The sequence below is a fragment of the Bradyrhizobium mercantei genome (assembly GCF_001982635.1).
Lineage (GTDB): Bacteria > Pseudomonadota > Alphaproteobacteria > Rhizobiales > Xanthobacteraceae > Bradyrhizobium > Bradyrhizobium mercantei.
Genome location: NZ_MKFI01000003.1, coordinates 1 through 110,356 on the forward strand (window position 1 = coordinate 1; position 110,356 = coordinate 110,356).

Genomic DNA, 110,356 nt, shown 5'->3' on the forward strand with positions numbered 1-110,356 from the left:
GGCCTATCCCTACACCGACGCCGAGCGCGCCTCGATCGCACGCAACCGCGCCCGGCTGTTCGTCGGCAGCCCGGCAACCGTGATGACCAAGCTCGAGCCGCTGATCACGGCGAGCCAGGCCGACGAATTGATGGTGATCACCGCGGTCTACGATCACGCGGCCCGGAAGAAGTCCTACAGTCTGCTTGCCGAGGCATTCGGGCTCGGCAAGAGGGACGCGGCCTAATCCCGCGTCTCGCTGAAGGTCGCGCGGAACGGGTGGCCGGGATAGACGCCGACGATGCGGAATTCGCGCGAGAAGAATTTCAATTCTTCCAGCGCAAAGGCGAGCCCGCGGTCGTCGGGGTGGCCGTCGACGTCGGCATAGAATTGCGTGGCGAAGAAATTGCCGTCGACCATGTAGCTTTCGAGCTTGGTCATGTTGACGCCGTTGGTGGCGAAGCCGCCCAGCGCCTTGTACAGCGCGGCGGGCAAATTGCGCACCCGGAACACAAAGCTGGTGACCAGCCCGCCCGAGCCCTGCGCGGCCCATTTTTCCTCGCGCGCCAGCACCACGAAGCGGGTGGTGTTGTGGGTCTCGTCCTCGATGTCCTCGGCGAGAATGTCGAGGACATAGATCTCGGCAGCGAGACGGGAGGCGATCGCCGCCACGGTCTTGTCGCCGCGTTCGGAAACATCGCGGGCGCTGCCGGCGGTGTCGCCGGCGACGATCGGTTTGATGCCGAGCTTGCGGATCGTGCGCCGGCACTGGCCGAGCGCCTGGACGTGGCTTTCCACGCTCTTGATGTCGGCGAGCTTGACGCCCTTGATCGCCATCAGCTGGTGGCGGATCGGCAAGAACCATTCGCCGACGATGAACAGGCCCGAGGCGGGCAACAGATGATGGATGTCGGCGACGCGGCCGGCGACCGAATTCTCGATCGGGATCATGCCGAGATCGGCCTCGCCCGACGAGATCGCGGCCAGCGCGTCCTCGAAGGTCGGGCAGGGCATCGGCTCGGCGTCGGGATAGGCCTCGACGATCGCGATATGGGAATTGGCGCCAGGCTCGCCCTGGAACGCGATTTTCAGCTTCTTGGTCATGGCTGGCCTTTTAGAGCATGATCCGGAAAAGTGGAATCCGGTTTTCCGAAAAGATCGTGCTCAACAAAGAGATGCCGCTCAGGCTTTGGAAAGTATTCTGCGGGCGGTTTCGAGGTCGGCCGGGGTGTCGACGCCGCGGGGGACGGTGTCGACGATGGTGACGTCGATCCGCATCCCGGCTTCCAGCGCGCGCAATTGCTCGAGCTTCTCCTGCTGCTCCAGCGGTGAGGGCGGCAGCTTCACGAACCGCTCCAGCGCGGCGCGGCGGTAGGCGTAGAGGCCGATATGATGGTAGCGCGGCCCGTCGCCGTGGGGCGCGGTGGCGCGGGTGAAATACAGCGCGCGCAACCGGTTGGCGCCGATCGGCGATCCCACCGCCTTGACGACGCTGGGGGCCTGATCCTCCTCCTCGCTGTGGATGCGCGAGGCCAGGGTCGAGATGTCGACGGCCGGATCGTCGAGCGCCGGCATCACGCTGCGGATGGTCTCGGGCGTGATGGTCGGGAAATCACCCTGCAGATTGACCACGATCTCGGCATCGCCGGCCGGATCGAGGGTCATCATCGCTTCATAAATCCGGTCCGAGCCTGACGGATGGTCGGCCCTGGTCATCACGACCTCGCCGCCCGCAGCGGTCACCGCAGCCGCGATCTCGGCCGTGTCGGTGGCGACCGCGACCCGGCCGATCCCGGCCTCCTCGGCCCGTCGCAGCACATGGACGATCATCGGCGCGCCGGCGATGTCGAGCAGCGGTTTTCCGGGCAATCGGGTCGCGGCCATGCGGGCCGGAATCAGCACCAAGGTACGGGGATCGGTCATTCGTGTCGGGGCCAGTCCGGCTAACGGAAATTGCCGGGGAGGAGGTTGAATTCGGCGCGTTTATACGGGTTGCCAGAGCGCGGGCAAACCGATATCTCAACCCTGCTTGGGGCGGTGCGATAAGGCCGATTCCCAGGTCTTTCCCCGCGGCCGTATTCCCGGCCTGAAGTCGACATTCAAGGCCCGGAGCCTGACCCAAAATGGACTCCTTCGAACTCAACAAAATCCTCGGTGCGGTTCTCGGCACCTGCATCGTCGTCCTGGTGATGAGCTTTACCGCCGGATCGGTGTTCTCGGCCAAGATGCCGGAGAAGCCGGGTTTTGAGATCGCGGTGAAGGAAGAGTCCCATGGCGGTGGCGGCGAGGCCGCTGCGGCCGCCTCCGAGCCGATCGAGAAGCTGCTGCAGACCGCGTCGATCGAGAAGGGCGCGGCGGCCGCCAAGAAGTGCCAGGCCTGCCACACCTTCGAGAAGGGCGGCCCCAACCGCGTCGGTCCGAACCTCTATGGTATCGTCAACGAGCCTAGGGGCGAAGGCCGCGGCTTCAATTTCTCGGCTGCGATGAAGGGCAAGGGCGGCACCTGGACCTTCGACGACCTCAACAAGTTCCTGACCAATCCGAAGGGCTTCATCCCGGGCACCGCGATGGGCTTCGCCGGCGTGCCGAAGGACAGCGAGCGCGCCGACATCATCGCCTATCTGAATTCGAACTCGGAGCATCCGGCTCCGCTCCCGACCGCTTCGAAGTAACGATTTGCTTCGCAGAAGCATGTGGATGAAACGGCCAGGCAATGCCTGGCCGTTTTCGCATGGGGAATCCGCTGTCGCGGGGTTGTTATCGGGACGTTTCGCCGCACCGATATTGTTCCCGGGCCAATATCATGAGGAAAAAGCAACGTAATTTGTCGAACCGTTGCCTTATATTGGGTCCCATGTAACCGGGGCCGCAAGCAGGAAGAGCGAATTTGGCGATCACCCGACGACACCTCCTTCAAGGCAGCGCACTGGCGGCAATCGCTCCGGCGCTCGGACTTAATACCGGCGGCCTGCCGGCGATCACGCCGGCCTTCGCCGACGACGCCCCCAACGGGCTGAAATGGCGGCACGGCCTCTCCACCTATGGCGAGATCAAGTACCCGGCCGACTTCAAGCGCTACGATTACGTCAAGCCGGACGCGCCGAAGGGCGGCGTGGTGCGGCTGTTCCAGCCCGGCACCTATGACAGCTTCAACCTGGTGGTCGCCGGCTTGAAGGGCACGGTCGCCGCGTCCGTCGCCCGCATCTACGACTCGCTGATGGAAGCCTCGCTCGACGAGCCCGATACGTATTACGGCGAGCTCGCCGAGGCGGCAGCCTTCCCCGACGACTTCTCCTACGTGATCTACCGCCTGCGGCCGGGCTCACGCTGGCACGACGGCAAGCCGGTGACGCCGGAGGACGTGATCTTCTCGTTCGAAGCGCTGAAGGCGAACAGCCCGATGTTCAGCGCTTACTACCGGCACATCGAAAAGGCCGAGAAGATCGGCGATCGCGACATCAAGTTCACCTTCGATAGCCCGGGCAACCGCGAGCTGCCGATGATCACCGGCCAGCTCATCATCCTGCCCAAGCATTGGTGGGAAGGCACCGACCCGCAGGGCAAGAAGCGCGACATCACCGCGAGCACGCTGGAGCCGCCGCTCGGCTCGGGTCCCTACCGGATCAAGGAATTCGTCGCCGGACGCTCGGTGGTACTCGAGCGCGTCAAGGATTATTGGGGCAAGGATATTCCGATCGCGATCGGACAGAACAATTTCGACGAGCTGCGCTACGAGTATTTCCGCGACGACACCGTCGCCCGCGAGGCGCTGAAGGCCGACCAGTTCGACTGGTACAACGAGCGCAGCGCCAAGGAATGGGCGTCGGCCTACGACGTTTCGCCGGTGCGCGAGAAGCGGCTGCTCAAGGAGCTCTTCACCGTCCGCAATCAGGGCCGGATGCAGGGCTGGGTGTTCAACCTGAGGCGCCCGAAATTCGCCGACGCCAGGCTGCGCCGCGCCTTCAATTACGCGTTCGATTTCGAAGAGATGAACCGCGTGCTCTCGACCGGCGAGTACCATCGCGATTCCAGCTATTTCGACGGCATTCCCGATCTGATGGCGACCGGCCTGCCGGAAGGCAAGGAGCTCGAGATTCTCGAGACGGTACGCGACAAGGTGCCGCCCGAAGTCTTCATGACGCCATATACGAATCCGGTCGGCGGCACGCCGGAAAACGTGCGCGCCAATCTGCGCGAGGCGACGCGGCTGTTGAAGGAAGCCGGTTTCGAAATCCGCGACCGCAAGCTGGTCGATGCATCCGGTCAGCCCTTTACGGTCGAGATCCTCGGCAACAGCGGTGATTCCGGCATGGAGCGGATCACGCTGTTCTACAAGCCGAGTCTGGAGCGCCTCGGTATCACCGTCAATCTGCGTGCGGTCGACACCGTGCAGTACCAGAACCGGGTCCGTGATTTCGATTTCGAGATGGTCACCCAGGTGTGGGGACAGTCGATCTCGCCCGGCAACGAGCAGCGCGACAATTTCGGCTCGCAGGCCGCCGATCGACAGGGCTCGAACAATCTTCCCGGCATCAAGAATCCGGCGGTCGATGCCATCATCGAAAAGATCATCTTCGCCAACAGCCGCGCCGATCAGGTCGCCGCCGCCAAGGCGCTGGACCGGGTCTTGCTCTGGAACTTCTATTGCGTTCCACACTTCAATTACGACAAGCAGCGCTATGTCTACTGGGATCGCTTCAACCATCCCGACCCGCTGCCGAAATATGCCGTTTCCGGATTCCCAAATCTTTGGTGGTTCGACGCCGACAAGGCGGCCAAGCTCAAGCGTTCATAAGATCGAAGGATTCGCGCATGGCGCTATTCTCCCGTCGGCACGCACTCGGTCTCGGCATCGGTGCGTTGAGTGCTGCAGGCATGCGTGTCGCACCGGCCGCGGCCGACAACGGAGCCGAGCTGCACGGCATGTCGGTGTTCGGCGACCTGAAATACCCGGTGGATTTCCAGATCTTCGACTACGTCAATCCGAAGGCGCCGAAGGGCGGCGCGTTCTCGGTGATCCCGTGGGTGCGCGCCTACAACCAGTCCTACTACACCTTCAACTCGCTGAACGCTTATGTCCTGAAGGGCGAGGGCGCGCAGGGCATGGACATGACATTCGCGACGCTGATGTCGCGCGCCAATGACGAACCCGACGCGATGTACGGCTTTGCCGCGAAGTCGGTGCAGATCTCGCCGGACAAGCTCGTCTACCGCTTCACGATGCGTCCCGAGGCGCGCTTCCATGATGGTGCGAGGCTGACCGCGCAGGATGTCGCCTTCTCGCTCAACACGCTAAAGGAAAAAGGTCACCCGCTGATCCAGGTGCAGCTCCGCGACTTCGTCAAGGCCGAGGCGGCGGATGAGGCGACTGTGGTGGTGACCTTCGCGGCGGGCCGCGCGCGCGACGTGCCGCTCTATGTCGCGAGCCTGCCGATCTTCTCCAAGGCCTATTACGCGACGCGATCGTTCGAGGAATCGACGCTCGATGCGCCGCTCGGCTCCGGGCCCTACAAGGTCGGGCGCTACGAGGTCAATCGCTACGTCGAATACGACCGCGTCAAGGACTGGTGGGGCGCCGAGCTTCCGGTCAATCGCGGCAGCTACAATTTCGACACCGTGCGCTACGAATTCTATCGCGACCGCGATGTCGCCTTCGAGGGCTTCACCTCGAAGAGCTATTTGTTCCGCGAGGAGTTCACCGCGCGCGTCTGGGCGACCCGCTACGATTTCCCCGCGGTGAAGGACGGCCGGGTCAAGCGCGAGACGCTGCCCGACGACACGCCGTCCGGCGCGCAGGGCTGGTTCATCAACATGCGCCGCGACAAGTTCAGGGATCCGCGGGTGCGCGAGGCGCTGATCTGCGCCTTCGACTTCGAGTGGACCAACAAGACCATCATGTACGATGCGTATGCGCGCACCGTCTCGCCGTTCCAGAACTCGGACATGGTGGCGGAGGGGCCGCCCTCGCCGGAGGAACTGGCGCTGCTCGAGCCGTTCCGCGGCCAGGTGCCCGATGAGGTGTTCGGCCTGCCGTTCGTGCCGCCGATGTCCGACGGCTCCGGTCAGGATCGCACGCTGCTGCGCAAGGCGGTGCAGCTGCTCAACGAGGCCGGCTGTGTCGTCAAGGACGGCAAGCGCGTGCTGCCGAACGGCGAGCCGATCACGATCGAATTCCTCAACGACGAGCCTTCGCTGCAACCGCATCACGGGCCGTACATCAAGAACCTCGGTACGCTCGGCATCGATGCGACGTTCCGCCTGGTCGACGCGGTGCAGTACCGCGCCCGGGTGGAAGACTTCGATTTCGACATGACCATGCAGCGCTTCAGCTTCTCGGCGACGCCCGGCGACAGCATGCGGCCGTTCTTCTCCTCGCAGGCCGCGAAGACCAAGGGCTCCTACAATCTCGCCGGCATTTCCAATCCGGCGATCGACGTACTGATCGAGAAGATCATCGGCGCCAACAACCGCCATGAGCTGACGATCGCCTGCCGCGCGTTCGACCGTGTGTTCCGGGCCGGACGCTATTGGGTGCCGCAGTGGTACCGCAACACGCATCCGATCGCCTATTGGGACCAGTTCGGTCATACCGAGAAGCTGGCGAAATATACCCAGGGCGTCGGCGCGCCGGAGAACTGGTGGTACGATGCGGCCAAGGCCGCCAAGCTCGAGCAGGCGAAGTAGCCGATGAGCGCCTATATCGCCCGACGTATCCTGCTGATGCTGCCGACGCTGCTCGGCATCCTGTTCGTCTCCTTCGTGGTGGTGCAGTTTGCCCCCGGCGGTCCGGTCGAACGCGTCATCGCGCAGATCAACGGCGCCGACACCGGCGGCACCTCGCGCGTGTCCGGAGGCGGTGGTGATTTCGGCGCGCAGCGCGGCCAGGGTGCGGGGGCGGGCGCGGCCATCAACTCGAAATACCGCGGCGCGCAGGGGCTCGATCCTGATTTCATCAAGAAGCTTGAGGTGCAGTTCGGCTTCGACAAGCCGGCACCGGAGCGGTTCGCGCTGATGGTGTGGAACTTCGCACGCTTCGACTTCGGCAACAGCTACTTCCGCAGCGTCAGCGTGCTGCAGCTGATCAAGGAGAAGCTGCCGGTCTCGATGTCGCTCGGCATCTGGATGACGCTGCTGACCTACCTGATCTCGATCCCGCTCGGCATCCGCAAGGCGGTGAAGGACGGGTCGCGGTTCGACACCTGGACCTCGGCCGTGATCATCGTAGGCTTTGCCATTCCAGGCTTCCTGTTCGCGATCCTCCTGATCGTGCTGTTCGCCGGCGGCTCGTTCCTCAATATCTTCCCGCTGCGCGGCCTCACCTCGGACGGCTGGTCGCAATTCCCCTGGTACTGGAAGATCATCGACTATTTCTGGCACCTGATGCTGCCGCTGGTGTCGATGGCGCTCGGCGCCTTCGCCACCATGACGCTGCTGACCAAGAACTCGTTCCTCGACGAGATCCGCAAGCAGTATGTGATGACCGCGCGCGCCAAGGGCTGCAGCGAGCGCCAGGTGCTGTACGGCCACGTCTTCCGCAACGCGATGCTGATCGTGATCGCGGGCTTCCCCGGCGCGTTCATCCACGCCTTCTTCTCCGGCTCGCTGCTGATCGAGACCATCTTCTCGCTCGACGGGCTCGGCCTGCTCGGCTTCGAGAGCGTGTTGAACCGCGACTATCCGGTGGTGTTCGGAACGCTGTTCATCTTTTCGCTGGTGGGGCTGGTGGTCAATCTGATCTCCGATCTCGCCTATATGTGGATCGATCCCCGGATCGATTTCGAGGCGCGGGAGGTCTGATGACGCTGCTCGCGCCCCAGCCGGTCGAAACCACGACGCAATCGCCGCTCGGCGAGGCGGTGCCCGCCACGCGCCACGGCTTCTCGCCGTCACCGCTGAACAAGCGGCGCTGGCAGAACTTCAAGGCGAACCGCCGCGGCTACTGGTCGTTCTGGATCTTCCTCGTCCTGTTCGTGGCGTCGCTGTTTGCCAATTTCATCGCCAACGACAAGCCGCTGCTCGTCAAATATGACGGCCGCTACTACTGGCCGGTGATTTTCACCTATGCCGAGACCACCTTCGGCGGCGACTTCGAGACCGCGGCCGATTATCGCGATCCATACTTGCAGAAGCAGATCGCGGCCAAGGGCGGCAGCATGATCTGGCCGCCGATCCGCTACTCCTATGACAGCCGCAACCTCGATCCGCCGACCGCGGTGCCGTCGAAGCCGACCTGGCTCCTGTCCGAAAAGCAGTGCGCGGACGTGGTGAAGCGGAAGGGCCTGACCGGCTGTCGCGACCTCGAATACAACTGGCTCGGCACCGACGATCAGGGCCGCGACGTCGTCGCGCGACTGATCTACGGCTTCCGCATCTCCGTGCTGTTCGGCCTGACGCTGACCATCCTGTCCTCGATCATCGGCATCGCCGCCGGCGGCGTGCAGGGCTATTTCGGCGGCTGGACCGATCTGATCTTCCAGCGGCTGATCGAGATCTGGACCGCGATTCCCTCGCTCTATCTGCTCTTGATCATTTCGGCGGTGCTGCCGCCGGGCTTCTTCATCCTGCTCGGCATCCTCCTGCTGTTCTCCTGGGTTTCGCTGGTCGGCCTGGTGCGCGCCGAATTCCTGCGCGGCCGCAATTTCGAATACATCCAGGCGGCGCGCGCACTCGGCGTCTCCAACGGCAAGATCATGTTCCGCCATCTGCTGCCGAATGCGATGGTCGCGACCATGACGTTCCTGCCCTTCATCGTCTCGTCCTCGGTGATGACGCTCACGGCGCTGGACTTCCTCGGCTTCGGCCTGCCGCCCGGTTCGCCCTCGCTCGGTGAATTGCTGTCGCAGGGCAAGGCCAATGTGCAGGCGCCGTGGCTCGGCCTCACCGGCTTCTTCTCGGTCGCGATCATGCTGTCGCTGCTGATCTTCATCGGCGAAGCCGCGCGCGACGCCTTCGATCCGCGCAAGACGTTTTCGAAGGGCTGACGCATGGACGCGATCAACCAGCCTCTGCTCGATGTCCGCGACCTCTCGGTCGCCTTCGGCCGCTCGCTTGCGGTCGACGGCATCTCGTTCTCGATCAAGCGCGGCGAGTGCGTCGCGCTGGTCGGCGAGTCCGGCTCCGGAAAATCCGTCAGCGCGTTGTCGGTGCTGAAGCTGCTGCCCTATCCCACGGCATCGCATCCGACAGGCGCGATCCGCTTTCGCGGCCGCGATCTGCTGGCCGCGTCCGACCGGGAGATGCGCGAGGTCCGCGGCAACGACATCTCGATCATCTTCCAGGAGCCGATGACCTCGCTCAATCCGCTCCAGACCATCGAGACCCAGATCGGCGAGATCCTGTCGCTGCATCGGGGCGTCAGTGGCGCAGCGGCGCGGGCGCGGACGCTGGAATTGCTGGGCCAGGTCGGCATCCCCGAGCCGGAGACCCGGCTCAACAGCTATCCGCACCAATTGTCCGGCGGCCAGCGCCAGCGCGTCATGATCGCGATGGCGCTCGCCAACGAGCCTGATCTGTTGATCGCGGACGAGCCGACCACCGCGCTCGACGTCACCGTGCAGGCGCAGATCCTGGCACTGCTGGCCGAGATCCGCGCCCGGCTCGGCATGAGCCTGTTGTTCATCACCCACGATCTCGGCATCGTCCGCCGCATCGCCGACACCGTCTGCGTGATGAACAACGGCAAGATCGTCGAGCAGGGCCCGGTCGAGCAGGTGTTCACGGCGCCGCAGCACGCCTATACCAAGGCGCTGCTCGCCGCCGAGCCGAAGCCCGATCCGGCGCCGCCGCAGCCGGGTGCGCCGGTCGTGATGTCGGCGGACAATCTGAAGGTCTGGTTCCCGATCAAGCGCGGGCTGCTGCGCTCGACCGTCGGCCACATCAAGGCGGTCGATGGCGTCAGCCTCGCGGTGCGCAAGGGCGAGACGCTCGGCGTGGTCGGCGAATCCGGCTCCGGCAAGACCACGCTCGGGCTCGCGCTGCTCAGGCTGATTTCCTCCGATGGGCCGATCGTGTTCCTCGGCAAGGATATCCAGGGCCTGCGCTTCAAGCAGATGCGGCCGTTCCGCCGCGACATGCAGATCGTGTTCCAGGACCCGTTCGGCTCGCTCAGCCCGCGCATGTCGGTGGCCGACATCATCGCCGAGGGGCTCGAGGTGCACCAGAAGCAGCTGTCGCGCGAGGAGCGCGAGGCGCGGGTGATCAAGGCATTGAAGGATGTCGGCCTCGATCCGGAGTGGCGCTTCCGCTATCCGCACGAGTTCTCCGGCGGCCAGCGCCAGCGCATCTCGATCGCGCGCGCGGTCGTGCTGGAGCCGAACTTCGTCGTGCTGGACGAGCCGACCAGCGCGCTCGATATGCTGCTGCAGGCCCAGATGGTCGATCTGCTGCGCGATCTGCAGCGCAAGCGCGATCTCACCTACATGTTCATCTCGCACGATCTGCGCGTGGTGGCCTCGCTCGCGAGCCATCTGATCGTGATGAAATCCGGCAAAGTCGAGGAGGAGGGGCCGGCCTCCGAGCTGTTCAAGAACCCGAAGAGCGACTACACCCGCGCGCTGTTCGCCGCCGCGTTCCGCATCGAAGCGGCCGGCGAGGGGACGGTGGCGACGTAGCACCACGTCATCCTGAGGTGCGAGCGGAGCGAGCCTCGAATGCGTGGCCCGAGTAGGGCCGTCGATCCTTCGAGACGCGCTTCGCGCTCCTCAGGATGACGGGCTAAAGCCGCTTGATCGCGGTGACCTCGCTGCCCGCCGCCTTGATCCGCGCGATCGCGGCCTGCGTGTTCTCCACCACCGTCGCCATGTGATGCGCGTTGGCGTGCACGATCGTGGTCGCGTCGCGCGCGATTGCGACGTGGCCCTTCCAGAAGACCAGGTCGCCGCGCTGCAGATGCTTCGTTTCGGCTGCCGTCAATTCGCGGCCGAGCCCGTCCTGCTGCATGTCGCTGTCGCGCGGGCAGCCGGTGCCGGCGGCGGTCAGCGCGATCTGCACCAGGCCGGAGCAATCGATGCCGAGGCTGGATTTGCCGCCCCACAAGTAGGGCGTGCCGACGAACTGCTCGGCGATCGCGACAAAATCCTGCGCCATGACCTCGAGGCGTCCGACGTGCTGGCGGGGCAGGTACCAACCTTCGTGGGTGACGGCGAACAGATTATCCTCGCGGACGACCGCGATTTTTGATCCCATCGCCAGACCATCGACCGGCGGCAGCTTGATCGACGGTCCCGGAAACGCGAACGTGCGCAGCGCGGTGACCTTGTGCGTCGGCGCTGCACCGACCCTGAACAGCGCGACATCGGGAATCCAGCCGACATAGCCGTCATCGGCGAGCTGGCCCCACGCCCAGCCCTCGCCGTTGCGATCATAGATCGTGATGCGCTCGCCCTTCAGCGCCTGCGTCATCATTTCGGCATCGGCAGCAGGGGCGCGGCGCAGCGGCGCGGTGGCCTCGAACACCTCGAAGGCCTCGCCGTCGACGAAACGTGCGGCCTTGACCTTGCCCTCGAGATATTTCGCGGCAAGGTCGTCGCGGGCCGGCGTCAGTCTGGGATCATGCATAGCGCTGGCTCAACAATTTGTAGATCGCGCGCGCGGCCTGGCACTCGCCGCCTTCGGGGCGGCCGGGTTTTGCGGACGGCGTCCAGCCGTAGATGTCGACATGCAGCCAGCTCCTGGCGTGCTCGACGAAGCGCAGCAGGAACAGCGCGCAGGTGATCGAGCCCGCGAAACCGCCCGACGGTGCGTTGGTGATGTCGGCAGTCTTGGAGTCGAGCCAGGCGTCATAGGCCGGCCACAGCGGCAGCCGCCACAGCGGGTCGTTCTCGCTGCTGGCGTGAGCTGCGACCTCGCCGGCGAGCGCCTCGTCATTGGTGTAGAACGGCGGCAGATCCGGGCCCAGCGCCACGCGCGCCGCGCCGGTCAGCGTGCCCAGATCGACCAGCAGGTCCGGCGTCTCCTCGTCGGCCAGCGCCAGCGCGTCGGCGAGCACCAGCCGGCCCTCGGCGTCGGTGTTGCCGATCTCGACCGTGATGCCCTTGCGCGACTTGAAGATGTCGAGCGGGCGGAATGCATTGCCGGCAACCGCGTTCTCGACCGCCGGGATCAGCACGCGCAGCCGCAGCTTCAGCCTAGCGTCCATCACCATCTGCGCCAGCGCCAGCACGTTGGCGGCGCCGCCCATGTCCTTCTTCATCAACAGCATGCCGCTCGACGGCTTGAGGTCGAGCCCGCCGGTGTCGAAGCAGACGCCCTTGCCGACCAGCGTTACCTTGGGATGGGCCGGGTCACCCCAGCTCAGCTCGATCAACCGCGGCGCGCGGGTCGAGGCCATGCCGACGGCGTGGATCAGCGGGAAATTCTGCGCGAGCTCGTCGCCATCGATGCAATTGAAACTGGCGCCGAACCGCGTCGCGAGATTGCGCGCGACCTCGGCGAGTTCGGCCGGACCCATGTCGTTGGACGGCGTGTTGATGAGGTCGCGCGCCAGCGCCGCCGCATCCGCTATCCGCTCGATCTCGGCGGCGTCGATGCCGTCGGGCGGCACCAGGCGAACTTCGGGAGCCTTGTTCTTGCGGTAGCGGCCGAAGCGGTAGCAGCCGAGCGCGAAGGCGAGCGCGGCGAGCCGTGTGTCATGCGGTGCATTGGCGAAGCGGTAGACGCCCGGCGGCAACAGGCCGGGCAGGGCGCCGGGCCGGAACGGATCGCGCGCCTTGTGGTCTGCGTCCTCGAGGCCGAACAGCACCAGCGCGATGCCGCCGTCGGCGGCCGGCAGAGCGAGGAATTTGCCGGGCTTGGCTTCGAAGCCATAGGCCTCGGCGAACTGGCGCGCCGGCGCCGGCAGCTCGCTGCGGATCGCATCCCATGTCGCCTTGGTGACGAAGGTGATCGGTGTGACGGCGGTGGTCGGTGCGGTCTCGAACACGGATGGCATGCGGCTCTCGGCTGTTCTGGCGTTGTGGTGGCTACTACACGCCTTTCATGGCGGAAGGTAGCGCGCCCGCGGTTGACGTGACCTGCGGGATTGGAACCGGCGCGCCGGTTACCAGCGCCGCCAGTTAACCAGACGTTAGGGTTAACAGTCTATTGCTGGCACGCTCAGTTGGATCCATTCGCCCGATTTCGTGAGTCACAGTGCCATGCGTCGACCGTCCAATTTGACCCGGCATCTCGCTTCCGCGGCCCTCGTGGCGCTCCTCGCCGCCGGCCTTGGCGGTTGCCAGACCATGTCCGACGTGACGGGATCGATCGCGTCCCGCTCGGACCCCACCCCCGATGATCCGCGCCGCGCCGCCGAAATCTACGGTGAGCGCTATCGCAAGAACCCCAAGGATGTCGACGCCGCGATCGCCTACGGCCAGGGCCTGCGCCTGTCCGGACAGCGCGCGCAGGCCTGCGCCGTGCTCGAGCAGGCCACGATCGCCAACCCCGGCAACAAGGCGCTGCTCGCCGCCTATGGCCGCGCGCTGGCCGACAACGGCAACTCGCAGGCGGCATTCGACGTGCTGGGCCGCGCCCACAGCCCTGACAATCCGGACTGGCGGATCCTGTCGGTGCAGGGCACCACGCTCGACAAGATGAACCGGCACGACGAAGCGCGGCGCTATTACGCCAGCGCGTTGCGCCTGGCGCCGGACGAGCCGTCGGTGCTGTCCAATCTCGGCCTGTCCTACATGCTGACAAAGGAATTGCCGAAAGCGGAAGAGACGTTGCGGCAGGCCTATGCCAGTGCCCGCGCCGATACAAGGATCCGGCAGAACCTCGCGCTCGTCGTCGGCCTGCAGGGCCGCTTCGCGGAGGCTGAAACCATCGTCAAGGCCGACCTGCCGGCGGATGAGGCGGCGGCCAATGTCGCCTATCTCCGCGACATGCTCAACCGCAAGGACGGCCCGCGGACCGCGTCGCGCGCCGCACCTGTCGTCGCCAAGGACGACTGACGCTCCCTTTTTGCGCCTGACCACGGGGCTCTCAGCCTCGCAACGCATCGACCTTACGCATACAAAAAGAAACGCCCGGCGCTGCCGGGCGTTCTCGTATGCGGCGGGTGGCTGAATTCAATGCATCGCGGCGATCTTGATGTAGGACGGCCCGAGGATCACGATGAACAGGCAGGGCAGGAAGAACAGGATCATCGGAACGGTCAGCTTCGGCGGCAGCGCCGCGGCTTTTTTCTCGGCCTCGTTCATGCGCATGTCGCGGTTCTCCTGCGCCATCACGCGCAGGCTCTGGCCGAGCGGCGTGCCGTAGCGTTCGGATTGCTGCAAGGCCATGCACACCGACTTCACGCCCTCGAGCCCGGTGCGGCGCGCGAGGTTCTCATAGGCAGTTTTGCGGTCCTGCAAATAGGACAATTCCGCGGTCGTCAGCGCGAACTCCTCCGACAGCGCGATCGACTGTCCGGCGATCTCGTTGGCGACCTTGCGGAACGCGACCTCGACCGACATGCCCGACTCGATGCAGATCAGCAGCAAGTCCAGTGAATCGGGGAAGGCGCGCTTGATCTGGAGCTGGCGCTTGGAGATCGCATTCTTCAGGAACAGCATCGGCGCCTGCAGGCCGGCATAGGCCGCGCCGACGCAAATGCCGACCTTGAGCGTGAGCGACCAGTTCGCGCCCGCGATGACGAAAGTGTAGAGGATTGCGCCGATCAGCATCACGATCGGCGTGACCGCGCGGGCGAACAGGAAGGTGACGTAGGGGGCGTGACCGCGATAGCCGGCCATCACGAGCTTCTCGAGCGCCGCCTCCTGGGCGAGCCATTTCGACAGGTTGAGATCGTCCACCACCCGCGAGACGACCTGCTTCGGCGTCTGCCGCAGCGCCACCTTCTCGGTCTTGGACAGACGCTCGCGTTCGCGCTGCCGGAGCCGTTCGCGCTCGCTGGCGACCGCCTTCATGCGCTTGTTGAGATCGCCGCCGGCGAGCAGCGGCATCACCAGCGTGTAGACCGTCGCGCTTGCCGCGAAGAAGGCAAGCAGCATCGTCATGAACCTGACGTCGTGGAGCTTGGCAATCAGAACATCAATCATGCTGCACCGTCAGAAATCGAAGTTGATCATCTTCTTCATCACCAGGACGCCGCATGTCATCCACAGCGCGCAGCCGACCAGCATGAGCTGGCCCATCGAGTTGGTCCACAGCAGGGCGATGTAGTCGGGCGTGGTCAGGAACACGAGGATCATAACGATCGGCGGCAGCGAGCCGATGATGGCGGCGGAGGCCTTCGCTTCCATCGACATCGCCTGGATCTTCTCGGCCATCTTCTTGCGGTCACGCAGCACCCGCGACAGGTTGCCGAGCGCTTCCGACAGATTGCCGCCGGACTTCTGCTGGATCGAGATCACGATGCCGAAGAAGTTCGCTTCCGGCAGCGGCATGCGTTCGTAGAGCCGTGAGCAAGCCTCGCCGAGCGGCATGCCGATCGCCTGGGTCTCGATGATCGCGAGGAACTCGCTGCGCAGCGGCTCCGGGGCGTCGTTGACGACCGCCTTGAGTGATTCGAACAGCGGCAGGCCGGCCTTGATGCCGCGCACGATGACGTCGACGGCGTCGGGGAGCGCCTTCAGGAAGGCCTTTTCCCGCCGCTTCTTCAGGAAGCCGAGCAGCCAGCGCGGCGCGCCGAGACCCATGGCAAAGCCGATGCCGGCCGCACCGAGCAGGCCGCCGCCGACCAGGAATGCCGCGGCGAACCCGAACAGGCCCAGCGCGCCGGAGATCAGCCAGAATTTCTGCTCGGACCACTCCAGTCCGGCCTGCGAGATGCGCAGGCCGAGCGGGACCTTCTTGTCCTTCTGCCGCCGCGCCTCGAGCTCCTTCAGCGATCCTTCGACCTGCTCGCGGCGGGAGCGTTGCGTGCGGTCGGCATTTCGCGTCGTCGTGGGCTCGCTGCGCGCAACCGATGCGCGGCGCGACTCGGCCTTCTTCTCGCCCGAGAGGTAGGGATACAGGAAGACCCAGGCGATGCCGCCCACGGTGGTTGCGGCGAGGAAGGCCAGGGCAAGGGTTTGCGTCTGCATCCTGCGTTCCCCTAGACCGGCGCCGGCGAGTCGGAGGCGTCCAGCGCCGCCGCCAGCCGCTTCTCTTCATTGTAGTAGCGCGCACGCTCCCAGAAGCGCGGCCGGCCGATGCCGGTCGAGCGGTGCTTGCCGATGATCTTGCCGTTGGCGTCTTCGCCGACCACGTCGTAGAGGAAGACGTCCTGGGTGATGATGGTGTCGCCTTCCATGCCCATCACCTCGGTGATGTGGGTGATGCGGCGCGAACCGTCGCGCAGGCGCGCGGCCTGCACGATGATGTCGACCGAGGCGCAGATCATCTCGCGAATGGTCCGCGAGGGAAGCGAAAAGCCGCCCATGGTGATCATGGATTCGCAGCGCGACAGGGCTTCGCGCGGATTGTTGGCGTGCAACGTGCCCATCGAGCCGTCGTGGCCGGTGTTCATCGCCTGCAACAGGTCGAACGCCTCGGGTCCGCGGACTTCGCCGACGATGATCCGCTCAGGGCGCATACGCAGGCAGTTGCGGACCAGCTCGCGCATCGTGACCTGGCCCTCGCCTTCGATGTTCGGCGGCCGGGTTTCCAGCCGCACCACATGCGGCTGCTGCAGCTGAAGTTCGGCGGCGTCTTCGCAGGTGATGATGCGTTCGTCGTGCTCGATGTAGTTGGTCAGGCAGTTCAGCAGCGTGGTCTTGCCCGAGCCGGTACCGCCCGAGATGATCACGTTGCAGCGGACGCGGCCGATGATCTGCAGGATGGTCGCCCCTTCCGGCGTGATCGCGCCGAACTTGACGAGCTGCTCCAGCGTCAGCTTGTCCTTCTTGAATTTGCGGATGGTGAGCGCGGGGCCGTCGATCGCCAGCGGCGGCACGATGGCGTTGACGCGCGAGCCGTCGGCGAGGCGGGCGTCGCAGATCGGCGAGGATTCGTCGACGCGCCGGCCGACCTGGCTGACGATGCGCTGGCAGATGTTGAGCAGCTGCTGGTTGTCGCGAAAGCGGATGCCGGTGCGCTGGATCTTGCCGGCGACTTCGATGAACACGGTGCCCGCGCCGTTGACCATGATGTCGGCGATGTCGTCGCGCGACAGCAGGGGCTCCAGCGGACCGTAGCCGAGCACGTCGTTGCAGATGTCGTCGAGCAGCTCTTCCTGCTCGGCGATCGACATCACGATGTTCTTGATCGCGATGATCTCGTTGACGATGTCGCGGATTTCCTCGCGCGCCGACTCGCTGTCCAGCTTGGCGAGCTGGGCGAGGTCGATCGCCTCGATCAGGGCGCCGAAGATCGTCGCCTTGACCTGGTAGTAGTTGTCCGAACGGCGGGCTTCGACGGCGGGAGCAGGCGGTGGCTTGGCCGGCGCCAGCGGCGGCGAGGAGATCGTCGGGGCGACGGACTCGCGCGGCATGGTCGACGAGCCGGCGGGTTCCGGCGCCTGAAAAGCGGGCTTGGGTGCCCGCACGTCCCCATCGTTTCCGCTACGCTTACCAAACACGACGTCTTGACTCCACCCGGGTCACTATTTGGACCGCAGCTTTTCGAGCAGGGGCGACAGGAAGGACCCCCTCGGCTTCTTGGTCTCGCCGCGGCCTGTCAGCCGCTGCGCCATCTGCAGGAACATCTCGACTGCGCGGTGATTGGCGGAAATTTCCGCGATCATCTGGCCGTTGTTGGCGGCCGAGCCGAAGATCTGCGGATCGAACGGGATGGCGGCGATCGGCTGGCTTTCGATCGCCTTGGCGAATTCGCCGGCCGCGATCTCCGGACGCTTCGGCACGCCGACCTGGTTCAGGCAGTACAGCGGCGCGCGGTCGTTGGGCCGGGACGCCTTCAAGAGGTCGAACATGTTCTTGGCGTTGCGCAGGTTGGCGAGGTCGGGCGCGGCCACGATCAGGATGTCGTCGGCCGCGATCAGCGCGCGCTTGGTCCAGCCGGACCATTGGTGCGGCACGTCGAGCACGATGCAGGGCATCGTGGTGCGCAGCGTATCGAAGATCGCGTCGAACGCCTCGGCGCCGAAATCGTAGACCTTGTCGAGCGTCGCCGGCGCCGCCAGCAGGCTCAGATGGTCGGTGCATTTCGACAGCAGGCGGTCGACGAAGGCGGTATCGACGCGGTCCGGCGAGAACACCGCATCCGCGATGCCTTGCGCCGGGTCCTGGTTGTAGTTGAGCCCGGCGGTGCCGAAGGCGAGGTCGAGGTCGGCGACCACGGAATCGAGCGCCAGGTCGCGGGCGATCGCCCAGGCGACGTTGTGGGCGATCGTCGAGGCGCCGACGCCGCCTTTCGCGCCGACCACGGCGACGACGCGGCCGACCGCCTTGGCTTCCGGCGCCGAGAACAGGTTGCAGACCGCGCGCACCACGTCGATCGCATGCGCCGGCGCAATCACGTAGTCGCTGACGCCGCGGCGCACCAGCTCGCGATACAGCGTGACGTCGTTGACCCGGCCGATCACGACCACCCTCGTGCCGGCGTCGCACACCGTGGCGAGCTGATCGAGACCGGCCAGGATGTCGCCGCGGCCTTCGGTCTCCAGGATGATGACGTTGGGCGTCGGCGCCGAGCGATAGGCCTCGATCGCGGCGGCCATGCCGCCCATCTGGATCTTGAGGTGTGCCTTGGCCAGCCGGCGATCCTCGCCGGCCGACTGCACGGCGGCGGCGGTCTCGACCGTTTCGCAGAACGCCTGGACCGAAACCCGGGGCGCCGGAGCAATATGGTCGTCCACGGCCTGCGGCGGGGCGTCCATCTGCTCTTCGGAGTTTTGCTGCGCGTAGGTGATCATTTTCCTGTGTCGCTTAGCTTGGCCCGGTCGGCTTCGGGGTAGGTCGTGGCGGTGGTGGTGCCCTTGCGGTACTTGTCGAAGGCGATGCTGCGACGAGGCGCGTAGGGCGGGGTCTCCGCGCGCGGCTGCACGAGGTCGGTCGGGTTTTCGACCATGGATGCGAGGTTGCGCTGATTGGCGCAGCCGAAATTGTAATATTGCTTGTTCTCGATATAGGACCCGTTGTGGATCGACGGGCCGAGATCTTCCGGCCAGAGGCCGCATGGCCCGGCGACCGCCTTCATCTTCGGATAGTTCACGCGGATCGCGGGCATCTGGCGCGGATCCTCGGGATGATATTTGCGAACCAGGATCCCGCGCGGCGGCACGCCGGCGGCGGCGAAGGTGGCCTGGATCTCGCGCAGTGATTCCTGTGCGGGCCGCGCGTTCGGCGTGTCGGCGGGAACGTCGATGGTGACGGCGCCGGTGCCCTCGCGCATCCAGTCCTGCGCCATCTCCATCACCTCGGCGCGCTGCTCCGCGGTCAGGCCGCCGCGGCTGCGGCCGACGAAGACCACGATCGAGCGATCAGCCTCGGTGACCGCGATCGGGTGGCGCTGGCGATAGTCGGCCGGCGAATCCACCATCGCGAAACTGTTGTCGGCGGCGTGCTGGCAGGCGCCCAGCGTCATGGCAAGCCCGACGAGCGCTCCGGCGAGACCGGTACGTTTGTAATCGGCGGGTGTCCTGGATGTGGTCTGTGTCATCGTCCGCCTCAGTCGGTAATGAAGCCGTAGGTGCCGCGGTAATTCCGCGCCGGCTCGGTGCGGCCGGGTACGCCGTAGATGCGATTGAGGCTGCCCAGCAGGTCGGCCTGCGGATCGGACGCGTTGGCGAAACCGTCATCCGGACGCGACAGGTCCTTCTGCGCCACGGCGCGAACGACATAGGGCGTCACCAGAACCATCATTTCGGTCTGGTTGTTGACGAAGTCGCGGCTGCGGAACAACGTGCCGAGCACCGGCAGCGACGCCAGTCCGGGCAGGCCGTTGATCGCCTGCTTGGTCTGGTCCTGGATCAGGCCGGCCATGGCCATCGAGCCGCCCGAGGGAATTTCCAGCGTGGTCTCGGCGCGGCGGGTCTTGATCGAAGGGATCGTCGTTCCGCCTGCGCCGCCCGTCAGCGCGTTCTCGGTCGAGACTTCCGACACTTCGGTCATCACGCGCAGGCTGATCCGTCCCTCGGTCAGCACCACCGGCGTGAAGTTGAGCGAAATGCCGAACTTCTTGAAGCTGACGGTCTGGACGCAATTCCCGATCGTGCCCGTCGACGAGGTCTGACAGGTCACGCCGGTCGGAATCGGAAATTCGCCGCCCGAGATGAAGGTCGCCGATTCGCCCGAGATCGCGGTCAGGTTCGGTTCGGCGAGGGTTCGCACCACGCCGGCGCTTTCCATCGCGCGGAGCGTCGCCGTGACCGACGATCCGAACTGTGTCGTGAGATTGTTGCCGGACACCAGCGGCGCGCTGTTCGCGGTGAACGGATTGTTGTTGGTGAACTTCACCACGGTCGTGCCGTAGTTGAGGTTTGCGGTGAGATCGATACCGAGCTGCTTGATCAGGCTGCGCGAGACTTCGGCAACCGTGACCTTCAGCATCACCTGGTCGCGGCCGCGAACCGCGATGGAGTTCACGACCTTGTCGACGCTGCCGACCAGCCGCTGCACGATCTCGGCAGCCTGCTGCGCATCGATCGGGCTCGCCGCACTGCCGGTCAGCATCACGCCGTCGCCGACGCCTTCGACCTGGATATCGGAATTCGGCAGCGCGGCACGCAGCGCGGCACGCACGCCGTTGAGATCGCGCTTGACGGCGATGTCATAGGCCGCGATCTGCTGGCCGGCGGCATCGAAGAACACGATGTTGGTCTGGCCGACCGTCGCGCCGATGATGTAGGCGCGTTGCGCCGAGCGGACCACGGCGTTGGCGATCTTGGGATCGGCGACCAGCACGTCCTTGATGTCCCTCGGCAGGTCGATCACGATCGATTTGCCGACGCCGAGCGCGAGGAAACGGGCGTTCATCTGGCCGTCGGCCGAGGCAGGCGCCGGCGCCGCGCGGTAGTCGCTCGCCACCACCGGCGTCAGCGCCGGGTTGAGCGTGAGCGCCGCGACGGCCGAGAACGACAATGCGCGGACCATGAAGGCCCGCATCGTCCGTTGAGTAGCCCCGCCCTTCATTACGTGTGTCCTCATAATCACTTCTGCATCGTTGCCTGGTTGGCAACGCCAAAGCGGATGACGTTGATCGTGTCGCCGCGCCGCTGACGGCCGTCGTCGGTCTTGACCTCGGGCGCGTTGTTGTCGGCGATGCTGCGCAGCGCCAGCGACAGGACGCCGCTCTGGCGCGCGCGCGCCAGCGTTTCGGTCTGTTCGGGCTTCAGCTCCAGCGTCACCGTCTTGCCGATCAGGGCGTTGGTGCCGTCCTTCTCCTTCGGCGCCTGGTCGATCGCGAGTACGCGGACATTGGTCAGGATGACCTCGGAGTTGACGATGTCGGCGCCGCCCCGATCCGGATTCTTGTCCCGCTTCGACAGCAGCACGTCGACCCGGTCATTCGGCAGGATGAAGCCGCCGGCGCCGGTCTCGGGCGAAATTTCGGTCGACACCGCCCGCATGCCGGTCGGCAGGATCGCAGCCATGAAGCCGCTTCCGTCGGCCTTGACGAGCTTCTGCTCGCGAATCGGCTCGCCCTGGATGAACGGCGCGCGCGCGATCGAGCCGGTGACGTCCTTGATGGCGTCGGCGTTGCCGTCCCTGCGCATGAAGCTGGCGCTGGCGGTCGCCGCCGGCCAGGTCTGCCATTGCACGTCGTCGGGCTTCACGGCCTGGCCGAGGCCGATGTCGGTGCGCGCGACCAGGATGTCGACGGTGGGCAGCTGCGCGACGGGCGGAGGAGCTGCCGGCTTGTCGTCGCTGCCGCTCGCCAAATAGAGCGCAGCTAGGCCGGCGCAGCCTGCGATAGCCAAGACCAGAATGCGGGCCCTATCCATTACGCTTCACTTTCCACATGACGCCGCGACGCTGCCGCCGCCGTGATGGGAGTTGACCAGCTATTCGTCAAAGCATGGTTAATGAGGCGTATCTAAATCGCCTTAACGAGCGGTTACCGCCGCTTTCTCAGCGCATGGCGAAGTGCGCGAGATCAATCGTCTTGATCCAGTCGGTCTCGGGATAGATCAGGAGGGCACCAAGGGCGAGTGCGATGCCGTAGGGGATGCCGGTCTGCTTGTCGTGCAGGCGGCTGAGCCAGGCCTGGGACGCGAGCGGGTAAGGCAGGGGCCACTGCCGGAGCTGCAGCAGCAGCACGGTCAGCGCGCCGCCGAACAGCGATGCGAACACCAGATAAGGGAGCAGATGGTCGAACCCGAACCACAGGCCGGCCGCGGCCGCGACCTTGGCGTCGCCGCCACCGACCCAGCCCATCGCGAACATGCCGAACGCCGCCACCAGAACCAGCGCGCCTGCACCGGCATGGCTGAGGATCTCGTGGACGCCCATCCCGGTCAGCGGTGCGAGGACGAAGAAGCCGGCCACCAGCGCCAGCGAGATCCGGTTCGGGATCGTCATGGTCAGGAGATCGCTCGCCGCCGCAAAGGCCATCAAAGCCGGAAACAGCATCAAGCGTGCGATGTCGAGGATCATGGATTCATGCCGTCAAGCTGGAGCTGCGGTCGAAACCCGACGCTAGCGGCCAATGGTGAACAATCGGGAAAGGCTGGCATGGCCGCGCCGATGGGCTGTCCGCCAAATAGCAAAGGTCCCGGGGGCGCCGGGACCTTTGATGCGAATTCGTCGGAACCGGCTTACTTCAGCGAGCCGGCGATCGTGCTGAAGGTGCCCGAGAGCTTGGTGCCGACACCGTTGACCGCAGCGATGATCGCGATGGCGATGCCGGTGGCGATCAGGCCGTATTCGATAGCGGTCGCGCCCGATTCGTCCTTCACGAAGCGCGAAACGAGGTTCTTCATAAAATCACTCCTGTGTACACGTGGCTGGTCGAACTAGATTTGGTCTCGCCGGCGTTCTCAGCACCGTGACCATTGCGGCACCCTAGGGTTCGACAATTTCGGCGCAGTTAATTTGATCGTATAAACACAGCGGGAACCCGCAGTTGTTGCGCACAGTAAATTTGGCATTAAGCGGCTTGTGAAAATTGCAGATTGTTGCCGAGGGCCGCTGGCAGCACCTATTCACGGCTCCTTAAGCGCACATCTATACCCATGGGGCTTCCGTGAAATGAGGCCGTCATGCCCACCCTTCCTTTTGAAATCATCGAAATGATCGGCCAGACGATGATGAAGGTGCTGCCGATCACGCTGGCACTTGCGCTGGTCTTCACGGTGCTCGCCCATTTCTGGGCCTGCAATCCCGGCAAGCCGTGGTGGCAGAAGCGCGAGCTGGTCACCGACATCTGCTACTGGTTCTTCGTGCCGGTGTTCGCCCGCGTGCTGCGCATCGGGCTCCTGGTGGTAGGCGCGGCCGCGGTGTTCAACGTTCACGGCGCCGACGATCTGATCGCATTCTACGAGAACGGACACGGCCCTCTGGCGCAGCTGCCGCTCTGGCTGCAGTCGATCATCTTCCTGGTCGGCTCCGATTTCATGCTGTACTGGCTGCACCGGATGTTTCACCGCGGTGACTTCTGGAAATATCACGCCATTCACCACTCCTCCGAGGATCTTGAATGGATCTCGGCGGCACGCTTCCATCCGGTCAATCTTCTGGTCGGCACGATCTCCGTCGATGTGATCCTGCTGATGGCGGGCATCTCGCCCAACATCATGCTGTGGGTCGGACCGTTCACCACATTCCACTCGGCATTCGTGCACGCCAACCTGAACTGGACGCTCGGCCCGTTCAAATACGTGATCGCGACCCCGGTGTTTCATCGCTGGCATCACACCGGGCTCGAGGAGGGCGGCGACACCAATTTCGCAGGTACGTTTCCGCTCTGGGACATCCTGTTCGGAACGTTCCGCATGCCCGAAGGCAAGCTTCCGGAAGATTACGGCGTCGCCGCCGAGCAGGGCGTGCCGACCGAGATCGGCGGACAGTTGGCCTATCCGTTCCGGCAGTGATGCCGTTGCCCGGCTGGTGCCATCATGAGTGCTGAGACCGCGACCTTCCCGCGGGCGAAAGCCTTCGTGACAGCCGAGGTCCCGGCCTGGTTCTGGATGGCCTGTGGCGTCTATGCGCTGCTGCTGATCCTCGGCGACAGGCTGCTCGCCGATTCAGACACCTATTGGCAGATTGCCGTCGGCCGCTGGATCCTCGACCATCGTGCGCTGCCGTCGGTCGACATCTATTCGTTCACCAGGGCTGGAGAGCCGTGGATCTCGTCATCCTGGCTGGCGCAGGTCCTGTTCGCGAAGGCCTATGACCTTTCAGGGTGGACGGGGCCGGCGGCGCTGGCCGCGGCCTGTGCCGCCGCGACCTTCGCCCTGCTCACCGCCATCCTCAGCCGCGCGCTGCCGCCGATCTATGCGAGCCTGGTCGCGCTTGCCGCGCTGGTTCTGTCGTGCGGGCACCTTCTGGCCCGTCCGCATGTGCTGGCGTTGCCGATCATGATGGTCTGGGCGAACGGCCTGATGACGGCCAGCGAGCGCCGTGAGGCGCCCTCGTTCTGGCTGTTGCCGCTGATTGCGCTGTGGGCCAATCTGCACGGTGGCTTCCTGTTCGGCCTGGTGCTGGCGGGCGCGTTTGCGCTCGACGCGATGTGGAATGCCTTGCCGGCGCAGCGGCCGGCGCTGGCGCTGCGCTGGGTGGCGTTCGGCATCGGCGCGCTGGCCGCGTGCTGCGTCACGCCCTATGGATGGGGCTCGATCCTCGCCTCGCTGAGGATCCTCGGCCTCGGTGAATTGCTGCATCTCATCTCGGAGTGGCTGCCGGCGAGTTTCGGTCAGATCGACGCGTTCGGGATAACCATCCTCGGCCTGATAGGCGCCGCACTCTATTTCAGGGCGCGGTTGCCGCTGCCGCGGATCGCGCTGGTGCTCGGTTTGCTGCACATGGCGCTGTCGCATGCCAGAAATCTCGAGCTCTTCGCCCTGCTGCTGCCGCTGGCGGTGCTCACGCCGGTCGCGACCCAGTTCGGGTTGCGCGCCAGCGGCGTCATCCGCTTGAAGGTCGCTCCGGCAGCGATCCTTGTCGCCGGGCTTTGCGCATGGACCTCGGTGCTTGCGGCGCGCCAGGTCATCTCGCCTCCGCCGACCTATTCGCCGGCCGCCGCCATCGACGCGATGAAGGCGCACAACGTCGAGCGCGTGCTCAACGACCTGCAGTTCGGCGGCTATCTGATCTGGCGTCAGATGCCGGTGTTCGTCGACGGGCGCGCCGAGCTCTACGGGGAGACGTTCGGGATGAACCTGGCCCGGGCACTTCAGCTCAGGGACGTCGACGGCTTCCTCAACCTGCTCAAGACCCAGGACATCGATGCGGTGATGCTTGATCCGACCACGCCGGCTTCAAAGTTGCTGGATCACATCGAAGGATGGCAGCGCCTGTACGCCGATGAGCGGGTGGTGGTTCACGTCCGCGCCGCCGGCAGCTGAAGCGGTCGCAGGCATGTAAGGCGGACCTCTGTTAGCGCGAGCCCGGGTTTGGCGTAGCTGACGGCGTCAGCCGCGGACGAGATGCGGCGATTGCCTATCCGCGACGGCCCCGGCCGGTGGCCCGGCAGAGCGACGAACCACCAGGATGGCGGCAATGGTCAGGCCGCCGCCAGCCAGGACGTCGGCGAGGTGATGACCTCCCACCGGCATGGTCGCCACGATCATCGTTGCATTCACGGCGAGCACTGGAATGAGAAGCCAGCGTTTGTCACGCGCTGCATAGATCGTCATGACGCCGAGCATGGTGTGAAACGAGGGAAAGCTGACGATGCCGTCGACCGCCGACAGGTCGATGACCGAGAGCGATCCGTCGCGCAACATCGAGAAGGTTCGCCCAAATGTCCACATCTTGCCGAACGCCGCAAAATGCTCGTAGCTGCTCGGGGCGGGATCGAAATAGGCGAACGCGCCCGCAGCCAGGATCAACCACATGCCGATGCACAGCGCGACCGCGCTCAGGCTGAGAACCGCGATGAATTCCGCGAGCCGGTCGCCGCGCCGTTGCAGGATGAGCCACGCCAGGACCAGTTGTGACACCAGCCCGGTGCTCTGATAGGCCGCTTCCAGCAGCGTCGCGATCAGTGAATTCGAATTTGTCGCCGCCAGGAAGCTCGGCCAGTCGAAGCCCAGCAGATGATCGACGCCTGCGAGAATGTCGTCCCGGAGCGGCAGTTTCGCTGCTGCGATCAGATAGCTGAGCGTGCTGCCGTCGGTCAGCAGCGCGCTGATCGGCAGGAATGCGCGCCAGAACAGCTCGGTCGCAAACAGGCCCCGCCGCAACATCACGGCCGGGCGTCGCTGGTCGTCGCCAAGTCGGCTGGAGGCGATGGTGATGAATGCGGCCGCGAGACCATAATAGGCGAGGCACTGAAGGATCGTGATCCAGTTCGCGGCCGGGAAGGAGAGGCCGGAATTTGGCAGCCAGATCGCGTCGGCAATTGCGCATGCGATGATGCAGGACCAGGCGATCGCCATGTGACGCTGCGCAGCCTCGCCGAAGTCGCTGAACATCAGCCAGCGCGAAGCCGCGTCGCGAATCCGGATCGGGTCGATGATCAGGCTGCCAGCGCCGGAATTGGCGGCACGCTTTTCGATTCCTGATATCGACGACACGTGCGGCCCCGCGGTTGTGGCTGGATGCAGAACCTGCTTGCGGACCCCTTAAGATTGCCATAATCGCGCAACGCGAGGTTCGGTGGCGCCGGCGCGGCGATCAGCCGTCGGGATGGCCGGCCTGTCCGCCCGGGAAGTCGTGACATCCGCGCAATTGGGCCGTCGATTTTTGCTCTTCTTAAATGAATTGCCGTCAGATTTGCCAACGTCGGGCGCCGGTCCGCTGCGTATCGCTTTTGCCGGCTCGTTAACGTCCCGGGGTAGAGTATGTCGTTTCAGTCCCAAGGTATTCGCGCCGTCACGCGCGTTGGAATCATCTCGCTGGCCGCAGCCATGCTGCTGGGGCCTGCGCTCGCAACGGCAGCGCCCGATCCCGACAGGATCGCGGTCAATGTCGATCAGGCCAAGCTCGTCAAGCTGCCAGGCGGTATCGCCACGATCGTGGTCGGCAATCCCCTGATCGCCGACGTCACCCTGCAGAATGGCGGGGTTGTTGTCGTGACCGGCAAGGGCTATGGCGCCACCAATTTCATCGCACTCGACCGCACCGGCCAGGTGCTGGTGGATCGCCAGATCCAGGTCGAAGGTCCGAGCGACCAGCTTGTCACCGTCTATCGCGGCGTCGATCGCGAGACCTACAGCTGCATGCCGGTCTGTCAGCGCCGCATCACGCTCGGCGACGGCGAGACCTATTTCAGGGCGACCATGGAGCAGGCCGGTACGCTCAACAACCAGGCCTCTGGCTCGGGCAACGCCGGAAAGCCGCAGAACTGATGCGTGTCCGCTCCTGCGCCTCGTCCGCCGGAGCTGCGGCCGATCGCGGGTCGTTCACCCGATATGGTTAAGCAGGACCTAACGGATCGGGTCGCTCTGTCTCGATCCGGCGAAATACTTCGACAATGAGTCTTGGGTAGTTGTTGCCGCTATGTTGATCCGGGGTCATTGATGCCGCTGCCCGCTCATTCGTTCGCGAGCCTCCTTCGTCGCTTTCACCGCAATCGCCGTGGCGTCACCGCGGTCGAATTCGCGCTGGTCGCGCCGCTGTTTTTCGGATTGCTGTTCGCGATCATTGAAGTGGCAATGATCTTCTTTGCCAGCCAGGTGCTCGAGACGGTGACGCAGGATTCGTCCCGCTTCATCATGACGGGCCAGGCTCAGGGCGCAAACTATACCCAGCAGCAGTTCAAGGATTTCGTCTGCGCGCGCGTCAGCGCGTTGTTCGATTGCACGGGCGGCGTGTACGTCGACGTGCGCAGCTATCCGTCCGCGACAGGCTTCAGCAGCGTCAACATCACGCCGATCACCGATCCGACCCAGGTGAAATGGTGTCCCGGCAAGGACGGCGACGTCGTGGTGGTGCGGCTGTTCTATCAGTGGCCGGTGTTCGTCACCAAAGCTTTCATCTCCACCAATCTCACCAACGGCAAGCGGCTCCTGATCGCGACCGCGACATTCAAGAACGAGCCGTCCGGAACCGCCGGGACCACATGCTCATGAGCAAAGTCATGAAAACCTTGCCCGGGGGCTTGCTGCGCGCGGTCGCGAGACTCGGGCGCGACCGCCGTGGTCTTGCCGCCGTCGAGTTCGCTTTCATCCTGCCGCTGATGCTGGTGATGTTCTTCGGCACCGTCGAGTTTTCGTCCGGTGTCGCGGTCGACCGCAAGGTCACGTTGATGGCGCGCGCCGCGTCGGACCTGACCTCGCAGGCGACGCAGGTGGTGGACGCCGACCTGCAGAATTTCTTCAGCGCCAGCGTCGGCATCATGACGCCCTACGATCCGTCACCGACCAAGGTCACGTTGTCGGAAATCTACGTCGATGCCTCGAACATCGCGCGGATACAGTGGAGCAAGTCGGGCACGATCGCCGCGGGCGCCACGCAGGCCACGGTGACGACCTCGAGCCGCAGTCAGGGTGACATCGTGACGAGCGTCGTTCCGACGGCGCTGCTGGTTTCGGGCACCTATCTGATCTTCAGCGAAGTCAGCTACAAATACGTTCCGACGGTCGGCTACGTGATGGCCAAGAGCGGCCTCACGCTGAGCGACGTCGCCTTCACGCGGCCGCGGCAGTCGCTCTGCGTCTACTATGCCCCGACGACCGCCACCCTGCCGACGAGCTGCTCGACCTACTGAAGCGTGATCCGGAAAAGCGCGAAGCGGTTTTCCGAAAAGATCATGCTGAAACAAGAATCCAAAGCGCGATGACGACTCAGCGCAATCTCATCGCGCTTTAGGCCGCGGCGGCAGACCGGCGATCAAGACAAACAAAAAGGGCCGCACCCGAAGGTGCGGCCCTTGATGCTTTAACGACAATTTCCTGGAGCTTCACGCTCCGGGGAAATCGGCTTATCCGGCGGCGCGCAGATTGTCGGCCGAGGATTTGCCGGAACGGCGGTCAGCAACGATCTCGTAGGAGATCTTCTGGCCTTCACGCAGAGTGCCAAGGCCGGCGCGCTCGACTGCACTGATGTGCACGAACACGTCGTTCCCGCCTTCATCCGGCTGGATGAAGCCGTAGCCCTTGGTCGCGTTAAACCACTTCACGGTTCCCATGCTCACGTGGGTAGTCCCTTCTCAGATATACAAGTTCAAGACCCGCTGATCGGCGGGGTGGTGAGATCGAATTTTTGGAAGGGTCGTCAGCGTCTGAACCGGCTGTACCGGTATTGGCTAATGTCGTCCGGCCGAAAATCGATGGGTAGGATATTATTCGATAGAAGGCTTCAAAACAATCCTGACGTGCGCGATTTTTTGGCCGGCGCAGCCGCCGGCCATTGTTGCGCAGGACATCAGGACGTCATGCGCGCAACGGTTGCAATCTCCGCCTATCGGCGGCGGAACTGGCCGCCGCGCTGCGCTCCGCCCCGCGGCGGGCCGCCGGGCGCGCCGCTCGGACGTTCGTCCTTGTGCCGGAAAATCAGGCGGCCCTTTTCGAGGTCGTAGGGCGACATTTCGATCGTGACGCGGTCGCCGGCCAGCGTCTTGATGCGGTTTTTCTTCATCTTGCCGGCGGTGTAGGCGACGATCTCGTGTCCGGCGTCGAGTTGGACCCGGTAACGAGCGTCGGGGAGGATTTCGGTCACCAGTCCTTCGAACTGGATCAGCTCTTCCTTAGCCATATGTTTCTCCAGATCGAGCGACGGCTAGTGCTTCGGTCGGTTGTTGCGGTTGGGTTGCGGATTCGGCCGGCTCTCGCGATGCAAGAAGGCGACGCCCTGGATGCCTTCGCTGTTGCCGGCCTGCGACGGGCGCGGCGACTCGCCCCGGCTCGTCTGCGGCGCGCCATTATTACCACCCCGACGACGGCGGCGGCGAGGGCCTTTTGTGCCAGGAGCGGCCTCATTCCCACGGACATTGTGCGCGCGGGGCGCAGAGCGGCCGCCGCGGTGCGGGTGGGTGGCCTGCGAAGGCGCGGTAGCCTCGCGGCCGCCGCCCTGTGTGCGGCGGTCTTCCCGCGGCACGGTAATTCGGATCAGCCGCTCGATATCGCGCAGATAGCCCATCTCCTCGGCGCCGGCGATCAGCGAGATCGCGACCCCGTCGGCACCGGCACGCGCGGTGCGGCCGATGCGGTGGACATAGGTCTCCGGGACGTTGGGCAGGTCGAAGTTCACGACATGGCTGACGCCGTCGACGTCGATGCCGCGGGCGGCGATATCGGTCGCCACCAGCGTGCGGATCTCGCCGGAACGGAACGCCGCCAGCGTGCGCTCGCGGTGGTTCTGCGACTTGTTGCCGTGGATCGCGTTGGCCTCGATGCCGGCCTTGGCAAGGCTCTTCACCACCTTGTCGGCGCCGTGCTTGGTGCGGGTGAAGACCAGGGCCCGGTTGACCGGTTCCTGCTTCAGCAACTGGGCGAGAACGGTCGGTTTGGCGGCGAAATCGACCTGGATCGCGCGCTGGGCGATGCGATCCACCGTCGAGGCCACCGGCGTCACCGCCACGCGGGCGGGATCGCGCAGCATCGCTTCGGCGAGCTCGGCGATGTCCTTGGGCATGGTGGCCGAGAAGAACAACGTCTGGCGCCGGATCGGCAGCTTGGCGACGATTTTCCGGATGTCGTTGATGAAGCCCATGTCGAGCATGCGGTCGGCTTCATCGAGCACCAGGAACTCGACCTGATTGAGCTTCAGGCCGTTGCTCTGGACGAGATCGAGCAGGCGGCCGGGGGTGGCGACCATCACCTCGACGCCCTGCATCACGGCGCGGACCTGGCGGCCCATCGGCACGCCGCCGATGGCGAGCGCCGAGGATAGCCGGATGTGGCGGCCATAGGTGTTGAAGCTGTCGAGGATCTGCCCGGACAGTTCGCGGGTCGGCGAGAGCACCAGCACGCGGCAGCTCTTGGGCTGCGGGCGGATGCGGTTCTCCAGCAGCCGGTGCAGGATCGGCAACGCGAAGGACGCGGTCTTGCCGGTTCCGGTCTGGGCGATGCCGACGACGTCGCGGCCGGCAAGTGCGAGCGGGATGGTCTGGGCCTGGATGGGGGTCGGCGTGAGATAGTTTTCTTCTCGAAGCGCGCGGGCGATGGGATCGGCGAGGCCGAAATCCTGAAAGGAGGTCAAAAGGTGGTTCTTTCCATAAAAGCCATCGTCGTCCCGGCCAATATCGGCTGGGATCGCATGAGGCGATCGGGACACCCGCGTGTCTGGGGCATCAAGCTGGGTTAGCTGAAAGGCGAGCCAGAAGCCGCTTGGGGCGGCATAAGAACACGCAGCTCGCGAAGGCACCGCGATGTCGCGGGCATGGCGAGGATATGGACCAGGAACTGGGCGGTTTCAAGGTGAGATTGGCGGGTTTGGTGCGCGAAGTTCGCCAAACCATCGCGCAAACTGTCACAAATCTGTGCTGGAAATTTAGCCAAGACGGTAGTTTTGCTCATAAAATAGACTGACTGCCCTTTCGGCAGTCAATCCGGCGGCCCAATGTTTATGCAATCGATTTCCGCATTTGCCCGGAACTCGTGAAATTATCTAATCAGTTCATCAACTTACGGTGCCCGCGCACCGTGGCACAGTTCTTGCGATTCCCTTAACCGCAGGCGGCCATGCGGCCGTTTCGCAAGCGTTCACGCCTGCGTCAGGGAGACGACATTTCATGCTTACTCAGCTTACTCACGGAATAGCGACGATGACCCGCCGCCGCGCGCTCGCGGCGACGGCCGGCCTGGTTTTGGGCCTGGCTGCGTCCTCGCCCTTCGCGCCCGCGCAAGCGGCCGACGACACCATCAAGGTTGGCATTCTCCACTCGCTGTCGGGCACCATGGCCATCAGCGAGACCACGCTGAAGGACACGATCCTTTTCCTGATCGACGAGCAGAACAAGAAGGGCGGCGTGCTCGGCAAGAAGCTCGAGCCCGTCGTGGTCGACCCCGCCTCGAACTGGCCGCTGTTCGCCGAAAAGGCCCGCGAACTGATCACCAAGGACAAGGTGGCGGTCGTGTTCGGCTGCTGGACCTCGGTGTCGCGCAAGTCCGTGCTCCCGGTGTTCAAGGAGCTCAACAACATCCTGTTCTACCCGGTGCAGTATGAGGGCGAGGAGTCCGAGCGCAACGTGTTCTACACGGGTGCGGCGCCGAACCAGCAGGCGATCCCCGCCGTCGACTATCTGATGAAGGAAGAGAAGGTGAAGCGCTGGGTGCTGGCCGGCACCGACTACGTCTATCCGCGCACCACCAACAAGATCCTGGAAGCCTATCTGAAGTCCAAGGGCGTCGCCCAGGACGACATCATGATCAACTACACGCCGTTCGGTCACTCCGACTGGCAGACGATCGTGGCCGACATCAAGAAGTTCGGCTCGGCCGGCAAGAAGACCGCGGTGGTCTCCACCATCAACGGCGACGCCAACGTTCCGTTCTACAAGGAGCTCGGCAACCAGGGCATCAAGGCGACCGACATTCCGGTGGTCGCGTTCTCGGTCGGTGAAGAAGAGCTCGCCGGCATCGACACCAAGCCGCTGCTCGGCCATCTCGCCGCCTGGAACTACTTCGAGTCGATCAAGACGCCGGCGAACGAGAAGTTCATCAAGGAGTGGCAGGCCTACACCAAGAATCCGAAGCGCGTGACCAACGATCCGATGGAAGCGCACTACATCGGCTTCAACATGTGGGTGAAGGCGGTCGAGAAGGTGAAGTCGACCGATCCGGACAAGGTGATCGACGCTCTCCCGGGCATCGAGGCGCCGAACCTGACCGGCGGCGTGTCGAAGATGCTGCCGAACCACCACATCACCAAGCCGGTGTTCATCGGCGAGATCAAGGGCAACGGCCAGTTCGACGTGGTCTGGAAGACCCCGGGCCTGGTGGCCGGCGATGCCTGGTCGAAGGAGCTCGAGGGCTCCAAGGACCTGATCGGCGATTGGGTCGGCAAGAAGTGCGGCAACTACAACACCAAGACCAACAAGTGCGGCGGCCAGGGCTCGTAATCAAGAGCTTGATCCGGAAAAGTGCGAAGCGGTTTTCCGACAAGATCACGCTCAAACAAGACTCCTGACCTAACGACACACCACAACCTTCCAAGAACCTGGAGAAGGCGGCACCGCTCGCCGCCTTCTCCTCACACTCCTGCCGGGGTACTGACGTGTTTGCCAATTGTACTGATCGCTTTCGCGCGCTTTGTCTCTCGATCCTGCTGCTGAGCTGCCTTGCTGTGCCGGCGCTGGCTGGCCCGTTCGAGGATTCGGTCGCCAAATTCGCCAATGACGAGTTCTCCGACACGGAGGCCGCGATCGGCGAGGTCGCCGCTTCGGGCAATGCGCTCGCTTCACCCATCATCAGCGCGCTGCAGGACGGCCGGCTGTCGGCGGATCCGGACAGCAAGAAGGTCTTCATCACGCAGACCGACGGCAAGATCGTCGACGCCACGACCGGTGCCGCCGTCGACAAGCTGCCCGACAACGCCGCCGCCGTTCGGCTCAACAATCGCCTGCGCCGCACCGTGGAGGCCGCGCTCGGCGGCCTGACGCTGCTGTCGCCGGACCCGGCCAAGCGGCTCGCCGCCGCGCAGTCGGTGTTCAAGAGCCACGAGGAGAACCTGCTGCCGACGGTCGAGAGTGCGCTCGCCAAGGAGAGCGTCAAGCCGATCAAGCAGGCCTTCGCCGAGGCGCGTGCCGCCATCATCCTGTTCAAGCCGGATGCATCCGACAGCGACAAGCTCGACGCCGTCGCCGTGGTCAAGGCGCGCGGCGACCAGGAAGCGCTGGCGCTGCTCACCGGGCTCGGTGACCAGCCGCCGCTGGTCGCCAAGGCGGCCGCGAGCGCGGTGTCCGCGATCCAGAGCAATCTTGCGATGTGGTCGATGGTGCAGAACGCCTGGTACGGCCTGTCGCTCGGCTCGGTGCTGCTGCTCGCCGCGATCGGCCTTGCCATCACCTTCGGCGTGATGGGCGTCATCAACATGGCGCATGGCGAGATGGTGATGATCGGGGCCTACACCACTTTCGTGGTGCAGGAGGTGATCCGCACCCGCTATCCGGCGCTGTTCGACTATTCGCTCCTGATCGCGGTGCCGCTCGCCTTCCTGGTCGCCGGATTCATCGGCGTGCTGATCGAGCGCACCATCATCCGCTTCCTCTACGGCCGGCCGCTGGAGACGCTGCTCGCGACCTGGGGCCTGTCGCTGGTGCTGCAACAGGCGGTGCGCACCGCGTTCGGCCCGACCAACCGCGAGGTCGGCAATCCCTCCTGGATGAGCGGCGCCTTCGAGCTCGGCCAGATCACCATCACCTATAACCGGCTCTGGATCCTCTGCTTCACGCTCGCGGTGTTCGCGATCCTGCTCGCGATGCTGCGCTACACCGCGCTCGGGCTCGAGATGCGCGCGGTGACGCAGAACCGCCGCATGGCGGCCTCGATGGGCATCGCGACCTCCAGGGTCGACGCGCTGACCTTCGGTCTCGGCTCGGGGATCGCCGGCATTGCCGGCGTGGCGCTGTCGCAGATCGACAATGTCAGCCCGAATCTCGGCCAGAGCTACATCATCGACTCATTCATGGTCGTGGTGTTCGGCGGCGTCGGCAATCTCTGGGGCACGCTGGTCGGCGCCTTCACGCTCGGCATCGCCAACAAGTTCCTGGAGCCGGTGGCAGGCGCGGTGCTCGGCAAGATCGCGATCCTGGTCTTGATCATCCTGTTCATCCAGAAGCGGCCGCGCGGCCTGTTCGCGCTCAAGGGCCGGGCGGTGGAAGCATGACGCCGCACATCCTCACCCGTTCGCTCGACCGCGCCGCGACCGCCTTCATCCTGATCGTCGCCGCGGTCGGCGTGCTGATCCCGCTGTCGAACCTGCTGCTGCCGCAGGGCTCGATGTTCCAGGTGCCGACCTATCTGGTGGCGCTGTGGGGCAAGTATGTCTGCTACGCCATCCTCGCGCTCTCGATCGACCTGATCTGGGGCTATTGCGGGATTCTTTCGCTTGGTCACGGAGCCTTCTTCGCGCTCGGCGGCTACGCGATGGGCATGTATTTGATGCGCCAGATCGGCAGCCGCGGCGTCTACGGCAATCCGATCCTGCCCGACTTCATGGTGTTCCTGAACTGGGACAAGCTGCCCTGGTACTGGTACGGCTTCGACAAGTTCGCCTTTGCGGCGCTGATGGTGCTGCTGGTGCCGGGCCTGCTCGCCTTCTGCTTCGGCTGGCTCGCCTTCCGCTCGCGCGTCACCGGCGTCTATCTGTCGATCATCACGCAGGCGATGACCTATGCATTGCTGCTGGCGTTCTTCCGCAACGATTTCGGCTTCGGCGGCAACAACGGCCTGACCGACTTCAAGGACATCCTCGGCTTCAATGTACAGGCCGAAGGCACCCGTGCCGCGCTGTTCCTGCTGAGCTGCCTGGCGCTGATCATCGGCTTCCTGATCTGCCGCACGATCGTCACCTCGAAGCTCGGCAAGGTCCTGATCGCGGTGCGCGATGCCGAAAGCCGCACCCGCTTCCTCGGCTATCGCGTCGAATCCTACAAGCTGTTCGTGTTCACGCTGTCGGCCTGCATGGCCGGCGTCGCCGGCGCGCTCTACGTGCCGCAGGTCGGCATCATCAATCCGAGCGAGTTCGCGCCTGCCAACTCGATCGAGGCGGTGATCTGGGTCGCGGTTGGTGGCCGCGGCACGCTGATCGGTGCCGCGCTCGGCGCCGTCGTCGTCAACTACGCCAAGACGTTCTTCACCTCGGGGCCGCTCGCGCCGTACTGGCTGTTCATGCTGGGCGCGCTGTTCATCCTGGTCACGCTGCTGCTGCCCAAGGGCATCGTCGGCACCTTCAACAGCTGGTGGGAGACCTCGAAGGCAACGAACGGCTCCCCCGACGCTGACAGCGCGGCGCGCGAAGACGGCGTCGGCGCACCGAATCCGGCGGAGTAGGCAGATGAACGTCATGGACACCCGCGCCACCTCGGCCATGCTCTATCTCGACGGCGTGCACGTCTCGTTCGACGGCTTCCACGCCATCAACAATTTGTCGCTGGCGCTCGAGCCCGGCGAGATGCGCGCCATCATCGGCCCGAACGGCGCCGGCAAGACCACGATGATGGACATCATCACCGGCAAGACCAAGCCGGACGAGGGCACCGTGCTGTTCGACGGCACCGTCGATCTGACCCGGCTCGACGAGACCCGCATCGCCGAGCTCGGCATCGGCCGCAAGTTCCAGAAGCCGACGGTGTTCGAGAGCCAGACCGTGCAGGACAATCTGTTGCTCGCACTCAACGTCGATCATTCCGTGCGCGGCACGCTGTTCTGGCGCGGCAGCAAGGCCGAGTCCGAGCGGATCGACAAGGTGCTGGAGACCATCCGCCTGACCGATGCGCGCAACCGCCTCGCCGGCAGCCTGTCGCACGGCCAGAAGCAGTGGCTCGAGATCGGCATGCTGCTGGCGCAGGATCCGAAGGTGCTGCTGGTCGACGAGCCGGTCGCCGGGATGACCGACGTCGAGACCCATCTGACCGCCGAGCTGCTGAAGGAGATCAACAAGAACCACACCATCATGGTGGTCGAGCACGACATGACCTTCGTGCGCGAGCTCGGCGTCAAGGTGACCTGCCTGCATGAGGGCACGGTGCTCGCCGAAGGCTCGATCGACCAGGTGTCGTCGAACGAGCGGGTGGTCGAAGTGTATCTGGGGCGCTAGGCGATGCTGAAGATCGACAACATCAATCTCTATTACGGCGCGGCGCAAGCCTTGCGCGGCGTCTCGCTGACCGCGGAGCCCGGCAAGGTCACCTGCGTGCTCGGCCGCAACGGCGTCGGCAAGACCTCGCTGTTGCGCGCCATGGTCGGCCAGTATCCGATCGCCTCCGGCGCGATCAATTTCGACGGCAAGGACATCACCGCGCTGAAACCCTATGAGCGGGCGCGGCGCGGCATCGGCTTCGTGCCGCAGGGCCGCGAGATCTTCCCGCTGCTGACGGTGGAAGAAAACCTCAAGACCGGCTTCGGCCCGCTGAAGCGGGAAGACCGCAACATCCCCGACGACGTGTTCTCGCTGTTCCCGGTGCTGGAGACCATGCTCGGCCGCCGCGGCGGCGACCTCTCCGGCGGCCAGCAGCAGCAGCTTGCGATCGGCCGCGCGCTGGTGATGCGGCCGAAGCTTCTGCTGCTCGACGAGCCGACCGAGGGCATCCAGCCCTCGATCATCAAGGATATCGGCCGCGCCATCTCCTATCTGCGCAACCTCGGCAACATCGCCATCGTGCTGGTCGAACAATATCTCGACTTTGCCTGTGAACTCGGCGACAGTTTTGCCGTGATGGACCGGGGCGCGGTGAAATATGCCTGCGACCGCGCAAGCCTCGATCCCGCCGAGATCAGCCGCCAGATGGCGCTGTGAACAGGATGTGACGCCGCCTCTTGCGGTGCGCGTGAGGGAGCGTCGGGAGAATGCGGAGCGGGATCGCAGGCGCGGCAGCGGCGACGTTTGCGGCCAACCGCGCCCAGGGTGCGGTCAGGTTCGGCGTGCATCTGAAAGATGGCGCCACCCGCCGCGGCGACCTGCACGAGTCGGGTTCGTTGCGCGTCCGGTTTCCGTCGCCGGAGGATGACGGTCTCTCGGCCATGTTCGTCAACACCGCCGGCGGGATCGCTGGCGGGGATCGTTTCGAGATTGGCATCGAAGCCGGCGAGGGCACTCGTCTGACGCTGACCACGGCAGCCGCTGAAAAGATCTATCGCGCACCTGGCGCCGCAGCGCGGCTTGATATCTCGCTCAAGGTTGCCGGCGGCGCGCATCTCTCCTGGCTGCCGCAGGAGACCATTCTGTTCGACCGCGCCCGGATTGTCAGGAGCTTCGACATCGACCTCGCCGAGGGTGCTTCGCTGTTGCTCTGCGAGATCGTGGTGTTCGGCCGTGCCGCGATGGGCGAGACCATGCGCCATGGCGAATTCGTCGACCGCTGGCGGATGCGCCGCGGCGGCCGGCTGGTGTTTGCTGAGACGATCCGCCTCGACGGCGAGATTGGCGAGAAGCTGGCGCGACCCGCGATCGCAAATGGCGGCTGCGCGATCGGCACCGCGCTGATCGTGCCGGGCGACGAGGCGCTGGTCGAGCGCATTCGCGCGGCGTCGGAGGGCTTCGGCAGCGAAGTCGGCATCTCCGCCTGGAACGGCTTTGCAATGGCGCGCTTCTGTGCCCAAGATGCGGCGCGGCTGCGCGCCGACATGATGGCGGTGCTCGGCCGCGCCTCCATCGTCCCGCTGCCGCGGCTGTGGCTCAACTAGGCATGATCCGGAAAAGTGGATACCGGTTTTCCGATAAGATCATGCCCAACTTAAACGCTTTCAGAACGATCAGAGTGCTCGCATGAATTTGTCTCCCCGCGAAAAGGACAAGCTGCTGGTTTCGATGGCCGCCATGGTGGCGCGCCGCCGGCTCGAGCGCGGCGTCAAGCTGAACCATCCCGAGGCGATCGCGCTGATCACCGATTTCATCGTCGAGGGCGCGCGCGACGGCCGCACCGTCGCCGAGCTGATGCAGGCCGGTGCCAAGGTCCTGACCCGCGCGCAGGTGATGGATGGCATCCCGGAGATGATCCACGACATCCAGGTCGAGGCGACCTTCCCCGACGGCACCAAGCTCGTCACCGTGCACGAGCCGATCCGATAGGAGCGCGACATGATCCCCGGCGAACTCTTCATCAAGGACGGCGAGATCGAGCTCAATGCCGGCCGCAAGACCGTGACGCTGTCGGTCGCCAACACCGGTGACCGCCCGATCCAGGTCGGCTCGCACTACCATTTCTTCGAGACCAACCCGGCGCTGAAGTTCGACCGCAAGAAGGCCCGCGGCATGCGCCTCGACATCGCCGCCGGCACCGCCGTCCGCTTCGAGCCCGGCCAGACCCGCGACGTCCAGCTCGTCGCCCTTGCCGGCAAGCGGGTCGTCTACGGCTTCCGCGCCGAGGTGAAGGGGAAGCTGTGACGGATCGTGAGGTGAGCACACTGCGCAGGCTCCCTCCCCCACGCAACCGGGGTGTACCCCGGTTGCGCATCGTAGATTTGCGCAAGTCGGGCGAGCCCGACTTGCGTCGGGGGAGGGTTGGGGAGAGGGGTAAGCCCCAGGCTCCGGTTGAAGAGATGGTGCAATCTCTTTCAATCGACTCCGCGTGGGTTGCCGCCGTGTCACGCCCTGCAGCGGAGCAAGCGGCACCCCTCTCCCTAACCCTCTCCCGCAAGGGGAGAGGGAACTTGTCTGCCGGTGCCTCCCTCACGCTCAGGGCTGGGTGATCGATATGCCGCATACTCCGGTAAGCGACATCCAGCGCGATCGTGCCAAGCAGCTCCGCCGCTCCATGACGCGCGCGGAGACCTTGCTGTGGCGGCACCTGAAAGCTGATCGTCTCGCCGGTCTCAACTTCCGCCGCCAGGCGCCGATCGGCAACTACATCGCCGATTTCGTCGCGCATGGCTGCAAGCTCGTCGTCGAGGTCGACGGCGAGAGCCATGATTTCGAGGAGCGCGTCCGTCACGACGAGCGGCGGGATGCATGGCTCAAGTCGCGCGGCTATCGCGTCCTCCGTTTCACCAATGACGACGTGCTGAAGAATCTTGAAGGAGTCGTTCTCAGCATCGCGGAGGCGGCAGAGCAAGCGGCACCCCTCTCCCTAACCCTCCCCCGCAAGGGGGGAGGGAACCCTTCCGCCGGTGCGTCCCTTACATCTGACGTCGATGGTGAGGTGCAGCCGTGACGCACGCTCGAGCAGTTGCGATACGAGGTAAGGTGAGCACTCCCGTCAGGCTCCCTCCCCCCTTGCGGGGGAGGGTTGGGGAGAGGGGTAAGCCCGGGGCGCGAATCGAAGTCGTCTCTCGATCTCACGCCAATTGCGGTTGCGATCAAAAGGGAGGCTCGTAACCGATGCTTCCGCCGCTTCGCATGGTCTCCGAAGCCGCCGAGCTTGCCGCGCGCCGTCACAACGGAATGGCGCGCAAGGGGCGGGGCAGTGAGCCCTACATCAACCATCTCGCCGAGGTCGCAAACCTGCTCGCGCAGGTGACTGACGGTGCCGATGCGGAGCTGGTGGCTGCCGGGTGGCTGCATGACACCATCGAGGACACCGCGACCACGCGCGAAGAGCTCGCCGAGAGGTTCAGCGCCCGCGTGGCCGATCTCGTCGTCGAGTGCACCGACGACATGAGCTTGCCGAAGGCGGTGCGCCGGCGGAAGCAGATCGAGGACGCGCCGCACAAGTCGCCGGACGCGAAGCTGATCAAGATCGCCGACAAGGTCAGCAATATCGGCGCCCGGATCGTGCCGCAGCCAAGCAAGGATGAGCGCGACGATCTCGCCGACTATGCGGCCTGGGCCGACAAGGTCGTTGCCGGTTGCCGGGGCATCAATCCGCGGCTCGACCGCATTTTCGACGACACCATGGCGCGCGCCAAGGCCGCGCTGGCTGAAACTGGGGGCTGATATGTCCGTGAAGATCAAGCGTTCCGTCTATGCCGACATGTTCGGCCCGACCACCGGCGACAGGGTACGGCTCGCCGACACCGATCTGATCATCGAGGTCGAAAACGATCTCACCACCTATGGCGAGGAGGTGAAGTTCGGCGGCGGCAAGGTGATCCGCGACGGCATGGGGCAGTCGCAGGTGACCAACGCGCAGGGCGCGGCCGACACCGTGATCACCAACGCGCTGATCGTCGATCACTGGGGCATCGTGAAAGCCGACGTCGCGATCAAGGAAGGCATGATCGCCGCGATCGGCAAGGCCGGCAATCCCGACATCCAGCCCAACGTCACCATCGTGATCGGGCCCGGCACCGACGTCATCGCGGGCGAAGGCAAGATCCTCACCGCTGGTGGATTCGACAGCCACATCCATTTCATCTGTCCGCAGCAGATCGAGCACGCGCTGATGTCTGGCGTCACCTCGATGCTCGGCGGCGGTACCGGTCCGTCGCACGGCACCTTCGCCACCACCTGCACGCCCGGCCCGTGGCACATGGGGCGGATGATTCAGTCGTTCGACGCCTTCCCGGTCAATCTCGGCATATCCGGCAAGGGCAATGCGTCGCGCCCGGCGGCGCTGGTCGAGATGATCAAGGGCGGCGCCTGCGCGCTGAAGCTGCACGAGGACTGGGGCACCACGCCATCGGCGATCGACACCTGCCTGTCGGTGGCGGACGATTACGACGTCCAGGTCATGCTGCATTCGGACACGTTGAACGAATCCGGCTTCGTCGAGGACACGGTGAAGGCGTTCAAGGGCCGCACCATCCATGCCTTCCACACCGAAGGCGCCGGCGGCGGCCACGCGCCCGACATCATCAAGATTGCCGGCCTGAAGAACGTGCTGCCGTCCTCGACCAATCCGACCCGCCCGTTCACCCGCAACACCATCGACGAGCATCTGGACATGCTGATGGTGTGCCACCACCTCGATCCGTCGATCGCCGAGGACCTCGCCTTCGCCGAAAGCCGGATCCGCAAGGAGACCATTGCCGCCGAAGACATCCTGCATGATCTCGGCGCGCTCTCGATGATGTCGTCGGATTCGCAGGCGATGGGCCGGCTCGGCGAAGTCATCATCCGCACCTGGCAGACCGCCGACAAGATGAAGAAGCAGCGCGGTGCGCTGCCGCAGGACAAGGGCAACGACAACGACAATTTCCGCGTCAAGCGCTACATCGCCAAATACACCATCAATCCCGCTATCGCGCATGGCGTATCGAAGCTGATAGGTTCAGTTGAGAAAGGCAAGATGGCCGATCTCGTGCTGTGGTCGCCGGCGTTCTTCGGCGTCAAGCCGGATTGCATCATCAAGGGCGGCTCGATCGTGGCGGCGCCGATGGGCGATCCGAATGCCTCGATCCCGACGCCGCAGCCGGTGCACTACCGGCCGATGTTCGCCGCCTATGGCAAGGCGCTCACCGCGTCCTCGGTGGTGTTCACCTCGAAGGCCGCGGTCACCGGCGGCCTCGCCCGCAAGCTCGGCATCTCCAAGAAGCTCTACGCGGTGCAGAACACCCGCGGAAAGATTTCCAAGAAGAGCATGATCCATAACGATGCGACGCCCGAGATCGAGGTCGATCCGGAGACCTATGAGGTACGCGCAGATGGCGAGCTCCTGACCTGCGCGCCGGCCGAGGTGCTGCCCATGGCACAGCGCTATTTTATGTTCTAGAACCGGTCACCAGAGCGTTTTCGAGCGGCATCGATTTCCGGTTCACGGAAAGCAGGCGCGTCGAAACAAGACTCGAGACAAAAGAGAAAACCGGGAGGAATTTCCGTGATTTACGTCGTTGCCACGCTGACCATCAAGCCCGAGACCCGCGCCGAATTCATCGCCGCGGCGACGGCCTGCATCAAGGAAACCCGCAAGGAGCCCGGCAACATCGCCTATGACCTCCATGAGAGCGTCACCGACCACAGCAAGATGGTGTTCGTCGAGCAGTGGGAGAACGCCGAGGCACTGGTGCCGCATCGTACTGCCGAGCACATGAAGACGTTCGGCCGGGTCGCGGTGAAGTGCATGGCCGCGCCGCCGAAGATCGAGGTGATCACGCCCGAGAAGGTCGACGTCCGCTAATAAAAACAACAATGGGAGAAACAGCATGATCTATGTGATCGCGACCACGCCGATGAAGCCGGAGAACAAGGACGACTTCATCAGGGGGCACAAGGCCTGCATCGCCGAGACCCACAAGGAGAAGGGCTGCCTCTCCTATGAGGGTCATGTCAGCGTCAACGATCCCAATCTGTATGTGGTGGTGGAGCGTTGGGAGACCCGCGACGACCTCACCGCGCACAGCAAGGCGCCGCACATGAAGGTGTGGCGCGAATATTCCGCCGACATGAAAACCGGGCCGACGGTGATCGAGATCATCAGCGACGGCAAGGTTCAGAAGCTCTAACGCGTCCACATGAAGGGTTCGATGATCCGCGCAACCAAGGTTCTGGGCCAGCATCGCTGGAAGGAAGCTGCAGCCGACACCGTCGTGCTCGATTTCGACGACCGGCACCGGCGGCGGATGGCCATGACCGGGACGCGCGGGCTCGAATTCCTGCTTGATCTCGAAACCGCCGTCGCGCTGCGCGGCGGCGATGCGCTGGTGCTGGAGGACGGCCGCCTCATCGAGGTGGTCGCGGCTGCCGAGCCGCTCGCCGAAATCCGCGGCAGCGATCCGCATCATCTGATCCGGGTCGCCTGGCATCTCGGCAACCGCCATCTGCCGACGCAGATCATGCCGAAGGGCCTGCGCATCCGCAGGGATCATGTGATCGAGGCGATGGTGAAGGGCTTGGGCGCCCGCGTCATCGAGATCGAGGCACCGTTCGATCCCGAAGGGGGTGCCTATGCCGAGCACGCGCATGCCGACACGCACGCGCATGGTCACACCGGGCACGATCACGCCCACAGCCATGCGCATGATCACGGTCACCACCGCGATCATGATCATGACCATCATCATGGGCATGACCACGACCATCACCATCATCACCATGATGAGCATTGCGACCATGCCCATCATCACCACGACCACTCCCATGCTCATGACCACAAATGAGCCTGATCCCGCCGCGATGCGCGGCGGGATGGCGGAGGACGAGGCGGCTGCGCTGTACCGGCTGATGACGTGGCTGTCGCCGTCCTTTCCGGTCGGCGCGTTCGCTTATTCCAGCGGCATCGAATGGGCGGTCGAGGCCGGCGACATCGCCGATGCCGCATCGCTGCGGGGCTGGCTCGCCGCGATGCTCAGCGACGGCAGCGGATTTTGCGACGCCGTGTTTCTCGCGCAGAGTTTTCGCGCGGCGACGGAGCAAGACCACGCCGGGCTGAAGCAGATCGCCGAACTCGCCGCCGCCTTCGTGCCGTCGCGTGAACGGCAGCTCGAGACCACGACACAGGGGCGCGCGTTCATCGAGATTTCTCGGGCGGCCTGGAATTCGCCCGGCCTCGACGCGATGATTGCGGCTTGCGAGGGCGCGATCGTCTACCCGGTCGCGGTCGGCCTGGTCAGCGCCGCGCATGGCATCCGGCTGGCGCCGTCACTGCACGCCTTCCTGCATGCCGTGGTCTCGAACTGGATTTCTGCAGGCGCCCGGCTGATCCCGCTCGGGCAGACCGACAGCCAGCGCGTGCTGGCCGATCTCGAGCCGGCCGTGGCCGCGACCGCAGCGCGGGCCGATGCGGCGTCGCTCGACGATCTCGGCAGCGCGACCTTTCGGGCCGATCTCGCCAGCCTGCGTCACGAAACGCAGTACACGCGGCTGTTCCGGTCATGATGCGCCTCACCATCCCCGCGTCGTCCCTGCTCCCGTGCGCAATTGCGCACTAGGCAGGGACGACGATAAGAGAGAGCTTCTCACATGCCCACTTCACACGGCCCACTCCGCGTCGGCGTCGGCGGTCCGGTCGGCTCCGGCAAGACCGCGCTGATGGATCTGCTCTGCAAGTCGATGCGCGAGCGCTACGACATCGCGGCGATCACCAACGATATCTACACCAAATGGGACGCCGAATTCCTGGTGCGCTCGGGATCGCTGACGCCGGACCGCATCGCCGGCGTCGAGACCGGCGGCTGCCCGCATACCGCGATCCGCGAGGACGCCTCGATGAATCTCGCGGCGGTCGCCGATATGCGGGCCAAATTCCCCGATCTCGATTTGGTGCTGATCGAATCCGGCGGCGACAATCTGGCGGCGACCTTCTCGCCTGAGCTGGCCGACCTGACGATCTACGTCATCGACGTCGCCGCCGGCGACAAGATCCCCTCCAAGGGCGGCCCGGGCATCACGCGATCCGACCTCTTGGTGATCAACAAGATCGACCTCGCGCCCCATGTCGGTGCGTCGCTCGAGAAGATGGATACCGACGCCCGGCGGATGCGCGGCGAGCGGCCCTTCGTGATGACCAACCTGAAGAAGAGCGACGGCCTCGACCGCATCATCAGCTTCATCGAGACCAAGGGCGGCCTTCGGTCGCAGGGCGGAGGCAAGGCGGGCGGCCGTTAATCATTGTGGCGGACCACCAAGTGCCGGTCCCGTCATCCTGAGGTGCGAGCCTCTTCGGCGAGCCTCGAAGGATGAATCGGCCACGAGCCTGGCCGTTCATCCTTCGAGGCTCGCTCCGCTCGCACGTCAGGATGACGGGATAGCCGCTTCGCAGGATCGTGGCCGCCGCAAAAAAGCTGCGCAATCGCCGGAACATTTTCCAACTTTGACGATTAGCAACCTTTGGCGCCGCCAAAGACCGCCGGGTGGCGTCGTTAATGTTGCCGACCGGCTCCTGTTGCGTACGGATGATCGCTATTCCATATTCCTTTGCGGCTGGCGTTCTTCGCACCCTGATCTGTCGCCGCCCCCGCAGAAGCCAGATGCCGACCGTCCCCTTTCGCCACCCCCTGATTGCCGAGTAAGCGTGTGGTTCGACTGGGCTTCATCGTTGCGTTGATTGCGCTGATCGGGGTCCTGCTCTCCGGTCTTGCGGCCTATCGGGTGCACGATCAGGAGCTCGCGATCGACGGCATCGCGCTGGCCCGGGCGATCGACGTCCATGCCAGCCTGGTGCAGGACCGGCTGACCGAGCGCGAACTGCTGGCGCGGGTGGCCTCGGGTCTGTTCCGGACACCGTCGATGGTGAAGGCCAACATGCTGCAGCCGCTGCGCTCGGCGATCTACGCCTTCAAGACTGACTTCGTCGTCGCCGCCTGGATCGCGCGGCTCAAGCCGAACGAGCTGACGGCGGCCGAGGCCGAGCTGAAGGCCGCCGGCTTCACCAATCCCTCGATCCGCGATTTCGATGATCAGCCGCTCGACATCAAGGCGCTCGACAAGCCGATCAATGTGCTGATGGACGTCGAGCCGCGCAATCCGGAGACCCTCAGCATCCCGGGCCGCGCCTTCGACCGCCATTCGGTGGTCGGCCCGATGCTGGCGCGGGCGATGGCGAACGCCAAGCCGGTGGCCTCGGACCCGGTGCCGCTGTTGCGGCAGAACGGCCCGGTCGGGGTCGTGCTCGCCGCGCCGGTGTTCCAGGAAGGCGCCTCCGAGCCGGCCGGCTTCATCACCTTCTCCTATGAACTGTCGTCGCTGATGCTGACCAATGACGACACTTCGCTGTTCGCGGTGGCGCTGAAGGATCCGCGCGATTCCAACGACGAGTTCACCGCCAACGAACAGGGCATCGTCACCTCGCGCGCGGTGCGCCAGGATGGCCCGACGCCCTCGATGGTCCGCACCGTGACGTTCGGCGGCCGTGACTGGTCGCTGGACTATTACGCCAAGAGCAATGCCACGGTGCGGGCGCAGCAGACCGCGACCATCGTCGCGGCGATCGGGCTGGCGCTGACCGGCATCGTCTGCGGCCTGTTCGGCTATGTCGCCTACAACAACCTTCGTCTCAGCCGCGAGATCGAGGTGCGGATCGGTTTCGAGCGCCGGCTGACGGCTGTCATCGACGAGCTCAACCATCGGGTCAAGAACATCCTCGCGGTGATCCAGTCGATCGTGACCCGCACGCTGCGGCACGGCGCCGATATCGATGTCGCGCGCGAGCTGTTGATCGGGCGCATCCATGCGATGTCGAACGTCGTCACGCTGCTCAGCGAGAGCCAGTGGCAGGGCGTCAAGCTGAAGGGCCTGTTCGAATCGCGCTCGATCCCGCATGCCGACCGCATCGCGGTGAACGGTCCCGACATCACCGTGAGCGCGCGCGCCGCGCAATCGCTGTCGCTGTTGTTCTTCGAGCTCGCCTCGCACTCCGACGAAGGGCTGTCGCTGGTCGGCAAGCATCCGCACATCGTCGCCAATTGGGAGGTCGCGGGCGACAATGCCGACGCGGTCTTCCACTTCCGCTGGGAGGAATTCAACACCAGCCAGGCGACGCGGCGGGCCGACAGTGACTTCGGCCTGATCCTGCTCGACCGCGTCGCGCCCGAAGCGCTCGGCGGCACCGCGAAGCGCTACTTCACCGACGTCTCCTACGTCTATGAGCTGACCGCGCCGATGGACACCGTGGTCGACATGACCGAGCGCGACCGCACCGAGCAGTTCTCCGCGCCGCTGCGTCCGGTGAAGAAGTAGCGGCTCGCATCCGCTACAGGTTGTGCGGCTCCGTAACTGCGCGGATTGATCGTATTCACGCTTTTGGGAATACGCGGGCCCCATTCCCCGACCGACGCCCGGTATCCGTAATAACCCGCAACCGAGCGTTAAAACTTCGTTGAACATGCTTCGGCATATACCGAGCAGGATACCGTCTGAGGACCCCGATGAGGCTTTGGGTCAGCCTGACCTTGCTCGCGGCAGTTTTGCCGGTAGGGCTGTCGCTTGCCTTGACCCCGGCGACGGCGCCGAGCGACCCTGCGACAATCCGTGCCAGCTATCGCCGCCCGGACGTCATTCCCTTCCCGAGCAGCAATCCCTATTCGGAGGCGAAATCCGCGCTTGGGCAGATGCTGTTCTTCGATCCGCTGCTGTCGCGGTCCAAGACGCACGCCTGTGCGAGCTGCCACAAGCCGAGCCTGTCCTGGGCCGACGGCCTCCCGCGCGCCATCGGTGAGGATCCGAAGGGCCTGCCGATCCGCTCGCCGACATTGATCGACGTGGCCTTCTTCGAACCGCTGGGATGGGACGGCAAGTTCAAGGATCTCGAATCCGTCGCGTTCGGGCCGATCCTGAGCCCGATGAACCTGAACATGACCGAGCCGGAGTTGATCGCGCGTCTTGCGGCGATCCCAGGCTATGTCGACGCATTCGACCACGCCTTTGGCGACGGCGCGATCACGCGGCCGCGGATCGAGCAGGCGCTCGCGACCTTCGAGCGCTCCATCGTTGCCGGCGAGGCGCCGTTCGACCGCTGGATCAAGGGCGACGACAGCGCGATCAGTGCGTCAGCCAAGCAGGGCTTCGAGCTCTTCAACGGCAAGGGGCGCTGCGCGTCCTGCCACAGCGGCCCGTCATTCTCCGACGGATCCTTCCAGGATATCGGCACGGCCAAGGGGCATGACATCGGGCGTGGCCGTTTCTTTCCGACGTCGGCGAAGCTGAAATATGCGTTCAAGACGCCGACATTGCGCGACGTCGCGCGCCGTGCGCCCTATATGCACGACGGATCGGTCGCAACGCTGGAAGATGTCATCGAGCTCTACAACAGGGGCGGGATCGAGCGGCCGAGCCGGTCGCCCGACATCAAGCCGCTGTCTCTGACGGCAGACGAGAAGAAGGACCTGATCGCCTTCCTGCAAACCCTGACCGCCACGGCCCCGCCGGTGGCGGGGGTCCCCAAATTGCCGCGCTGAGCACAGCGCAACAGGCTGACGGGAGCAACGCTGTTTCGGACAAGGGCTCGTCAGGCGAGGTGCGGCAGCGCGGCGCCGAGAAGGCCAAGCCCGACGAGCAGGAATGCGCCGGCGCAGGTCTCCAGGGTCGCGGTGCGCGACGGGAACGATTTGGTCACGTGGGCGAGGGCCGACCCCACCCCGATACTGACGACGCTCAACACTCCGAACATTTAACCGGCCTCCCGATCCGATTTGTCCGGGTTTCACTACGCGAGCTGAATTGAGCTCCCGTGCGAGAATTAGCTAAAATTTGATGGAACCGGCTGTAAGGACTGAAAAAAGGGACAGGCTGAGGGCCCCCCGTCACGATTAACCACAATGCAACCACGGGATGTCCCGGGGCAGGCGCAAAGCATAAAATTTGATATAAGTTAAACAAGTCCTTTAAGTGTGTGTGGGCGGTTGGTTCGATGTTTAGTGGGCAGGAGCGAAAGGCCGGCTCGGCTGTGCGCTCCTTTTTCGCCACGTGCCTTGCAGCGGTTTTGTTTTGCGTAACAGCCGCGCGCAGTGCCGAGGCGCATGTCAAATGGTTCTGTGCTTACGATGTCGCCGGCCAGCCCCGCGGACTCGAAAACGTCCTTTGCCTCGACTTTGAACTGCTGCTCGGCGTCGCCGTGTTCTGGCTGTTTGCGGGCTGCGTGATCGAGCCGACATCACTTGGTGATGCGACGATCCGCGTGCTGGACCGCGTCACCGCTGGACTGCGGCTGCACACCGAAACGATGATGCGCGCGGTCGCCGCGTTCTTCTTCATCTCGATCTGGGCCGTGGGCGGGATCCTGCTGACACCCGAATTGAAGACGTCGTCGCCCTATGTGGGCGCGCTGCAACTGGCGATCGCCGCCGGGATGCTGTCGCGGCGCACGCTGCCGCTGTCGGCCGCGGGGATGGCGATCCTGTTCGGGATCGGCGTCCGCGGCTACGGGGTTTTCCATCTCGCCGATTACCCTATTTTTCTCGGTGTTGCTGCCTATTTCGCGCTTGTCGGGCTGAACAAGGACCTGTTCGGAATCCGGCCGATCGACGTGATGCGGTATGCCGCGGCCGTGACGTTGATGTGGGCCTCGATCGAAAAATGGGCCTATCCGGAATGGAGCTTCCCGCTCCTGATCGAGCATGCCTCGATGACGCTCGGCTTCGACAATGAGTTCTACATGCGCGCTGCCGGCATGGTGGAATTCACCCTTGCCTTTGCCTTGATCTGGACGCCGCTGATCCGGCGCTGCGCCGCCGCCGTGCTGACCGGGATGTTCATCAGCGCGTGCTTCGAATTCGGCAAGATCGACACCATCGGACACTCGGCGATCATCGCCGTGCTGCTCGCGATCGTCGCCGACAACAAGGTGCTGTCGCGCGACCGCCGCGCCCCGTGGCTTGCCCCGGTCGCGCTCTGTGCCGCGCTGACGGTGACGTTGTTCGTCTACTATTTCGGCCACGCCGCGCTGTTCAAGACGACGGTCCTTTGAGATCGTCGCGGGCGCGAGGGGCAGGCTATTTGGCGACGTGGACGGCGAGCTTCATCTTCGGATGAATGCCGCACAGCACGGTGAAGTCGCCCGGGACCGAAAAGGTGACGTCGAATTTGCTGCCCGGCTGCTGGTCGCCCGAGTCGAAACTGAACGTATCGGTGCTCAAATAAGCGTGATGCAGCAGTTCGCCGTCATCGTTAACGAACCGTAAAATCTCGCCGCGCTTGATCGAGATCTCCGCCGGCTTGAATTCGCGATCCTTCTGCGAAATGACATAGGGACCGGCCCCCAGAGCCGCTCCGGCTAGCGCTCCCGTGACAATCGCGGCCGCTAAAGGCACGCGGCCGAACTGGCCGAGGCGCAGGACGCGCAACAAGCCTGACTGCATGAGACCCCCGCTTGGAACTCCAACCCCGGCTACTCTAGCGTGCAATTGGTGCGTTCCGAATTACCTGTGAGGCCGATTATCGCCAGCTGATCTTAACGATTTCAGCATGAGTTCCAGTCACTACTAATGCAATTTTGAGCAGACAGTCATTTTCCGCAAGCGCTGCGCGTTTCTGCGTAGCTTGAGTATCGAGCACTACGGCGAAACGCGGGCATGGATAGCCTATTGGGCAACCTCAAAGTGAAGAGCGGTGCAGCCTTTCGGTTCGCAACCGGCAGGCTTTCGCGCCTTGCCCTGACCAAGGGTTCGATCCGCACCCAGATCCTGATCTTTTGCCTTGCGATGAGCGCCGTTGCGGTGGCGCTGGGCGGCTACTCCATTCTCGGCATCCGCCATGCCGGCGATCTGGTGGCGAAGACGTTCGACGAATCCCTGATGTCGATCAACTACGCCCGCGCGGCCGGCGCAGACTTCGCCTCGATGCGGGTCGCCTCGTCGCAGCGCCTGCTGACCACGGATCCGGAGATCCGTGCCGGCCTCGACAGCCAGATCGAAAAGCTCGCGAAGACGCTGTCGGAAGATCTGACGATCGCCGCCGACCGGTCGCAGTCGTCGCGGGCCGCGCAAGCCGCCGCCAAGGTCCAGGAAGCCGCCGACGCCTGGATGGCGCTGCATCGCCGTGCGATCGAAACGTCCCAGGAGGGCGTTCCGGCGGCTGATCAGCATGCATCGGGTGCGACCGTCGGCGACGTCGATCGCTACTCCAAGATCGTCAGCCAGCAGGTCGAACTGCTGGTCAATTACACGGCCGGCGACGGCTTTCTATTCCGGCAGAAGGCGCTCTCGACGATCAAGCGCGATTTGCAGCTCAACGTCGCAGGGCTGACCGTCGCGCTGTTCCTGTCGGCGCTGTTCTCGTGGCTGCTGGCGCGCCGCATCATCGGGCCGGTCGCCATTGCATCGCGGGCGGCGCGGAGCATCGCCGGCGGCGACCTCGACGCCACCGTCCCCAAGGGTGGCACCGACGAGCTGGGTACGCTTCTGACCGCCATGGAAACCATGCGCGACAACATCAGGCGGATGGTCGATCAGGAAGTCTCGCAGCGCCGTTCGGCGCAGGCGCGGCTGTCCGATGCGCTCGAAACGTCGCGTGAGGGCGTCGTGCTGCTCGATGCCGACGGCCAGATCGCGCTGGCCAATTCGCGTGCCAGTGAATTCATCCGTCTCTCGCCGCAGCTGCTGCGCTCGGACCGGCTCGATGCCCCGAGCCTGGCGCCGGCCGACGGCGACATCGATGGCTTCGCGAGCGAGGCGCAGCTTTCCGACGGACGCTGGCTGCGCGTCAGCCGCAGCGAGACCCAGGAGGGCGGCGTCGTCCTCGTCTACAGCGACATCTCCGCGCTCAAGCAGCAGAAGGCGGAGCTGCATGAAACCAATTTGCGGCTGGACGCGGCGCTCACCCATATGTCGCAGGGGCTGTGCCTCTACAACAGCGAGGCGCGGCTGCAGGTCGCCAACCGTCGGTTCTGCGAGATCTTCGATATTTCGCCGGAGCTCGTCGTTCCCGGAATGACCATGGAGGACGTGCTCGGCCTGAGCGTTGCCGCCGGCAATCATGGTGACCGGACCGTCGCCGATCTGCTGGCGGAGCGCGAACGATCGATGGCCCAGCACGAGGGCAATTATCTGCAGCATCTCAGCGATGGCAGGATCATCGCCATCGCGCAGCGGCCGACGACCGACGGCGGCTGGCTCGTCACCTGCGAGGATGTCACCGAGCAGCAGCGGGCCGAGTCGCAGATCGCGTTCATGGCCCGGCATGACGCCCTGACCAAGTTGCCGAACCGGACGTTGCTGGCCGAACGGATCGAGCTGGCGGTCGCCCAGGTCGGCCGCGGACTGGGCTTCGCGGTGTTCTGCCTCGACCTCGATAATTTCAAGCAGGTCAACGATACGCTCGGGCATCCGGTCGGCGACGAATTGCTCTGTGCGGTCGCGGACCGCCTCAACGCCTGCGTCCGCGAGGTCGACACTGTCGCGCGTCTGGGCGGCGACGAGTTCGCGGTGATCCAGTGCGGCGTGCAGGGCGGTGAGGAGGCCGAGCGCCTCGCGCGCCGTATCGTGGAGTGCGTCGGCGCTCCCTACGAGCTGAACGGGCATCGCGTCGTGGTCGGGTGCAGCGTCGGCATCTCGATGTCGCCGGTCGACGGCACCACCGGCGAGAAGCTCCTGAAGAATGCCGACGTCGCGTTGTACCGCGCCAAGATGGAAGGCCGGGGCACCTGGCGCTTCTTCGAGCCCGCGATGGACGCCAGCCTGCAGCGGCGCCGCGCGATCGAGCTCGACCTTCGCGAGGCGATGGCCAAGGACGAGTTCTCGCTGTTCTACCAGCCGCTCTACGATCTCCATCTCGACCGCATCTGCGGTTTCGAGGCGCTGCTGCGCTGGCATCATCCCAAGCGCGGGCTGGTGCCGCCGGACCAGTTCATCCCGATCGCGGAAGAGATCGGCCTGATCGGTCCGTTGGGAGAATGGGTGCTCGACCGCGCCTGCGAGCAGGCCGTCACCTGGCCCAGCGAGATGAAGCTCGCGGTCAACGTGTCCGCGGTCCAGTTCCGTGATCCCGACTTCATCGACGTCGTGGTCAACGCGCTCGCGGCGTCAAAACTGTCGCCGCGCCGGCTGGAGCTCGAAATCACCGAGTCGGTCTTCCTCGCCAACAGTACCGAGACGCTTGCAACCTTGCACAAGCTCAAGGCGCAGGGCGTGCGCATCGCGCTGGACGATTTCGGCACCGGCTATTCGTCGCTGAGCTATCTGCGCAGCTTCCCGTTCGACAAGCTCAAGATCGACAAGTCCTTCGTGCGCGACGCGACCGCGACGCACGGATCGAAATCGATCGTTCGTGCCGTGATCAGCCTCGGCCGAAGCCTCGGCATGACCACGATCGCGGAGGGCATCGAGACCGTCGAGCAGCTCGATCACATGCGGGCCGAAGGCTGCAACGAGGCCCAGGGCTTCCTGCTCAGTCATCCGGTCCCGGTAACCGAAATCGCAGCCAAGATCCTCGAATTGAGAAACGGCTTCAAGCCGCCCGCCACCAAGAAGGCGATGGCGAGCTAGGCCCAAGGATCGAGCGCGTAGAGCGGGTAGATCGGTCGCGTGAATGTGACCGCTTTCTTCCCAAGCAAAAAGGCGGCCCAATCAGGAGGCCGCCTCTTGTGTTTTCAGTGGCGCTCGCGCCTATCCGCCATTGCCGCCGATCACGGCGCGCACCGTGTTGTCGGGGCCGAAATCCTCGGCGCTGTCGACATAGAGCAGCGCGGAGAGCTTCGATCGCGCACGGTTGACGCGGCTCTTGATGGTGCCGACCGCGCAGCCGCAGATCGCCGCCGCATCCTCGTAGGAAAAGCCGGAGGCACCAACCAGGATCAGCGCCTCGCGCTGGTCCTGCGGCAGCTTTTCGAGCGCCGCGCGGAATTCCTCGAACTCCAGATGCGCGGCTTGCGACGGCTGGCTCTTCAGCGTCTTGGCATAATTGCCCTCGGCGTCCTCCACCTCGCGCCGCCGCTTCCGGTAGTCGGAGCGAAACAGGTTGCGCAGGATGGTGAACAGCCACGCAGGCAGGTTCGAGCCGGGCTGGAACGAGTCGATGTTGGCGATCGCGCGCAGCAGGGTCTCCTGCACCAGATCGTCGGCGCGGTCACCATTACCCGACAGCGAGATCGCGAACGCGCGCAGGCTCGGGACCGACGCCAGGATGTCGTCGCGAAGTTCATTCGTGAGAGGCATTAGTCCCCTCCATTGTTCTTGTCGGTATCGCCCCCGGCCACGGCCGCCGCGGCGGCCTCGGGCCCGTCGAGTTTGCGGATCAGCTCCGCAAAGCGGTCGGGCACCCCCTGTCGCACCACATCGTCGTACATGGCGCGCAGCTGGTGGCCGATTCTCGATTGAATCTCGGCGTTGAGACCGCCCTGCTTCTTTACTTCCTTCATGATCTGATCCACGCTTCCCCGGGAGTTAAGTCTCTGATTTCCAAGATGTTTCCTCGAAAAAAGAGGCTGGCCGCGTTGCCTCGTCGGTCAGGAGCTAATGCAAAGTTGCGCAGAAAGTTCCGGAAGGCTGGAACTATTTCGTGGAACTTTTTCGGCTTTCGCGCGTAGTCGGGCATGCAGGGGAACCGGGGTCGCCCCAGAAACTGGATTCTTTACGCTGGATTCTGTCGCCCCCAGACAACGGGTTTCAGGCCGCCAGGCCCAACAAGCCGGGCCTCACGAACAAGGATGGAGTGGGAATGTCCCGATCGCAGATCGTTGCCGAACACCTTCCGTTGCTGCGCCGTTACGCTCGCGCACTGACCGGAAACCAGGCGTCGGGGGACGCCTATGTCGGGGCCATGCTGGAGGCCCTGTTGCAGGATGGAGCATTGCTCGATCAGACGCACGGCCCGCGCGCCGGCCTGTTCCGGCTGTTCACCCAGATCTGGAATTCGGTATCGGTGAACAACAACGACAATGCCGACGTCGCGACGCTGTCGCTGCCGCCGGAGCGCCGGCTCTCCAACATCACGCCGCTGCCGCGGCAGGCCTTCCTGCTGCTGTCGCTGGAAGGTTTTTCGGAGGAAGAGGTCGGCTACATCCTCGGCACCGATATTGCCGAGACGCGCAAGCTGACCGATGCCGCCGGCCGCGAGATGGCCGCCGAGATCGCCACCGACGTCCTGATCATCGAGGACGAGACCTTCATCGCCATGGACCTCGAGAGCCTGGTGAAGAATCTCGGCCACAACGTGATCGGCGTTGCGCGCACGCATTCCGATGCGGTGGCGCTTGCCAAGAACAAGAAGCCCGGCCTGATCCTCGCCGACATCCAGCTCGCCGACGGCTCGTCGGGCCTCGATGCGGTGAACGAACTGCTGCGGACCTTCGAGGTGCCGGTGGTGTTCATCACCGCCTATCCCGAGCGCTTCCTGACCGGCGAACGGCCGGAGCCGGCGTTCCTGATCTCGAAACCGTTCCAGCCGGCGATGGTGTCGGCGGTGGCGAGCCAGGCGCTGTTCTTCCAGCGCAACTCGCGCAACCGCACGCCGCGCGCGGCGTCGGCATGATCTGAGTTTACGCAAGAGGGCAAAATCCAGCCGGCGTACCGCGAGGTGCGCCGGCTTTTTGTTGCGCGCGACGTCGAAGCTATTTGCGCGTGACGCTGACCGGCATCGTGCTGAGCGCCCGCAGGCCCGAGCTGTCGCGGAAAGCTGTCGGGCCTGCGATGTCGAACTGCTTCACGCGGCTCGCGAGTGCCGCGATCACGGCCTCCGCCTCCAGCCGCGCCACCATCTGCCCGACGCAGCCGTGGATGCCGACGCCGAAGCCCATGTGTCCGGACAGCCGCCGCCGGACGTCGAACCGGTCGGCATGCTCCCAGCGCGTCTCGTCGCGATTGGCTGAGGCGAGCAGCAGCAGCACCTTCTCGTGCCTGCCGATCGCAACGCCTGCAATTTCGGTCTCGTGCGGCGTGGTGCGGAACACGAACGGCGCCGGTGAATCGAACCGCAGCGTCTCGTCGAATGCCGCGCGCGACAATGACGGATCGGCGGCGAGCAACGCCCATTGCTCGGGATGGCGCGCCAGCGTGTACAGCGCCATGCCGATCGCGCTGATCGTGGTGTCGAGCCCGGCCGAGAGCAGCGAACGCACCAGGAGCGGCGCTTCCTCCGCGCTGATCTCGCCTGCGTCGGCCGCCTCGTAGACCTGTGCGCCAAAGCTGCCCGGGCGCAGCGCCTCGCGCTGGCAGCGCGCCGCGACCCAGGGCAGCACGCGCGGCGCCTGCGCCATCAACTCGCGAAAGTAATCGTTCTCGGGCCCGAAGCCGGCGAACACCATCGCGCCATAGGTCAGGAAATTCTCGCGGCCCTCCTGGTCGATGCCGAGCGCGTCGGGAAACACGCTGACCGGAAACACCTCCGCGATGTCCTTGATGGCGTCGAACGAGCCGCGCTCGACCAGCCCGTCGACGAGCGTTGCAGCCGTCGCCTTGAAGTCATCGGCAAGCTTGCGCATCGCACCGGGCGAGAGGATCCGCGCCAGCACCGCGCGGGTCCGCGTGTGCAGCGGCGGATCGGCTTCCAGGATGATGCTCGGCGGCCGCCACGGCTTCTCCTTGAAGTGGTTCGCAAGCCCGGCGCCGCCGGCGTTGCTGAAATTGACGTGGTCTCCGAAGATCGCCTTGACCTCGGCAAAGCGCGGCACCGCCCAGATATCGTACTTCGTCAGGCGAATGACCGGCGCCGCGGTGCGCAGCCCCGCATAGGTGCCGTAGGGATCGGCCCGCGTCGCCGGGCTGAACGGATCGAAATCACTGCGGACAATGTCGCCGGCGAGGGGGCTCGCAAGGGTGCTCATCGGATCCTCCCGTCTTGTGATCAGTTAATTGACCATAGTCAATTAACCAGGATATGGCAAGGGGGAGCTCGTTTCGATTCCATCGGACCGGAAAAGGCTCTAAAGCGCGATGAGATTGGATTGAGCCGTCATCGCGCTTTAGCTCATTGTTTGAGCATGATCTTTTCGGAAAACCGCTTCGCACTTTTCCGGATCATGCTTTAGGAGACGGCCATGTCGATCGAGGAGCGATCCAGCAAGGGGGCGCGGCGCTTTCAGCGCCGGGCGCGCCAGGAGGCCGACAAGGAGGCGTTGAAGGCGCTGATCCTCGAGACCGCGCGCAAGGAGTTCGCCGCCGGCACGCTCGAGACCGTTTCGATCCAGAAGATCGCCGACGCGATCGGCTACTCCAAGGGCACCGTCCTCAAATACTATCCGACCAAGCTGTTGCTGCTGCTCGCGGTGAAGCAGCAGAATCTCGAGGCGGTTGCCGCCCAGCTCGAGCGGGTGCGCGCCCAGACGGCCGACAGCGATCTGCGGCTGCGGCGGGTGATGGAAACCTATCTCGATTACTGGGCCGACAATCCCGATCATTTCCGCTCGCTGTTCTCGATGTCCGGCACGGTCGAGGACCGCCGCTTTCCCGATGGCGTCTATTTCGGCGAGACCGAGATCGCGCGCCGCAGCTATGAGCTGTTCGTGGTCTCGGTGCGGGAGTATCTGGCGGCGCATGGCGCCGAACCTGCGCCGGGCCTGCCGCAGCGGCTCGCGACCGCGCTGCTTGCGGCAATCCATGGCGTGGTTGCGCTGACGCTCGGCACGCCGACCATGAAACTTCCCGACATGCGCGGCACCGGCCGGCTGCTGGTCGCGAGCCTGATCGATGCCTGGACGGCCAGACTTGCCGTCGCACGGAACAGCGAGGGCTGGCCGAGGATCACGACCGGCACCTTTGCCTGACAGGGTGGCATGCATGGGCCAGGCGATGCGGCATGCGCGATGCGCGGTGGAATCGCGTGCCGCCGCCTGCTAAGCGCGGCCGATGGACACGACGCAACGCGACCGAACGATCGGCTTTCTCTGCCTGGTGGTCACGGCGTTCGGCTGGGCCCTGAACTGGCCATTGATGAAGCTGCTGTTGCAGCAATGGTCGCCGCTGTTCGCGCGCGGACTTGCCGGGACCTGCGCGGCGGTGATCCTGGGCTCGCTGGCACTCGCCCGCGGCCAGTCGCTCGCCGTGCCGCGCGAGGCGATCCCGCGGCTGTTGTTCGCCTCCTTCACCAATGTCTTCGCCTGGATGGGTTTTGGCACCATCGCGATGAAATTCGTCACGGTCGGCGAGGGCGCGCTGCTCGCCTACACGATGCCGATCTGGGTGATGCTGTTCGCCTGGCCGGTGCTGCACAGCCGCCCGACATTGCGGGACCTGGCCGCGCTGGTGCTCGGCGTCGCCGGCGTTGCGCTCCTGCTCGGCGGGGGCGGCTTTGCGTTCAGCGCCGGCAAGCTCACCGGCATTGCGCTGGCGCTCGCCTGCGCCATCCTGTTCGCGCTCGGCAATGTGCTGAACCGCAAGCCGCTGCCGATGCCGCCGCTCGCGGTGGTCGCCTGGCAGGTCGGCATCGGCTGTCTCGTGATGCTGCTGCTCGGCGTTCTGTTCGAGCATCCGAACTACACGGCGATCACGCCGCTCGGCCTCGGCTGCTTCGCCTACATGACGCTGATGCCGATGGGCATCTGCTATCTCACCTGGTTCGAGACGCTGCGCCGCCTGCCGCCGACCTCGGCGTCGACGGGGATGCTGCTGGTGCCGGTGATCGGCGTGGTGTCGGCCGCGATCATCCTCGGCGAGCCTTTGGGGCTGCGCGAGATCGGCGCCATGGCGCTGACGCTCGGCGGCGTGACGCTGGCGCTGCAGCGGGCCTGAAGCCTTGCATGCTGTCCTGGTTATGACACTCGCTTCGGGAGATCAGGATACTCACCCGTATCGGGGAAATCCCTGCAAATAATTAGAGCGCGATTCACACATGTGATTTCTGGAACAGGCGCCCATCGCGAATCATCCCGGTCACTGGGCAGGGCTATTTCATCAAGATCAAATTACGAGCCCAGAAGGGGCCGTCTATTATCGGCAAGCGGCGGTTCGGCGTGAGAATGGGAATACAGAACGGCCTCAGCTAGCGCCTGGCAGCTGGGGCCGTTTTCCATTTAGGAACGGGCGCGGCGCGCGCCGAGTTGTGCTTGCGTTCGGGTGCTGCACCCTGCCGGGCAGTATCGGGACCACCAAAGTGCAACTGCGCGGCCTCAGCTTGTGCCCCCTCGCTGGGGCCGCTTCTTTGGGAAGCTCAGAGCTATTGCTTCTCCTCTTGCGCAGGGGCTGACTTTGCAATCGCGTGATGTGAGCCGGCGTCCGGTCCGGGACGGCGGCCGAAGGAACGGAGATCGGCGCATCGCGTTCTCCTGAAAAGGGAGCTTGGCCATGCGCAAGGCGATCGCGCGGCTTGATGCGGAGCAGAAGGCGCAGCTGCTTTATCTCGCAGATCTCGGTACGGCGATGTTCACGTCGGCGCTCGTGGTCTGCACCCTGAAAGTGGTCGTCGACCTCTTCGTCGGCGGCTGAGCGGCCACATCGGCGCCAATGCGCCGTCACTCTTCGGGCGGCGCATCCATCTGCGTGTGCCCATCGGGCCCGCGATCGAACACCCCGTAATCGCTGGATTTCACCCCCGCCGCACCATCGGTGCCGACGCCGGCGAGACCGAGCTTGAGCAGCTCGCGGACCGCCGCGGCGCGGGTCGGCATGCGGTGCTTGAAGCGGAAATCATCGAGAGCAGCCAATTCCTCCGGCGACAGCATGACCTGGAGGCGCTCTGCGCGTAACTCATTCATCGCAATACACCCAGACTTAGCTCAATGAGTAATTTGCTAAACGAACCAACTCGCATCCGGTTCCGCCGCTTGAGATAAAAACGTCGATTGAGTAAATTTATTAAATGAAATCAATGGCTTATTGAAAAAATTGAGGAACGATCGGGCCGCCCGTTTCGTTATGTTGCGGGAGAGATGCCATGACCAACGTCAAGCTGCCCCGCAAATTATCCGAGGAGCCGCAAGCGCCGGAACCGCGGCGCCCGAGCCACGCTCGGGTCATCGATCAACTGGACCGCTGGGCCAATAGTCCCGGTCTGCAACCGCCAAGGATGGACGATGGAGAGGACGATTCAACGACGGAAGCGATCTGAGCCCCACACCTTCGAGCAGCGCCTCGAGGAACATCGGGTGCGGCTCGAAAGCCAGCTCGCGCTGCTGCCGCGCGGCGCCGAGCGTGAGCAGGTCGCCGCGCGGATCGAGCAGTTGAAGACAGCCGTCGAGCTGAACGCGATGCTGTCGATGAGCGAGTAACTCGACAACCAAGCGGCGGGAGCGCCCACTTGCTCCCGCCGTTTTGCTCGCCTACCATTCCCACCTTGATGGGGATGGAGTCCCCCGATAACCGCCGCAAGGCTGATGACTCCTACCGGGCGCGACAGCGTCGGTAGGAGCATGCGCCACCGCCGATCTGCCGTGCCCCGCGAACGAGAAGGGGCAGAGCATGACGGGTCTTCCTGGTTCACTCTCAATCGCATTGTCGCTGGTCGGGTCGATCTGGCTCGTCGGCGTCGTCGCCCTATTGGTCGACGCGCCGGGCGAGCTGGTGGCCGCGACTTTTGTCGTTGGGACGCTGGTCGGCATCGCCGAGTGGCGAGCCGGAAAGGCGGAATCTTGAACGTTCAATTGTTGGCGGCGGTCGCGATCGGCGGTTCGCTGGGATCGGTCGCGCGCTATCTGGTGGCGATCGGCGCGGGGCGCCTGGTCGGCACCGAGTTCCCCTGGGGCACGCTCGTGATCAATATCGTGGGCTCGTTCCTGATCGGGGTGTTCGCGGAGTCCTTCGCGCTGAGCTGGAATGTCAGCCAGGCGGTGCGGGTGTTTCTCACCGTCGGCATCTGCGGCGGCTTCACCACCTTCTCGACCTTTTCGCTCGACGCGATCGTGCTGATGCAGCGCGGCGAGCTATGGTCGGCGGGAGCCTACATCGCGGCCTCCGTCGCGCTCTCGATCCTCGCGCTGTTCGGCGGCCTGCTGCTGGTGCGGGCGTTCGCGGCCTGATGGTCAGCCGTCATCCCCGCGCAAAGGCTTTGCCTTTGTCGCTGGAGGAGCGGCCTCTTGGCCGCGTCTCGAAGGATGCACGGCCCGGCTGGTGGCCGTCGACCCTTAGCTGCGACCGCCGCCGGCTCCTTTGCATGGGGTTGTTTTCGATATTTTGGCAGCGACCCTACTTAGTCGGTCGGATGGCGGCCGGTGCGCGGGTTGATCGGCGACGTGGGCGGCCGCCGCAGCGCCTCGGGCAGGAATGCCTCGCCACGCCCGGGCGAGGCGTCGGTGCGCACATCGGCGGCCCATTGCGCGCGTTCGTGGGGCGTCTGGTTGTCGTTGAACGTCCGCTTCACGTCGACCCCGCCGACGGGGTCATTGACGCCGTTCTGGCTGGCGGGATGGTCGACGCCGTTATGGATGTCACTGGAGTTGCCCATCGCGGCCTCCGGGTTCGGTTTGCTCCGGACCAACATTGCCCGCGCGGCCGCCGTTCCAAAAAAGTGAAGGGCCGGAGGTATCGGCTGCCGCCGGAATCCTTGGCGCGTGCCGGACCAGCCGGTAGGATGGAACCCGGATGGTGACGAGAGATCAAGGAAAGCCCCGGGAATGAAGCACGTCGACGTCGCGGTGATTGCTGCCACGCTGTGGCTGCTGGCGTCGATGGTGCTGGACATCCTGACGCCGAAGTCGATCACCGCGCTGATGATCGCAGCCGCGCTCGCCCCGCCGTTCCTGATCGGGATCGGCATCCATTTCGCGCGCGAATATTTCAAGGCGAAGCGGCGCAGCTACCAGCCGCCGCAATGGGACGAACGCTTCAGGAACTAACCGGGACGCCGGCGGGGCAGGGCTGCGTCAGCCGCATTGAACTGCACCGATGGCTTGCTAAGCTCGCGCCATGACCGAGCATCTCTCTGACACGATCAGCCGCCTCTACACCGATCCCGGCGACTATGTCGACAGCGACCATCCCGCCGTCGTGGCGTTCGCCCGCGCCGCCGTGCCGGCTAACGCCAGCGACCGCGAGAAGGCGAGCCGGCTCTACACCGCGGTGCGCGACGGCATCCGCTACAATCCCTATGTCAGCATGCGCTCGGCGGAGAGCTACCGGGCCTCCAGCGTGCTCGCCGCCGGCAACGGCTATTGCGTCGGCAAGGCAGCGCTCTATGCGGCGGCCTGCCGGGTCCACGGCATCCCGGCCCGGGTCGGCTTCGCCGATGTCCGCAACCATCTCACCACCGAGAAGCTGCGCCAGAGCATGGGCTCCGACCTGTTCACCTGGCACGGCTTCACCGAAGTGTTCGTCGACGGCGCCTGGCGCAAGGCGACCCCGACCTTCAACGACACGCTGTGCGCCAAGCTCGGCGTCAAGCCGCTCGATTTCGACGGCCATTCGGATGCGCTGCTGCACCCGTTCGACGGCGAAGGCCGCGCCTACATGCAGTATGTCAACGACCACGGCACCTATCACGACGTGCCCGCCAAATTCCTGATGCGCGAGATGGCGCGCGAATACGCCAATATGCACGGCGAGGATCTGTCCGGCCGCGACATGGAGCGGGAGGCGGCGGAGCAGTAGCGCGCCGCGGCGCACCGGCTTGAGGGGGGCGGTGTCATGGATGCGGAGCTGCCGAAAGCGCCTCGCGGCCGCCCGGCGACGGGCTGGGAGGACGCGGTCGCGCTGACCGGCTTCATCCTGGTCGCGGTCGGGCAGGCCTCCAACCAGGTGCTGGCGCGCGGCCTTGCCGGCTCGGTGCCGCCGTTCTCGCTGGCCTTGTTTCGCTGGAGCATCATCGCGATCGGGCTGGCGCCGTTCGCGATCGCGGCGATCCGCGACGGCAAGATCCCGCTGGCGCAGAACCTCTGGCCGATCCTCGCCGCGGGCTTCCTCGGCATGTTCCTGTGCGGCGGCCCGGTCTATATCGCCGGCATCACCACCACCGCGATCCATATCGCGCTGATCTTCGCGCTGTCGCCGATCATGGTGCTGCTGATCTCGGCCGCGCTCGGCATCGAGCATATCGGGCCGCTGCAATGGCTCGGGACCGCGCTGGCGCTCGCCGGCGCGCTGCTGATCGTCTCCGGCGGCCATCCGGAAACGCTGATGCAATCGGGCGCGGCCTGGGGCGATCTGCTGGTGGTCGGCGCGATGCTCGGCTGGTCCGGCTACACGCTGGTGCAATCGCGCGTCGCGCCGCGTGCCTCGCTGCTGGCGCGGGTCAGCCTGTTCTCGGCGGCCGGCGCGCTGTGCTCGCTGCCGCCGGCGCTGCAGGAGATGTGGACGATGCCAGCCGCGGTGTTCAACGCCAGGGCGATCGAGGCCTATGTCTTCGCCGGCCTGGTGCCCGGTCTCGCCGCCTACGCCGGCTTCGCCTGGCTCGGCGCACGGTTCGGCTCGGTGCGGACGTCGCTGGTGCTCTATGTCGCGCCGATCGCAAGCGCGCTGCTGTCCTGGATCATCCTTGGCGAACCGCCGAAGCTGATCCACCTGGTCGGCGGCCTGCTGATCCTCGGCGGCGTCTGGGCCAGCCTGCGCAAATAGATCCAGTTCCCTCCCAAGCTGCAACCTTTTCCGGCCTCGTGCGTTGAATCCAGCGTCGATTCAATAGCTTATCGGAGTGCCGTATGAATTTGACTCCCCAGCAGCGCAAGGTCCGTGACGAGCAACGTCAGCAAGAGGCGTCGCAGGCGATGAAGGAGCATCGCGCCAACGAGAAGGCCTTCTACGACAATTTCCAGCGCCTCAAGGCCGAGCGGCAGGCGCGCGAGGCCGCGCAGGACCGGGCGCAGACCGCCTCAAAATAACAGCCGGAGAGCCACCGTCCGGGTTGGCCGGATCTGACGGACCGAGAAGGAGCGGAAGCGAGGGGCGAGCGCGGCGCAAGCGGGCTCGCCCCAATGACGAGATGAAATCTCCAGACTTGGAGGACATCAGATGTATTTTGCCGATAAGACAGCCGATACAAAAACGGTTATCTGCAAATGCGGCGAGCCCTTGAGCGAACTGATGCTCGTCGACGATCAGACCACCGGAATCAAGTTCTACGTCGGTCGTTGCCCGTCATGCCGCGAAGTGACGGTTGTCCGATCCCAGGACATGCAGGCAGACATGCCATCGCGCGACAATGCGTGACGCCGATGGTCGCCGCCGTCTGACATCCAATGCGACAGGTGAGTGACAGGCCGGCTGACGCATTGTCTGCGGCACGCCCCAAAGAAAGCACCGCCGAAAAGAGCAGGGCGCGACCGGCATCACCACGGTCGCGCCCTACGTCGCCGGTCAATGGGGCAGGGGGAATAACCGGCTCTGGCAATGACTCGCAGACCCCCGGACTCGTTCCGCGCGAGTCGAAATTTTTTCGTACACGGTTAAGTGATGGCCGGACGCGAGAACCCCACAGGTTTCGTTCGCGTTGTGTCCGTGATCGCCAAGGGATTGTTAAGCGAATTTCCATGGGGCGAGGGACATCACCATGTCAAAGATTCAACAGGGAATTTTCGCTGCGTTGGCGATTGGACTGACGCTTGGCGCGGTCCAGCTGGCATCCGGCCACGATCTCATTGGCGGCCAGCAGGTCACCACCCAATTGGCGCCGGAGAGCGCGGTCAATCGTGCCGCCAAGGCCGACCGTGCCGCGGTTCCGGCAGCCGCCGGCCAGCCGAGCCGGACCGTCGCGCTGAAGCTCGAGCAGCTTCCCGAGACGTCGGTTCTGGTCCGCGTTCCCGTCGTGAAGGCCGAAGTCCGCAATCATCCCGCAGCGCCCGCCCGGGCGCGGCCCGGCGACACCCGCAAGGTCGCCTGCGAGCCTGTGGTCAGCGTCCTGACCGAAGTGGCCAAGCTGCTGCAACCCGGCCGCTGCGTGACCTGAGGCGGCTGAACGCCATCTCAACGAGTAACACTGGATCGCCCGGCTTGACCGGGCGATCCAGTATTCCAGAGACGGCTGTGATTAGACCGATGGGCCGCGGCGTACTGGATCGCCCGGTCAAGCCGGGCGATGACATGGTGGGCGTGGGTTGCACTTTGCCCAGATAGCGCAGGCTATTCTTCCTCTTCAGCCTCGCTGCGGCTGCTCGCCGCGCCGCGGCTGGCCATCAGGCCGAGCGCCAGGCCACCGACCAGCAGGATCGGGACCAGCCGCTTCACGCCGACGGCGCGGACGATCTGCAAGCCGGTGGCGATCAAGGCTGGATCCGCGAACATGGTTGCCGCCGCCGATTTCGCGGCCTTGGCCGCTTTCTCCGCGCGCCGCTGCATCTCGCGCTTGCGCGCCGTGTAGACGGCAACGACGGTCAACGTGACGACGAGGAACAGCGCGGCGCCGGCGAGGCACGCCTCCACCGGTCCATAGTGCCGCAGCACCGAGATGAAGGCGGCCGCGCACAGGAAGGCGATGGTGACGAACAGCGCGATCGCAGCCGCGGCCGCAAGCGACGACAGCCGCAGCGCGTTGCCGGTGGATTCCTTGACGTCATCGATCAGCCGCTGAAGCATTGCCCCGCCTTGCCTTGAAGAGCGCGTCGACAAACGAGGTGGCAGCGCGCCAGCGTTGCCATCGCGTCCAGAACCGTGATCTGCGCATGACTGCCATCTTGGGCCTCATCCGCTGGAATGGCTGGCCGACTAGCGCCGCCAGGTGACGCCGATCAGGAAGCCGAGGCCGAGCGCAAGGCCGACGGTCGCCAGAGGCCGCTGCGTGATCACCTCTTCGAGCGATTCCTCGATCGAGGACGCCGCCTCCTGCGCCGCGCCCATCATCGCGCTGCCGCGCTCGGACATGTCGTCGATGGTCGATTCCGCGTTGGCGCGCGCATCCTTGTAGTGGCGCCGCGCCTGCTTGCCGGCGTTGTTCGCAAATGCGTTGAGTGCGTCGGTGATCTGTTCGGTCAGGGCTGCGATATCGTTCTTCACGGCAGTGACATCCTTTTCGAGGCGTTCGTAGGTCGCTTTGTCCGTCATGTTCTTGATCCCAAATGCGCTGTCCGTGCCCGACATCGAAAGCTCCCGGATAATTCGCGTGTTGCGGGAAAAACGCCTCGCAGCAGCCAAAGTTCCAGATACGAAACCGTGGTTAGCCTTCCGGCAGCTGCGGCGAATTGTCGGGCATCAAATGCTCCTTGACGATCAGTCCAACGATCAACAGCGGCGACGACAGGAAGGCGCCCATCGGGCCCCACAGCCAGGTCCAGAACGCGAGCGCGAGGAAGACGGCGAGCGCATTCAGCGACAGCCGGCGGCCGACGATCGTCGGCGTGACGAAATGCCCTTCCATGAAGGTCACGACCGTAAAGCAGGCCGGCGCGATCAGCCCGGCGCCGATCGTCGGCGACGAAATGATGCCGACCGCAACCAGCACCACGAACATCGCGACCGGGCCGATGATCGGAATGAAGTTCAGCGTCGCGGCGAGCGCGCCGAGCCCGGCCGGATTGGGCATGCCGGTCGCGGCGCAGATCGCGCCGGTGATGATGCCGACGCCGATATTGATCATCGTCACCGTCAGCAGGTAGTTGCCGAGATGGGTCTCGATCTCGTTGAGGATGCGCAGCGTGCGCAGCCGCGCCGCGCGTTCGCTGAAGGTCATCACCAGCGCGCGGCGCAGATCCTTCCAGCTCGCGATGAACAGGATCAGGGTGGCGACGAACAGCAGGAATTCGGCGAAGGTCGGCGACAGGAATTCCAGCGTCGGCTGCACCCATTCGAATTTCGGCAGCTGAAGGGTGGCGAGCGTGTCGGAGCCGCCGACCATGCTCTGCAATTCCTGCCACAGTGCGAGCGGCCGGTCGAACACGTGCAGCTTGTCCTTCAGGATCGCGCCGAGCTCGGGCAGCCGCGAGCTCCACTCCATCACCGGCGAGGCAATCAGTCCGACCATGAAGGTCACGGCGGCGCCGACCGCGATCACGATCAGCACGGCGCCCAGTGCGCGCGGAATCCGGTAGCGCTCGAGCAGGCTCGCCGCTGGCGACAGCATGGTGCCGACAATGAAGGCCATGGTGATCGGCAGGAAGAAGGCCCGCGCCAGATAGAGCACCGCGACGATGACGATGACGAGCAGCGCGACCAGCGCGAAGGCAACGACCTCGGCGCGTCGGATCACGGGCGGCAGTTCGGCTTTGCTGTCGGGGACGGGCGTGCCTTCGGGCGCATTGCCAAGCAGAATTTCACTCGGAAAGGCGCGCACCAGACTCCTCCCGCACGAGGACAAATGAATTTCGCGCTGCGAGGTCGCCCCGCGCGTCAAATTGTGGGTGACAACGGCCTGCCCCGGCAAAAGGTTCCATCGCGGGTTCGTGAGACCTGGCGGGTTGACAGTCGCGACTTCGCGACGATTCGCGCCGGAACTGATTTGCGATCATGTGCGTTGGTTGGCATCGCATCACCACGATGCGCATCCCGTTCAGGGGCAGCACATGACAGAGCAGTCTCTTTTCAGCCGCCGGCTTGCGTCGCGCGCCGCGCGCACCCATGCCCGCACTCTTGCCTTCGCCAGCGTCCTGTTCGTGACGCCGTTCATTGTCACCACGTCGGCCAGCGCGCAGGTGCTTGGCTATGCGTCGGCACAGCCCGGCGGATTCCCGTCCGACGAGGTGATGAACGATCCCTCGACCGGAGCCACCGAGGACGGCGCGCTGCCGGAGCGGCTGCGCCGCACCACCGTCGCCCTCAACACGTCGGAAGCGCCCGGCACGATCATCATCGATACCGGCAACACCGCGCTCTATTACGTGCTGGGCGGCGGCCGGGCGATCCGTTACGGGGTCGGCGTCGGCCGCGAGGGCTTCACCTGGGCAGGCACCCAGACGATCAGCCGCAAGGCCGAGTGGCCGGACTGGCATCCGCCGGCCGAGATGATCAAGCGCCAGCCCTATCTGCCGCGCTTCATGGCCGGCGGCCCGGGCAATCCGCTCGGCGCCCGCGCGATGTATCTCGGCTCCAGCGAGTACCGGATCCACGGCACCAACGATCCCACAACGATCGGCAAGTTCGTGTCGTCGGGCTGCATCCGCCTGACCAATGAAGACGTCTCCGACCTGTTCAGCCGGGTCGATGTCGGCACCAAGGTCGTGGTGCTGCCGAAGAATGCGCCGCATCTTGCCGCGCGCGAGCTCGGCCCGACCACGACCCAGATCTCGGTCCGCCCGGCCCAGGTGCGGCCGCGCCCCGCGGTGATGACGCTGCCGTCCGGCCGTCAGGCGATGAACATTCCGGCGGGTTCCTCGTTGTACTAGAGCGTTTTCCAGCGAAGTGGATACCGGTTCGCGTGAAGAAAACGCGTCAGAACAAGAATCTGGAGCCCCGTTCCGATTGAATCAGAACGGGGTTCCAGGGATCGGCGTTGGACTGAGGGTCGGTGATGGTGACGCGATACGTGAGGCGGTGGGCGTTCGGGACGGCGGCCTTGCTCGGCCTGTCCCTTGCGCCCGCGGCGCAAGCCCAGGACTTCTTCTCGCAACTGTTCGGCGGCTTCATGCACGGCCGTCCGCCGGTGATCCGCATACCGTTCGACGACGGCCCGCCGATGGCGCCGCGGGTCGAGCGCCGTGCGCGCTATGACGTCGGCCAGGCCTATTGCGTGCGCAGCTGCGACGGGCGCTATTTCCCGCTGGCTGCGACCGGCAACCAGAGCAAGGCAGAGATCTGCAACAGTTTCTGCCCGGCGAGCGCGACCGAGGTGGTCTATGGCGGCAACATCGACAACGCCGCGACGGAAGACGGCCAACCCTATTCCGAACTGCCGAACGCATTCCGCTATCGTGACGAGATCGTTGCGGGCTGCACCTGCAACGGCAAGGACCCGGTCGGGCTCGCCGCGGTGAAGATCGAGGACGATCCGACCTTGCGCAAGGGCGACATCGTCGCCGGCAAGGACGGGTTGATGTCGGTCGGCCGCCCGGACCGGCGCGGTGCGTCTCTCAATTTCACGCCGGCGCCGGATCGCATCCGCGCCAAATATCAGCGGCCGCCGGTGCTGGCGCGCGAGTAGCGTCGCTTACGCAAGGCAAGCCACTTTCGGTTCCGGAGTCCGGAACCGGCTTCCCTCCTGCACGTTAGGTCCGTGCGAACAGCACATTCACCGATGCCATCAGGGGGCCCCGCATGCTCGTCGGCGTACTCGTCACTTTCCTTGTTATTATTCTGGTTCTCTATCTCATCAACATGCTGCCGCTCGACGGCCGTGCCAAGCAGATCGCGCGTGTCGTCGTCATCATCATCGGCATCGTCTCGCTGCTGAAGTATCTGGCGGTGTTTTAGGTCCGTCATTGCGAGCGAAGCGAAGCAATCCATCTCACCGCGCGAGTAGAGAGGTGGATTGCTTCGTCGCTTCGCTCCTCGCAATGACGTGGATGCAGCAGTGCATCTCCAACAAAAAAGCCCCGGCTCATCGCCGGGGCTTTTGCTTGTCGCAGTGGTAGCGGATCAGCCGGCGGCCTTGGCCTCGCGGCGGCGCGCGGTGAGGATGTATTCGGTGTAGCCGTTCGGCTGCGTACGTCCCTCGAACACGAGGTCGCAGGCCGCCTTGAAGGCTGTGCCATCGAACGACGGTGCCATCGGCTTGTAGAGGGCATCGCCGGCATTCTGCTTGTCGACGACGACGGCCATCCGCTTCAGCGACTCCATCACCTGATCCCTGGTGATGACGCCCTGGTGCAGCCAGTTCGCCAGATGCTGGCTCGAGATGCGCAGCGTGGCGCGGTCTTCCATCAGGCCGACATCGTGGATGTCGGGCACCTTGGAGCAGCCGACGCCCTGGTCGATCCAGCGCACCACGTAACCCAAAATGCCCTGGCAGTTGTTGTCGATCTCCTGCTTGACGTCGTCGGGCGCCCAGTTCGACTGCGACACCGGAATGGTGAGGATGTCGGAAAGCTTGGCGCGCGGCCCGCCCTTGGCGAGCTCCTGCTGCCGGGCTGTTACGTTGACCTGGTGGTAGTGCAGCGCGTGCAGCGTGGCCGCGGTCGGCGACGGCACCCAGGCAGTGGTGGCGCCGGCCTGCGGATGGCCGATCTTCTGAGCCAGCATGTCCGCCATCTTGTCGGGCGCGGCCCACATGCCCTTGCCGATCTGGGCATGGCCGGGCAGGCCGTCGATCAGGCCGTTGTCGACGTTCCAGTCCTCATAGGCCTTGATCCACGGCTGGGCCTTCATGTCGTTCTTGCGGATCATCGGACCCGCTTCCATCGAGGTGTGGATCTCGTCGCCGGTGCGGTCGAGGAAGCCGGTGTTGATGAACATGATGCGCTTGGAGGCACGCTGGATGCAGGCCTTGAGGTTGACCGTGGTGCGGCGCTCCTCGTCCATGATGCCGACCTTCAGCGTGTTCTCCGGCAGGCCGAGCATCTTCTCGACCTCGGCGAACAGGTCGCAGGTCAGCGTCACCTCGTCGGGGCCGTGCATCTTCGGCTTGACGATATAGGCCGAGCCGGTGCGGCTGTTCCTGACCTTGGAATTGCCCTTGAGGTCGTGGATCGCGAGCAGGCCGGCGACCGCGGCGTCCAGCAGGCCTTCCGGAATCTCCTCGCCCTTGGCGTCGAGCACGGCGTCGGTGAACATGTGGTGGCCGACATTGCGCATCAGCAGCAGGCTGCGGCCGTGCAGCTTCAGCTCGCTGCCGTCGGGCTTCTTGTAGACGCGGTCGGCATTGAGCGAGCGGGTCAGCGTCTTGCCGCCCTTGTCGAAATCGGCCGACAGCGTGCCGTTCATCAGGCCGAGCGTGTTGCGATAGACCAGCACCTTGTCCTCGGCGTCGACGGCGGCGACCGAGTCTTCCATGTCGAGAATGGTGGAGACCGCCGATTCCAGGATCATGTCGGCGACGCCGGCCGGATCATCCTTGCCGATGACGTTGCTGCGGTCGATCTTGACCTCGACATGCATGCCGTTGTTGACGAGCAGGATCGCGGTGGGCTGGGCGGCATCGCCGAGATAGCCGGCGAACTGGGCGCCGTTCTTCAGCGCGGTCGAGTTGCCGCTCTTCAGCTTGACCGAGAGCTGGCCCGCGATCACGGCATACGACGTCACGTCGGTGTGGCTGCCGGTCGCGAGCGGCACCGCGGCATCGAGGAACGCCTTGGCCTTCGCGATCACCTTGTCGCCACGGGCCTTGTTGTATCCCTTGCCGCTCTCGCTCGGATCATGCGGGATCGCGTCGGTGCCGTAGAAGGCGTCGTACAGCGAACCCCAGCGCGCATTGGCGGCGTTCAGCGCGTAGCGGGCGTTGGTCAGCGGCACCACGAGCTGCGGGCCGCAGATCTTGCCGATCTCTTCGTCGACATTGGCGGTCTCCACCTTGTGGGTCGCCGGTTCGGGCAAGAGATAGCCGATGTCCTTGAGGAACGCGGTGTAGGCGTTGATGTCGAACGCCTTGCCCTTGTTGGCGCGATGCCAGTCGTCGATCTTGGCCTGCAGCGCGTCGCGGACCGCGAGCAGTTCGCGGTTCTTCGGGCCGAGCTTCTGGATGATGGCGGCCAGTCCTGCCCAGAACGCGTCCGGCGCGATCCCGGTTTTCGGTGTCGCCTCCTTGGCGATGAAATCGAACAGGACAGGGGCGATCTTCAATCCATGGGCATCGACACGAGTCATGATGGGCTTTCTCAAAGAAATGGGGCGTTTAGGAGCTGTTTCGAACGAAATCAGCAAAAAACGCGCCAAAGGGCCGCGTTCACGGACCTTTTAGCCCTAAAGCCACGGCTCTGAGAAGGCCCCCTGTCACCCCACCTTCAGGTGTCATGCCCCGCTTCAAGCGGGGCATCCAGTACGCCGCGGCCTTTCGGCTCAAGCACTGATGTCTCTGGAATACTGGGTCGTCCGGCCGAGCCGGACGACGACAGATCAGGGAGCCTCAGATATTCGCCGCGAGATCGGTCAGTTCGTCGAACAGGACGCCGGTCTCGGTCAGCATCCGCTCGATCGCGTCGGTGGCGTCGGCGACCGAGCGGTTCGAGGTGTCGATGGTCAATTCGTTGCCGCTCGGCGGCTGATAATCGTTGCCGATGCCGGTGAAGCCCTGCAACGCGCCCGCGCGGGCCTTGGCGTAATGGCCCTTGGGATCGCGGGTCTCGCAGACCTCGGCCGGGGTCGCGACATAGATTTCGCGGAACGCGCTGTCGGCGATGCGGCGTGCCGTCGCACGGTCGGACGCCGACGGCGACACCGCGGCGACGATGGCGATATGGCCGTTGCGCGCCAGATGGGTCGCGACCTCGGCGAGACGGCGGATGTTCTCGGCACGATCCTGCGGCGAGAAGCCGAGATCGCTGTTGAGGCCCGCGCGCAGCGTGTCGCCATCGAGCAGGATCGGCGAGCCGCCATTGCCGAACAGGCGCCGTTCCAGCGCCCGCGCCAGCGTCGACTTGCCCGAGCCGGGCAGGCCGGTCAGCCAGATCACCGCGCCATTGTGATGGTAGCGCGCGGAGCGCTCGTCGGCACGCAGCGCCGATTCCACCGGCACGATATCGACCGGCACCGCGGGCCGTCCGGCGTCGACCGACAGCACCAGGCCGCCGCCGGCGATGCGGCCGTTGACCTCGATCACGAGGCGGCCGGTGCGCGGATTGTCGGTGTAGGGATCGGTCGCGACCGGCTGCGCCAGCGAGATGTCGATCTCGCCGACATGGTTGCGCGCGATCGCCGTGTTCTCTTCGTTCGACAGCGCGCCGGGATCGATCGCCTTTTCGATCGCGACCACGGTGGCGCGGCTTTCCTTGGTGCCGAGCCGGATCAGGATCTGTTCGCCCTTGGTCAGCGGCTTGTCGTGCAGCCAGAAGATCCGCGCACGGATGCGGCGGGTGTCGCGCGGGCTCTGCCCGGCATGTCCGATGATGTCGCCGCGCTCGAGGAACAGCTCGCGGTCGAGCGTGATGCCGACCGAGCGCCCTGCGCCCTGCGGGCCATTTACCGGCGTTACCGGCCAGCTCTCGACCGTCTTGATCTTCGCGATCTTGCCGGTCGGCATGATGACGATCTCGTCGCCGGCCTTCAGGCTGCCGGACTCGACGCGCCCCGCCACGATGCGGCGGTCGTCGAACTTGTAGATCGCCTGCACCGGAAGCCGCAGCGGCAGTTCGGCAAGCGGCCGCGCCGGCTCGAGCGCGTCGAGCGCCTCGACCACGGTCGGTCCCTTGTACCATTCGATCCGCGGCGTGTGCTCGGCAACGCCGTCACCGTCGCGCGCGGAGATCGGGACCACCGCGGTCGGGGTCACGCCGAGACCGATCAGGTGTGCCGAAATCTCCTCGCTGATCTCATTGAATCGCGCAGCGCTAAAATCGACCCGGTCCATCTTGTTGACGACCACCGCGACCTGCTTCACGCCGAGCAGATGCAGGAGATAGCCATGCCGCCGCGTCTGCGAGCGGACGCCTTCGAGCGCGTCGATGATCAAGACCGCGCCGTCGGCCTGCGAGGCGCCGGTGATCATGTTGCGCAAGAACTCTGCGTGGCCGGGCGCGTCGATCAGCACGACGTCGCGCGAGCGGGTGCGGAAGCGGATCTGGGTGGTGTCGATGGTGATGCCCTGGTCGCGCTCGGTCTGCAGCGCGTCGAGCAGGAACGACCATTCGAACGGCATGCCGCGCCGCGCGCTGACCGCCTTCAGCATCTCGAGCTTGCCGTCCGGCAGGCTGCCGGTCTCATGCAGCAGGCGGCCCACCAGGGTGGACTTGCCGTGGTCGACATGGCCGACGATGACGATGCGCACCTGAGGGCGGGTCGTGCCGTTGGGCGTTGCCGAGATCGAGGCGGCGGGAAGGATCATGTTCATCGGAACGCTCGCGCGAAGTGGAAAGCCAACTGATTGCTTCGGGTGTTGATCAGAGATAGCCGGCGACACGCAGCCGCTCGAACGCATCCTCGGTCTCGTGGTCGAGCGCACGGCCGGCGCGCTCCGGGATCTTGGTGGCGTCGAGCTCGGCGAGGATCTCGTCGATGTTGGAAGCGGTGGAGGCGACCGGGTTGGTGATGTCCTGATCACCCAGCGAGCGGTAGCGCTTGCCGTCCTTGGCGAGGTAGAGCGGGATGATCGGAATGCCTTCGCGCTTGGTGTAGGCCCAGATGTCGGCCTCGGTCCAATGCAGGATCGGGTGGATGCGCAAATGCGCGCCTTGCGGCGGCGAGGCGTTGAAGTGATCCCAGAATTCCGGCGGCTGGTCGCGCACGTCCCATTCGCCTTCGAGACCGCGCGGCGAGAACACGCGCTCCTTGGCGCGGGTCGCCTCTTCGTCGCGGCGGATGCCGGCGATCAGCCCGTCGAAGCCGTATTTGTTGAGCGCCCATTTGAGCCCCTCGGTCTTGCGCGCAGCGGAACGCGCCGCCGGCGGCAGCGTGGGGTCAACGGCGTCGATCGGCGGGCAGGGCTCGACGCGCAGGTCGAGATCCCATTCCTTTCCGAAGCGGTCGCGGAACGCGTACATCTCCGGAAACTTCTTGCCGGTGTCGACATGCAGCGCCGGGAACGGCACGCGGCCGAAGAACGCCTTGCGCGCCAGCCAGATCATCACGTTGGAGTCTTTGCCGAGCGACCACAGCAGCGCGAGCTTCTTCAGCCGGGCGAATGCCTCGCGCAGAATGTAGATGCTCTGGGCCTCCAGCTCGTCGAGGTGATCCATCGACGGAGGGGCCTGATTGGGCGGAATCCCCGGCACGGAAGATGCATTGCTGAGCGCTGCGGACCGCGTCTTGGCGGCGACGGATTCGTTGTCGAGAAGATGCATCTCTTGGCCTTGGCCTGTGGAGTTGAAAATTCTAAAGTTGCGCTGCAATAGAGAAGAAATAATTTTCTCTTTGCTGGGCTTGATCGAGAGATAAATAGAAAATAATTTCAGTCAACCCCCAAATTGGGGAAGCGAGTGTCTGATGCGATATCTGCCGGTGTTTCTGGATCTGCAAAGCGGCAAGGTGCTGCTCATTGGAGCTGGCGAGCTCGTGCGCGCAAAATTGCGGCTGCTCGCCGCCGCCGGCGCGGCCGTGCGGTGGTACGCGACCGACGGCGATCATGAGCTTGCGGGCATCGCGGCCGCGGACGCCGCGCGCATCGAGCGCGCCGAAGGCGATCCGCTCGCCGCCGATCTCTCCGACGTCATCGCCATTCTCTGCGCCGGCGCAGGCGACATCGGTGTTGCGATGTCAGCGCGCGCCAAGGCGGTTGGCCTGCCGGTCAACGTGATGGATGACCTCGTGCATTCCACCTTCATCATGCCGGCGATCGTCGATCGCGGCGATGTCGTGGTCGCGGTCGGCACCGGCGGCACGTCGCCGGTGGTGGCGCGCCGCATCCGCGAGAAGATCGAAGCGGTACTGCCGGCGCGGATCGGCGATCTCGCCGGCTTCATCGGCCGCTTCCGCAAGGCGATGCATGCACGCATCGAGGAGTTTCCGCTGCGCCGGCGCTTCTGGGAACGCATCATCGACGGCCCGATCGGCGCGCTGGTGCTGGCCGGCCGCGCGGACGAGGCCGAGCAGGCGCTCAACGCGATCAAAGATCCCGCCGCGTTCGCCGGCGCTGATACGGACGGCAAGGCTGTCGGCCACGTTACGCTGGTCGGCGCCGGTCCCGGCGATCCGGACCTGCTCACGGTGAAAGCGCTGCGCGCGCTACAGGATGCCGACGTCGTGTTCTATGACGAGCTGGTGTCATCTGAGATTCTCGACCGCATCCGCCGCGATGCCGCGCGGATCCCGGTCGGCCGCCGGGTCGGCAAGCCCGGCATCGGCCAGGACGCCATCAACCGCCTGATGATCGAGGCCGCGCAGTCGGGCCAGCGCGCGGTGCGGCTCAAGGGCGGCGATCCCTTCATCTTCGGCCGCGGCGGCGAGGAAATCGAGGCGCTGCGCGAGGCCGGCGTCGCCTACTCCATCATTCCGGGCGTCTCCGCCGGTCTTGGTGCTGCCGCGCAGTTCGAAGTGCCGCTGACCTTCCGGCACGAGGCGCTGCGCATCACCTTCCTCACCGCGCACAAGGCGCGCGACGCCGAGGTGGTCGACTGGTCGGTGCTGACCGACAAGAAGATGACCGTCGTCGTCTATATGGGCATGACCGCGGCGCCCGCGATCCGCGAAGGCATGCTGGCCGCGGGCCGTTCGCCGGAGACGCCGGTCGGCGTGTTCGCGCGCGTGACGCGGCCGGACGCCAAGGCCGCGGTCGGCACGCTGGCGCGGCTGCCTGAGCTCGTCAAACAGGTCGATGGCGGTCCCGCCGTCCTCATCATCGGCGACGTGGTCGCGCATTCCGCGCCGTGGAGCCGATCCAACGTCACCCAACTGTTCTCCAACCAGATGTTCTCCGAACTGCTGAAAGCTGCCGAATGACCTCTCCGCTCGAACAGAAGAAAATCAGGATCACGGGCCCCTCGGTGGTCACCGCCAACCGCACCTGGGACGGCGCGGTCGTGTACCGCACCGCCAAGCAAGGCTGGTCCACCGAACTCGCCGACTCCACTATCGTGACCACGTCCGACGAGGCCCGCGCGCTGCTCGCCGAAGCCGCCGCCGACGACGTCGGCGCGGTCGGCCCCTATATCGCGCCGGTCGAGCTCAAGGACGGCGGCAAGGTCAAGCCCGGCAATCTCCGCGAACATATCCGCGCCAAGGGCGTCACCATCGATCTCCAGGTCCCGGCGTAAGGCGCGCACGCGTAAGGCTCATCGAACATGTATGCATATGACGAACTCGACCGCACGCTGATCAACGAGCGTGTTTCGGAATTCCGCGACCAGGTGAAGCGCCGCCTCTCCGGCGAACTCACCGAGGACGAATTCAAGATCCTGCGCCTGCAGAACGGCGTGTATCTGCAGCTGCACGCCTACATGTTCCGGGTCGCGATCCCCTACGGCACGCTGTCGTCGAAGCAGCTGCGCCGGCTCGCCCATGTCGCGCGCCGCTACGATCGCGGCTACGGCCACTTCACCACCCGGCAGAACATCCAGTTCAACTGGATCAAGCTCGCCGAGCTGCCGGACGCGTTGTCTGATCTCGCCGAAGTCGGCATCCACGCGATGCAGACCTCCGGCAACAACATGCGCAACGTCACCTCGGACCAGTGGGCCGGCGTCGCGCCGGGCGAGATCGAGGATCCGCGGATCTGGTCGGAGCTGATCCGCCAGCACACCACGCTGCATCCGGAATTCTCGTTCCTGCCGCGCAAGTTCAAGATCGCGATCACCGCCGCCGAGCACGATCGCGCCGCGATCAAGATCCACGACATCGGGCTTAGGCTGCACAAGAACGCCGACGGCGAGACCGGCTTCGAGGTGCTGGTCGGTGGCGGCCTCGGCCGCACGCCCTTCATTGCCAAGACCATCAAGCCGTTCGTGCCCGGGCGCGATATCCTCAGCTACATCGAGGCGATCCTGCGCGTCTACAACCAGTACGGTCGCCGCGACAATATCTACAAGGCGCGCATCAAGATCCTTGTGCATGAGCTCGGCATCGAGAAGTTCGCCAAGGAAGTCGAAGAGGAGTGGAAGGCAATGGGCGATGTCGGGCTGACGCTCGATCACACCGCCATCGAGGAGGTCCGCTCCCGCTTCTCCTATCCGGCTTACGAAAAGCTGCCGCACATGCCGGACGAGCTGAAGCAGGCCGCGCATGACAAGCTGTTCGAGCGCTGGCGCAAGAATTCGGTGTCGGCGCACAAGGTGCAGGGCTATTCGATCGTGACGCTGTCGCTGAAGCCGGTCGGTGGCCCGCCCGGTGACGCCACCGCCGAGCAGATGGATGCGGTCGCCGATCTCGCCGACAAATATTCGTTCGGCGAAATTCGTGTGGGCCATGAGCAGAACCTGGCGCTGCCGCATGTCGCCAAGCGCGACCTGCCGCTGCTGTTCAAGGCGCTCGATCGCCTCGGCCTTGCGACGCCGAACGTCAACCTCGTCACCGACATCATCGCCTGCCCGGGGCTCGATTACTGCTCGCTGGCCAACGCGCGCTCGATCCCGATCGCGCAGGAGCTGACGCGCCGCTTCGCTAACCACGATACCGCCGACCTGATCGGCCGGCTGCACATCAACATCTCCGGCTGCATCAATGCCTGCGGCCATCACCATGTCGGCCACATCGGCATTCTCGGCGTCGAGAAGAACGGTGAGGAATTCTACCAGATCACGATCGGCGGCCGCGCCGACGAGAACGCGCAGTTGGGCACCTTGATCGGCCCGGCCGTTCCCTATGCGGAAGTCGCCGACGTGATCGAAGACATTGTCGAAGCCTATCTCGCGCTGCGCGACCGTCCCGAGGAATTGTTCGTCGATACGGTGAAGCGTCTGGGCGTCGAGCCTATCAGGGAGCGGGTTTATGCCACTCGTTAAGCAGGGAAGATTAACCACCGATCTGTTCGTCCATGTCGCCGACGGCGCCGAGTTGCCGGGCGATGGCGCGGTGCTGGTCACGGCCGAGCGCTTTCTCGCCGATCCGGAAGCGCTGCTGCGCCGCGGCGGCAAGGTCGGCGTGATCTGGCCGAACAACCGCAATCTCGACGACCTGGTGCCGCATCTCGATCGCCTGGCCTCGGTCGCGCTGGTGTTCCCGACCTTCCGCGACGGCCGCGCCTACAGCCAGGCCCGCCTGCTGCGCGAGCGTTACGGCTATGACGGCGAGCTGCGCGCCACCGGGCAGATCCTGCGCGACCAGTTCGTGTTCATGACCCGCGCCGGCTTCGACGCCTTCGAGGTGAAGAAGGATGCCGACGCCGATGCGTTCGCCCAAACCATGAAGCGCTATTCGGTCTTCTACCAGCCGACCGGCGACGGCCGCGTCACAGCGCTGAACCGCCGCATGCAGCTGCGTCACTCGGAGAGCGCAGGGCAGTGAGCGCGCTTGCACCAGAGCTGACGGCACAGCCGAGCGGATTGCCGCCGGCCGACGCACTCGATCGCGCGCTGCGCACGGCCTCGCCCGCCGAGGTGATCGCGGCCGCGTTGCAGACGGTCGGCCGCGAGAGGCTGGCGCTGGTGTCGTCGTTCGGCACAGAATCCGCCGCGCTGCTCAAGGTGATGGCGGATGTCGACCCGGCGATCCCGGTGGTGTTCCTCGACACCGGCTGGCTGTTCGAGGAGACGCTGGCTTATCGTGACACCTTGATTGCGACGCTCGGTCTCATCGACGTGCGCTCGATCAAGCCCGATGAAGAGGCGCTGTCGCGCCAGGATCCGGACCGCGAGCTGTGGTTCACCGATCCCGACGCCTGCTGCCGCATCCGCAAGGTGGAACCGCTGGCGCGTGCGCTAAAACCGTTCGCGGGCTGGATCAATGGACGCAAGCGTTTCCAGGGCGGCGCCCGCGCCGACATCCCTGTCGTCGAGGACGATGGCGTCAGGCTGAAATTCAATCCGTTCGCCAACGTCTCCCGCGAAGAGATCGAGGCGATCTACGCACTCTCCAAGCTGCTGCCGCATCCACTTGTCGCATCGGGATATCAGTCGGTCGGGTGTATGCCTTGCTCGAGCCGGGCTGCTGCCGGCGAGGATGCACGCGACGGCCGCTGGCGCGGCCGGGCGAAGACGGAATGCGGCATCCATACGATGAAGATGTCGTAGGGCGCGAGGCGGCCAAATCGCGATGATGTTCGTTGCGATTTGGCGACGCGACAAAGCCTTCGCGGCGCGGCGGCTTCGTAGCACAAGCGCGCTGCGCCGCCGAAAACAAAGAAAACCGGTTTCGTTGACTTCAGGCCACTTCACCGTGAGTTATGTCTTGCGTGTTCCCTGACATTCTCAGGTTGAATGGAGACCGAAATGATCCGTCGTTTGCTGCCGCTGGTCGCGGGATTGTTGTGGGCGAGCTCGGCCTTCGCGGCCGACGTTTCGCTGCTCAACGTGTCCTACGACCCGACGCGCGAGCTCTATGTTGACTTCAACAAGGCGTTCGCCGCGGCCTATCAGAAGGAAACCGGCAAGAGCGTCGAGATCAAGCAGTCGCATGGCGGCTCCGGCTCGCAGGCACGCTCGGTGATCGACGGATTGCAGGCTGATATCGTCACGCTGGCGCTCGCCTATGACATCGATGCGATCGCGGGCAAGGGCCTGCTCGCGGCCGACTGGCAGAAGCGGTTGCCACTCAACGCCTCGCCCTACACCTCGACCATCGTGTTCCTGGTGCGCAAGGGCAATCCCAAGGGCATCAAGGATTGGGACGATCTGATCAAGCCCGGCGTTGCCGTGATCACGCCGAACCCGAAGACCTCGGGCGGCGCGCGCTGGAACTATCTCGCGGCCTGGGGCTATGCGCAGAAGAAGTTCGGCTCGGCCGACAAGGCGAAGAAGTTCGTCGCCGACCTCTACCAGAACGTCCCGGTGCTCGACACCGGCGCGCGCGGCTCGACGGTGACCTTCGTCGAGCGCGGCGTCGGCGACGTGCTGCTGGCGTGGGAGAACGAAGCCTTCCTGGCGCTGCGCGAATTCGGCGCGGACAAGTTCGAGATCGTGGCGCCGCCGCAGTCGATCCTGGCCGAGCCGCCAGTTGCCGTGGTCGATAAGGTTGCCGATCAGAAGGGCACCCGCGCGGTCGCCGAGGCCTATCTGAAGTATTGGTACACCAAGGAAGGGCAGGAGATCGCCGCGCGCAACTCCTACCGGCCGCGCGATCCCGAGATCGCCAAGGAGTACGAAAAATCCTTCGCCAAGGTTGAACTTTTCACCATCGACGACGTTTTCGGTGGTTGGACCAAGGCGCAGAAGGAGCACTTCGCCGAGGGCGGCATCTTCGATCAGATCTACAAGAACTGATTGAACGAGACCTGGTTCAACAGGGGGATATGTGAGCACAGCGGTTGCACGGCGCAGTACCTTGCCGGGGTTCGGTCTCACCATGGGACTGACCCTGACATGGCTCTCCGTTATCATCCTGATTCCGCTGGCCGCGCTGTTCCTCAAGACGTTCGAGCTCAGCCTCGATCAGTTCTGGGGCATCGTCACCAGCCGCCGCACGCTGAACGCGCTCAAGATCTCGTTCGGGCTTTCGTTTGCGGCCGCCTGCGTCAATCTGGTGATGGGCACCATCATCGTCTGGGCGCTGGTGCGCTACCGCTTTCCGGGCCGGCGGCTGTTCGATGCCATCGTCGATGTTCCCTTTGCCTTGCCGACCGCGGTCGCAGGCGTCGCGCTGACGCAGCTGTTCGCGCAGAAGGGCTGGCTCGGCGCGCCGCTCGCCGAGCTCGGCATCAAGGTCGCGTTCACGCCGATCGGCATCTTCATCGCGATGATCTTCATCGGCATTCCCTTCGTGGTGCGCACGGTGCAGCCGGTGCTGATCGATCTCGATCCCGAGATCGAGGAAGCCGCCGCGAGCTTGGGGGCCAATCGCTGGCACACCGTGTTCCGCGTCATCCTGCCGAGCCTGATCCCGGCGCTGCTCACCGGCTTTGCGCTGGCCTTCGCCCGCGCCATCGGCGAGTACGGCTCGGTGATCTTCATCGCCGGCAACCTGCCGAACGTCTCCGAGATCGCGCCGCTGCTGATCGTGATCCGGCTGTCCGAATTCCGTTACGCCGATGCCACCGCGATCGCGGTCGTGATGCTGGTGGCCTCGTTCCTGATCATCTTCCTGATCAACCGGCTGCAGCGCTGGGCGCAGGCCCGCATTCCCGTGCATTGAGGTCTTGAGATGTCGATGCAGACGGGATTGGTAACCTCGACGCCGCAGCTGCGGACCTACGCGCCCGCGACCGATGTCAGCGTTGCGGCTCCGGCGCCGCGGCTCGAGATCGCGCGCGCGGGGCCGGTGACGGCGAGGCGCGATCCGCGCACCGAGCCGGGGCCGATCCGCTTTATCATCATTGCGCTCGCGATCACCTTCCTCGGCGTGTTCGTCGTGCTGCCGCTGGTCGTGGTGTTCGCGTCGGCCTTCTCAAAGGGCGTCGGTGCCTATTTCGCCGCGCTGGCCGAGCCTGAGGCGCTGGCTGCGATCAAGCTGACGCTCCTGATTGCCGCGATCTCGGTCACGCTCAACCTCGTGTTCGGTGTGCTCGCGGCCTGGGCGATCTCGAAGTTCGAGTTCGCCGGCAAGACCTTCCTGATCACGCTGATCGACCTGCCGTTCTCGGTCTCGCCTGTGATCTCGGGCCTGGTCTTCGTGCTGCTGTTCGGCGCGCAGGGCTATTTCGGGCCGTGGCTGCAGGCGCACAACGTCCTCATCCTGTTCGCGGTGCCCGGCATCGCGCTGGCGACGATCTTCGTCACCTTCCCCTTCGTGGCGCGGGCGCTGATCCCGCTGATGCAGGAGCAGGGCACCCAGGAAGAGGAGGCCGCGATCTCGCTCGGCGCCTCCGGTCTGCAAACCTTCTTCCGCGTCACGCTGCCCAACATCAAATGGGGCCTGCTCTACGGCGTCCTGCTCTGCAACGCGCGCGCGATGGGTGAATTCGGCGCGGTGTCGGTGGTGTCAGGCCACATCCGCGGCGAGACCAACACGATGCCGCTCTTGGTCGAGATTCTCTACAACGAATATCAGTTCGTCGCGTCGTTCGCGATCGCATCGCTGCTCGCGATGCTGGCGCTGATCACGCTGGTGGCGAAGACCGTTCTCGAGCGGCGGCTCGACGAGGCAGAGGTGCCCGATGGCGATTGAAGTCAAGAATATCGTAAAGCGGTTCGGCAGCTTTGCCGCGCTCGACAATGTCGATCTCAAGGTCGCCGACGGCGAACTGCTGGCACTGCTCGGCCCGTCGGGCTCCGGCAAGACGACGTTGTTGCGGATCATCGCAGGGCTGGACTGGCCCGACTCGGGCGAGGTCGCAATCGACGGCGAGAATGCGCTGTCGCGCGGCGCCAGCGAGCGTCAGGTCGGATTCGTGTTCCAGCACTATGCGCTGTTCCGCCACATGACGGTGTTCGAGAACGTCGCGTTCGGCCTGCGCGTGCAGCCGCGCGCGATCCGCAAGGACGAGGCGACGATCCGCGCCCGGGTCAAGAACCTGCTCGATCTGGTGCAGCTCGATTGGCTCGCCAACCGCTATCCCAGCCAGCTCTCCGGCGGCCAGCGGCAGCGCATCGCGCTGGCGCGTGCGCTGGCGATCGAGCCGCGGATCCTGCTGCTCGACGAGCCGTTCGGCGCGCTCGATGCCAAGGTGCGCAAGGAGCTGCGGCAATGGCTGCGCTCGCTGCACAACGAGATCCACGTCACCTCGATCTTCGTCACCCACGACCAGGAGGAGGCGCTCGAAGTCGCCAACCGCGTCGTGGTGATGGACAAGGGCAGGATCGAGCAGATCGGCTCGCCCGGTGAGGTCTATGACAATCCGGCGACCGCCTTCGTGCACGGCTTCATCGGCGAATCCATCGTGCTGCCGGTCGATGTCGCCGGCGATGCGGTGCGGCTGGATGGCCGTCCGCTGAACATCCCGGCGCTGGGCGCGGCGTCAGGCGCGGCCAAGCTGTTCGTCCGCCGCCACGACATGGCGGTCGGGCCCGCCGGAACCGGTGCGCTGGAAGGCGCCATCCGGCATGTCCGCTCGTTCGGCCCGATCCAGCGTGCCGAGGTGGCCCTGTCGGGCAGCGAGGGCAAGACCGTGATCGAGATCGACGCTCCCCGCGACCGCGAGCTGCAAGCCGGCGAAATCGTCTCGCTGCAACCCCGCCGCTACCGGATCTTTGCCGAGCAGGGATAGCTGCCGCGGGTCCAAACCTCCCCTTGAAAAGGGGAAGGTCGCCTTGCTCGCCAGAGCAAGGCGGGTGGGGATCTGCCTCCACGACTGCCGCTGTCGCCCCTGGCCGACCCCCATCCCGACCTTCCCCCTCTCAGGGGGAAGGAGAACAGGGTCCCGGTCCCCGACATCGGTGGCACTTGATGGCCAAAAGTTAGCCCCTGTTCACCATTCAGCCACGGTTGGTATGCAACAACGGCGGGCCAACTTTGGGGGTCTTCACTAGTGAAACGGACGACGGTTGCCCTGTTCGGGCTGCTGGTGCTTGCCGGCTGCGGCACGGACACCAAAATCCCGGAAGAACCGGCCATGTATCTCAACATGGCGCAGCCCGGCGCCGTGCTGGATAGCCAGGCGGCTGCGATCATGTTTTCGCAATACCGCCAGAACAATGGCCTTGGCACCGTGGTGGTCGATCCGGACCTGACCAGGCTCGCCGAGCAGCAGTCGCAGGCGATGGCCGCCCGCAACAAGATGGACCATGACGTCAAGGCCCCGCTCGGCAAGCGGCTCGAGGCCGGCGGCTATCCGGCGACGGTGGCGGTCGAGAACATCTCGGCCGGCTATCACACGCTGGCGGAAGCGTTTTCGGGCTGGCGGGATTCACCGCCGCACAAGGCCAACATGCTCAAAAGCGGTGTCACAAAAATGGGCATCGCGGCCGTCTATGCTCCGAATACCAAATACAAGGTGTTCTGGACGCTCATTCTGGCGGCAACCTGATCTCGATAAATTCCACGTGATCCAAGCCCCAATCTCGTAGATTGACGCCGCCGCCAACAGCGGCCACCGTGTTGCTCGAGAGCACGATCGGGAAAGGCGGACGCCGCTTTTGGGAAAGACCGTGCTCGCGCAATGAGGCTGGATCGGGATGTGATCGCATCACGATCGGTGTTGGTTTCGAACCGAACGGTTACGAATGGATACTTCGGATTCCGCGCCGGCCTCGACGCCCGCGCAAGCGCAGCGTGTGCTGGTTCTGCAGGGCGGCGGCGCGCTCGGCTCCTATCAGGCCGGCGCCTTTCAGGCGCTGTGCCACGCAGGCTTCGAGCCGGAATGGATCGCCGGCATCTCGATCGGTGCCATCAATGCCGCGATCATCGCCGGCAACGAGCCGGACAAGCGCGTGCCGAAGTTGAAGGAATTCTGGGAGATGGTGTCGGCGCCGGTGCCGTGGAATCCGGTCTCCAAGCATGAGCGTGCCCGCTCGCTGTTCAACGAGACCTCTGCCGCGATCATCGCGACCTTCGGCGTGCCCGGCTTCTTCACCCCGCGGATTCCGCCGGCGCCGCTGTGGCCGCCCGGCAGCTCACAGTCGCTGAGCTATTACGACACCGCGCCCCTGAAGAAGACGCTGGAGCGACTCGTTGACTTTGATCGCATCAACGATCTGAAGACGCGGCTGTCGGTCGGCGCGGTCGGCGTCACCTCGGGCAACTTCTGCTATTTCGACAATTACGAGTTCAAGAAGCGCGGCAAGAAGATCGGCCCCGAACACATCATGGCCTCAGGCGCGCTGCCGCCGGGATTTCCCGCCGTTGTGATCGAGGGCGAGCATTATTGGGACGGCGGCATCGCCTCTAACACCCCGCTCGATTTCGTGCTCGACGAGGAGACCACCCGCGATCTCCTGATCTTCCAGGTCGACCTGTTCAGCGCGCGCGGGCCGTTGCCGGAGACACTGCTGGAAGCCGCCGAGCGCGAAAAGGACATCCGCTATTCCAGCCGGACACGGATGAACACCGACAAGAACCGGCAGATCCACAACGCCCGCATGGCGGTGCGCGACCTGATCGGCAAGCTGCCCGATTACCTGAAGAACGATCCGTCGGTCGAACTGCTGCGCAAGGCGTCCAGGGAGAACACCGTCACGGTGGTCCACCTGATCTACAAGAGCAAGAACTACGAGACCTCGTCGAAGGACTACGACTTCTCCCATGTTGCGATGGTCGAGCACTGGGGCGCGGGCGTCCGCGACGTGCATTTGTCGATGCGTCACAAAGAATGGCTAGAACGGCCTCAGTCCGGGGAAACCATGGTGACTTACGACCTCACGGGGGACGAACCCACGCCCCCGCAAGCAAAATAGGAGCGACCGATAATGGGTACGTTGACAGGCAAGACCGCCGTTGTGACCGGCTCGACCAGCGGCATCGGATTGGCGATCGCGCGCGCCTTCGCCGGCGCCGGCGCCAATATCGTTCTCAACGGCATGGGCGTTCCGGCCGATATCGAGAAGGAGCGTTCCGGCATCGAGACCGACTTCAAGGTCAAGGCGGTGCATTCGCCGGCCGACATGACCAAGCCGGCCGAGATCGCCGAGATGGTTGCGCTCGGTGAGAAGACCTTCGGTTCGGTCGATATCCTCGTCAACAATGCCGGCATCCAGTTCGTGTCGCCGATCGAGGAATTCCCGCCGGAGAAGTGGGAAGCGATCATCGCGATCAATCTGTCGTCGGCGTTCTACGGCATCCGCGCCGCGGTGCCCGGCATGAAGAAGCGCGGCTGGGGCCGCATCATCAACACCGCCTCGGCGCACTCGCTGGTCGCCTCGCCGTTCAAGTCGGCCTATGTCTCGGCCAAGCACGGCATCGCCGGCCTCACCAAGACCGTCGCGCTCGAGCTCGCGCAGCACAAGATCACCTGTAACTGCATCTCGCCGGGCTACGTCTGGACGCCGCTGGTCGAGCACCAGATTCCGGAGACCATGAAGGCGCGCAACATGACCAAGGAGCAGGTCATCAAGGACGTGCTGCTCGCGGCACAGCCGACCAAGGAGTTCGTGACCTCGGACCAGGTCGCAGCGCTGGCACTGTTCCTGTGCAGCGACGACGCCGCGCAGATCACCGGCTCCAACTACTCGATCGACGGCGGCTGGACCGCGGAATAATTCGCCTCCGCGAGTTGGCGGTTAAGAACAAGCCGGCCCTGATTGGATCAGGGCCGGCTTTTGCTTTCCATCTGATGATCGCCGGGCCTGCCGTCAGGCATCCGACCCGCTCTCTTTCGCGGGCTTTTGTTTCTCGGCCACCAGCCGCTTCATGCTCTCGAGGATGTCAATCTCGGCCGTGCTGGAGCCCGCGTCGGGGGTGACTTCGATCGACGTGATCGCGGCTTCAGATATCTGCAACTCATCGTGGGAAGCGACGTGTTGATGGCCGCGCAATGCGGTTTCGATCGCGTTCGCCATCGACAGCAGTTCGTCCTGCGCCGCCTTCGGCCAGGATCGCACGCGATCAAACAGGTCTTTCAGCTCAGTGGCGCTCATGGCGGCAATTATATACCGCGTCCGGCCGAATGCTACGGCGCCGTCCGCCGCTTCCCGAACGCCAGCACATGCAGGCCGAGGCGCGAGCGCACCACGTAGAACAGCAGGATGGTCTCGAAGATCAGCGACAGCGAGGTCGAGGCCGCCGCGCCCATGCCGCCGTAGCGCGGCACCAGCGTCATGCAGAGCCCGACATTCATGAAGAACGACACCGCATAGGCGGTGGCGCAGATGCTCTGGTGACCGAGCATGTTCAAGAGGCGCTCCACCGGCCCGATCGCCGAGCGCACCACGAGGCCGATCGCGGCGACGAACATGATGCTGTAGCCGTCGACGAATTTCGGGCCGAACAGCCAAAGCAGCGGCTTGCCGAAGGCGAGCAAGGCGATGGTCGCAAACAGCGAGGGCCAGAACGTCCAGCTGATGGCGTGCGCGACATAGGCCGACAGCCGGTCCTTGTCGCCGATCGCGTTGTACTCGGCGAAGCGGTGCGCGGTCGTCGCGGACATGGCGTAGTGCACGAACGACACCAGCGCCAGCGTCTTCACCACGGCGAAGTAGATGCCGACCTCCTCGGAGGAGCGGAATTGTTGCAGCATCAGCACGTCGGTGTAGCCGAGCAACAGATAGAAGCTCTCGACCAGCATGATCGGCAGCGAGATCGCAAACCAGCCCTTGACGTCGTAGGTCTTCTCACCCGTCCCGAGATGGGCCTTGAGGCGGCGGTTCAGCACGATCATCTGGCCGATCGCCGCGATGTAGACCGCAGCCGCGCTCGCGATCATCGCGGCGGTGGCGCCGAGATTGAGGCCGAGCGCCAGTGCGCCGGCGGTCAGCGCGATGATCAGTCCCTGCCGCACGATGAATTGCGGCATCAGGCCGAGCTGCATCCAGTCATGCGCGCGCGAGATGCCGTCCTGGGTGTTGGCGACCACGAAGGGCGGCAAGGTCAGGCAGCCGATATAGAGCGGTACCACCGCGTTGGGATCGATCCAGGGCGAGGCGAGGTGGATCACGCCGGCGAGCAGCAGCGCCACCGTGCTCGACGCGGCAAGCACCGCCCAGCGGCCGCCGGAGAGGAAGCCGCGCAGCGCGGCGAGGTCGCCGCGCGCGCGATATTCCGGGATGATCTTCTGCGAGGACGGCGCGATGCCGAAATCCATGGTGCTGCCGAGCAGGAGCACCCAGGTCCAGACATAGACATAGATGCCGTAGTCCGAGCCGCTCATCCAGCGCGCCAGTAGGATCTGCGCGAGATAGGCGATGGCGGCGCTGATGACGCGGATGATGAAGATGGTGCCGGCAAGGCGTTTGGTGACCGACGCCTCCTTGGTTCCGCCGAGCAGGCGCGCGGTGAAGCCACGCAGGCGTGCGGCCGGGCCCGATGGCGCAGTGGTTGCGGCAGAGGATTCGGATTGTGTCTCCATCACAGCCAAGGCGGAAAATTCCCAAAGCGCCGCAAGGCGGCAATGGCCCCCGATCTATCAACGAAACGTTAAGATTGGGTTGGGTGACCGCTGTTCCCGTCTTGCGCCATCCCGGCCTGGTGCGCAATTGCGGCACGAAAGCCGGGATCCATAACCAGCGGAAACAATTAGGCACACAGCTTGACCCCCAGCCTGCCTCAAACAGCAGCCGCGGAGAATGGGTCCCGGCCCCCGTGCGCAATTGCGCACCAGGCCGGGACGACGCTGTTGCGCTAGTTCAAATTGATATTGAATTCGTAGCCTTTGTCGCCGCCGACCAAGGTCAGTTTCAGCGCGGCGCCGTCCGCCTTGGCGCCGGGCGGCAGGCCGTCGAGCTCGAAGGAGAAGCGCTTCACACCCGGCGGCGCGTGCGCGACGAGCTTGGGCACCGGCAGCGCCCAGTCGGGCGTCGGCCCCTCGACGAACAGGCTGAGGTCCTTGGTCTCGGGCGCGGCGACGTCGACCAGCACGTTGTTGCCGTCGCGCTTGACGTCGCGGATCGTGAACGGGGTGGGATCGCCGATATTGGCGGGCTTCGGCACCGCGTTGAGCGCTTCCGACAGCGCGGCATCCTCGGTCGAGGCGACGCTCGCGAACGCGAGCTCGGCCTTCGCTTCCACCGGCACGCACAGCTTCTCGCACACCGCATAGCTGATGTCGGCGCGCAGCACCAACGGCTTGTCGGGGTTTTTCGCCACGATGCGCAGCGGCAGCACCACCTGGTGCTTGTAGCCGAGCGAGGTGCCGCCGGCGCCGTCGTCGAACTGGCGCGGTGCCGGCCACATCACCGTGACCACATCGACATTATCCGACTTGGAGAAATCGAACCGCGGCGGCACGCCGGAATCGCCCGGCGTCCTCCAGTAGGTCTTCCAGCCGTCCTGCAGCTGGAAGGCGATGCCGCCGAGCAGCACCGCGCCGCTGCGCGATCCCGCGAGCAGCCGCACCGCCGAATGCGTGTCCTGCTGCCACGGCGAGGCGTCGTCGGCGCGAACCTCGGTTGCCGCGGATGCGACGGAAAACAAGGCGGCAACGGCAAATGCGGCCCGCAGGGGAACTGTGACGATCATGAGACGTCTTTACCTGCAACTTTCGGTGCAAACCATTGAATTGCTTGTGATGCATCGCCGCACTGCGGCCGATGGTTGATTGACAGAACCGCCACCCAATATCAGGATGCCAAATCAGCAGGAAAGGCCTTTGCGGATGCGCCCTGAAGGCAAAACAGGCAAGACTCGGAAGACCGCCGCCGGCAGAAGCCCGGCCGTCGGTCCCCATGCCACCGAAGATGGCTATCTCGATGGCCAGATGCTGATCGCGATGCCTGTGATGAACGACCCGCGGTTCGAGCGCTCCGTGATCTACATGTGCGCCCATTCGTCGGAGGGCGCGATGGGCATCATCGTCAACCGCCCGGCCGGCAGCATCGATTTCCCGGGGCTGCTGGTGCAGCTCGACATCATCGAGAAGTCGGACCAGATCCAGCTGCCCGAGAATGCCGAGATGATGAAAGTGATGAAGGGCGGCCCGGTCGACACCGGCCGCGGCTTCGTGCTGCATTCCAGCGACTTCTACATCCAGGATGCAACGCTGAACATCGACGACGGCATCTCGCTGACCGCGACCGTCGACATCCTGAAGGCGATTGCCAAGGGCGCCGGCCCCAGGCACGCGATCCTCGCGCTCGGCTATGCCGGCTGGGGGCCGGGCCAGCTCGAGAACGAGATCCAGCACAATGGCTGGCTGCACTGCGACGCCGATCCGGAGTTGATCTTCGGCACCGACGTCGACGAGAAATACGCGAGCGCTCTGCGCAAGATCGGCATTGAGGCCGGCATGCTGTCGAACGACGCCGGGCACGCGTAATCATCTGCAGCCGCGGTAGTACGGCCTTCCCACATTGCTGGTGTCGTCCCTGCCTAGTGCGCAATTGCGCACGGGAGCAGGGACCCATAACCACAAGACGTGGGGATCGAGCGAGCTGGGGCCACAGCTTCGCGCAATCGCACGCAGTCGTGGTTATGGGTCCGGGTCGCGCTTACGCTTGCCCGGGACGACGGTGCTGGCTTGGCTTACTCGGCCGCTTCCTGCGCGACGGTCGGCTGCGTTCCCGCCACCGTGGCGCGGCGCATGTCGCGGGGTTGCGACTGGTCGTAGCGGCGCACGCGATGCACGGTCTGGCGGTTGTCCCACATCACGAGGTCATGCACCGTCCATTTGTGCACGTAGACGAATTCGCCCTGCGTCGCGTGCTCGGTGAGATCACGCAGCAACAGCCGCGCCTCCGGCACGCTCATGCCCCTGATGGCGCCGGCGTGCGAGGACAGATACAGCGACTTGCGGCCGTGCACCGGATGCGTGCGCACCAGGCGCTGCAGCACCGGCTTGAACATCTGCTTCTCTTCCTCGGTGTAGTCGAGGAAGCCGAGCGAGCCGCGCGAATACATCAGCGAGTGCTCGCAGATCATGTCCTCGATCTCGGCCTTGGTCTCGTCGTCGAGCGCGTCATAGGCGGCGCGCATGTCGGCGAATTCGGTGTTGCCGCCCTTCGGATTCACCACGCGCGCCGACAGCAGCGAGAACTTTGCCGGGATCGGCCGGAACGAGCTGTCGGAATGCCACAGGCAGTTGCCGAGATTGAACAGATGAGTGCGGTGATCCTTCGGCAGCGGCTTGCCGTCCTTGCCGAGATTTGAGACATCGTTGAGCCCGGAAGAGAGGCGGTAGTCTTCCTTCTTCGTCACCGTGCCGCCGCGCGAGTGCTCGCGCTCGCCGAAGTTCAGCGCGAACGCCATTTGCTGCTCGTCTGATATGTCCTGTCCGTGGAACACGAGCACGGCGTATTTGTCCATGCCGGCCTCGATGTCGATGGCTTCCTGCTTCGTCAGCGGCTTGCGCAGATCGACGCCGGAGACTTCGCCGACGAAATGCTTGTGAAGCTGCCGGATCAGGACGGTCATGGCGCGTATCTCCCCGAATCTTGCGGGCGGTTTTCCCGCTTTGTTTGACGGAAAGGCTACTCCCGGCGCGCGCGCTGTCAACGCTTGGTGGTGATGCGCGGGTCAGGCATTCCGCGCCATCAACCCGCCGTCGACCGGGATCACGGCGCCGGTCAGGAACGACGCCGCGGGCAGGCACAGGCTCAGCGTCATGTGCGCGACCTCTTCCGGATCGCCGTAACGCGCCAGTGCGGTGCGGCGCTTGGCGTAGATCGTCTTGTGCTCCTCGGAGATGCGGTCGGTAATCCCTGTGCGGATCGGGCCCGGGCAGATGCAGTTGACGGTGATGCCTTCGCGTCCCAGTTCCACCGCGAGCGAGCGGGTCAGGCTGGTGACGCCGCCCTTGGCCGCGGAGTAGGGGCTGTGCAGGCCTGTCGCACCCAGCGCCTCGGTCGAGGCGATGTTGACGATGCGCGGCGAGCGCGACTTGCGCAGGTATGGCAGTGCGGCGCGGATGATGCGCGGATGCGCCGTCAGCATCACGGCGATGCCCTTGGCCCACGCATCTTCATAGCCGGGATCGTCGATCGGCACGCGCACCGAGATGCCGGCATTGTTGACGATGATGTCGAGCCCGCCGAAATGCGCGGCGACATCGTTGACGACTCTCGTGATTGCGTCGCGATCGCTGACGTCGAGCGTCCAGGCCTTGGCCGAGCCGCCGCTTGCCGAAATTTCCTTCGCCACCGCCTGTGTGCCCTCTTCCGTGAGATCGGTGACCGCGACATTGGCGCCCTCATCGGCGAACACGCGCGCCGTGGCGCGGCCCATGCCGCTCGCGGCCCCCGTGACGAGAACGGTGAGGCCCTTCACCGAACGGCTGAGCTGCTTGTATTCGGACATCACGGACCTCCCGTTGATTTTTTGCGTTGTCAGACCGGTAACGCTGGCACCGATCCACGGAGACGTCAAACCGGTGATCGGCTTCCGGCGCGCACGCAGCGCGTTAACGCAAGTCCGCCGTTGGCTTTTCGCAAAGGATCATGCTCAATCAAGACAACAGCACGGGAGAGGAACGCGATGAACGAGCTCGATTTCGGCGGCAAGCAGGTCCTGGTGGTCGGCGGCTCCTCAGGCATCGGCAACGGCATCGCACAGGCCTTCCGCACCAAGGGCGCGCGCGTTGCCGTGTATGGCACTCGCGCGCAGGCGAGCGACTACTCCGCCGAGGAGGGCTCGCATCTCGACGGCCTTGCCTATGCGCAGCTCGATGTCTCTGATCCGCAGGCGATCGCAAACCTCACGCCGTCGTTCGATCGGCTCGACGTGCTGGTGCTGGCGCAGGGCGCGGTGATTTACCGCCGCGGGGAATTCGAGATGGAGGGATTCCGCAAGGTGCTCGAGGTCAATCTGATGAGCCTGATGGCCTGCGCCACCAAATTCCATGCGATGCTGAGCGCAGCCAAGGGCTCGCTGATCATCGTGAGCTCGACCGCGGCGTATCATTCCACCATGGGCAATCCGGCCTACAACGCGTCGAAGACCGGCGCGGTCGGGCTGACGCGCACGCTCGGCGAGGCCTGGGCGGAGAACGGCATCCGCGTCAACGGCATCGCGCCGGGCCTCGTCGACACCAAGATGACCAAGGCGACGACCGCGAATCCAAAGCGGCTCGAAGGCGCGCTCGAGCGCATTCCGCTGAAGCGTCTCGGTACGCCTGCCGACATGGCCGGCGCCGCACTGTTCCTGGCCTCGCCGCTCGCCTCCTACATCGTCGGCCAGACCATCGTCGTCGACGGCGGGCTCATTCTGTAGCCCTAGGAACCTGTGCGAGGTTCCGCGGTTGGCTTCCTGACAATTTCAGGGAGCAGTTGTAATGGACAAGGATCGGATTTTCGGAACGGCAAAGGAATACGCGGGCAAGGCCGAAGGCGCAGTCGGTGACGCGACCGGCGATACGCAAACGCAGGCCTCGGGCCGCGCGCGCGAGGCCGCGGGCACCGTGCAGGATCTCTACGGCCAGGCCAAGGATGCCGCGCGCGACGCCGCCGACTCCGCGGTCAACTACGCCAAAGACGCTTATGAGCATCGCGGCGAAACCGTTCGCAGTGGACAGAAGGCGATGGCGCATGCGGTGCAGGACAATCCGCTCGGCTCGCTCCTGATCGCCGGCGGCATCGGCTTTGCGCTCGCGCTGTTGATGACGCGCCAGCCGCGCCGCCCGCCGCCGTCACGCTGGCGCTATTACGGCTGAGGTTTGTGATCGAATGCGTAGGGCGGGTTAGCGATAGCGTAACCCGCCGTCTCACCACGCCCACGACATCGGCCAGACATCGGCCATCGGCGGGTTACGGCTTCGCCTAACCCGCGCCTTACGATTCTTCCATGATCCGAATGCGCGCTCGCTGCGCGCCGGCTATTGCCAGGGGTTGCCCGGCCCTGCGGCGCGCTGTCCGACACCGCGTGGCGGACGCGGCGGCGGGGCGAGCGGGCGCTGCTGCTGCGGCGCGCCGAATCCAAAGAGGTCGCGCAGCCAGGGCTGCGTCTGCGGCTGCTGTTGCTGCTGCGGTTGGGCCTGGGCCGGCCGGAACGCGCGCCGTTGCGGCTTCGGCGCGGTGATGATCGAGCCGTCGGGCGCGATCGCCGTGGTCGAGGGCGGCGGGTTCGCTGGGCCACTCGCCGCCGGTGCGGTTGGCGTGACCGCGGCAACCGGCACGTCGCCCTTGGCCTGCTCGCGGCCGATCTCGCGGCGCGGCCAGGCGAAATCATCGGCGCGGCCGGCGGGCGGCGCCAGCGCCTCGCCCTTCACCAGCGTGCGTGCGGCGAGCGCATCGACGGCCGCGGGCCGCGAACCCGGTCCGCCGAGCAATTGATCGGTGCCGACCGTGGAGGCGACCAGCGGCAGCACGGGGCCGGCCAGCGGCCGCGGCGCGGGCTTGCCGGGCTCGGTGCTGGTCTCGGGCGTCGCCGGTTCGCTCGGCAGCGCGATCGGTCCGGTACGCACCGCCAGCAGGCGCGTCACCTCGCGCTCGACATAATGCGCGAGCTTGCGTGCGCCGGCCTTGGTGAAGAACACGCCGTCATCGGAGCGCAGCTTGCGCGGCTGGCCTTCGAAGTCCGGGCCCTTCTGCATGAAGCGGCCGGCCTCGTCGACAAAGCCGTCCCAGACGTCGACATAGGTGATGCCGGCCTTGCCGGCGCCGTCGCGATAGAGTGCGTCGAGGAACAGCATGTCCGACGTACCCTTCTGGCCGCGGATCGCGGGCAGGCCGACCCACAGCACCGGCACGCCCTTGCTCTTCAGCACGTTGATCAATTCCTCGATCTTCTTGCCGTAGAGTTCGACCCAGCGGTCGTCGCGGAATTCATAGAGGCCGTTGGGCGAACGCGCGGTCTTTTCCGGCGCGGCTTGCGAGTCGGTGTCGGCGTCGTCGGCCGGCGGCTCGGGATCGGCAGGCTTGGCATCGGTTTTGGCGGCGGCATCGGGCTTGTCGCCCGGCTTCGCATCCGGCTTGGCGCGCGCGTCCTTTTTCTCGTCCTTCTTGTCGGCCTTCTTCTCCACGACCGGTTCGCGCAGCGCCGCACGATCGTTGAGGCCGAGCATCACGACGATGGCATCCGGGTTCTCGGTGGCGAGAATGCCCTTGGCGGCGGCGGCCCAATCCGCCGGGTCGCCCTTGGGCTGATAGCGGATCAGGCCGGACACCGTCTTTGCCTTGCGGATCACGCCCATGTCGGGCTGGTCGGAATAGGCATCCTCCAGGCCATAGGCGAGCCAGTCGGCCATCGCATCGCCGATCACAAGCACGTTGCGCTCGGCGGCGGCCTCGCGCTTGGCCGGCGCCGGCGCGCGCGAGAAATCCTCGCGCGGCCGCTGCTGCTGGGGCTGAGCCTGCGGGTGCTGCTGCTGGAACGGCGCGAAGAAATCGCCGCCAAACCAGCCGCCTCCGCCACCACCGCCGCTTCGTGGCGGCGGCGCGCGGCGCTGGGGTGCATCACCGAAGCCCGGGAAGCCGAAGAACTGCGCCGAGGCGGGCTGGGCGATGCCGATCAACAGCGCAAGCGCCACCGTCAGCGCGACCAGCGGACCGGCCTCGGTGAATATGCGCAGGAAGGACTTTGGCTCTCGCATCGCGTTCGGTCGCAAATGATCTGGAAGTACGTGAGCATATTAGCGGAATCGGGCCGCAAGCGGGCAGCTTTTCCACCATAAATCGGGTGCCTCCGGCCGCCGTCAAGGCGTCGGCCAAATATCGGATTTCACGGTTACTTTCGGGGAGGATCCCGCGAAAACCGCCGCCCTACCGCCCCCGCAACCGGTCCAGCACCTCGGAGGTGGCAAAGCCGTCGGCTGGCGCCCCGATCGACACCTGGAAGCCGCGCAGCGCCTCGCGGGTCTGGCCGCCGAACTGGCCGTCGGGGGTGCCCTTGTAGAAGCCGCGCTGGGCCAGCAACTGCTGCAGTTCCAGCCGCTCGGCCCGCGACAGCACTCGTTCCTGGCGCGGCCAGGGCTGCACGAAGGGCGCCCCGCCGCGCAACCGGTCGGCGAAATGGCCGATCGCGAGCGCATAGGCCTCGGCCGGGTTGTATTTCATGATCACCCGGAAGTTCTGCAGCATCAGGAAGCCGGGCCCCTCGGCACCGGCCGGCGCCAGCAGATAGGCCTTGTCGGACGGCCGTGGGAACGGCTGGCCGTTCGGTCGCTTGACGCCGAGATGCTCCCATTGCGCCAGCGGCATCGCCTTGGCGCGGTCGGCCAGCATGTAATCGAGGCCCTGCGGCAGCACGACCTCGTAGCCCCAGCTCGCGCCGGTCTGCCAGCCGTCCTTCTTCAGATTGTTGGCGGTCGAGGCGATCAGGTCGGTCGGATCGTCGACGACGTCGCGCCGGCCGTCGCCATCGCCGTCGACGGCGTAGCGCTTGAATGCGGTCGGCATGAACTGGGTCGGGCCGAACGCGCCGGCCCAGGAGCCGCGCATCTGCTCGGGCCTGAGATCACCGCGGTTGAGGATTTCCAGCGCCGACAGGAATTCGTCCTTGAAATAGGCCTGGCGGCGGCCGATGCAGGCAAGCGTTGCGGTCGACTGCACCACGCTGCGATCGCCCATCTGGGTCGAGTAGTTCGACTCGATGCCCCAGATCGCCGCGATGATGTAGCGATCGACGCCATAGGCCTTCTCGGTCGCGTCGAACTGCGGCTTGTATTTGGCGAGAATCTCGCGGCCCTTGGCGAGCCTGGTGTCGCTGACCAGAATGTCGAGATAGTCCCAAATCGCCTTGGTGAATTCCGGCTGCGAATCCATCAAGTCCATGATGCGCAGGTCGGGCGTGAGGCCCGCGGTGAAGCGCTGGAAATTCTCTTGGGTGATGTTGCGCCGTGCGGCATCTGGCCACATCGCTGCGACGCAGTTCGGGAAGTCGGACGCGGCCTGGCGGATTGCGGCCGCCGTCATCAGCGGATGCCCCGAGGCGCCGTCTTCGCCGCTCCAGGGCGGCGCTGCGCCGTCCTGGCCCGTCGCGGCCTGCGGCGGCGTCGCGTTCGGCGAAAAGATGCTGTCGATCAGGTTGGTCAGGCCGTTGCCCGCCGACTGGGCTTGCGTACTGCCGGGCAGCAGCAGCGCCAGCGCGATCAGGCTCGCGCCGAAAAGCCTAGTCCTTGATGTTCCCAACGAGCGCATTTGTCGTATGCCTGTCAAAAAAGCGTGCTGTTCCAGAAGGCCCCGGCACGGTTTCCAATAGCTTAACATGGGCGAGATTTCGTCGCGCCCGCACTGGCTGACGGGAACGGCGGAATTAAGCCGCACCACACATCCGCCTTTGTTGGCGGCTGCAAAACGGGGTACCAAGGCGTGATTCATTTCGCGCCGCAGTCCCACCCGTTTTCAAGGCTTCCGATAATCCCATGAAGATCCGCAAAGCCGTATTTCCCGTCGCCGGTCTCGGCACCCGCGTGCTGCCCGCCACCAAGGCGATGCCGAAGGAGATGTTGACGATCGTCGACAAGCCCCTGATCCAGTACGTGGTCGATGAGGCGAGGGAAGCCGGCATCGAGCATTTCGTGTTCGTCACCGGCCGCAACAAGGGCGTCATCGAGGATCATTTCGACCGCATGTTCGAGCTCGACACCACGCTCGCGCAGCGCGGCAAGAAGACCGAGCAGGACATCCTGGCGCAGAACCAGCCCGAAGCCGGCGCGATGAGCTTCACCCGGCAGCAGGCGCCGCTCGGGCTCGGCCACGCGGTGTGGTGCGCGCGCGACATCGTCGGCAACGAGCCGTTCGCGGTGGTGCTGCCGGACGAGCTGGTGCTGAACACGCCGGGCTGCCTGAAGCAGATGATCGACGCCGCGAGCAAGCTCGGCGACAAGTCGAACCTGATCGCGGTCGAGGCGGTGCCCGACGAGCTCACCCATCAATACGGCATCTGCAGCGTGGGAAAACGCACCGGCAACATCTTCGAGGTCGACCGCATGGTCGAGAAGCCGCCGCAGGGCACCGCGCCGTCGAACCTGTCGATCACCGGCCGCTACATCCTGCAGCCCGAGATCTTCGACATCCTGGCGACGCAAGAGCGCGGCGCCGGCGGCGAGATCCAGCTCACCGACGCGATGATCGGGCTTGCCAGGACGCAGAAGTTCTACGGCGTCGAGTTCGAGGGCGAGCGCCACGACTGCGGCTCCAAGCCCGGCTTCCTCCGCGCCAACATCGCCTTCGGCCTCAAGCGCCCCGAACTGCGCGACGGCCTGATCGCCGAGATGAAGAAGTATCTGGAGAAGTGAGGGCGTCGTTCCGGGCAGTGCATATGGGCGCCGGGACGACAGCTTCGTCGCGCGCGGCGGATTACGCCTCCAGCCAATCCGCCCTACAGACTGCGCCACAAACTCAGTGTCGTCCCTGCGAAAGCAGGGACCCATAACCACCGAAGTTCATTGTTGAGCTACGCCGGAACGACGAGCCCCTTCAACAACATCCGCCGCGGAGTATGGGTCCCTGCTTTCGCAGGGACGACAGTGGTGAGTGTGGGCGCGATCGGCGCGTCAAGCTCAGCACCAGCCTTCAGCAGCGCAATCGCGTTCACCCAGCCTTCCTTCGCCCCACGCGCTTCGCCGGCTCCTTCGTTCCGTTCTCCTTCGGCGCGCGCAGTTCACGGGCGGCGAGCGAGACCACTTCGGCGATCTGCTGGAGCTGCGAGGCGAGTGGAGAGGTCTTGCGCCAGACCATGCCGATGGTGCGCGAGGGTTGCGGGTTCTTGAAGCGCGAGATCGTGACCGGCGCCGAGCGCGTCTCGACCGTCACCGCCATCTCCGGGATCAGGGTGACGCCGATGCCGGCGCCGACCATCTGCACCAGCGTCGACAGCGAGCTCGCATCCAGCACCTCGCGCGGCGGCGACGACTGCATGTTGCAGAACGACAGCGCCTGGTCGCGGAAGCAGTGGCCTTCCTCGAGCAGCAAGAGCCGCATCTCGCGCAGCATCTCGGCGCTCGGCGCCGGCGTCTTGGCATCCTCGCCCGGCCGCACCAGCAGGAAGTTCTCCGAAAACAGCGCGACCTCGGTCAGCGACGGTTCCGACACCGGCAGGGCCACGATCGCGGTGTCGAGCCGGCCCTCGGCGACCTCCTTGATCAGCTTCGGGGTCAGCGTCTCGCGGACATGGATGTCGAGCTCGGGATGCAGCCGCGCCAGGGTCTCGATCACCTTCGGCAGCAGATACGGCGCGATGGTCGGGATCATGCCGACGCGCAGCCGTCCGGCGAGCTTGTCGCGGGAGGCGCGCGCGAAGTCGCCGAGCTCGTCGACCGAGCGCAGGATGTCGCGCACGCGGTGCAGCAGTTCCTCGCCGAAACTCGTCAGCGTCACTTGCCGCGCGCTGCGTTCGATCAGCACGCCGCCGACCGCCTGTTCCATCTCGCGGATCTGCATCGACAGCGCCGGCTGCGACACCGCGCAGGCATCCGCGGCGCGGCCGAAATGGCCGTGCCGGGCCAGCGCATCGAAATACCTCAATTGCCGGAGTGTGACATTTATCATCAGATTATCTTATTGGTGCGATCATTAAAGTCAATTTCACCTGATGGATTGAGGCGCGTAGAATCATTCTTGGAAGAGCTCCAGCACATTCCAGAATCCATCACCTCGGAGAAAAAACATGGACGCAAAAACCGACGAAGGCGCGGGTAAATGCCCATTTTCGGCAGCCCCTCGCGGACACACGAATCGTGACTGGTGGCCGGAGACACTTGACGTTCAGGTGCTGCATCACAACTCCAGCCTGTCCGACCCGATGGGTCAGGGCTTCGACTACGCCAAGGCGTTCAAGAGCCTCGATCTCAATGCCGTGATCAAGGACCTCACCGCCCTGATGACGACGTCGCAGGAATGGTGGCCGGCGGACTTCGGCCATTACGGCGGCCTGATGATCCGCATGGCCTGGCACTCGGCGGGCACCTATCGCATCACCGACGGCCGCGGCGGCGCAGGCGCCGGTCAGCAGCGTTTCGCCCCGCTCAACAGCTGGCCTGACAACGCCAACCTCGACAAGGCGCGCCGGCTGCTCTGGCCGATCAAGCAGAAATACGGCAAGAAGATCTCCTGGGCCGACCTGTATGTCCTCGCCGGCAACGTCGCGCTGGAATCGATGGGCTTCAAGACGTTCGGTTTCGCGGGTGGCCGCGCCGACGTGTGGGAGCCGGAAGAGCTGTACTGGGGGCCGGAAGGCACCTGGCTCGGCGACGAGCGCTACAGCGGCGAGCGTCAGCTCTCCGAGCCGCTCGGCGCGGTTCAGATGGGCCTGATCTACGTCAACCCGGAAGGCCCGAACGGCAACCCGGACCCGCTCGCCGCGGCAAAGGACATCCGCGAGACGTTCTTCCGCATGGCGATGAATGACGAGGAGACCGTTGCGCTGATCGCCGGCGGCCACACCTTCGGCAAGGCCCATGGCGCGGGCGACCCGTCGCTGATCGGGCCGGCGCCGGAAGGCGGTGCGCTGGAGGACCAGGGCCTCGGCTGGAAGAGCAAGCACGGCACCGGCGTCGGCGCCGATGCGATCACCGGCGGTCCCGAAGTCACCTGGACGCAGACCCCGACCAAGTGGAGCAACTACTTCTTCGAGAACCTGTTCAAGTACGAATGGGAGCTGACGAAGAGCCCGGCGGGTGCGAAGCAGTGGAAAGCCAAGGGCGCGGATGCGATCATTCCGGACGCGTTCGACAAGTCCAAGAAGCACGTGCCGACCATGCTGACCACCGACCTGTCGCTGCGCTACGACCCGGCCTATGAGAAGATCTCGCGCCGGTTCTACGAGCATCCGGATCAGTTCGCGGACGCCTTTGCCCGCGCCTGGTTCAAGCTCACCCACCGCGACATGGGTCCGATCGTGCGCTACCTCGGCCCGCTGGTGCCGAAGGAGACGCTGATCTGGCAGGATCCGGTTCCGGCGCTCGATCACGCCGTGATCGACGACAAGGATATCGAAGCGCTGAAGGCGAAGATCCTCGCCTCCGGCCTGTCGGTGTCCGAGCTGGTGTCGACCGCCTGGGCCTCGGCCTCCACGTTCCGCGGCTCCGACAAGCGCGGCGGTGCCAACGGTGCGCGCATTCGTCTCGCCCCGCAGAAGGACTGGGATGTGAACGAGCCGGCGCAGCTCAAGGGTGTGCTGTCCAAGCTCGAAGCGATCCAGAAGGAGTTCGGCAAGAAGGTCTCGCTGGCCGATCTGATCGTGCTCGGCGGCGCGGCTGCGATCGAGAAGGCGGCCAAGGACGGCGGCACCAATGTGAAGGTCCCCTTCACGCCGGGCCGCACCGATGCGACGCAGGACCAGACCGACGTCGAATCCTTCGCTCCGCTCGAGCCGCGGGCTGACGGCTTCCGCAACTACATCAGCGGCAAGCGTCAGTTCATGCTGCCCGAGGAGGCGTTGGTCGATCGCGCCCAGCTGTTGCGGCTGACCGGACCGGAATTGACGGTTCTGGTCGGCGGTCTGCGTGTGCTCGGCGCCAATGCCGGGAAGTCGAAGCATGGCGTCCTCACCGGCAAGCCGGGGACGCTGAGCAACGACTTCTTCGTCAACCTGCTCGACATGGGCACGGTGTGGAGCGATGCCGGCGAGGGCGTCTATGAGGGCCGCGACCGCAATACCAAGGCGGTGAAGTGGACCGGCACCCGCATCGACCTGATCTTCGGCTCGCACTCGCAGCTGCGCGCATTCGCCGAGGTCTACGGCTCGTCGGATGCCAAGGAGCAGTTCGTGAAGGACTTCGTTGCGGCCTGGGCCAAGGTGATGAACGCCGATCGCTTCGACCTCGTGAAGTAAGCGGCCGGCAACGGCAATCAGGGCAGGGCGGCGCTTCGGCGCCGCCCTGTTTCATTTTGGGGACGCCGACTTCAAGACGGACGGCTTTCTGCGTTTTGCTCAGTCGTGCAGTTTCATGTCCTGGATCATCTCCTCGAACTCCGCTTGCGTCGGTGTCGCCAGCGGAGCTTGCGGCGCGCTGCTTGCCACAGTGGGGCCGTCACACTGTGAGGCGTCGCGCCGGGGTTCGAGGATTGCAGTCAGGCTCGCCCAGCAGACGAAGAGCGCCACGATCCAGTCCAGTACATTGGTTGCCGTCATTGCAGCACCAGCATCAGCATTGTCATATGCCGATGGTGCAGCCGACGTATCCCTTGCGCAATTCGGAAGCTACGAAACGTAACTTCGGCGAAACCGAGCGGAACGCCGTTCGCTAGACATCGTCATTGCGAGCGAAGCGAAGCAATCCATCGCACCGCAAGCGGAGATATGGATTGCTTCGTCGCTTCAGCGCAAAATTGCTCTGCAATTTTGTCGCGGGCTCCTCGCAATGACGGCGAATGGAATTGAACGCCAAGCGGAAGTTGTGAGGGGCCGTTACAGCAGCTATCCAGTCCGCGCCCGGCGCCCTTCGATCGGATAGGCCGGATCGTTGAAGCCCGGCGTCGAGGGATGGCCGGCGACGACGAGACGATCGATCAGGGCTTCGTCCTCGGCGGTGAAGCGATAGTCGAGCGCGCGGATGTAGTCGTCCCATTGCGCTTCGGTGCGCGGGCCGGCAATCACGGCGCTGACGAACGACGAGTTCAGCACCCAGGACACCGCGAACTGCCCGGCGGTGATGCCGCGGCTCTCGGCGTGGCGCTTGATCTCCTGCGCGAGCTGCAGCGATTCCGGCCGCCACTCGGTCTGCATCATGCGCTTGTCGTTGCGCCCGGCACGCGTGTCGGCGGGCGGCGCCGCATCGGGCGCGTATTTGCCTGTCAGCACGCCGCGCGCCAGCGGGCTATAGGGCACGATGCCGAGGCCGTAATGGGCGCAGGCCGGAAAGTGCTCGACCTCAGGCATCCGGTTCATCGCGTTGTAATAGGGCTGGCTCGCGACCGGACGATCGATGCCGAGCCGGTCGCAGATGTTGCAGATCTCGGCGACGCGCCAGGCGCGGTAGTTGGAGACGCCGAAATAGCGCACCTTGCCGGCGCGGATCAGGTCACCCATCGCGCGCACCGTTTCGTCGAGCGGCGTCGTGTGGTCTTCCTTGTGCAGGTAATAGACGTCGATGTAGTCGGTGCCGAGCCGCTTCAGGCTTGCGTCGGCGGCCTGGAACACCCAGCGCCGCGACAGCCCGCCATGGTTGGGATCGTCGCCGATCGGGTTGGCGAGCTTGGTCGCGAGCACCCAGTTCGAGCGGCTGTTGGAGATCGCGCGGCCGACGACCTCCTCGGACTTGCCGCCATTATAGGCATCGGCGCTGTCGATGAAGTTGATGCCGGCCTCGCGCGCCTTCGCCACGATCCGCGACGAGGTCGCCTCATCGGTCGGCCCTCCGAACATCATGGTGCCGAGGCAGATCGGCGAAACCTTCAGGCCGCTGCGGCCGAGCTGGCGATATTGCATCGATCGTTCTCCGGAATGACGGGGTCAGCTGTCGTTCTTCAGAATCTTGAACACGCCGTTGGCCATCGCGATACAGCGTTTGTCCACGGTCACCTCGGCCGTGATGAAGATCAGGCTGCGGGTGGATCGCACCACGCGCGGCCGCGTCGTCAGGATCTCGCCGATCTTGCCGGCCTCGACGAAATGGGTGTCGAGCTGCACCGTCGCAAGCGTCGGCTTGCCGGAGACGAAGCGCGCGGCCATGCCGCAGGCGCGGTCGGCAAAGGTCATGATCACGCCGCCCTGCACGAGGCCGCGCCGATTGTGGTGCTTGTCTTCGGTGATCAGCGCAAGCTCAAGCGCGCCGTCTTTCAACCGTTCCCACAGGGGGCCGATCAGCGTCAGGAAGCCGGTGGTTTCGGCGATCTTCCAGCCGTCGGATTTGAGTTTGTCCGCGGCCTTGGCCGTCATGAGGTGGGGTCCGTTGCTGAGCTATGATTGATCGCAGGAGGCATGTGGTAGCAGTCATTTCATCAAACGCTGTTGTGTTGTAGTCAAGATCAATGGCCCGCACATTTGACGATGCCACCCGGCGGAATATCGCAGAGCTCTGCGCCGCGTTCGCGCGCCTGGCGCCGGCCGACGCGGCACCGACGCTGAAGCGCGCGGCGGTCGCGATCGCGCTGACCGAAGCCGATGATGACAGCAGCACGGCGTTCCTGCTGACCCGCCGCAGCGCGCGCCTGCGCGCCCACAGCGCGCAATGGGCGCTGCCGGGCGGGCGCTGCGATGCCGGCGAGACCCAGCCCCAGGCGGCGTTGCGCGAACTGCACGAGGAGCTTGGCCTTAAGCTCACCGAACACGACGTACTCGGCATGCTCGACGATTATCCGACCCGCTCCGGCTATCTGATCACGCCGGTCGTGGTCTGGGTCGGCACGCGCGCGGCGATCACGCCGAACCCGGACGAGGTGGCCTCCGTGCATCGCATCGGTCTCGATGCGATCGAGCCGGACGACGTGTTCAGCTTCGTCACGATCCCGGAGAGTGCGCGCCGCGTGATCCGCTTCCGCCTCGGCGGCCAGCAGATCCATGCGCCGACCGCCGCGCTGATCTATCAGTTCCGCGAGGTGCTGGCCGGGCGCAACACCCGCGTCGCCGATCTCGAGCAGCCGGTGTTCGCATGGAAGTAACAACGACGATGCGATCTGTGATGCGGGTTACGCCTGTTCATCTTCATTGAATTGCCTTGCGCGGCAGGCGGATGCACCGTCGTCTCGGGTTCCGGAGGCGCACGCGACACATTCTCGTAACAAGTCAAGCGTGAACGCGTATCGGGAAACGACCCGCAATCCGGACGTTCGGCGCGCGCTGCTGGCGCAAGCGTCAGCGCGCATGCAGCAGCAAGCCAGAGTGCCATTCTCATTGCGACCTCCACGGCTTCGTTCGGGAAAACACCGCATTGTGGCGAATATTCTGCACCCGATCGCGGCATCGAGCCGCCGCCGATCCGGATATTTCCGGGCTGACTTCGCGGCGGCGCTTGCTACAAGGAGCCGATGCGCCCGCAATTGATTCGCCTCTGGTCAGGTTTAGTCGCGCTCGCGCTCGTCGCCAGCGCACCGTCGGTATTGGCCGGCGAGGCCGATGTGTTGCCGCCGTCCGTCGCCAATGCGATGGCGCAGGCATCGCCGCAGGCGATCATGGACTATCGCCGCAAGCTGCAGGAATACGAGGAGGCGCGCGCCGCCTTCGAGCAGGATGCCAGTGCTTATTGGAATGCGATCGCCGACAAGCGGCGCGGCCGCAATGCCAAGCGCCGCGACCGCGTGCAGATCACGCTCGACGACTACGTGCTGCAACAGCCGCCGGTCTATGAGGGCCCGAAGCGTCCGGTCAATCCGGCGCCCGAGGAGGAGGGCGGCAAGCCGCTGCGCCCGCCGAAAACCATTCCGGTGGTCTCGGATCTGGTCAGGGCGGCAGCCGAACATTTCCAGTTCGCGCCGCAGCGGGCGACCTCGGAGGTCGAGTTCAAGCGCGCCTATGCCCGCTACGCGCGCGCCGCGGGGCTGACGCCGGAGCAGGCGGTGCGGGTCTATTCGTTCGAGACCGGCGGCACCGGCAATTACGACGTGCAGGCGGGTATCGAGCATGGCGGCAAGCGCGCCATCTCCACCGCGATGGGCTACAACCAGCTGCTCACCACCAACACCGTCGAGCTGTTGGCCGAGCAGGGCCATGAATTCGTGCGGGACCTGACCGAGCGGGTTGCGCGGACGCAGGGGCCGGCGCGCAAGGCGATGGAGCACAAGCTCGCGGTGCTGAAGAAGATGGTCGCGTTCACGCGTACCGTGCCCGACGACTGGTCGGCGCATCAACGCCTCGCCGATACGCCGCAGGGCTGGGCGTGTCATGCGATGGTGCTCGATATCGATATCGGCCCGATGCTGCAGACCCACAAGCTCCTGACCTCGGTGCTGTTCGCGCGCGCCAAGGGCTACAGCCGGCCGCTCACCGCGGCCGAGCTCGAGATGATGAACCTGACCGGCGACGGCACCGGGCTCGACATGGTGACCATGCCGCAGCCGATGCGCGAGCAGGTGCCGACCGCGAACTTCTTCCAGCGCTCGGGCTATGAGCGCAACCCGGTCGCGATCCGCCACAACACCGTGGCGAGGCTGCTTGCCGTCACCAACGAGCGGATGGATTTCAACAGCAACAAGCCCGGCGCCCGGGAATTGGCCGCGGCGTTCTGACGGCTGCCGGATCACGTCAGGGCATCCGGTTCTGATCGAATCAGAACCGGAGCCTGAGATCTTTGTTTGACGCGATTTCTTCGCGCGAACCGGCGTCCACTTCGCTCGAAAACGCTCTAATTCGAGCCGAACATGAACTTGCCGTCGCCCTCGAGATAGGGGCCGGAGCGCATGTAGAGCTGGCCGTTGTGGCCGATGAAGAACAGCGTCCCCTTCGGTACCTTCTTGGCACCCTTCAGCAGCGTGCCGGCATTGCTGGTGCCCATCTTGTAGGACCAGGTCTTGCCGTCCTTGTCATAGGCGTAGCCCATGTCGGGCTTCAGCTCCCAGGGCGCAGCCGCTTGCGCGAAGGCGCATGTCGTCATTGCAGCAAGGGTCGCGGTCGCAAAAAAGGTCTTGGTCAAAAAATGCGTCATGATCCACCTCCGGCCGAAAAACGGCGTCGTCCCCACGGTTTTGAACAAATCACGAACGATGTTCGCGCGTCAATACGACAATCGGCGCGGCCGCTCACAGAGATCAGCGACTTTGTGATTTCCCGCATCAAGCTTGGCGACTATTTTCGCGTTACCGTTTACAAACGCTTCGATTGGCAGAAACACTACCTGGGGATGATCGGGATGAACCACGTCATGAAGATCGCTATCGGTGTCGCTCTGTCGTTCATGGCGCTGGCGTCAGTCGCGCAGGCGGATGAGTTCAAGCTCTCCAACAACCAGCGGATCTCCTGCAGCCGCGGCCTGTCGGCGGGCAAGCTCAACACCGCGACCTGCAAGTCCTACGCCTATCTGTTCAACGCCAAGACCTCGGAATACTTCCGTTGCCAGGTCTCGCTGGCGCTGACGCGGGACAACAAGGAGGTCATCAACGTCCAGGCCGACGGCGGCTGCACCAAGAAGCCGCGCATCTTCGAGACCGACGGCAATTACACGTTCGACGCCACCGAGACCGAGCCGCCGAACACCAATTCGTTCTTTGGTCCCGGCGGCTATGCGATCTGGGCAAGCGACGTCAACACCCAGAAGATCCGCGGCTGCATCACCATCTCGTCCGGCCTCGGCTCCGACATCTCGAAATGCCTCGACATGACGTTCCAGTGACGGCGGCGCCGATCGCGTGATGCGCAGACTGCGCCCAGCCCCGCTGTGCCGCTCCTGGCTGTTTCTCGAAGGCGCCAACGAGGAGGTCCTGCGCCACGCGGCCGGCAGCGGCGCCGACGTGCTGATCCACGAGCTCGAGGACTTCACCCCGCCGCCGCTACGGCCGAAGGCGCGAGCACTGGCGGCCGATCTCTACGCATCCTGGCGCGCCCAGGGCGTGGTGGTTGCGGTTCGCGTCAATCCGCTCGACCAGGACGGCATGGACGATCTCGCCGCCGTGATGCGGGGGCGGCCGGATATCGTCGCGCTGCCCAAGGTCGCCGAGCCGCACCACGTCGTCGGGCTCGACGAGGCGGTGACCCGGTTCGAGCGCGATTGTGGCGTCGCCGAGGGCTCGACGGCGCTGCTGCCGAATATCGAGTTCGCACGCGGCCTGGTGCAGACCGGCGCGATCGCCCTGGCGAGCCGGCGTACCATCGGTTGCCTGATGGCCTCGGAGGATCTCGCCGCTGACCTTGGCGCCGAGCGCGGCAGCGACGGTCTCGAGCTCGCTTACGCGCGCCAGCGCTTCATCGTCGAATGCCGTGCCGCCGGCGTCGTCGCGGTCGATTGTCCGTACACCTGGAGCGACGCTGAGGGCGTCGAGCGCGATACGATCTGGGCGCGGCGGCTCGGCTACACCGCCAAGAGCCTGGTCGATCCCGCGCATGCCGCCATCGTCAACCGCGTCCTCACCCCGAGCGAGGATGAGTTGCGCCAGGCGGGCAGGATCGTCGCGGCGTTCGAGGCGGCGCGGGCGCAAGGCGCGGGCCGCGTCGAACTCGACGGCTCGCTGCTCGAAGTCCCGACCTATTCCAACGCAAAGCGCCTGATCGCGCGCGGCGAGGCGCTGCGCGCGATCAATCGCGACTGACCCGAGGCGATGCCTCAGGACGCTGGCTGTTTCTCCGAGAAGTGTATGCGTGAGCGGGCGAACTTCTTGACGCCCATCGGCTTGCCGAACAGGTAGCCCTGGACCTGGTCGAAATCCATCTCGTGCGCGGCGAGGAAGTCCGCGCGCGTCTCGACCCCTTGCGCTATGACCTGCGCGCCGGCGTCGTGGGCAAGCTCGACGACGCGCCGGCACACCGTCTGCTTCAGGCGCTGATCCGCGCAGCCGGTGACGTATTGATGGTCGACCTTGAGCTGGACGAACGGGAAGTTCGGCAGTCCCAGCAAGGACGGCCAGTTGGCGCCGACATTGTCGATCGAGATGCCGATATTGTGCAGGCGAACGCGCCTGGCGACATCGATCGCGAGATCCAGATTGTCGATGACCTCGGTGCTGTCGATCTCGATCAGCAGGCCGGCGAATGCCGCGTGATCCGGCATCCGGTAGCAGAGCTCACGCACCGCATCATCGTCGGCGAGGAACGAGATCGGCAGGTTGATCGAGAGATCGACCGGCCCGATCTGCTCGAGGAGGTAGCGCCAGTCGTCGATCGCGCGCGCGATGACGAATTCGGACAGCGCATGAAAATGCGGATCGCTTTCGTCAGGGATGAAATAGGCCGGCGGCACCACGCCCCAGGCCGGATGGCGCATCCGGATCAGCGCCTCGGCGCCGCTCGGGACCAGCGTGCGGAGATGAATTTTCTGCTGGTACCACAGTTCCAGCCAGCCGGCCTTCAGCGCTTCGGGCACGTCCACCGCCGGGCTCGGCGCGGGCTCGAGCGGCATCAACGACGCGAGACTGTCACGAAGGGATCCGGCGCTGAACGGCGTCGACAGCGCCGGCAGCATGGCGATGCCGTACTCGTCCCCGATCTGGCGGACCGCCTTGACGATGATCGAGTCGGGTTGCCCGATGACCAGGACCTTGCCGGCGTAGTCCTTTCTCACCAAAGTCTCGAGAATTTTACTGACTTCGATGCCATCCACGGACACGCCGAGCACCAGAAGATCGGGCCGTTCCGTATCCAAAACGGTGTCGAGTTCCAACGCCTGGCTGCATTCACTGGTGATGAAGCCGAGGTCTTCCAGCGCCTCTGCGAGGAAGGTCCGCAAGTGTTTTTTGCTGTCCGCAATGCATGCGCGTGGGGTCAGCTTGCGATGTCCGAACCATCCGGCTCGTGTCTGTGCGATGTGACTGATGTGATTCATGCCCCGCCTTGTCCGTAATTACCCCGGCTTGACTCGTACATCCTAGAGCCGCGGCAATCATGGAAATTTCTGGTTCATACATTGATTGGCTCGCTAACCTTAAAGGATTCAATTCGAATCAAATGATGCCGGAATCGCTGCGTCTCGCCGCGGTTACACGCGCAACAAATGCGTCATCTGACGTTCATGAGCGCGATTGCGCGTGACTTCGGACGTACTCAGAAACACAGCGCGCGTGTGTCATCGAGAGACGGTGTTAATGACTGTGTTATCGCATCGATGCCGACGCGGAACTGCATCATTGTCGGACATCGGATCGCGTCACGCAGGGTGATCCGCAGAGCAGTTACAGCGAATCACGGATCATCCGTTGTGTGATGCCAACGCCATCGCGCGTGACGTCGCTGTTGCCGCTCGCAACGTCTCCGGCATCAGCGCGCAGTCAAGCGCACCGCGGATTGCTGGCACCGCGAGCGCGGTCGCGAGGATCGGCCCCAGAGGTCGGCCTTGCGCCCGACCGGCACCGCGACCGCCGCCATCACGATCTGCGCCGCGATGATGCAGACCGACATCGGCGAACTGGGGAAGGTTGTCGCCGCGCGAACACCGAGGCGCTCGCGGCAGCAAGTCCAACGCATCCCGAGTTCCCGCGCAGGTAAATTGGTGCTGCCATCGGGGATTTTGGCCGCGCATGCGTCATTTGGATGGGTTGACCCGGTGGGGGTGTCCGGCCAATTTCCGGCCCGGCTTAGGGGAGAATAATGTCCATGAATTCAAGGTTGATGGCCGCTGCGATCGTGGCGGCCAGTGTTTTGTCCGCGCCCGTCGCACAGGCGGAGCAGTTCATTAACGTGCTGACCGGCGGCACCTCGGGCGTCTACTATCCGCTCGGCGTCGCGATCGGGAAAATCTACGGCGACAAGATTGCCGGCGTGAAGACCCAGGTGCAGGCGACCAAGGCCTCGGTCGAGAACCTGGTGCTGCTGCAGCAGGGCCGCGGCGAGATCGCCTTCGCGCTCGGCGATTCGCTGAAGGCGGCGTGGGAAGGCGACACTGAGGCCGGCTTCAAGACCAAGCTCGACAAGCTGCGCACCATCGGCGCGATCTATCCGAACTACATCCAGATCGTCGCCACCGCCGAAAGCGGCATCAAGACGCTGGCCGATCTCAAGGGCAAGAGCCTGTCGGTCGGTGCGCCGAAGTCCGGCACCGAGCTCAATTCGCGCGCGATCCTCGCGGCCGCCGGCATGAGCTACAAGGATCTCGGCAAGGTCGAGTATCTGCCGTTCGCCGAATCGGTCGACCTGATGAAGAACCGGCAGCTCAACGCCACGCTGCAATCCGCCGGCCTCGGCGTCGCCTCGCTGAAGGATCTCTCGACCTCGAGCGACATCACCGTGGTCGCCGTGCCGAAGGAGACCGTCGACAAGATCGGTCCGCCCTTCGTCGCCGTGATCATTCCGGCCAACACCTATACCGGGCAGGACAAGGACGTG

General features: G+C 65.0%; 116 protein-coding genes, 1 pseudogene and 1 riboswitch (1 of these 118 cut by a window edge). Of the genes and pseudogenes, 73 read left to right on the forward strand and 44 right to left on the reverse strand.

All coding sequences use genetic code 11. The annotated features are described in order from the left end of the window. Positions 1–226, forward strand: a pseudogene (locus BI327_RS13525) (LLM class flavin-dependent oxidoreductase); the annotation flags it as partial. Here BI327_RS13525 and BI327_RS13530 read toward each other — a convergent pair. Together BI327_RS13530 and BI327_RS13535 are read right to left on the reverse strand one after the other, a co-directional pair. Beyond that, positions 223–1,083, reverse strand: coding sequence for a prephenate dehydratase (locus BI327_RS13530; RefSeq protein WP_076860810.1), 861 nt, complete (start codon positions 1,081–1,083; stop codon positions 223–225). The pseudogene BI327_RS13525 and the gene BI327_RS13530 overlap by 4 nt on opposite strands. Before the next feature lie 78 nt (positions 1,084–1,161). After that, positions 1,162–1,902, reverse strand: coding sequence for a 3-deoxy-manno-octulosonate cytidylyltransferase (locus BI327_RS13535; RefSeq protein WP_076860811.1), 741 nt, complete (start codon positions 1,900–1,902; stop codon positions 1,162–1,164). 200 nt (positions 1,903–2,102) lie between these two features. Here BI327_RS13535 and BI327_RS13540 point away from each other — a divergent pair, with 200 nt between their 5' ends. The 6 genes from BI327_RS13540 (at position 2,103) to BI327_RS13565 (ending at position 10,589) form a co-directional block, all read left to right on the forward strand. Next, complete coding sequence (locus BI327_RS13540; RefSeq protein ID WP_076860812.1) at positions 2,103–2,651, forward strand: c-type cytochrome; 549 nt, start codon at positions 2,103–2,105, stop codon at positions 2,649–2,651. A gap of 215 nt (positions 2,652–2,866) precedes the next feature. Beyond that, positions 2,867–4,774 carry an extracellular solute-binding protein gene (locus BI327_RS13545; protein ID WP_076860813.1) on the forward strand — a complete coding sequence of 636 codons (1,908 nt, stop codon included), beginning with the start codon at positions 2,867–2,869 and terminating at the stop codon, positions 4,772–4,774. Positions 4,775–4,791: 17 nt separating this feature from the next. Then, the gene (locus tag BI327_RS13550) at positions 4,792–6,663 is read left to right on the forward strand and encodes an extracellular solute-binding protein (RefSeq protein WP_076860814.1); all 1,872 of its coding nucleotides are present in this window, start codon (positions 4,792–4,794) and stop codon (positions 6,661–6,663) included. Positions 6,664–6,666: 3 nt separating this feature from the next. Next, positions 6,667–7,776, forward strand: coding sequence for a microcin C ABC transporter permease YejB (locus BI327_RS13555; RefSeq protein WP_076860815.1), 1,110 nt, complete (start codon positions 6,667–6,669; stop codon positions 7,774–7,776). After that, on the forward strand, positions 7,776–8,960 hold the full coding sequence (locus BI327_RS13560; RefSeq protein ID WP_076860816.1) for an ABC transporter permease: 1,185 nt from the start codon (positions 7,776–7,778) through the stop codon (positions 8,958–8,960). Before BI327_RS13555 ends, BI327_RS13560 begins: the two co-directional genes overlap by 1 nt. A 3-nt stretch (positions 8,961–8,963) precedes the next feature. Beyond that, on the forward strand, positions 8,964–10,589 hold the full coding sequence (locus BI327_RS13565) for an ABC transporter ATP-binding protein (RefSeq protein ID WP_076860817.1): 1,626 nt from the start codon (positions 8,964–8,966) through the stop codon (positions 10,587–10,589). Positions 10,590–10,692: 103 nt separating this feature from the next. Here the strand turns inward: BI327_RS13565 and BI327_RS13570 are convergent, their stop codons facing one another. Together BI327_RS13570 and BI327_RS13575 are read right to left on the reverse strand one after the other, a co-directional pair. Continuing rightward, entirely contained in the window at positions 10,693–11,535 is an 843-nt protein-coding gene (locus BI327_RS13570) for a C40 family peptidase (protein ID WP_076860818.1), read from the reverse strand. Then, positions 11,528–12,907 carry a leucyl aminopeptidase family protein gene (locus tag BI327_RS13575; RefSeq protein ID WP_076860819.1) on the reverse strand — a complete coding sequence of 460 codons (1,380 nt, stop codon included), beginning with the start codon at positions 12,905–12,907 and terminating at the stop codon, positions 11,528–11,530. Before BI327_RS13575 ends, BI327_RS13570 begins: the two co-directional genes overlap by 8 nt. 205 nt (positions 12,908–13,112) lie before the next feature. On the opposite strand from BI327_RS13575, the gene BI327_RS13580 reads away from it, so the two are divergent. After that, complete coding sequence (locus BI327_RS13580; protein ID WP_076860820.1) at positions 13,113–13,910, forward strand: tetratricopeptide repeat protein; 798 nt, start codon at positions 13,113–13,115, stop codon at positions 13,908–13,910. Positions 13,911–14,027: 117 nt separating this feature from the next. On the opposite strand, the gene BI327_RS13585 is transcribed toward BI327_RS13580, so the two are convergent. From BI327_RS13585 to BI327_RS13625, 9 genes are all read right to left on the reverse strand, one after another. Beyond that, positions 14,028–15,002, reverse strand: a complete 975-nt coding sequence (locus tag BI327_RS13585) for a type II secretion system F family protein (protein WP_076860821.1) — start codon at positions 15,000–15,002, stop codon at positions 14,028–14,030. 9 nt (positions 15,003–15,011) lie between these two features. Next, positions 15,012–15,989 (reverse strand): type II secretion system F family protein, encoded by a 978-nt coding sequence (locus tag BI327_RS13590; RefSeq protein ID WP_076860822.1) that lies wholly within the window; start codon positions 15,987–15,989, stop codon positions 15,012–15,014. Positions 15,990–16,000: 11 nt separating this feature from the next. Continuing rightward, positions 16,001–17,464 carry a CpaF family protein gene (locus BI327_RS13595; RefSeq protein ID WP_076860823.1) on the reverse strand — a complete coding sequence of 488 codons (1,464 nt, stop codon included), beginning with the start codon at positions 17,462–17,464 and terminating at the stop codon, positions 16,001–16,003. Between the two features lie 24 nt (positions 17,465–17,488). Beyond that, positions 17,489–18,757 (reverse strand): AAA family ATPase, encoded by a 1,269-nt coding sequence (locus BI327_RS13600; RefSeq protein WP_076860824.1) that lies wholly within the window; start codon positions 18,755–18,757, stop codon positions 17,489–17,491. Continuing rightward, positions 18,754–19,503 carry a CpaD family pilus assembly protein gene (locus BI327_RS13605; protein ID WP_076860825.1) on the reverse strand — a complete coding sequence of 250 codons (750 nt, stop codon included), beginning with the start codon at positions 19,501–19,503 and terminating at the stop codon, positions 18,754–18,756. Before BI327_RS13605 ends, BI327_RS13600 begins: the two co-directional genes overlap by 4 nt. Before the next feature lie 8 nt (positions 19,504–19,511). After that, entirely contained in the window at positions 19,512–20,990 is a 1,479-nt protein-coding gene (locus BI327_RS13610) for a type II and III secretion system protein family protein (protein WP_089025475.1), read from the reverse strand. A gap of 2 nt (positions 20,991–20,992) precedes the next feature. Then, positions 20,993–21,787 carry a Flp pilus assembly protein CpaB gene (gene cpaB, locus BI327_RS13615; protein ID WP_076860827.1) on the reverse strand — a complete coding sequence of 265 codons (795 nt, stop codon included), beginning with the start codon at positions 21,785–21,787 and terminating at the stop codon, positions 20,993–20,995. Between the two features lie 127 nt (positions 21,788–21,914). Next, positions 21,915–22,439 carry an A24 family peptidase gene (locus BI327_RS13620; protein WP_076860828.1) on the reverse strand — a complete coding sequence of 175 codons (525 nt, stop codon included), beginning with the start codon at positions 22,437–22,439 and terminating at the stop codon, positions 21,915–21,917. A gap of 161 nt (positions 22,440–22,600) precedes the next feature. Then, the gene (locus BI327_RS13625) at positions 22,601–22,765 is read right to left on the reverse strand and encodes a Flp family type IVb pilin (RefSeq protein WP_050422174.1); all 165 of its coding nucleotides are present in this window, start codon (positions 22,763–22,765) and stop codon (positions 22,601–22,603) included. Between the two features lie 279 nt (positions 22,766–23,044). On the opposite strand from BI327_RS13625, the gene BI327_RS13630 reads away from it, so the two are divergent. Then, positions 23,045–23,875, forward strand: a complete 831-nt coding sequence (locus tag BI327_RS13630; protein WP_076860829.1) for a sterol desaturase family protein — start codon at positions 23,045–23,047, stop codon at positions 23,873–23,875. 24 nt (positions 23,876–23,899) lie between these two features. Beyond that, complete coding sequence (locus BI327_RS13635) at positions 23,900–25,348, forward strand: hypothetical protein (RefSeq protein ID WP_076860830.1); 1,449 nt, start codon at positions 23,900–23,902, stop codon at positions 25,346–25,348. 66 nt (positions 25,349–25,414) lie between these two features. Here the strand turns inward: BI327_RS13635 and BI327_RS13640 are convergent, their stop codons facing one another. Continuing rightward, positions 25,415–26,521 carry a phosphatase PAP2 family protein gene (locus tag BI327_RS13640; RefSeq protein ID WP_076860831.1) on the reverse strand — a complete coding sequence of 369 codons (1,107 nt, stop codon included), beginning with the start codon at positions 26,519–26,521 and terminating at the stop codon, positions 25,415–25,417. A gap of 267 nt (positions 26,522–26,788) precedes the next feature. Between BI327_RS13640 and BI327_RS13645 the strand changes: the two genes are divergently transcribed. The 3 genes from BI327_RS13645 (at position 26,789) to BI327_RS13655 (ending at position 28,656) form a co-directional block, all read left to right on the forward strand. Continuing rightward, the gene (locus BI327_RS13645; RefSeq protein ID WP_083742069.1) at positions 26,789–27,295 is read left to right on the forward strand and encodes a pilus assembly protein N-terminal domain-containing protein; all 507 of its coding nucleotides are present in this window, start codon (positions 26,789–26,791) and stop codon (positions 27,293–27,295) included. 171 nt (positions 27,296–27,466) lie between these two features. Then, positions 27,467–28,018: a TadE/TadG family type IV pilus assembly protein gene (locus BI327_RS13650; protein WP_076860833.1), complete on the forward strand. Its 552-nt coding sequence runs from the start codon at positions 27,467–27,469 to the stop codon at positions 28,016–28,018. Positions 28,019–28,026: 8 nt separating this feature from the next. Then, positions 28,027–28,656, forward strand: coding sequence for a TadE/TadG family type IV pilus assembly protein (locus BI327_RS13655; RefSeq protein ID WP_174683044.1), 630 nt, complete (start codon positions 28,027–28,029; stop codon positions 28,654–28,656). Positions 28,657–28,869: 213 nt separating this feature from the next. On the opposite strand, the gene BI327_RS13660 is transcribed toward BI327_RS13655, so the two are convergent. The 3 genes from BI327_RS13660 to BI327_RS13670 form a co-directional block, all read right to left on the reverse strand. Next, on the reverse strand, positions 28,870–29,082 hold the full coding sequence (locus tag BI327_RS13660) for a cold-shock protein (RefSeq protein ID WP_016842648.1): 213 nt from the start codon (positions 29,080–29,082) through the stop codon (positions 28,870–28,872). A 266-nt stretch (positions 29,083–29,348) separates the two neighbouring features. Then, complete coding sequence (gene infA / locus BI327_RS13665) at positions 29,349–29,642, reverse strand: translation initiation factor IF-1 (protein ID WP_016842649.1); 294 nt, start codon at positions 29,640–29,642, stop codon at positions 29,349–29,351. A gap of 24 nt (positions 29,643–29,666) precedes the next feature. Beyond that, positions 29,667–31,088: a DEAD/DEAH box helicase gene (locus tag BI327_RS13670; protein ID WP_076860835.1), complete on the reverse strand. Its 1,422-nt coding sequence runs from the start codon at positions 31,086–31,088 to the stop codon at positions 29,667–29,669. Positions 31,089–31,279: 191 nt separating this feature from the next. Here BI327_RS13670 and BI327_RS42295 point away from each other — a divergent pair, with 191 nt between their 5' ends. From BI327_RS42295 to BI327_RS13760, 19 genes are all read left to right on the forward strand, one after another. Further along, positions 31,280–31,417 carry a hypothetical protein gene (locus BI327_RS42295; RefSeq protein ID WP_159450444.1) on the forward strand — a complete coding sequence of 46 codons (138 nt, stop codon included), beginning with the start codon at positions 31,280–31,282 and terminating at the stop codon, positions 31,415–31,417. Positions 31,418–31,620: 203 nt separating this feature from the next. Next, entirely contained in the window at positions 31,621–32,949 is a 1,329-nt protein-coding gene (gene urtA / locus BI327_RS13675; RefSeq protein WP_050628279.1) for an urea ABC transporter substrate-binding protein, read from the forward strand. 209 nt (positions 32,950–33,158) lie between these two features. After that, positions 33,159–34,715, forward strand: a complete 1,557-nt coding sequence (urtB, locus tag BI327_RS13680) for an urea ABC transporter permease subunit UrtB (protein WP_394329861.1) — start codon at positions 33,159–33,161, stop codon at positions 34,713–34,715. Then, the gene (urtC, locus tag BI327_RS13685) at positions 34,712–35,881 is read left to right on the forward strand and encodes an urea ABC transporter permease subunit UrtC (RefSeq protein ID WP_076860837.1); all 1,170 of its coding nucleotides are present in this window, start codon (positions 34,712–34,714) and stop codon (positions 35,879–35,881) included. Before urtB ends, urtC begins: the two co-directional genes overlap by 4 nt. A gap of 4 nt (positions 35,882–35,885) precedes the next feature. Continuing rightward, positions 35,886–36,647 carry an urea ABC transporter ATP-binding protein UrtD gene (urtD, locus tag BI327_RS13690; protein WP_076860838.1) on the forward strand — a complete coding sequence of 254 codons (762 nt, stop codon included), beginning with the start codon at positions 35,886–35,888 and terminating at the stop codon, positions 36,645–36,647. 3 nt (positions 36,648–36,650) lie between these two features. Next, positions 36,651–37,346 (forward strand): urea ABC transporter ATP-binding subunit UrtE, encoded by a 696-nt coding sequence (gene urtE, locus BI327_RS13695; RefSeq protein WP_024581870.1) that lies wholly within the window; start codon positions 36,651–36,653, stop codon positions 37,344–37,346. Between the two features lie 50 nt (positions 37,347–37,396). Then, positions 37,397–38,233 (forward strand): urease accessory protein UreD, encoded by an 837-nt coding sequence (locus tag BI327_RS13700; RefSeq protein ID WP_076860839.1) that lies wholly within the window; start codon positions 37,397–37,399, stop codon positions 38,231–38,233. A gap of 82 nt (positions 38,234–38,315) precedes the next feature. After that, positions 38,316–38,618, forward strand: coding sequence for an urease subunit gamma (locus BI327_RS13705; protein WP_050387204.1), 303 nt, complete (start codon positions 38,316–38,318; stop codon positions 38,616–38,618). 9 nt (positions 38,619–38,627) lie between these two features. After that, positions 38,628–38,933: an urease subunit beta gene (locus BI327_RS13710; protein ID WP_076860840.1), complete on the forward strand. Its 306-nt coding sequence runs from the start codon at positions 38,628–38,630 to the stop codon at positions 38,931–38,933. A gap of 310 nt (positions 38,934–39,243) precedes the next feature. After that, positions 39,244–39,699, forward strand: a complete 456-nt coding sequence (locus BI327_RS13715; RefSeq protein ID WP_076860841.1) for an endonuclease domain-containing protein — start codon at positions 39,244–39,246, stop codon at positions 39,697–39,699. Between the two features lie 167 nt (positions 39,700–39,866). Further along, complete coding sequence (locus BI327_RS13720; protein WP_076860842.1) at positions 39,867–40,421, forward strand: HD domain-containing protein; 555 nt, start codon at positions 39,867–39,869, stop codon at positions 40,419–40,421. 1 nt (position 40,422) lies between these two features. Then, entirely contained in the window at positions 40,423–42,138 is a 1,716-nt protein-coding gene (gene ureC, locus BI327_RS13725) for an urease subunit alpha (protein WP_076860843.1), read from the forward strand. 105 nt (positions 42,139–42,243) lie between these two features. Beyond that, positions 42,244–42,543 carry a putative quinol monooxygenase gene (locus tag BI327_RS13730; RefSeq protein ID WP_024581875.1) on the forward strand — a complete coding sequence of 100 codons (300 nt, stop codon included), beginning with the start codon at positions 42,244–42,246 and terminating at the stop codon, positions 42,541–42,543. A gap of 25 nt (positions 42,544–42,568) precedes the next feature. After that, complete coding sequence (locus tag BI327_RS13735; RefSeq protein ID WP_050628287.1) at positions 42,569–42,868, forward strand: putative quinol monooxygenase; 300 nt, start codon at positions 42,569–42,571, stop codon at positions 42,866–42,868. A 21-nt stretch (positions 42,869–42,889) separates the two neighbouring features. Next, positions 42,890–43,522, forward strand: a complete 633-nt coding sequence (locus BI327_RS13740; RefSeq protein ID WP_076862114.1) for an urease accessory protein UreE — start codon at positions 42,890–42,892, stop codon at positions 43,520–43,522. Next, on the forward strand, positions 43,503–44,240 hold the full coding sequence (locus tag BI327_RS13745; protein ID WP_076860844.1) for an urease accessory protein UreF: 738 nt from the start codon (positions 43,503–43,505) through the stop codon (positions 44,238–44,240). Before BI327_RS13740 ends, BI327_RS13745 begins: the two co-directional genes overlap by 20 nt. Before the next feature lie 84 nt (positions 44,241–44,324). Then, positions 44,325–44,969, forward strand: a complete 645-nt coding sequence (gene ureG / locus BI327_RS13750) for an urease accessory protein UreG (RefSeq protein WP_076860845.1) — start codon at positions 44,325–44,327, stop codon at positions 44,967–44,969. Positions 44,970–45,377: 408 nt separating this feature from the next. Next, a complete protein-coding gene (locus tag BI327_RS13755; protein WP_076860846.1) occupies positions 45,378–47,039 on the forward strand; it encodes a CHASE domain-containing protein in 1,662 nt (553 codons plus the stop codon). 188 nt (positions 47,040–47,227) lie between these two features. Then, complete coding sequence (locus BI327_RS13760; protein ID WP_076860847.1) at positions 47,228–48,256, forward strand: cytochrome-c peroxidase; 1,029 nt, start codon at positions 47,228–47,230, stop codon at positions 48,254–48,256. Between the two features lie 50 nt (positions 48,257–48,306). Here the strand turns inward: BI327_RS13760 and BI327_RS42300 are convergent, their stop codons facing one another. After that, a complete protein-coding gene (locus BI327_RS42300; protein ID WP_159450445.1) occupies positions 48,307–48,468 on the reverse strand; it encodes a hypothetical protein in 162 nt (53 codons plus the stop codon). A 312-nt stretch (positions 48,469–48,780) separates the two neighbouring features. Between BI327_RS42300 and BI327_RS13765 the strand changes: the two genes are divergently transcribed. After that, the gene (locus BI327_RS13765) at positions 48,781–49,764 is read left to right on the forward strand and encodes a hypothetical protein (protein ID WP_076860848.1); all 984 of its coding nucleotides are present in this window, start codon (positions 48,781–48,783) and stop codon (positions 49,762–49,764) included. Positions 49,765–49,789: 25 nt separating this feature from the next. On the opposite strand, the gene BI327_RS13770 is transcribed toward BI327_RS13765, so the two are convergent. After that, the gene (locus tag BI327_RS13770; RefSeq protein ID WP_083742070.1) at positions 49,790–50,155 is read right to left on the reverse strand and encodes a methylamine utilization protein; all 366 of its coding nucleotides are present in this window, start codon (positions 50,153–50,155) and stop codon (positions 49,790–49,792) included. A 213-nt stretch (positions 50,156–50,368) separates the two neighbouring features. On the opposite strand from BI327_RS13770, the gene BI327_RS13775 reads away from it, so the two are divergent. Further along, positions 50,369–53,278, forward strand: coding sequence for an EAL domain-containing protein (locus BI327_RS13775; RefSeq protein WP_076860849.1), 2,910 nt, complete (start codon positions 50,369–50,371; stop codon positions 53,276–53,278). 120 nt (positions 53,279–53,398) lie between these two features. On the opposite strand, the gene BI327_RS13780 is transcribed toward BI327_RS13775, so the two are convergent. Both BI327_RS13780 and BI327_RS13785 read right to left on the reverse strand, forming a co-directional pair. Continuing rightward, complete coding sequence (locus BI327_RS13780) at positions 53,399–53,947, reverse strand: sigma-70 family RNA polymerase sigma factor (RefSeq protein WP_016847265.1); 549 nt, start codon at positions 53,945–53,947, stop codon at positions 53,399–53,401. Continuing rightward, on the reverse strand, positions 53,947–54,150 hold the full coding sequence (locus BI327_RS13785; RefSeq protein WP_018269610.1) for a NepR family anti-sigma factor: 204 nt from the start codon (positions 54,148–54,150) through the stop codon (positions 53,947–53,949). Before BI327_RS13785 ends, BI327_RS13780 begins: the two co-directional genes overlap by 1 nt. Positions 54,151–54,449: 299 nt before the next feature. Between BI327_RS13785 and BI327_RS13790 the strand changes: the two genes are divergently transcribed. Next, the gene (locus BI327_RS13790) at positions 54,450–55,262 is read left to right on the forward strand and encodes a response regulator (RefSeq protein WP_076860850.1); all 813 of its coding nucleotides are present in this window, start codon (positions 54,450–54,452) and stop codon (positions 55,260–55,262) included. A 79-nt stretch (positions 55,263–55,341) separates the two neighbouring features. Here the strand turns inward: BI327_RS13790 and BI327_RS13795 are convergent, their stop codons facing one another. Then, positions 55,342–56,553, reverse strand: a complete 1,212-nt coding sequence (locus BI327_RS13795; protein ID WP_076860851.1) for a cytochrome P450 — start codon at positions 56,551–56,553, stop codon at positions 55,342–55,344. Between the two features lie 213 nt (positions 56,554–56,766). On the opposite strand from BI327_RS13795, the gene BI327_RS13800 reads away from it, so the two are divergent. The 3 genes from BI327_RS13800 (at position 56,767) to BI327_RS13810 (ending at position 59,149) form a co-directional block, all read left to right on the forward strand. Then, positions 56,767–57,492: a TetR/AcrR family transcriptional regulator gene (locus BI327_RS13800; protein ID WP_076860852.1), complete on the forward strand. Its 726-nt coding sequence runs from the start codon at positions 56,767–56,769 to the stop codon at positions 57,490–57,492. A gap of 82 nt (positions 57,493–57,574) precedes the next feature. Continuing rightward, positions 57,575–58,456 (forward strand): DMT family transporter, encoded by an 882-nt coding sequence (locus BI327_RS13805; protein WP_076860853.1) that lies wholly within the window; start codon positions 57,575–57,577, stop codon positions 58,454–58,456. Between the two features lie 552 nt (positions 58,457–59,008). Then, the gene (locus tag BI327_RS13810; RefSeq protein WP_245334805.1) at positions 59,009–59,149 is read left to right on the forward strand and encodes a hypothetical protein; all 141 of its coding nucleotides are present in this window, start codon (positions 59,009–59,011) and stop codon (positions 59,147–59,149) included. 26 nt (positions 59,150–59,175) lie between these two features. On the opposite strand, the gene BI327_RS13815 is transcribed toward BI327_RS13810, so the two are convergent. Then, positions 59,176–59,418 (reverse strand): hypothetical protein, encoded by a 243-nt coding sequence (locus BI327_RS13815; RefSeq protein ID WP_076860854.1) that lies wholly within the window; start codon positions 59,416–59,418, stop codon positions 59,176–59,178. 179 nt (positions 59,419–59,597) lie between these two features. On the opposite strand from BI327_RS13815, the gene BI327_RS42695 reads away from it, so the two are divergent. The 4 genes from BI327_RS42695 (at position 59,598) to crcB (ending at position 60,678) form a co-directional block, all read left to right on the forward strand. After that, entirely contained in the window at positions 59,598–59,771 is a 174-nt protein-coding gene (locus BI327_RS42695) for a hypothetical protein (protein ID WP_167386875.1), read from the forward strand. Between the two features lie 37 nt (positions 59,772–59,808). After that, positions 59,809–59,931: a hypothetical protein gene (locus tag BI327_RS43545; protein WP_283807788.1), complete on the forward strand. Its 123-nt coding sequence runs from the start codon at positions 59,809–59,811 to the stop codon at positions 59,929–59,931. Between the two features lie 61 nt (positions 59,932–59,992). Then, positions 59,993–60,053: riboswitch (Fluoride riboswitch) on the forward strand. Between the two features lie 68 nt (positions 60,054–60,121). After that, the gene (locus BI327_RS42305) at positions 60,122–60,295 is read left to right on the forward strand and encodes a hypothetical protein (RefSeq protein ID WP_159450446.1); all 174 of its coding nucleotides are present in this window, start codon (positions 60,122–60,124) and stop codon (positions 60,293–60,295) included. Continuing rightward, a complete protein-coding gene (gene crcB, locus BI327_RS13820; protein ID WP_076860855.1) occupies positions 60,292–60,678 on the forward strand; it encodes a fluoride efflux transporter CrcB in 387 nt (128 codons plus the stop codon). The genes BI327_RS42305 and crcB overlap by 4 nt, the downstream gene beginning before the upstream one ends. Before the next feature lie 170 nt (positions 60,679–60,848). On the opposite strand, the gene BI327_RS13825 is transcribed toward crcB, so the two are convergent. Continuing rightward, on the reverse strand, positions 60,849–61,103 hold the full coding sequence (locus tag BI327_RS13825) for a hypothetical protein (protein WP_076860856.1): 255 nt from the start codon (positions 61,101–61,103) through the stop codon (positions 60,849–60,851). Between the two features lie 169 nt (positions 61,104–61,272). Between BI327_RS13825 and BI327_RS13830 the strand changes: the two genes are divergently transcribed. The 6 genes from BI327_RS13830 (at position 61,273) to BI327_RS13855 (ending at position 64,535) form a co-directional block, all read left to right on the forward strand. Next, on the forward strand, positions 61,273–61,494 hold the full coding sequence (locus BI327_RS13830) for a hypothetical protein (RefSeq protein ID WP_076860857.1): 222 nt from the start codon (positions 61,273–61,275) through the stop codon (positions 61,492–61,494). A gap of 70 nt (positions 61,495–61,564) precedes the next feature. Further along, positions 61,565–62,245, forward strand: coding sequence for a transglutaminase-like domain-containing protein (locus BI327_RS13835; RefSeq protein WP_076860858.1), 681 nt, complete (start codon positions 61,565–61,567; stop codon positions 62,243–62,245). A gap of 36 nt (positions 62,246–62,281) precedes the next feature. After that, positions 62,282–63,208 carry a DMT family transporter gene (locus BI327_RS13840; protein ID WP_076860859.1) on the forward strand — a complete coding sequence of 309 codons (927 nt, stop codon included), beginning with the start codon at positions 62,282–62,284 and terminating at the stop codon, positions 63,206–63,208. Positions 63,209–63,291: 83 nt separating this feature from the next. Further along, complete coding sequence (locus BI327_RS13845) at positions 63,292–63,471, forward strand: hypothetical protein (RefSeq protein ID WP_076860860.1); 180 nt, start codon at positions 63,292–63,294, stop codon at positions 63,469–63,471. 130 nt (positions 63,472–63,601) lie between these two features. Beyond that, a complete protein-coding gene (locus BI327_RS13850; protein WP_076860861.1) occupies positions 63,602–63,799 on the forward strand; it encodes a hypothetical protein in 198 nt (65 codons plus the stop codon). A gap of 340 nt (positions 63,800–64,139) precedes the next feature. Then, positions 64,140–64,535: a hypothetical protein gene (locus BI327_RS13855; protein WP_076860862.1), complete on the forward strand. Its 396-nt coding sequence runs from the start codon at positions 64,140–64,142 to the stop codon at positions 64,533–64,535. A 173-nt stretch (positions 64,536–64,708) separates the two neighbouring features. Here BI327_RS13855 and BI327_RS13860 read toward each other — a convergent pair whose 3' ends face one another. The 3 genes from BI327_RS13860 to BI327_RS13870 form a co-directional block, all read right to left on the reverse strand. Continuing rightward, a complete protein-coding gene (locus BI327_RS13860; protein ID WP_076860863.1) occupies positions 64,709–65,161 on the reverse strand; it encodes a hypothetical protein in 453 nt (150 codons plus the stop codon). A 129-nt stretch (positions 65,162–65,290) separates the two neighbouring features. Further along, the gene (locus BI327_RS13865) at positions 65,291–65,662 is read right to left on the reverse strand and encodes a DUF883 family protein (RefSeq protein WP_076860864.1); all 372 of its coding nucleotides are present in this window, start codon (positions 65,660–65,662) and stop codon (positions 65,291–65,293) included. Positions 65,663–65,738: 76 nt separating this feature from the next. Further along, positions 65,739–66,851: an AI-2E family transporter gene (locus BI327_RS13870; protein WP_076860865.1), complete on the reverse strand. Its 1,113-nt coding sequence runs from the start codon at positions 66,849–66,851 to the stop codon at positions 65,739–65,741. A gap of 229 nt (positions 66,852–67,080) precedes the next feature. Here BI327_RS13870 and BI327_RS13880 point away from each other — a divergent pair, with 229 nt between their 5' ends. From BI327_RS13880 to BI327_RS41300, 3 genes are all read left to right on the forward strand, one after another. After that, positions 67,081–67,899: a L,D-transpeptidase gene (locus BI327_RS13880; protein WP_076860866.1), complete on the forward strand. Its 819-nt coding sequence runs from the start codon at positions 67,081–67,083 to the stop codon at positions 67,897–67,899. 125 nt (positions 67,900–68,024) lie between these two features. Further along, the gene (locus BI327_RS13885; RefSeq protein WP_076860867.1) at positions 68,025–68,654 is read left to right on the forward strand and encodes a DUF2865 domain-containing protein; all 630 of its coding nucleotides are present in this window, start codon (positions 68,025–68,027) and stop codon (positions 68,652–68,654) included. 113 nt (positions 68,655–68,767) lie between these two features. Next, positions 68,768–68,923, forward strand: a complete 156-nt coding sequence (locus BI327_RS41300; protein ID WP_021076357.1) for a Thivi_2564 family membrane protein — start codon at positions 68,768–68,770, stop codon at positions 68,921–68,923. Positions 68,924–69,088: 165 nt separating this feature from the next. Here the strand turns inward: BI327_RS41300 and BI327_RS13890 are convergent, their stop codons facing one another. From BI327_RS13890 to cysD, 3 genes are all read right to left on the reverse strand, one after another. Beyond that, the gene (locus BI327_RS13890; RefSeq protein WP_076860868.1) at positions 69,089–71,251 is read right to left on the reverse strand and encodes a malate synthase G; all 2,163 of its coding nucleotides are present in this window, start codon (positions 71,249–71,251) and stop codon (positions 69,089–69,091) included. A gap of 259 nt (positions 71,252–71,510) precedes the next feature. Then, a complete protein-coding gene (gene cysC, locus BI327_RS13895; protein ID WP_076860869.1) occupies positions 71,511–73,430 on the reverse strand; it encodes an adenylyl-sulfate kinase in 1,920 nt (639 codons plus the stop codon). A gap of 49 nt (positions 73,431–73,479) precedes the next feature. After that, a complete protein-coding gene (gene cysD, locus BI327_RS13900) occupies positions 73,480–74,274 on the reverse strand; it encodes a sulfate adenylyltransferase subunit CysD (RefSeq protein ID WP_050425832.1) in 795 nt (264 codons plus the stop codon). Positions 74,275–74,521: 247 nt separating this feature from the next. On the opposite strand from cysD, the gene cysG reads away from it, so the two are divergent. From cysG to BI327_RS13960, 12 genes are all read left to right on the forward strand, one after another. After that, a complete protein-coding gene (gene cysG, locus BI327_RS13905; RefSeq protein ID WP_076860870.1) occupies positions 74,522–75,973 on the forward strand; it encodes a siroheme synthase CysG in 1,452 nt (483 codons plus the stop codon). Further along, complete coding sequence (locus BI327_RS13910) at positions 75,970–76,287, forward strand: DUF2849 domain-containing protein (protein WP_076860871.1); 318 nt, start codon at positions 75,970–75,972, stop codon at positions 76,285–76,287. The genes cysG and BI327_RS13910 overlap by 4 nt, the downstream gene beginning before the upstream one ends. A gap of 27 nt (positions 76,288–76,314) precedes the next feature. Further along, entirely contained in the window at positions 76,315–77,970 is a 1,656-nt protein-coding gene (locus tag BI327_RS13915; protein WP_076860872.1) for a nitrite/sulfite reductase, read from the forward strand. Then, complete coding sequence (locus BI327_RS13920) at positions 77,957–78,472, forward strand: DUF934 domain-containing protein (protein ID WP_076860873.1); 516 nt, start codon at positions 77,957–77,959, stop codon at positions 78,470–78,472. The genes BI327_RS13915 and BI327_RS13920 overlap by 14 nt, the downstream gene beginning before the upstream one ends. Beyond that, complete coding sequence (locus tag BI327_RS13925; protein ID WP_076860874.1) at positions 78,469–79,197, forward strand: phosphoadenylyl-sulfate reductase; 729 nt, start codon at positions 78,469–78,471, stop codon at positions 79,195–79,197. The genes BI327_RS13920 and BI327_RS13925 overlap by 4 nt, the downstream gene beginning before the upstream one ends. Before the next feature lie 198 nt (positions 79,198–79,395). Then, positions 79,396–80,385, forward strand: coding sequence for a sulfate ABC transporter substrate-binding protein (locus BI327_RS13930; RefSeq protein WP_076862117.1), 990 nt, complete (start codon positions 79,396–79,398; stop codon positions 80,383–80,385). Between the two features lie 61 nt (positions 80,386–80,446). Beyond that, positions 80,447–81,253, forward strand: a complete 807-nt coding sequence (cysT, locus tag BI327_RS13935) for a sulfate ABC transporter permease subunit CysT (protein ID WP_076860875.1) — start codon at positions 80,447–80,449, stop codon at positions 81,251–81,253. A gap of 9 nt (positions 81,254–81,262) precedes the next feature. Then, positions 81,263–82,225, forward strand: a complete 963-nt coding sequence (gene cysW, locus BI327_RS13940) for a sulfate ABC transporter permease subunit CysW (protein WP_394329855.1) — start codon at positions 81,263–81,265, stop codon at positions 82,223–82,225. Further along, entirely contained in the window at positions 82,215–83,264 is a 1,050-nt protein-coding gene (locus BI327_RS13945; protein ID WP_076860876.1) for a sulfate/molybdate ABC transporter ATP-binding protein, read from the forward strand. The genes cysW and BI327_RS13945 overlap by 11 nt, the downstream gene beginning before the upstream one ends. 261 nt (positions 83,265–83,525) lie before the next feature. After that, entirely contained in the window at positions 83,526–84,023 is a 498-nt protein-coding gene (locus tag BI327_RS13950) for a CAP domain-containing protein (RefSeq protein ID WP_076860877.1), read from the forward strand. A gap of 196 nt (positions 84,024–84,219) precedes the next feature. Beyond that, a complete protein-coding gene (locus BI327_RS13955) occupies positions 84,220–85,389 on the forward strand; it encodes a DUF3734 domain-containing protein (RefSeq protein WP_076860878.1) in 1,170 nt (389 codons plus the stop codon). Between the two features lie 12 nt (positions 85,390–85,401). Next, positions 85,402–86,190 (forward strand): 3-hydroxybutyrate dehydrogenase, encoded by a 789-nt coding sequence (locus tag BI327_RS13960; protein ID WP_076860879.1) that lies wholly within the window; start codon positions 85,402–85,404, stop codon positions 86,188–86,190. A 93-nt stretch (positions 86,191–86,283) separates the two neighbouring features. On the opposite strand, the gene BI327_RS13965 is transcribed toward BI327_RS13960, so the two are convergent. The 3 genes from BI327_RS13965 to BI327_RS13975 all read right to left on the reverse strand — a co-directional run bounded on the left by BI327_RS13965 (position 86,284) and on the right by BI327_RS13975 (position 89,104). After that, a complete protein-coding gene (locus BI327_RS13965) occupies positions 86,284–86,568 on the reverse strand; it encodes a hypothetical protein (RefSeq protein WP_076860880.1) in 285 nt (94 codons plus the stop codon). A 32-nt stretch (positions 86,569–86,600) separates the two neighbouring features. Then, a complete protein-coding gene (locus BI327_RS13970; RefSeq protein WP_076860881.1) occupies positions 86,601–88,004 on the reverse strand; it encodes an oligosaccharide flippase family protein in 1,404 nt (467 codons plus the stop codon). Positions 88,005–88,267: 263 nt separating this feature from the next. After that, on the reverse strand, positions 88,268–89,104 hold the full coding sequence (locus tag BI327_RS13975) for a protein-disulfide reductase DsbD domain-containing protein (RefSeq protein WP_076860882.1): 837 nt from the start codon (positions 89,102–89,104) through the stop codon (positions 88,268–88,270). Between the two features lie 136 nt (positions 89,105–89,240). Here BI327_RS13975 and BI327_RS13980 point away from each other — a divergent pair, with 136 nt between their 5' ends. Next, on the forward strand, positions 89,241–89,900 hold the full coding sequence (locus tag BI327_RS13980) for a YqgE/AlgH family protein (RefSeq protein WP_076860883.1): 660 nt from the start codon (positions 89,241–89,243) through the stop codon (positions 89,898–89,900). A 206-nt stretch (positions 89,901–90,106) separates the two neighbouring features. Here BI327_RS13980 and BI327_RS13985 read toward each other — a convergent pair whose 3' ends face one another. Beyond that, positions 90,107–90,994, reverse strand: coding sequence for a TauD/TfdA dioxygenase family protein (locus tag BI327_RS13985; RefSeq protein WP_076860884.1), 888 nt, complete (start codon positions 90,992–90,994; stop codon positions 90,107–90,109). Positions 90,995–91,096: 102 nt separating this feature from the next. After that, the gene (locus BI327_RS13990) at positions 91,097–91,876 is read right to left on the reverse strand and encodes an SDR family NAD(P)-dependent oxidoreductase (RefSeq protein ID WP_076860885.1); all 780 of its coding nucleotides are present in this window, start codon (positions 91,874–91,876) and stop codon (positions 91,097–91,099) included. 177 nt (positions 91,877–92,053) lie between these two features. Here BI327_RS13990 and BI327_RS13995 point away from each other — a divergent pair, with 177 nt between their 5' ends. Both BI327_RS13995 and BI327_RS14000 read left to right on the forward strand, forming a co-directional pair. Continuing rightward, positions 92,054–92,788, forward strand: coding sequence for an SDR family NAD(P)-dependent oxidoreductase (locus BI327_RS13995; RefSeq protein ID WP_076860886.1), 735 nt, complete (start codon positions 92,054–92,056; stop codon positions 92,786–92,788). 61 nt (positions 92,789–92,849) lie between these two features. Then, positions 92,850–93,227 (forward strand): CsbD family protein, encoded by a 378-nt coding sequence (locus BI327_RS14000; RefSeq protein ID WP_076860887.1) that lies wholly within the window; start codon positions 92,850–92,852, stop codon positions 93,225–93,227. Positions 93,228–93,389: 162 nt separating this feature from the next. Here BI327_RS14000 and BI327_RS14005 read toward each other — a convergent pair whose 3' ends face one another. Beyond that, positions 93,390–95,105: an SGNH/GDSL hydrolase family protein gene (locus BI327_RS14005; RefSeq protein ID WP_076860888.1), complete on the reverse strand. Its 1,716-nt coding sequence runs from the start codon at positions 95,103–95,105 to the stop codon at positions 93,390–93,392. Between the two features lie 169 nt (positions 95,106–95,274). Next, positions 95,275–96,651, reverse strand: coding sequence for a lytic murein transglycosylase (locus tag BI327_RS14010; RefSeq protein WP_076860889.1), 1,377 nt, complete (start codon positions 96,649–96,651; stop codon positions 95,275–95,277). Between the two features lie 224 nt (positions 96,652–96,875). On the opposite strand from BI327_RS14010, the gene galU reads away from it, so the two are divergent. Further along, the gene (gene galU / locus BI327_RS14015; RefSeq protein ID WP_076860890.1) at positions 96,876–97,751 is read left to right on the forward strand and encodes a UTP--glucose-1-phosphate uridylyltransferase GalU; all 876 of its coding nucleotides are present in this window, start codon (positions 96,876–96,878) and stop codon (positions 97,749–97,751) included. A gap of 295 nt (positions 97,752–98,046) precedes the next feature. Here the strand turns inward: galU and BI327_RS14020 are convergent, their stop codons facing one another. After that, on the reverse strand, positions 98,047–99,003 hold the full coding sequence (locus BI327_RS14020) for a LysR substrate-binding domain-containing protein (protein WP_076860891.1): 957 nt from the start codon (positions 99,001–99,003) through the stop codon (positions 98,047–98,049). Between the two features lie 118 nt (positions 99,004–99,121). On the opposite strand from BI327_RS14020, the gene katG reads away from it, so the two are divergent. Beyond that, positions 99,122–101,287, forward strand: coding sequence for a catalase/peroxidase HPI (gene katG / locus BI327_RS14025; RefSeq protein ID WP_076860892.1), 2,166 nt, complete (start codon positions 99,122–99,124; stop codon positions 101,285–101,287). A gap of 99 nt (positions 101,288–101,386) precedes the next feature. On the opposite strand, the gene BI327_RS14030 is transcribed toward katG, so the two are convergent. The 3 genes from BI327_RS14030 to BI327_RS14040 form a co-directional block, all read right to left on the reverse strand. Then, positions 101,387–101,587, reverse strand: a complete 201-nt coding sequence (locus tag BI327_RS14030; protein WP_076860893.1) for a hypothetical protein — start codon at positions 101,585–101,587, stop codon at positions 101,387–101,389. 285 nt (positions 101,588–101,872) lie between these two features. Next, positions 101,873–102,883: an aldo/keto reductase gene (locus BI327_RS14035; protein WP_076860894.1), complete on the reverse strand. Its 1,011-nt coding sequence runs from the start codon at positions 102,881–102,883 to the stop codon at positions 101,873–101,875. Between the two features lie 24 nt (positions 102,884–102,907). Next, positions 102,908–103,333, reverse strand: coding sequence for a PaaI family thioesterase (locus tag BI327_RS14040; protein ID WP_028334748.1), 426 nt, complete (start codon positions 103,331–103,333; stop codon positions 102,908–102,910). Positions 103,334–103,425: 92 nt separating this feature from the next. Between BI327_RS14040 and BI327_RS14045 the strand changes: the two genes are divergently transcribed. Together BI327_RS14045 and BI327_RS14055 are read left to right on the forward strand one after the other, a co-directional pair. Beyond that, positions 103,426–104,055, forward strand: coding sequence for an NUDIX hydrolase (locus BI327_RS14045; protein ID WP_076860895.1), 630 nt, complete (start codon positions 103,426–103,428; stop codon positions 104,053–104,055). A gap of 366 nt (positions 104,056–104,421) precedes the next feature. Then, on the forward strand, positions 104,422–105,618 hold the full coding sequence (locus tag BI327_RS14055) for a hypothetical protein (protein ID WP_076860896.1): 1,197 nt from the start codon (positions 104,422–104,424) through the stop codon (positions 105,616–105,618). Between the two features lie 116 nt (positions 105,619–105,734). Here BI327_RS14055 and BI327_RS14060 read toward each other — a convergent pair whose 3' ends face one another. Continuing rightward, positions 105,735–106,034: a hypothetical protein gene (locus tag BI327_RS14060; RefSeq protein WP_076862119.1), complete on the reverse strand. Its 300-nt coding sequence runs from the start codon at positions 106,032–106,034 to the stop codon at positions 105,735–105,737. A 204-nt stretch (positions 106,035–106,238) separates the two neighbouring features. Between BI327_RS14060 and BI327_RS14065 the strand changes: the two genes are divergently transcribed. Next, a complete protein-coding gene (locus tag BI327_RS14065; protein ID WP_076862120.1) occupies positions 106,239–106,718 on the forward strand; it encodes a hypothetical protein in 480 nt (159 codons plus the stop codon). Positions 106,719–106,737: 19 nt separating this feature from the next. After that, positions 106,738–107,631: an HpcH/HpaI aldolase/citrate lyase family protein gene (locus BI327_RS14070; RefSeq protein WP_076860897.1), complete on the forward strand. Its 894-nt coding sequence runs from the start codon at positions 106,738–106,740 to the stop codon at positions 107,629–107,631. Positions 107,632–107,645: 14 nt separating this feature from the next. Here BI327_RS14070 and BI327_RS14075 read toward each other — a convergent pair whose 3' ends face one another. Further along, positions 107,646–108,860: an EAL domain-containing response regulator gene (locus tag BI327_RS14075; RefSeq protein ID WP_076860898.1), complete on the reverse strand. Its 1,215-nt coding sequence runs from the start codon at positions 108,858–108,860 to the stop codon at positions 107,646–107,648. A 431-nt stretch (positions 108,861–109,291) separates the two neighbouring features. After that, entirely contained in the window at positions 109,292–109,498 is a 207-nt protein-coding gene (locus tag BI327_RS43550; RefSeq protein ID WP_167386872.1) for a hypothetical protein, read from the reverse strand. A gap of 129 nt (positions 109,499–109,627) precedes the next feature. Here BI327_RS43550 and BI327_RS14080 point away from each other — a divergent pair, with 129 nt between their 5' ends. Continuing rightward, a protein-coding gene (locus BI327_RS14080; RefSeq protein ID WP_076862121.1) for a TAXI family TRAP transporter solute-binding subunit crosses the window boundary here: on the forward strand, positions 109,628–110,356 show its 5' portion. It continues 219 nt past the right edge of the window; 729 of the gene's 948 nt are visible here — the first part of the coding sequence; its start codon is at positions 109,628–109,630; its stop codon lies beyond the right edge, outside the window.

Bases quoted from the DNA above. Each gene is read 5' to 3' on its own strand.
- BI327_RS13530 (WP_076860810.1), bottom strand. From the start codon at position 1,083: ATGACCAAGAAGCTGAAAATCGCGTTCCAGGGCGAGCCTGGCGCCAAT.
- BI327_RS13535 (WP_076860811.1), bottom strand. From the start codon at position 1,902: ATGACCGATCCCCGTACCTTGGTGCTGATTCCGGCCCGCATGGCCGCG.
- BI327_RS13540 (WP_076860812.1), top strand. From the start codon at position 2,103: ATGGACTCCTTCGAACTCAACAAAATCCTCGGTGCGGTTCTCGGCACC.
- BI327_RS13550 (WP_076860814.1), top strand. From the start codon at position 4,792: ATGGCGCTATTCTCCCGTCGGCACGCACTCGGTCTCGGCATCGGTGCG.
- BI327_RS13555 (WP_076860815.1), top strand. From the start codon at position 6,667: ATGAGCGCCTATATCGCCCGACGTATCCTGCTGATGCTGCCGACGCTG.
- BI327_RS13560 (WP_076860816.1), top strand. From the start codon at position 7,776: ATGACGCTGCTCGCGCCCCAGCCGGTCGAAACCACGACGCAATCGCCG.
- BI327_RS13565 (WP_076860817.1), top strand. From the start codon at position 8,964: ATGGACGCGATCAACCAGCCTCTGCTCGATGTCCGCGACCTCTCGGTC.
- BI327_RS13570 (WP_076860818.1), bottom strand. From the start codon at position 11,535: ATGCATGATCCCAGACTGACGCCGGCCCGCGACGACCTTGCCGCGAAA.
- BI327_RS13575 (WP_076860819.1), bottom strand. From the start codon at position 12,907: ATGCCATCCGTGTTCGAGACCGCACCGACCACCGCCGTCACACCGATC.
- BI327_RS13580 (WP_076860820.1), top strand. From the start codon at position 13,113: ATGCGTCGACCGTCCAATTTGACCCGGCATCTCGCTTCCGCGGCCCTC.
- BI327_RS13585 (WP_076860821.1), bottom strand. From the start codon at position 15,002: ATGATTGATGTTCTGATTGCCAAGCTCCACGACGTCAGGTTCATGACG.
- BI327_RS13590 (WP_076860822.1), bottom strand. From the start codon at position 15,989: ATGCAGACGCAAACCCTTGCCCTGGCCTTCCTCGCCGCAACCACCGTG.
- BI327_RS13600 (WP_076860824.1), bottom strand. From the start codon at position 18,757: ATGATCACCTACGCGCAGCAAAACTCCGAAGAGCAGATGGACGCCCCG.
- BI327_RS13605 (WP_076860825.1), bottom strand. From the start codon at position 19,503: ATGACACAGACCACATCCAGGACACCCGCCGATTACAAACGTACCGGT.
- BI327_RS13610 (WP_089025475.1), bottom strand. From the start codon at position 20,990: ATGAGGACACACGTAATGAAGGGCGGGGCTACTCAACGGACGATGCGG.
- cpaB (WP_076860827.1), bottom strand. From the start codon at position 21,787: ATGGATAGGGCCCGCATTCTGGTCTTGGCTATCGCAGGCTGCGCCGGC.
- BI327_RS13620 (WP_076860828.1), bottom strand. From the start codon at position 22,439: ATGATCCTCGACATCGCACGCTTGATGCTGTTTCCGGCTTTGATGGCC.
- BI327_RS13625 (WP_050422174.1), bottom strand. From the start codon at position 22,765: ATGAAGAACCTCGTTTCGCGCTTCGTGAAGGACGAATCGGGCGCGACC.
- BI327_RS13630 (WP_076860829.1), top strand. From the start codon at position 23,045: ATGCCCACCCTTCCTTTTGAAATCATCGAAATGATCGGCCAGACGATG.
- BI327_RS13635 (WP_076860830.1), top strand. From the start codon at position 23,900: ATGAGTGCTGAGACCGCGACCTTCCCGCGGGCGAAAGCCTTCGTGACA.
- BI327_RS13645 (WP_083742069.1), top strand. From the start codon at position 26,789: ATGTCGTTTCAGTCCCAAGGTATTCGCGCCGTCACGCGCGTTGGAATC.
- BI327_RS13650 (WP_076860833.1), top strand. From the start codon at position 27,467: ATGCCGCTGCCCGCTCATTCGTTCGCGAGCCTCCTTCGTCGCTTTCAC.
- BI327_RS13655 (WP_174683044.1), top strand. From the start codon at position 28,027: ATGAAAACCTTGCCCGGGGGCTTGCTGCGCGCGGTCGCGAGACTCGGG.
- infA (WP_016842649.1), bottom strand. From the start codon at position 29,642: ATGGCTAAGGAAGAGCTGATCCAGTTCGAAGGACTGGTGACCGAAATC.
- BI327_RS42295 (WP_159450444.1), top strand. From the start codon at position 31,280: ATGGACCAGGAACTGGGCGGTTTCAAGGTGAGATTGGCGGGTTTGGTG.
- urtA (WP_050628279.1), top strand. From the start codon at position 31,621: ATGCTTACTCAGCTTACTCACGGAATAGCGACGATGACCCGCCGCCGC.
- urtC (WP_076860837.1), top strand. From the start codon at position 34,712: ATGACGCCGCACATCCTCACCCGTTCGCTCGACCGCGCCGCGACCGCC.
- urtD (WP_076860838.1), top strand. From the start codon at position 35,886: ATGAACGTCATGGACACCCGCGCCACCTCGGCCATGCTCTATCTCGAC.
- urtE (WP_024581870.1), top strand. From the start codon at position 36,651: ATGCTGAAGATCGACAACATCAATCTCTATTACGGCGCGGCGCAAGCC.
- BI327_RS13700 (WP_076860839.1), top strand. From the start codon at position 37,397: ATGCGGAGCGGGATCGCAGGCGCGGCAGCGGCGACGTTTGCGGCCAAC.
- BI327_RS13705 (WP_050387204.1), top strand. From the start codon at position 38,316: ATGAATTTGTCTCCCCGCGAAAAGGACAAGCTGCTGGTTTCGATGGCC.
- BI327_RS13710 (WP_076860840.1), top strand. From the start codon at position 38,628: ATGATCCCCGGCGAACTCTTCATCAAGGACGGCGAGATCGAGCTCAAT.
- BI327_RS13715 (WP_076860841.1), top strand. From the start codon at position 39,244: ATGCCGCATACTCCGGTAAGCGACATCCAGCGCGATCGTGCCAAGCAG.
- BI327_RS13720 (WP_076860842.1), top strand. From the start codon at position 39,867: ATGCTTCCGCCGCTTCGCATGGTCTCCGAAGCCGCCGAGCTTGCCGCG.
- ureC (WP_076860843.1), top strand. From the start codon at position 40,423: ATGTCCGTGAAGATCAAGCGTTCCGTCTATGCCGACATGTTCGGCCCG.
- BI327_RS13735 (WP_050628287.1), top strand. From the start codon at position 42,569: ATGATCTATGTGATCGCGACCACGCCGATGAAGCCGGAGAACAAGGAC.
- BI327_RS13740 (WP_076862114.1), top strand. From the start codon at position 42,890: ATGATCCGCGCAACCAAGGTTCTGGGCCAGCATCGCTGGAAGGAAGCT.
- BI327_RS13745 (WP_076860844.1), top strand. From the start codon at position 43,503: ATGCTCATGACCACAAATGAGCCTGATCCCGCCGCGATGCGCGGCGGG.
- ureG (WP_076860845.1), top strand. From the start codon at position 44,325: ATGCCCACTTCACACGGCCCACTCCGCGTCGGCGTCGGCGGTCCGGTC.
- BI327_RS13760 (WP_076860847.1), top strand. From the start codon at position 47,228: ATGAGGCTTTGGGTCAGCCTGACCTTGCTCGCGGCAGTTTTGCCGGTA.
- BI327_RS42300 (WP_159450445.1), bottom strand. From the start codon at position 48,468: ATGTTCGGAGTGTTGAGCGTCGTCAGTATCGGGGTGGGGTCGGCCCTC.
- BI327_RS13770 (WP_083742070.1), bottom strand. From the start codon at position 50,155: ATGCAGTCAGGCTTGTTGCGCGTCCTGCGCCTCGGCCAGTTCGGCCGC.
- BI327_RS13775 (WP_076860849.1), top strand. From the start codon at position 50,369: ATGGATAGCCTATTGGGCAACCTCAAAGTGAAGAGCGGTGCAGCCTTT.
- BI327_RS13780 (WP_016847265.1), bottom strand. From the start codon at position 53,947: ATGCCTCTCACGAATGAACTTCGCGACGACATCCTGGCGTCGGTCCCG.
- BI327_RS13785 (WP_018269610.1), bottom strand. From the start codon at position 54,150: ATGAAGGAAGTAAAGAAGCAGGGCGGTCTCAACGCCGAGATTCAATCG.
- BI327_RS13790 (WP_076860850.1), top strand. From the start codon at position 54,450: ATGTCCCGATCGCAGATCGTTGCCGAACACCTTCCGTTGCTGCGCCGT.
- BI327_RS13795 (WP_076860851.1), bottom strand. From the start codon at position 56,553: ATGAGCACCCTTGCGAGCCCCCTCGCCGGCGACATTGTCCGCAGTGAT.
- BI327_RS13800 (WP_076860852.1), top strand. From the start codon at position 56,767: ATGTCGATCGAGGAGCGATCCAGCAAGGGGGCGCGGCGCTTTCAGCGC.
- BI327_RS13805 (WP_076860853.1), top strand. From the start codon at position 57,575: ATGGACACGACGCAACGCGACCGAACGATCGGCTTTCTCTGCCTGGTG.
- BI327_RS13810 (WP_245334805.1), top strand. From the start codon at position 59,009: ATGCGCAAGGCGATCGCGCGGCTTGATGCGGAGCAGAAGGCGCAGCTG.
- BI327_RS13815 (WP_076860854.1), bottom strand. From the start codon at position 59,418: ATGAATGAGTTACGCGCAGAGCGCCTCCAGGTCATGCTGTCGCCGGAG.
- BI327_RS42695 (WP_167386875.1), top strand. From the start codon at position 59,598: ATGACCAACGTCAAGCTGCCCCGCAAATTATCCGAGGAGCCGCAAGCG.
- BI327_RS42305 (WP_159450446.1), top strand. From the start codon at position 60,122: ATGACGGGTCTTCCTGGTTCACTCTCAATCGCATTGTCGCTGGTCGGG.
- BI327_RS13825 (WP_076860856.1), bottom strand. From the start codon at position 61,103: ATGGGCAACTCCAGTGACATCCATAACGGCGTCGACCATCCCGCCAGC.
- BI327_RS13830 (WP_076860857.1), top strand. From the start codon at position 61,273: ATGAAGCACGTCGACGTCGCGGTGATTGCTGCCACGCTGTGGCTGCTG.
- BI327_RS13835 (WP_076860858.1), top strand. From the start codon at position 61,565: ATGACCGAGCATCTCTCTGACACGATCAGCCGCCTCTACACCGATCCC.
- BI327_RS13840 (WP_076860859.1), top strand. From the start codon at position 62,282: ATGGATGCGGAGCTGCCGAAAGCGCCTCGCGGCCGCCCGGCGACGGGC.
- BI327_RS13845 (WP_076860860.1), top strand. From the start codon at position 63,292: ATGAATTTGACTCCCCAGCAGCGCAAGGTCCGTGACGAGCAACGTCAG.
- BI327_RS13850 (WP_076860861.1), top strand. From the start codon at position 63,602: ATGTATTTTGCCGATAAGACAGCCGATACAAAAACGGTTATCTGCAAA.
- BI327_RS13855 (WP_076860862.1), top strand. From the start codon at position 64,140: ATGTCAAAGATTCAACAGGGAATTTTCGCTGCGTTGGCGATTGGACTG.
- BI327_RS13860 (WP_076860863.1), bottom strand. From the start codon at position 65,161: ATGCTTCAGCGGCTGATCGATGACGTCAAGGAATCCACCGGCAACGCG.
- BI327_RS13865 (WP_076860864.1), bottom strand. From the start codon at position 65,662: ATGTCGGGCACGGACAGCGCATTTGGGATCAAGAACATGACGGACAAA.
- BI327_RS13880 (WP_076860866.1), top strand. From the start codon at position 67,081: ATGACAGAGCAGTCTCTTTTCAGCCGCCGGCTTGCGTCGCGCGCCGCG.
- BI327_RS13885 (WP_076860867.1), top strand. From the start codon at position 68,025: ATGGTGACGCGATACGTGAGGCGGTGGGCGTTCGGGACGGCGGCCTTG.
- BI327_RS41300 (WP_021076357.1), top strand. From the start codon at position 68,768: ATGCTCGTCGGCGTACTCGTCACTTTCCTTGTTATTATTCTGGTTCTC.
- BI327_RS13890 (WP_076860868.1), bottom strand. From the start codon at position 71,251: ATGACTCGTGTCGATGCCCATGGATTGAAGATCGCCCCTGTCCTGTTC.
- cysC (WP_076860869.1), bottom strand. From the start codon at position 73,430: ATGAACATGATCCTTCCCGCCGCCTCGATCTCGGCAACGCCCAACGGC.
- cysD (WP_050425832.1), bottom strand. From the start codon at position 74,274: ATGGATCACCTCGACGAGCTGGAGGCCCAGAGCATCTACATTCTGCGC.
- cysG (WP_076860870.1), top strand. From the start codon at position 74,522: ATGCGATATCTGCCGGTGTTTCTGGATCTGCAAAGCGGCAAGGTGCTG.
- BI327_RS13910 (WP_076860871.1), top strand. From the start codon at position 75,970: ATGACCTCTCCGCTCGAACAGAAGAAAATCAGGATCACGGGCCCCTCG.
- BI327_RS13915 (WP_076860872.1), top strand. From the start codon at position 76,315: ATGTATGCATATGACGAACTCGACCGCACGCTGATCAACGAGCGTGTT.
- BI327_RS13920 (WP_076860873.1), top strand. From the start codon at position 77,957: ATGCCACTCGTTAAGCAGGGAAGATTAACCACCGATCTGTTCGTCCAT.
- BI327_RS13930 (WP_076862117.1), top strand. From the start codon at position 79,396: ATGATCCGTCGTTTGCTGCCGCTGGTCGCGGGATTGTTGTGGGCGAGC.
- cysW (WP_394329855.1), top strand. From the start codon at position 81,263: ATGTCGATGCAGACGGGATTGGTAACCTCGACGCCGCAGCTGCGGACC.
- BI327_RS13945 (WP_076860876.1), top strand. From the start codon at position 82,215: ATGGCGATTGAAGTCAAGAATATCGTAAAGCGGTTCGGCAGCTTTGCC.
- BI327_RS13955 (WP_076860878.1), top strand. From the start codon at position 84,220: ATGGATACTTCGGATTCCGCGCCGGCCTCGACGCCCGCGCAAGCGCAG.
- BI327_RS13960 (WP_076860879.1), top strand. From the start codon at position 85,402: ATGGGTACGTTGACAGGCAAGACCGCCGTTGTGACCGGCTCGACCAGC.
- BI327_RS13965 (WP_076860880.1), bottom strand. From the start codon at position 86,568: ATGAGCGCCACTGAGCTGAAAGACCTGTTTGATCGCGTGCGATCCTGG.
- BI327_RS13975 (WP_076860882.1), bottom strand. From the start codon at position 89,104: ATGATCGTCACAGTTCCCCTGCGGGCCGCATTTGCCGTTGCCGCCTTG.
- BI327_RS13980 (WP_076860883.1), top strand. From the start codon at position 89,241: ATGCGCCCTGAAGGCAAAACAGGCAAGACTCGGAAGACCGCCGCCGGC.
- BI327_RS13985 (WP_076860884.1), bottom strand. From the start codon at position 90,994: ATGACCGTCCTGATCCGGCAGCTTCACAAGCATTTCGTCGGCGAAGTC.
- BI327_RS13990 (WP_076860885.1), bottom strand. From the start codon at position 91,876: ATGTCCGAATACAAGCAGCTCAGCCGTTCGGTGAAGGGCCTCACCGTT.
- BI327_RS13995 (WP_076860886.1), top strand. From the start codon at position 92,054: ATGAACGAGCTCGATTTCGGCGGCAAGCAGGTCCTGGTGGTCGGCGGC.
- BI327_RS14000 (WP_076860887.1), top strand. From the start codon at position 92,850: ATGGACAAGGATCGGATTTTCGGAACGGCAAAGGAATACGCGGGCAAG.
- BI327_RS14005 (WP_076860888.1), bottom strand. From the start codon at position 95,105: ATGCGAGAGCCAAAGTCCTTCCTGCGCATATTCACCGAGGCCGGTCCG.
- BI327_RS14010 (WP_076860889.1), bottom strand. From the start codon at position 96,651: ATGCGCTCGTTGGGAACATCAAGGACTAGGCTTTTCGGCGCGAGCCTG.
- galU (WP_076860890.1), top strand. From the start codon at position 96,876: ATGAAGATCCGCAAAGCCGTATTTCCCGTCGCCGGTCTCGGCACCCGC.
- BI327_RS14020 (WP_076860891.1), bottom strand. From the start codon at position 99,003: ATGATAAATGTCACACTCCGGCAATTGAGGTATTTCGATGCGCTGGCC.
- katG (WP_076860892.1), top strand. From the start codon at position 99,122: ATGGACGCAAAAACCGACGAAGGCGCGGGTAAATGCCCATTTTCGGCA.
- BI327_RS14030 (WP_076860893.1), bottom strand. From the start codon at position 101,587: ATGACGGCAACCAATGTACTGGACTGGATCGTGGCGCTCTTCGTCTGC.
- BI327_RS14035 (WP_076860894.1), bottom strand. From the start codon at position 102,883: ATGCAATATCGCCAGCTCGGCCGCAGCGGCCTGAAGGTTTCGCCGATC.
- BI327_RS14040 (WP_028334748.1), bottom strand. From the start codon at position 103,333: ATGACGGCCAAGGCCGCGGACAAACTCAAATCCGACGGCTGGAAGATC.
- BI327_RS14045 (WP_076860895.1), top strand. From the start codon at position 103,426: ATGGCCCGCACATTTGACGATGCCACCCGGCGGAATATCGCAGAGCTC.
- BI327_RS14055 (WP_076860896.1), top strand. From the start codon at position 104,422: ATGCGCCCGCAATTGATTCGCCTCTGGTCAGGTTTAGTCGCGCTCGCG.
- BI327_RS14060 (WP_076862119.1), bottom strand. From the start codon at position 106,034: ATGACGCATTTTTTGACCAAGACCTTTTTTGCGACCGCGACCCTTGCT.
- BI327_RS14065 (WP_076862120.1), top strand. From the start codon at position 106,239: ATGAACCACGTCATGAAGATCGCTATCGGTGTCGCTCTGTCGTTCATG.
- BI327_RS14070 (WP_076860897.1), top strand. From the start codon at position 106,738: ATGCGCAGACTGCGCCCAGCCCCGCTGTGCCGCTCCTGGCTGTTTCTC.
- BI327_RS14075 (WP_076860898.1), bottom strand. From the start codon at position 108,860: ATGAATCACATCAGTCACATCGCACAGACACGAGCCGGATGGTTCGGA.
- BI327_RS43550 (WP_167386872.1), bottom strand. From the start codon at position 109,498: ATGCGTTGGACTTGCTGCCGCGAGCGCCTCGGTGTTCGCGCGGCGACA.